Below are 115343 nucleotides of genomic sequence, written 5' to 3' on the forward strand. Positions count from 1 at the left end.
CCAATCGTCGAACGAGCCCGATTGGATCACCTGGGTATCTGTTCAAGGTCCCGAACTCCTCCCGCACCGCTTCGAAGCCGTCGGCCACTGACCCGTGGACTGTCATGATTCCTCCTGAACTACCGTACGGATCCTGCGCTTTCGGGAACCCGCCGGACCGGGGCACTACTCCCCGACGGCCCTTCCGTCCTCGGGCCCGCTGCACATGCGTGAACCGACGGTGTGCCGTGCCCTGCTGTGTGGCTCAGAGGTCTCAGTGGTCGTGCGCCGCGGCCGTGCTTCCCCGCACCATGAGACGGGGTGTCATGGTGGTCTGCACGGCACTGTCGCGTCGGCCCTCGACACGCTCGATGAGCAACCGCGCCGCGGTGGATCCCATGTCGTGTCCTGCCTGATCGACGCTGGTCATCCGGACGGTGGCGAGGTCGGCGAGGGCGGTGTTGTTGTAGCCGGCGATGGACACGTCCCGAGGTACCTGTAGGCCCAGTTCGTGCGCGGCGCGCCAGACGCCCAGCGCGGCGACGTCCGCACCGGCCATGATCGCGGTGGGGCGGTCCTTGCCTGCCAGCAGGCTGATTCCGGCTTTGTAGCCGCCGTCGTCGGAGTACGCGGCCTTGCAGACACGGGCCTGTGCGGCGAGCCCATGTCGTTCCATGGCCGCCGCGTACCCGCTGGTCAGCTCGATCTCCGGGGTGTGGTGCCACTGGCTGGCCCGGGTGCCGGGGGAGGAGACGAGCGCGATGTCGCGGTGGCCGAGCCCGACGAGGTGGTCGACGACCAGTGCGGCGCCCGCGGCATCGGCGTCGGCGACCGAGTCGTGCACGCCGGAGGCGTCGTGGTGGCCGATCACCACGGTGGGTGTGCCCTGGGCGGTGTGCAGGACCTCGCTGCGCGTGGTGCCCGGCGCGATGAGGATCAGCCCGTCCATCTGGCGGTCGACCATGGATCGGATGATCTTCGCCTGGGCGTCCGCGCCGAACCCCGCGGCGCCGATCATGACGGTGTAGTCGCTGTTGTCCAACTGGCCCTGGATACCGTCGAGGATGTCCGCGAAGAAGCTGTTGCGGATGTTGTCCAGCAGGACGCCGATCGTGTACGTCCGGCCGCGCATGCCGCGTGCGGCCGCGTGCGGGCGATAGTCGAGTTCCCGCATCGAGGCGCGGACCTTCTCCTGCATCGCCGCGCTCACCCCGTAGGCGTTGCGCAGCACCTTGGAGACCGCGGTGGTGGACACACCCGCGTGCTGCGCGACGTCCGTGATCGTGACGCGCTTCTTGCGCTGCGGACCTTGCCCCATGCCCGGTTCCCCTCGAACTGCGTACTGACTCCGATGTAGGTAACGGTTTACACGGAAGTGCGGAGAACCGAAAGGTGCCGGGTCCGTTCATTCGCCGTTACGTACCGATGTCTTGACCCTGTGGGCGCGTGGATGCATCGTTGTGCCCGCTTCACCGATGGGTAACGTTTCCCAGAGTTCAGCCTTCTCCTCCCTCGCCGACGCCTCGCGCCGTCGGCCTTCCTCCGTTTCCCGATGACAGGGAGCTTGCCGTGAACACCGCCTCGACCTCCGCCAGAAGGGTCCGCGTCGCCGGGCTCACCGCGAGTGCCGCCGCGATGGCGCTCTTCGCCACCGCTTGCGGTGGAACGGGTGGGGATTCGGCCTCCGCCCCCAAGGAATTCAGCTACCTGACCAACACCGAGAACACGACGGTGAAGACGGCGCTGACGACGCTTTCCAAGAAGCAGTGCGCCGTCGCGGACAAGGCTCTGCCGCTGAAGGTGGAGACCGTTCCCCAGACCGGCCTGGATCAGAAGCTCCAACTGCTGGCAGGGCAGGGCGCGTTGCCGGTGCAGTTCGCCGCGGGCAACGCGCCCGCCCTGACCGATCAGCTCTACGGGTCCGGCAAGGTCGCCGACATCGAGGCCGAGTTGAAGAAGCTGGGTGTCCTGGACCGGATCCAGCCCGCAGCCCTCTCCACCATCAAGGCCCTGTACGACGGCAAGGTCGAGGTGCTGCCGTACGAGTACAACATCGAGGGGATCTTCTACAACAAGAAGCTCTTCAGCGAGAACGGACTCAAGGAGCCGGGAACGTGGAGTGAACTCACCTCCACCGCAGGCAAGTTGCAGTCCAAGGGGGTGCAGCCGTTCTCCGCCTCCGGGGAGCAGGGCTGGCCGCTGACCCGGCTCGTCAGCGGCTACCTCTACCGCAGCCTCGGCCCCAACGCGCTCAAAGACGTCAAGGACGGAAAGGCGAAGCTCACCGACCCGCAGTACGTGAAGGCGGCCCAAGAGATAGCCGACCTCGGCACGAAGGGCTACTTCGGCAAGGGAATCGGCTCCGTCGACTACGACACCTCGTTCAACCAGTTCCTCACCGGCAAGGCCGCCATGTTCTACATGGGCAGCTGGGCACTGACCAACATCGCCGACCCGAAGCAGAACCAGGTGGGCGCCGACAACATCGGCTTCATGCCGTTCCCCGCCGTCGCCGGCGGCAAGGGCTCCGTCGACCAGTACCCCTCCAACGTGGGCCTGGCCATGACGCTCGGCAAGAAGTCGTACGACTCCAAGGTCGGCGACTGGGTGTCCTGCATCGCCAAGAACTACGGCAGCACCGCGCTGAAGGACCAGGGCTCGATCTCCGGCTTCAAGACCAGCACCCCGGTCAAGGACCCCAACGAGGTCACCAGCAAGATCCGGGAGACGGTCAGCGCCTCGAAGCAGAACGTGCTGTGGTTCGAGGCACTGTTCAGCACCAAGGCCACGACGGTCAGCCAGACCAACGCGGCGAGCCTCGTCAACGGAAGCATGAGCGCGAAGCAGTTCATGCAGACCGTCCAGGACGCTCTCTCCAGCAAGTGAGGTGCGAGCACCGGCGGTTCGGGCGCCAGCCCGGACCGTCCCTCGCCACGACCACGCCTGCCTACCGAAGTGGACCTCACCCATGCACCGCGTCCTCGGTGACCGCCGGGCCGTCCTGATCCTGATCGGGCCCGCCCTTCTCGTCTACACCCTGATCATGCTCGTCCCGATGCTGTGGTCCCTGGGCTACAGCTTCACCAAGGGCAACGCGATCGACGGGTTCACCGGCAACGGCCTGGGCAACTTCCAGCGCATGTTCACCGACCCCGACGTCCGCCAGGCCCTGTGGTTCACCGCCAAGTACGCGGTCACCGTCACCGTCGGGCAGGTCGTCGCCGGCTACCTCCTCGCCTTGCTCTACGTGTTCTTCCTCAAGCGTGCCTCCGCGCTGATCCGCACCCTGGTGTTCTTCCCCGTGGTGCTGCCCACTGTGGCCGTCGGCCTGTTGTTCAAGAATTTCTTCCAGGTGGCACCGCAGACGGGACCGGTCAACTCCCTGCTCAACGCCGTGGGGATCGAGTCCGTCGACTGGTTCGGAAGCGCGGGCCACGCCTTCTGGGTCCTCATCGTCATGGACATCTGGCGTTCCATGGGGTTCTACGCCGTGCTGCTGTTCGCCGGTCTCGTCGACATCCCCGACGAAGTCCTCGAATCGGCCCGGCTGGACGGCGCCTCCGGGCTGCGTCTGGTCCGGCACATCGTGCTGCCCATGTCCTTCGCGGTCCTCATGTCGTCGCTGATCTTCAGCATCAACGGCACCCTGAAGGTCTTCGACTCCATCATGGCGCTCACCGGCGGCGGCCCGGGCAACAGCACGTCACCGCTGACGCTCTACATGTTCCAGACGTCGTTCACGTACAGCGAATACGGCTACGGCAGCACGATCGCCCTGCTGCTGACCGTCGTGTGTCTGCTGGTGACCCTGGTCGTCTTCCGCGTCTCGCGGCGCGACCTCACGAAGGACTGAGCCCATGGCCCTCGACACGCCACACCAGACCCGGGCCACGGGCATCGGCGGCCGCACGGGTCGGCGCCCCGCCACACCTCGCACGCGCCGTCGCGGCGGACGCCTGTGGGTCAAGGTCGTCGTCGCCCTCCTGCTGGTCGTCGAGATCTACCCGCTGATCTGGATGTTCCTGACCTCGCTCAAGTCCAACAGCGACTACCTCAACCACTCCACCTGGAGCCTGCCCACGACCTGGGAGTGGGGCAACTACAGCGAGGCCTGGACCACCGGCCACATCGGCCTCTACATCCAGAACAGCCTCCTGGCCGTGCTGCCGGCCCTCGCCCTGATGCTGCTGCTCGGCACAGCCGCCGGGTTCGCCCTGCAGATCATGGTCTGGAAGGGCCGCAGCCTGATCCTGCTGATCTTCCTCACCGGCATCATGGTGCCCGCCCAGATGATCCTGCTGCCACTGTTCACCATCTACTTCCAGACCGGCCTTTCCGGCACCCTGTGGCCGCTGATCCTCACGTACACCGGCACCGGCCTGCCGCTCACCGTCTTCATGATGGCCACCTACTACAGGTCCGTGCCCCGCGAGCTGTTCGAGGCCGCGGCCCTCGACGGCGCGGGCATCCTGCGCGCCTTCTGGACCATCAGCGTTCCCATGGTCCGCAACGCGATCCTGACCGTCGGCCTGGTCCAGTTCTTCTTCATCTGGAACGACCTGCTCATCGCGCTGACCTTCACCAACAGCCAGGACCTGCGCACCATCCAGGTCGGCCTGCTCAACTTCACCGGCGACTTCGGCGCCACCCAGTACGGCCCCCTATTCGCCGCCATCTGCCTCAACGTCTTCGGCACCCTCGTGATCTACCTCTTCCTCAACCAGAAGGTGATGAAGGGACTCACGTCCGGCGCCGTCAAGGGCTGACAACCAACTGCCTTCACCGCACGCCCGGTTGTCCCACGCCCACCTCACGGAAGGTCCCCCCGCTGTGTCACCTCAGCCCGCCGCCCTCACCTTCGAGCACCTGCGTGACGGTCTCGGAATCGGCTCACCCGCCCCCCGGCTGTCCTGGCACCTGCCGGCAGGCGCTGGGAGCCAGAGCGCCTACGAACTCGAGCTCGACCGCGACGGCGCCGTTCACCGCACCGGCCGCATCGACAGCAGCGAGCAGAACCAGGTGCCTTGGCCCGGCCGCCGCCCGCTCGCCTCGCGGGAACGTGTCACGGTCCGCGTCCGCGTCTGGTCCACCGGCGACGAGCCGAGCGACTGGTCCGAGCCCGCCACCGTCGAGGCCGGTCTGCTCGAAGCCACCGACTGGCAGGCCGTACCGGTCGGCGCCGCCTGGCCGGAAACCCCGGAGAGTGACCGCCGCCCGGCCCGCGTGCGCCGCGACTTCCACCTGACCGGGCCCGTCGCCCACGCCCGTCTCTACGTCACCGCGCACGGCCTGTACGAAGCGGAGATCAACGGCGTCCGCGTCGGCGACGACACCCTCTCCCCGGGCTGGACCGTCTACGGACAGCGGCTGCGCTACTACACCTACGACGTCACCGCCCACCTCGGCGAAGGCGCCAACACCATCGGCGCGTATCTCGCCGACGGCTGGTACCGCGGACGCATCGGCTTCGACGGCGGCACCCGCAACATCTACGGCACCGACCAGTCCCTCATCGCCCAGCTCGAAGTCACCCACACCGACGGCACCACCACCACCGTCGCCACCGACGGGAGTTGGCAGGCCGGCTTCGGCCCGATCCTCACCACCGGCCTGTACGAGGGCGAGACCTTCGACGCCCGCCTGCTCGACCCGGCCTGGTCCACCCCCTCGTACGACGGTGCCGACTGGAGTCCGGTGGCGGTGCGTGAGCGTGACTCAGGCACCCTCGTCGCCGCGAAGACGTCCCCGGTGCGCTGCACTCAAGAAGTGCCGCCCACCTCCATCTCCTGTACTGGAGAAGGTCGTTATCTGCTCGACTTCGGGCAGAACCTGGTCGGCCGCCTCGCGATCACCGCCGACGGGCCGAGCGGCACGACCATCACCCTGCGCCACGCCGAGGTCCTCCAGGACGGCGAACTCGCCACCCGACCGCTGCGGGACGCCACCTCCATCGACGCCCTTACCCTCGCCGGGAACGGACCCCTCGCTTGGGAGCCGCGCTTCACCCTGCACGGCTTCCGCTACGCCGAAGTCAGCGGCTGGCACGGCGAGCTGACCCCGGAACACGTCACTGCCCGCGTCTATCACACCGACATGCGGCGCACCGGCTGGTTCGAATGCAGCGACGACCGGATCAACCGGCTGCACGAGAACGTCGTGTGGAGCATGCGCGGCAACTTCGTCGACATCCCCACGGACTGCCCGCAACGCGATGAACGCCTCGGCTGGACCGGTGACATCCAGGTCTTCGCCCCCACCGCTTCCTTCCTCTACGACTGCGCGGGCATGCTCGACTCCTGGCTGGAGGACGTCGCCGCCGAGCAGTTGTCCGACGGCACCGTCCCCTGGTACGTCCCCGTCATCCCCGGCGGCCCCGCCTGGACCCCGATCCAGCCCGGCGCCGCCTGGGGCGACGTCGCTACGCTCACCCCCTGGGTCCTCTACCAGCGCTTCGGTGACCTGGAACTGCTGCGCAGGCACTTCCCGATGGGCCGCGCCTGGGTGGACCTGCTGGAGAGACTGGCCGGCGAGGACCGCATCTGGGACACCGGCGACCAGCTGGGTGACTGGCTCGACCCCATCGCCCCGCCGGACGACCCCGGCGCCTCCCGCACCGACCGCTACCTGGTCGCCACCGCCTACTTCGCCCACTCCGCACGCCATCTCGCCTACGCCGCACGGGAGTTGGGTGACGAGGAGGCGGCCGTCACCTACAGCCGACTGGCCGATGAGGTCGCCGCGGCGTTCCGCGGCCGCTACGTCGAGGGCTCGGGACGGATGACCAGCGACAGCCCCACCGCGTACTCCGTCGCCCTCATGTTCCGCCTGCTCGACGGCGACGCGCAGCACGCGTTCGCGGGGGACCGGCTGGCCGAACTGGTCTTGGCCGACGACGCCCGCATCGCCACCGGCTTCGTGGGCACTCCGCTGATCTGCGACGCCCTGACCGACTCCGGCCATCTGGATGTCGCCTACCGCCTGTTGACCCAGACCGAGTGCCCGTCCTGGCTCTACACCGTGTCCATGGGCGCCACGACCATCTGGGAGCGGTGGGACAGCCTGCGCCCCGACGGCACCCTGAACCCCGGCGGCATGACCTCGTTCAACCACTACGCCCTGGGCGCGGTCGCCGACTGGCTGCACCGCACCGTCGCAGGGCTCGCCCCCACCCGGCCCGGCTACCGCGAGCTGTCGTTCCGCCCCCGGCCCGGCGCGGGCATCACCTGGGCCAACGCCCGGCACGACACCCCGTACGGCACCGCCGCCATCGCGTGGGAGCAGACGTCGGCCGGTATCAGCGCCGTGGTCACGGTCCCCGACGGCTGCACAGGACGAGTCGAACTGCCGGGCTGCCGACCGGTCACCGTGGGCGCGGGCGAACACCGCGTCGACAGCGGCACCCTGAGCGAGCGAGCAGCCTGAGCCCGTCCCACCGCAAGCTCTTCCCTCCACCCTGCCCACCCGGAGGGCGGGAGAAGCACAGCCCGGGCGGCGTCGGCACCGTCCTGACGCGGTGCCGGCGCCGCCCGATCCACCGCACCACGTCCCGGACCGGCCGCACTGGACGACGACCGCGGCCAGTACCCGCATCACCTCCTCGTACCCAGCACACCTGCCGTCGCAAGGAGAGCGTGACGTGACCCGTCCCAGAGGAATGACCCGGCGCGAAGCCGTCGCCGTATCCGTAGCCGCCGTGTCCGGAGCCGCGGCGTTGTCCGCCGGCTTCCCTACCCCGGCCGCGGCCGCCGCGACCGGCGATGAGCCCTGGCGCGACCAGCGGAAGTCCCCGGCCCGCCGCGCGGCCGCCCTGCTCGACGCCATGACCTTCGACGAACAGATCGTCCTGGTGACCGCCGTCGAGGCCGACGACTTCAAGCCCCTTGTGCACCTCGGCATCCCCGTGATGACCCGCGTGGACGCCTCCGACGGGCTGCGCGGGGACACGGGCGTCACCGCCTTCCCCGCCCCCAACGCTCTCGCCGCCACCTTCGACACCGCACTCGCGACGCGCTACGGCGACGCGATCGGGGCGGAGGCACGGGCCAAGGGCTGGAACGTCCTCCTCGGCCCCACGATGGACATCGACCGCGATCCCCGCAACGGCCGCGAGGCCGAGTCCTACGGTGAGGATCCACTGCTGAGCGGCCTGGTAGGCGCCGCCGTCACCAAGGGCTTCCAGAAGAACGACGTCATCGCCCAGGTGAAGCACTTCACCGCCTACAACCAGGAGGAGAGCCGCAACACCCTGGACGTGAAGGTGTCCGAACGCGCGCTGCGCGAGGTGTACTTCCCGGCCTTCGAACACAGCATCCGCGACGGCGGAGCCCTGTCCGTCATGGGCTCCTACCCCAAGGTCAACGGGGTGTTCGCCTGCGAGAACAAGCACCTCATCGATGTCCTCAAGAGCGACCTCGGCCTGACGGGATACCTCGGCACCGACTTCTACCCCTCGGGCGACCGCGTCGAGGAGATCAAGGCCGGGGTCGACTCCGGGGCCCTCGTCCCGGACCTGCCGAAGGCGGCGTTCACCGACGGGCGCATACCCAAGGCCCGTACGCGCGACGCGGCCGGCCGGATCCTGTACGCCCTGTTCGCCTCGGGGGCCTACGACCACCCGCTGCCCGACTCCCCGGGGGAGACCGTGACCACCCCCGAACACCAGACACTCGCCCGCGTGGTGGGGGAGTGGGCGACGGTGCTGCTCAAGAACACGGCCGGACTCCTGCCGCTGTCGAAGGAGGCCACGGTCGCGGTCATCGGCCCGGCCGGCAAGGACGCCATTACCGGCATCGAAGGATCCTCGTACGTCGACCCGGGTGGCTTCACCACCGCACTCGACGCCATCCGCAGAGCAGGCGGTGCCGACCGCGTCTTCTTCTCCCAGGGCACACTCGGCGACATCGCCCTGCCGGCGGTTCCCGCCGAGGTGTTCACCACGCCCGACGGCGCCACCGGTCTGCACGCGGAGTTCTTCGCCGGCGAGGACTTCGCCGGAGACCCGTTGGTGCGCACCACGGCGACCGGCGTGGACTTCCTGGGCAGCGCCCCGGTCGACGGACTTCCCGCACAGTGGTCGGCCCGCTGGACCGGCACGATCACCCCGTCCGCCACCGGCTGGGTCCGGTTCGCCGCGCTGCTGGGCGGGTCGGGCCGGCTCGTCGTCGACGGCACCACCGTGATCGACGGGTCGCGGGCGCTGTGGGACTCCTTCTTCGGCCCCAAGCAGTGGGCACTCGGGGGCGTCACCCGGCTCACCGCCGGCAAGCCGGTCACCGTCACCGTGGAATACAGCACCAAGGACGCCGGATTCAACGGACCCGGCATGCAACTCGGCTGGCAGCCCGACTCGCTGATCCCGGAAGCGGTGGCGACCGCCAAGAAGGCCGACGTCGCAGTAGTCCTCGTCAACAACTACTCCGGCGAGGGCGTCGACCGCGACGACCTGTCCCTGCCCGGCGACCAGAACCAGCTCATCGACGCGGTCGCCACCGCGAACCCCCGCACGGTCGTCGTCCTGAACACCTCAGGACCGATGCTCATGCCGTGGCTCGGCAAGGTCGGGAGCGTGCTGCAGGCCTGGTACCAGGGCGCCGCCACCGGCACCAGCCTCGCGCGAATCCTCTACGGCGACGCCGAACCCGGCGGCCGCCTGCCGGTCACCTTCCCCGCAGACGAGAAGCAGGGCCCCACCACGTACACCGGTGGCAAGAGCGACGGCGCGGGCGGCAGCATCACGTACGACGAAGGCATCCACGTCGGCTACAAGTGGTACGACAAGCACCGTGCCACGCCGCTGTTCCCGTTCGGCCACGGCCTCTCCTACACCCGCTTCAGCCGGCGCGCCGCCCACGTGCGCAGCCGCGGACGCGGTGACATCGCGGGCGACATCGGTGTGGAGGTCCGCAACACCGGCCGGCGCGCCGGATCCGACGTCGTCCAGGTGTACGTCGGGCACCTGCCGACCCACGTGGACACACCGGCACGCAAGCTCGCCGGAATCGCCCGGGTCGTCCTCGCCCCGGGGGAACGCAGGACGGCGACAGTGGAGATCAGCCGCCGCTCCCTGTCCTACTGGGACGAGGCACGAAGCCGCTGGGTGACACCACCCGGCCGGGTTCCCGTCTACGTAGGCACATCCGTCGTGGACGTCGAGTACGCGGGGTCCCTCACGGTCGAGTGACTCGGCCCGGAAGCCCGGGCGCAGCGGCGCCGGCCGCCCCCTGAGGGGAGTCGACCGGCGCCGTCGGCATGCCCGAAAACGGCCCTCAACTCGGCCGTCACCTGCGGAAATTCACAGAAACTCACCTCCTGTGAGGTCTTGACCGGAGCCTTCTCCTCACCAAAGACTTGATGTCATCAAGTTTTCGCGGCGTGGACGACGCCGCGTGCATTCCTCAAGAAGGAGGAAGTGTGCAGCCCAGAGGCATCGCCAATCGCCTGCTGGCTCTCACGGCCACGTTGTGCGCCCTGGCCGGACTCACCGCCTGTTCCGGCGACAACGGACAGGTCACCCTCAAGGTGTGGTCCTGGACCCCCAACACGGAAGCCGCGGTGGCCCAGTGGAACCGCACCCACTTCGACGTCCGGGTCGAGCTCGAGTCGCTCCCGCCCGACCCCACGACCGTCTACCAGAAGATCTTCGCCTCGGTCCGCACCGGCTCGGCGCCCGACGTCCTCCCCGTTGAGTACATGGCGCTCCCGCAGTTCCTCAGCGAAGGAGCCCTGGCCGACCTCTCCGGCCTGGCCGGAGACCAGAAGAGCCAGTACCAGCCGGCCGCGTGGTCCCAGGTCACGGCGCAGGGCGATCCCTACGCCCTGCCCGGTGACATCAGCCCGCTCGGCCTGTACTTCAACCGCAAGGTGCTCAAGAAGTACGGCTACGACAAACCTCCCACCACGTGGGAGGAGTTCGAGCGCATGGGCCTCGACATCAAGAAGAAGTCCGGCGGCAAGGTGTACCTGGGCGCGCTGCCGACGAACGCCAACACCTTCACCGGGCTGTCCTGGCAGGCCGGCGCCCGCTGGTGGAACCGGCACGGCGAGACATGGAAGGTCGACGTCGACTCGGCCGCCACCCGCAAGGTGTCCGCCACCTGGCAACGCATGATCGACGAAGGCATCGTCTGGCTGTGGAACAACGACACCGTCGGACAGCAGAAGATCCGCAACAACTCGCTGCTGACCGTCGTCAACCCGCCCTGGTGGGCGACCAACCTGCTGTCCCTCGGGCTCCCCGACAAGACCTGGGGCGTGGGCGACCTTCCCACCTGGCAGGGGCAGAGGACGTCCTCGGCTCCCTCGGGAGGCGCCGGTTGGGGCGTGTCCGCGGACAGCCCGCACAAGAGGGAGGCCGTGGAGTTCATCAAGTGGATGTCGCAGTCCGCGCCGGCGTTCAAGGCGCTGAGCGCCGACTCGTTCTACTTCCCCGGCTCCACGGCGCAGACCGCGGTGGCCCGGCGTAACAGGACGACACTGACGACCCCGAACGGCAGGGGAGACGTCTACACGGTCTTCGAGCGCTCGGCGCGACGTACGGCGACGGACTGGCAGTGGTCCCCGACGAGTATGCAGACCCTGACGAGCCTCACCGACTCGCTCACCGGCGCCGCCTCCGGCCGCGCCCTGACCTCGGGTCTGACACGGCTGCAGAAGACCGCGACGTCCCAGCTGACCTCCAACGGATTCAAGGTGAGGCCGTGACCAGCGTCTCCCCGCGCCTGCCTCCTGCGGGCACACGCAAGCCCAGGAAGGGGATCCGCAGCCGCCGGGCGCCCCTCCTGCTGATCGCACCGTTCGGCCTCTTCTTCGCCGCGTTCTTCATCGCGCCCATCGGCTACGCCCTCGTACAGTCACTGACCACGTACGAACGCGCCGGGTCCTTCGGGCTGCGCAAGACCGTCTTCGCCGGACTCGACAACTACCGCACTGTACTGGGGAGTTCCGACTTCCTCGCCGCCTGTGGCCACGTCCTGCTGTACGTCGCCGTGCTTGTACCCCTCATGCTCGCCGTCTCCGTCGGCGTCGCCCTGATGGTGGACACAGCCGCCATGCGCCGCTGGGCCCGCTCCTACCAGTTCGTCTTCTTTCTGCCCTACGCCGTCCCCGGCGTCATCGCCACCCTGGTGTGGGGTTTCCTCTACCTGCCTCAGCTCGACCCGATCCTGCGGTGGCTCAACACCCACGGCATCGACATCGCGCCCATGGCCGGCGGTTCGCTGCCGTTCAGCTTCGCCAACATCAACATCTGGATGTTCTTCGGCTACAACGTCGTCGTCATCTCGGCCGCGCTGCGCACCATCCCCGGTGAAGTACTCGAAGCTGCCCGCCTGGACGGCGCCTCCACCTGGCGCACTGCCCTGGCCATCAAGCTGCCGCTCATCCGGCCGGCCGTCAGCCTCATCTTCGTCTTCACCCTCATCGGCGCGTTCCAGCTGTTCAACGAGCCACAGATCCTCAAGGACATCGGCGCCGACGTGTCCAGCACCTACACACCCAACCTCATGAGTTACAGCATGGCCTTCGCCAACAACTACCCCGTCGCCGCGACCCTTTCCGTGGTCCTCGCCGGCGGCACCGCCGTGGCCTCGTTCCTCATGACGCGCACCCTGGCGAGGTTCGAATGACGTCCGCCCTGTCCGCATCGCCCAAGAGCCGCGAGCCTGCCGGGTCCACCCGCCGCCGGACACCGCAGAGAGCGGGCACCGCTCCCCAGGAAGGGCGCGCCCGCTCCACGCGGATCGTCCTGGGGCTGCTCGCCGTCTACTCGCTGTTTCCGCTCGTCTGGTTGTTCATCTCGGCCGGCAAGCCCACCACGGACCTCATCAGCGGCGACAACCTGAGCCTCACGCACTTCCAGTACTGGACCAACATCACCGACTTGTTCACCTACGACGGCGGGATCTTCCTCCGATGGGTCGCCAACACCCTGCTGTACGCGGGCGTCGGGGCCCTGGCCTCCGTCCTGATGTCCGCGGCCGCCGGATTCGCCCTGTCGAAGTACTCCTTCCCCGGTAAACGCTGGGTCGGCAACGCCATCCTGGCGGGCGTCATGGTGCCCACCTCCGCGCTGGTGCTGCCCATCTATCTGATGCTCGGCTCGCTGCATCTGACCAACACTTTCTGGGGTGTCTTCGCGGCCTCCCTGGCGCACCCCTTCGGCGTCTACCTGTGTCGTGTCTTCGCCGACGCGTCGGTACCCGACGAAGTGCTCGAAGCCGCCCGCGTGGACGGCTCCAGCGAGTGGAAGCTGTTCTGGCGGGTGAGCCTGCCCATGATGCGCGACGGCCTCATCACCGTGGCCCTGCTGCAGTTCGTGGCGATCTGGAACAACTACTTCCTGCCGCTGGTGCTGCTCAACGACAAGGACCTCTATCCCGTGACCCTGGGCCTGGCCAACCTGAACCTCCTGTCCCGCCAGACCCCCGACCAGTACCGCCTCGTCCTGGTCGGCGCACTCGTCGCCACAGTGCCGCTGATCCTGGCCTTCGTGTTCCTGCAGCGGTACTGGCGATCCGGAATGACCAGTGGAGCAGTCAAGTGAACACACCATCGCGTCCCTCGGGCTTGCCGCGGCTGCCGGACGGGTTCTCCTTCGGCGTCGCCACCAGCGCCTACCAGATCGAGGGGGCCTGGAACCTGGACGGCAAGGGACCCTCCATCTGGGACACCTTCACCCACGCTCCCGGCAACGTGCTCGGTGACATCCCCGGCGACAACGGAGCCGACCACTACCACCGGCTCGACGAGGACATCGCCCTGCTGCACCGCCTGGGCGTCGACTCCTACCGGTTCTCCCTGGCCTGGTCACGGATCTTCCCCGACGGCACCTGCGAGGTGAACCAGAAGGGCGTCGACTTCTACCACCGTCTCCTGGACGGCCTCCTCGCCCACGGGATCCGGCCCAACTGCACGCTCTACCACTGGGATCTGCCCCAGGCCCTCGAGGACCGCGGCGGCTGGCTCAACCGCGATGTCCAGCACTGGTTCTCCGAGTACGCCGCCTACGCCTTCGAAGTGTTCGGCGACAGGATCGACCAGTGGTCGACGCTGAACGAGCCCATCTCCAACTGGGCCGGTTACGGCATGGGGATCTTCGCCCCGGGCATCAAGGACGCCCGGGCGGGGCGCACCGCCATGCACCATGCGCTGCTCGCCCACGGGCAGGCCGTCACGGCGTTCCGTGAACTCGCCCCGGCGCAGGCTGAGATCGGCATCGTCGTCGACGTGTGGAAACGCACTCCGGCACATGACACCGTCGAGGAGACCGAGCTGGCCGTCAGCGAGGAGGAGGACTCGTTCGGTGCCTTCCTCAACCCGCTCTTCCGCGGCGGCTACACCGCGCGGCAGCTGGAGCGCTGGGACCGGGCCGGAGCCCTGCCCGGCATCCGCGAGGGCGACCTGGAACTCATCAGCAGGCCCCTGGACTACTTCGGCCTCAACATCTACAACCGGCTCACCGTAGATCTCTCCCAGGCCCCCGAGGACGACACCTGCGAGACCGTCGACGCCGGTGACCCCGGCGACTTCGGCGGCGGCAACTACCTCAACTCCCAGCGCCGCTACGACCCTTCGGTCGTCCACGAAGTCCTCACCATGCTGAGCAAGGACTACGGCATCTCGATCCCCATCTACGTGACCGAGAACGGCCTCGCCAACTGCAACGAACAGGTCACCGACGAGGGACGCGTCCACGACGCCGAACGCATCGACTACGCCTCCGGCTTCCTGACCTGGATCGCCCGCGCCATCGAGGACGGCATCGACGTCCGCGGCTACTACCTCTGGTCCCTCCTCGACAACTACGAGTGGAATCGCGCCTACACCGACCGTTACGGCATCGTCCACGTCGACCTGGACACCTACCGGCGCATCCCCAAGGACAGCAGTTACTGGTACCGCAAGGCGATCCGTCATCGCAGCCCCCAGGTGGAGCTGACGGCCGAGGACTTCAAGGACACCCTGTGACCCGAGCACACACCACTCCCACCCTCACTTGTCCCGACCCTGCCGTCGAGGCCGAACTCGACACACTCCTGGCGCGGATGCCACTCGACGAGAAGACGGCACTGGTCTCCAACCAGCAGCACACCAACGGCGCTCTCCCCGTCATCCGCGCCGCGGACGGCGCCGCCGGTATCCGCCTCGTGCCCGGTGTCGCCACCGCCACCGCGGCCACCGCACTGCCGGCCCCCATCGCCCTGGCCGCCACCTGGGACACCTCCCTGGCCGCCGAGTACGGAACCGTCCTCGGCCGCGAACTGGTGGCGACCGGACACCATGTGCTGCTCGGCCCCGCCGTCGACATCGCCCGCGTCCCGCTCACCGGCCGCATCTACGAGTCCTTCGGCGAGGACCCCTACCTGACCGCACAGCTGGTCGTCCCTGAGATCCGGGCCCTCCAGGCCGAAGGCGCGCAGGCGTGCGTCAAGCACTTCCTCGCCAACAACCAGGAACACGCCCGCGCCACCGTCGACGCCCACGTCGACGAACGCACCCTGCGCGAGATCTACCTGCCGCCCTTCGAGGCCGCCGTCCGCCACGCCGGCGCCGCCGCCGTCATGACCTCGTACAACCGGCTCAACGGCACATACGCCAGTGAGCACGACTGGCTCCTGGACGAAGTCCTGCGCGGGCAGTGGAAGTTCGACGGCTGGGTGATGAGCGACTTCCTCGCCAACCACTCCCTGCACGCGTCGTTCGCCGCGGGCCTCGACTGGGAACTCACCGACGCGCCCGAATGGGGCGATCACCTCGCGGCCGCCATCCGCGCGGGCGAGATCGCCGAGCAGGAACTCGACCTCCATCTGAGGCGCATCCTGCGCCCCTTCCTCGCGCTCCAGCAGCAGCATCCGGCAGTCCCGCTGACCGAGGAAGAAGTGCGCAGCCATCGCACCACCGGCCAGGAAGCCGCCGCCCGCTCCGCCGTACTCCTGCGCAACAACGGCCTGTTGCCCCTGGACGCTGCCCGCTGCACGAAGATCGCCGTCATCGGCCCCGACGCCACCGACATCACCGCGGCGGGCGCGGGAAGCCCGCTCGTCAGCCCGCACCACGCCACCGGACACACCTCACTCGTCGACGCCCTGCGCACCCTGCTGCCCGGCGCCGACATCCGGCACACGCCGGGCACCGCCCCCATCAGCGCCGGCGTCCTGCTGCCCGGCCCCGGTGCCATCCCGCCGGAGGTCCTGTCCACCCCCGACACCGATGAGCCCGGACTGCGGGCCGAGTATTGGACCAACGACACCTTCACCGGAGCCCCCGCCTTCGCCCGTACCGAACACCTCGTAGAAGTCAACCGCGGCCACTTCTCCCAGCCCGGCTTCCACGCACCCTCGCCCAACTGGCAGTCATGGCCCCAGAACGTGCCCGCCCGCCACGCCACCCGCTGGACCGGCCACCTGACCGCCCCCTGCTCCGGCACGTACGAACTGTCCGTCACCCACCTGGGCACGGCGCGCCTCTTCCTCGACGACGCTCTCGTCATCGACGTCAGCCACCGCGACACGCTCCCGGAGGAACGCGAGATCCCCGAGGGCATCCTGTGGAGCGGCGCGGGAGCGACCGTGCACACCGCCACCGTCACCCTGAGCGCCGGACAACGCCTGCACATCCGGCTCGACTACGCGGCCGATCTGCCCGAGCAGAGCGACCACTACGGGGCGCAGATCCGGCTGGGCTGGCAGCCACCCGCCGACTGCACACCACCCCGTCACCAGGAGGCACTCGACCTCGCCCGCTGGGCCGATGTCACCGTCGTGGCGGCCCGCGCGTACGAGACCGAGGCCTTCGACCGGCCCACCACACGGCTCCCGCAGGGGCAGGACGACCTCATCCGGCTCCTCACCCGCCACTGCCCCGACACCGTTGTGATCACTCAGTCGGGCGGCCCCACGGATTCCTCGTCCTGGCGCGAGCACGTCGCCGCGCACCTGCATGCCTGGTACGGAGGCCAGGACCAGGGACAGGCGCTCGCCGAGCTCCTCATCGGAGCGCGCGAGCCGGAGGGTCGGTTGCCCCTCACCTTCCCCGGTCACCCCGTCACCCCGGACACGTACCCCGACGCCTGCTACCCGGGGACCGACGGCCGGGTCCGCTACGAGGAACAGCAGGCTGTCGGTTACCGGGCCCAACTCCGGGCCGGATCCCACGTTTTCGGCCACGGCCTCACCTACACCACGTTCACGGTGCACGACGTGTACGCCGACAGCGAGGCGCACCACCCCGAACGCCCCCTGACGGTGACGGCCTCCGTAACCAACACAGGACCGCGCGAGGGCAGCGAAGTCGTCCAGCTCTACTGCCGAGTGGAGCATCAGGACTCCACGCACTGCGGCCGCCTCGTCGCCTGGCAACGCGTCCGGCTCCGCGCAGGCCAGACGCGGCAGATCCAGCTGACCATCGACCCCGGCGGCCCCAACCACCCGATGTGGCAATGGAATCCGCGGCGCCGGCGATGGGAGCCAACCTCTCGTCCACTGCTCATCGATGTCGGCTCGAGCGCCCAACAGATCTACGCGACCTTGCGCCTCGCTCCGGAGCACGGTGCGGGCAGCTGACCGGGCATTGCGCCTGCCCCGTCCCAAGTCGCGCCGGGTACACCGTCGTTAGACTCCACCTAGAGAACTCGCCAGCACATGAACACGAACGAACGGGCTTCCATGGCCAAGCGCGGTCCCTACAAGAAGAGCGTCCAGCGGCGTCAGGAGATCTTGGACGCGGTCCTCAGTGCCTATGCCGAAGCGGACGCCCAGGGCGCGTCCTTGAAGGCCATAGCGGCCCGGGTGGGCCTGTCAGAACAGGCCCTGCAGCACCACTTCCCCTCGAAGAACGAGCTTCTCGTCGAGGTCCTGCGTGACCGGGACATGCAAGCGCTCGACACCGCGCAGGCCGACGACACCTCGCTGAACCTCATCGACATCATGCGACGCAACGAGGACCAGCCCGGTCTCGTACGCCTGTACTCGGACATGGCGGCGGCAGCGGCGGATCCCGACCACCCCGCTCACGACTTCTTCGCCGAACGCATCGAGCGCACCACCCGGGGCGTGAGCGAGTTCTTCGCTCGTCGCCGCGAGTCACCTGAGTCGAGTCCTGAAGCGCGTCCCCAAGCACGTGACGAATGGGCTGCCCGGATCGTGCTCGCGGCGGCGGACGGCTTGCAGAGCCGATGGCTCATCGACCAGGACACGAAGGTCGCCGAGGACATCTCCCGACTCGTCGCACTGCTGGAGCGCTTCCAGGAGGAGTAGTCGACGAGGCGCCGTCGGTCTCCACGCGAGGCGCGTGCCCTCCGGGTTGCGCGGGGGCTGGGGGAGTGTCTTGATTTCGTGTCGGAGTCCTTTCCGCCGAGCGTGACGTGAGTGAGGCTTTTCCAACCTCAGCTTGAGGCGTGGTGAAGGACAAAGACGGTCTTCACGATCGCCGTGATGCGGTTGGTGCTGCAGCGGAGCTTTCGGAGGAGCCACCGGTCCTTGAGGGTGGCCATCGCCTGCGCTCCGAGGCAGCGGATCTTGGCGTGGCTGCTGTTGTGCCGACGCTGCCATCGCTTGAGGCGGCGTTCCCGGCACGGGACACGAATAGCCCTGCCAGCTCCCTGATTCGCCTTGTCCGACCAGCACGTGAGTCCCGCACCGGCGAGGGCTCCGACGATTCCATGCTGTCGCGCCGAGGTCAGGTCATGGGCCGAGCCCGGCAGTGCCGGCGAGGCCCAGAGCAAGCGGCCGGACGGATCGGTGAGGACCTGCACGTTCATGCTGTGGCGTTTGTGCTTTCCCGAGTGTGCGCCGTGAGGCGCTTGTTGTTCGAGTGGAGGTGAAAGACCACCACCATCGTCCTGTCGCAGCAGGGTGGTTGAAGCTGGGGGCAGCCTGACCCGGGAGGTGCCGGAGAGGGCGGGAAGCAGCCCCGACAAAGCCGGGACGTGCCAGTACTGCCAGATGGTGCGGGTCCGGCGAGCGAGACGGAGAGGAGTACGCGAGGAACCGGCGTCTACGCCTCCTTAAGGCACGCCAGCTCGAACCTGGTGGATGAGGGCTGGATGCGGTGCGTCCCTGCTGGATATTCGGCTGGCGGGGAACTTTCCGGGCGGTTTATTTCGGTCGCGCGGGGAGGCCACGGTGAAGTGCTGCGGGGTAGCCGTGGCGAGGCCGCGGGGGCATAGCCGGGCTCCTACTCCGACGATCGAACAGTGAGCGAACACGGGAACCGTCCCGGTTCCGCCCTTGTGCCGCGCGTCCAGCACGGCGGATGGGCTGGGTCCATCGTCGGCCGATCGTGCCGGGGCGGGGCGGAGCCGCCGTAGTACTCCGAGCCGGGGAGAGTCCGGCACATGGGGAAGGGCGGCAGCGGTTTCGAGAAGGGAAGGAGGCTGCAATGCCGAAAGACGCGCTGCTGAACAGCAGTGCCCCGGAGGCCCCGTTGGGGTCTCACCAGCGGGTATCGGGGATGCAGGCCAAGCTTCACCGTTGGGCGGCGGCCGACCATGGCCGCAGGTTCGACGATCTGTTCAACCTCGTATGCGACCCGGCGACGCTGCTCGTGGCGTTCGAACGGGTCGCGGAAAACAAGGGAGCCCGAACCCCGGGCGTCGACGGCCTGACCGTCGTCAACGTCGAGCGGGAACTCGGCCTCCCGGGCTACCTGGAGGACCTGCGACGCGTACTGAAGACGGGTGAATTCCGCCCGCTGCCGGTGCGCGAGCGCAAGATCCCCAAACCCGGCGGGAGCGGGAGGGTGCGCAAGCTCGGCATCCCGACCGTCTCCGACCGGGTGGTCCAGGCAGCCCTCAAACTGGTGCTGGAGCCGATTTTCGAGGCCGACTTTATGCCGGTCTCCTATGGTTTCCGGCCCATGCGGCGCGCACACGACGCGATCGCCGAGATCCACCGCTACGGCACCAACGGCTATCGCTGGGTGCTGGACGCGGACATCGAGGCATGCTTCGACTCCATCGACCACACGGCCCTGCTGGACCGGGTGCGAACAAGAGTCAAGGACAAGCGCGTGCTGCGGCTGGTCAAGGCGTTCCTCAAGGCCGGCGTCCTCACCGAGGGCGGCGGCCGCGAGGAGACCTTCACCGGCACCCCGCAGGGCGGCATCCTCTCCCCGCTGCTGGCGAACATCGCCCTGTCCGCGCTCGACGAGCACGTGATGGAGCCATGGGAACCAGGCGGTCGGATGTCCACCAGAGGCAGACGGGCACACCACCGTCACCACGGCCGCCCGAACTGGCGCATCGTCCGCTACGCGGACGACTTCGTCGTCCTGGTCGACGGCAGCAGTGACGACGTCGCCCGCCTGCGCGAGGACATCGCCGACGTACTGCACCCTCTCGGGCTGAGGCTGTCACCGGCCAAGACTCAGATCGTGCACATGTCGGAAGGGTTCGACTTCCTGGGGTTCCACATCCAGTGGCGCCGCAAACGAGGCTCGAACAAGTGGTATGTCTACACCTTCATCGCCAAGAGGCCCATCCGGCAGCTGAAGGACAAGATCCGTGCCCTGACGAACAGAACGTCGCAGCAGGACCCGGGGACCGTGCTCAAGAGGATCAACTCGATTCTGCGCGGCTGGGTCAACTACTTCAAGCACGCGGTATGCAAGACCACGCTGAAAGCCCTGGACCACTTCGTATGGCGACGGGTTACCAACTGGTGGATGGTGCTGCACCGCTGGAGGTGGAAGGGCGTCCGCCGACGCTTCACCGACCGCAACGGCCGGTGGCACAGGCTCTCGGCGGACGGGATCGAGCTGTTCCCCATGGTCTCGACGGCGGTCACCCGCTATCGCTACCGGGGCAACACAATCCCCAACCCCTGGACCTTCAACCACGCTCGAACGGCAGAGACCGTGGAGAGCCCGGTGCGGTGAGAGCCGCACGCCGGGTTCGGCGAGCGGCACGGAGAAACGGACCGATGGCAACACCGGCACCGCGCTCCGTGCCGACTCAACAGAACGGGGTGTCGGCAGTGATGCGATCGATGGGCAGCAGAGTGCCGTCGAGGATGAGATACGCCTTCTCTCGCATCGTCGCCATCGCCGTCGCCTCGTTCAAGGTCGGTGTGAGGGCGGCCAGCACCTCGACGGCCTCGCGGATGTAGCGGGACGAGGGTCGCGACCCCGATGTCGAACCCGGCGGCGAGCTGGGTGTAGGTGTCGCCGCATCGCAGGTGGGCCAGGGTGAGCAGGGCCTGGCGGTTGGCAGGCAGGCGCCGCCACCGGGTTCCGATCTCCCGGCGCCGGGCGGTGAGTTGTCTGCTCAGGTACCGCAGGGTGCGGCTGGACAGATCTATCGACGACGGGTGGACAAGCACGTGAAGCTCCGTAAGTTGTTGGCTGGCCCGGGAGGGCCGGGTGTGGCTTACGCGAAGCTGTCTTCAGTGGCTCGCCAGGAGTGGCCGCCCGGCTCTTCTGGGCACCCTGGCTGCTGATTGAGATCTGCGATCTTGTCGCTGTTTACGGAGCTGACGGCGGGGTGTTCCTCGGGCCGACGGGCGAGTCTCACGGCACGAGGAGCGAGAGTGGACGTCAGCAGGCGGGTCCGGTTATGGGCAGGCATCGACGCGGGCAAGGGCCACCACTGGGGATCGGTGGTGGATGAGGCCGGAGCAACCCTGTGGTCCAAGAAGATCGACAACGACGAGTCGGCGATCCTGACCGCGATCGGCGAAATCCTCGATCTCGCGGACGAGATCCACTGGGCGGTGGACATCTCCGGCACCACCTCGGCACTTCTGCTGGCACTACTCGCAGCCCACGGTCAGCAGGCCGTCTACGTGCCCGGCCGCACCGTCAACCGTATGGCTGGGGCCTATCGGGGCGAGGCCAAGACCGACGCCCGTGACGCCTACGTCATCGCTGAAACCGTCCGCCAGCGCCGCGACTTCACCACGATCGGCGTACCTGCCCAGCTTGCTGCTGATCTCGCGTTGCTGACCGCGCACCGCACCGACATGGTTGCCGACCGGGTACGGATGATCAATCGGCTGCGCGACGTCCTCACTGGCGTCTTCCCCGCGCTGGAGCGGGCCTTCGACTACTCCAGCCACAAGGGTGCTCTGGTTCTACTGACCGGCTGTCAGACCCCGCAGGCCATCCGCCGCCGCGGCCGGACTCGCCTGTCCGCATGGCTGGCCAACCGCAGCGTACGCAGTGCCGATCCGGTGGCCGCCGCGGCGCTGGAGGCTGCCGATGCCCAGCACACCGTGCTGCCCGGCGAAGACATCGCAGCCCAGATCGTCGCGGATCTTGCCACCGAAGTCCTGGCGCTGGACGACCGGATCAAGCGGACCGATCAACAGATCAAGGCGGCGTTCCGCACGCATCCGCAAGCAGAGATCATCGAGTCCCTACCGGGGATGGGCCCGATCCTGGGAGCGGAATTCGTCGTCGCAGCAGGGGACCTGGCGTCCTACGCCGACGCCGGCCACCTCGCATCCGCTGCCGGACTGGTACCCGTGCCCCGGGATTCCGGGCGCCGCACGGGCAACCTGCACCGACCCAAACGCTACAGCCGCCACCTGCGCCGAGTGTTCTATCTGTCCGCACAGACCAGCATCATCCGCGACGGTCCGAACCGGGACTTCTACCTCAAGAAGCGCGGCGAAGACTGCAAGCACGCCCAGGCCGTCATTGCCCTGGCCCGCCGACGCGCGAGCGTCCTGTGGGCACTCCTGCGCGACCACCGGGTCTTCACCGCTGCTGTCCCGCAGCTCGCACAAGCAGCTGGACATCGTCATTGAAACTCCTGGCAGACACGGGTGATCTTGGTCGAGAACCCGTCTACCAGGAGCTTCGTCGTTGCGCGAAGTTGTCCAACTCGCGGTCCGCGCCGCCAGCTTGAAAAACGCCCACTGAATACGCTGAAGCCCCGCCGGGCAACGACCGTCATCCCAGCAAGCCGAGAGCATCCTGTCCCATTTGAAGAGCAATCTGTCCGGCGATCGTGCCCGCAGCATTGGTCAGTCCATCGACGATGCGGCTCGTTAGCGCCCGCAGTCGGCTTGGCTCGGGGGAGGTGGACGTGGCTGCGGTATGCAACTCCCGGGCCACACGCTCCAACTCGATCCGCTCGGAGTCCTCCAGACCGAGCGTCGGGCTCACCTGTCCGAGGTAACCAGCAAGCTGGATAAATGCGCTCGGATCAATACCAACGCTGGTGTTCTGGGTGAAGTTCTGCTGCTCACCCACAATGACACCCTGTGCATTCGGCAGGTACGTGTGATAAACGTTCCCGCCGCTGTGCTGCGGGTTGGTGAAGTCGGCCACGGTCTTCCCGCTCTCTACGCATTCGATGCCACGGGCCGTGACCCTTGGGGTGATGACATCACCGCCGAAAGCTCTCCTGCCCTTGACCATGGACTGCTCGAGCAGGTACGAGAACGCCCGTCCCACCTCGTCGCTCGTCAAAGCGTCCCCGTAGAAATGTACTTGAGGGTCGTTGATCATCTCGGCGAGCGAACGAACACGATCCTCTTCATGGTCGTAGAGCCACTGAAGGATCACATTTCGTGCATAGGTGTTGCGCTCCAAACGGTTCGAACGATTTGCCCTGATGGCCTGCAGCTCTGCGACGCCAGCAGGGGTGAACGAGACCCAGCAGCCCTGATCAATCACAAGGTCTCGCAGGAATCCACCATCTATTAGGCCGCATACCAGAGACCGCAGGTCTGCTCCCGGAACACCATTACGTATCGCCCACGTCTCAACATCCACCACCTCCGAGTGGGAGTCGTGTACCAGCTCTTCCACCCACTCCAGCAAGGCGATGCTCTCCCGCTCTACAAGGCTCATACGGTCTGATGCTAGAGCCCTGGTGTGAAGTCGTGGTCAGGTTCTGTCCAGCCAGCGGAACGGCGTGGCGCGGGGTGCCTGTATCGAAACCCGGCCTCTATGAGGTTCGCTGCGAGGTTGCCGCGCGCTGTCTCTTCGAATGCGGGGTCGACTGACTGAACTGCTTGAACGCTGAGGACACGGTGCGGGGTGAGGCGAAGACGCCTGTCATCCACGGGTGTGACGGTCCGTGTCGACGGGATGGGCGGGTTCGCCGGTGGGCTCACCGCGCCGCGTGGCCGCTCCGGTGCCCAGCAGGCTGAAGAGGTAGGCGAGATGGTCGGCCATGTCGACCTCGGCGTCGTACATCCATTGGGCCTGCAGTCCGTCGGTCAGGGCGACGATGATGACGGCCAGGCGGTCCGCGTCCAGTTCGGGGGAGAGGTCGCCGGATTCCTGCTGGGCGCGGAGCGACGCGGAGATCTCGGAGCGTGCGGTGCGGAAGCGGCCGCGGAAGTACGGGTGGGCGGGGTGGTCGGGGTCGGTGGCCTCCGAGGAGAACTGTGAGTACAGCTGCACGAGGCCGGGGACCTGCGCGTTGTGGCGGAGCAGGGTGCCCATGACCTCGGCGAGATCGTGCATGTAGTCCGTCGGGGCCGGGCCGGCGTCGTTCGCGTGCAGGTCCACCTCGTCGCGACGGCGCAGAATCTCCACGAAGAGCTGTTCCTTGCTGCCGAAGTAGTGCAGGAGCCCGTTCTGGCTCAGGCCCACGGCCAGGGACAGCTCGCGCACGGTCGTGCGGCCGTAGCCGACGCGCGCCACGATTTCGAGTGCGGTGTTGAGGATCTCCTCGCGCTTGGCGACACCTTTTGCGTACGGACCACGTCGTGCCATGACCCGGACCCTACGGCACGGCGATATTGCCGGGCACAGTCCTCTTGTTACCGAAAGCTGTGTGACGTACGGTTTTCGCCAGTTGGCGGGAATCCCTTCCTGACCAGGGAATCGCCGATGTCTGAGGTGATGGGCCTCGCTGCGGGCGCGGCCCACATCACGGCTTTCACAGCTCTGTACGCGCGCTCCGCCCGCCGTGCGCGCTTCCCGCTCCGCCGCCGTACCGGCAGAGCGTCGCTCTACCCGAGGAGACCCCCGTGACCACATCCGACCCCGCTTCCCTCTCCCTCGAGGAGCAGGCCGCTCTGGGTAGCGGTGCCGACTTCTGGAGCACGAAGCAGGTGGGCGCGGCTCCGTCGCTGATCCTCACTGACGGGCCGCACGGGGTGCGGCGCCAGGCCGGCGCCACGGATCACCTGGGCATCTCGGGCAGTGAGCCCGCGACGTGTTTCCCGCCCGCCGTTGGTCTCGGTCAGAGCTGGGACACGGAACTGGCGGGCAGGGTGGGGCAAGCCCTCGGCGTGGAGGCACGCGCCCTCGGCGTCGACGTGCTCCTCGGCCCGGGCGTCAACATCAAGCGGGACCCGCGGTGCGGCCGCAATTTCGAGTACTTCTCCGAGGACCCGCACCTGTCCGGGACACTGGCCGCCTCCTGGGTGCGGGGCCTCCAGGGCACGGGTGTCGGCGCCTCCCTCAAGCACTTCGCCGCCAACAACACCGAGCACGACCGGATGCGCTCCAGCTCGGACGTGGCCGCGCGCCCGCTGCGCGAGATCTATCTGCGCGCCTTCCAGCGCGTCGTGCAGAAGGCGCAGCCGTGGACCGTGATGTGTTCGTACAACCGGGTCAACGGGACGTACGCCTCCGAGAACCACTGGTTGCTCAGCCAGGTGCTGCGCGACGAGTGGGGCTTCGACGGGGTCGTCGTCAGTGACTGGGGTGCGGTCCAGGACCGGGTGAAGGCAGTGGCCGCCGGGCTCGACCTGGAGATGCCGGGCACCGGCACGGTCACCGACACGCAGGTCGTCGAGGCGGTCCGCGGCGGCGTCCTGGACGCGGCCGTGGTTCACCGGGCTGCCGGCCGCACCGCCGCACTCGCCGCGAAGGCCGAAGCCGGCCGGGCCGCGGACGCCGTACCCTTCCGGCCCGACACTCACCACGCCCTGGCCCGCGAGGCCGCCGCGCGCTGCATCGTCCTGCTCAAGAACGCCCCGGTGGACGCGGAGCCGCTGCTGCCGCTGACCGTGGGCCGTTCGCTCGCTGTCATCGGCGAGTTCGCACAGACCCCGCGCTACCAGGGCGGCGGCAGCTCGCACGTCAATCCCACCCGGGTCGACATCCCGTTGGACGAGATCCGTGCCTGCGCCGGAAACGCCGAGGTCACCTTCGCCGCCGGGTTCACCACCGACGGCGCCGGAGACGAGGAGACCCTGCGCGGCGAGGCGGTCGCCGTGGCGGCCGCCGCCGACACCGCCGTGGTCTTCCTCGGCCTCGGCGCACACCAGGAGTCCGAGGGCTTCGACCGCGATCACATCGAACTGCCGCCGGAGCAGCTGCGGTTGCTGGCCGATGTGGTGCGCGCCCAGCCGCGCACGGTCGTCGTTCTCTCCCACGGCGGCGTCCTGCGCCTCGCCCCTGTGGCCGACCTCGCGCCCGCCCTCCTGGACGGAGCGCTGCTCGGACAGGCCGGCGGCGGGGCACTGGCCGACGTGCTCTTCGGGCGGGTCAACCCGTCAGGGCGGCTCACCGAGACCGTCCCGGTCAGACTCCAGGACACCCCCGCCTACCTGGACTTCCCCGGCGAGCACAGCCGTATCACCTACGGCGAGGGCCTGTTCGTCGGCCACCGCTGGTACGACGCCCGCGACATCGACGTCACGTTCCCCTTCGGACACGGCCTGTCCTACACCTCGTTCGCCCACTCGGATCTGGCGCTGTCCGCGGGCACCGAGGGCATCACCGCGAGCGTGACGGTCACCAACACCGGTGACCGTGAGGGTCGCGAGGTCGTCCAGTTCTACGTGTCCAAGCCGGACTCCGCCGTCATGCGCCCGCTCCAGGAGCTGAAGGGGCACGCGACCGTCTCGCTCGCTCCTGGCGAGAGCGCCCGCGTGAGCGTCCTGCTGGAGCGCGGAGACCTGGCGTACTGGGACACCCGCGCCGATCGCTGGACGGTGGAGGGCGGCAGTTACGAGGTGCGGTCCGCCGCGTCCAGCCGTGACATCCGCGCGACCGCGACCGTCGAGGTGGCCGGCGACGAGTTGAACCTTCCGCTCACCCTCGACTCGACGCTCGGCGAGGCCATGGCCGTCCCCGGCGCCGCCGAGGTGCTCGGCTCGCTGATGCCGATGCCGCAGGCAGCGCCGGAGGACGACACGCTGGGCATCGACATGGCCCGCATGATGGCCTCCATCCCGGTGCGCCGCCTCATCAGCTTCGCCGGCGGCGCGGTCACCCTCGCCGACCTGGAAAAGCTCCTCGCCCAGCTCAACGCCGCCGTGCCGGGCGCGGACCGAGCCTGACCGATGACAGAGCACGGCGGGCACCCAGGTGTGGTGCCCGCCGTGACCTGAGCGGACGCGTCTTCCCGTACTCGATTCAAGACGTCGCCTCACCCCGGCGTGTCCTGACATCACCTGCCTCACCCGTCGGTCGCGTCCCTTCGATGCGCCGGCCCTTCACCGCATGCCCCGCCCTCATCCCCGCAGGAGCCCCCTATGCGAGCACGCCGTGCCGCTCTGCTGGCCGCCGTCGTCGTGACCTCCTCCTTGTCTCTCGCCGTACCCGCCCAGGCGGCGCCCTCGTCACTCAACAGCGGTCAATCCGGCGGCAGTTGCTCACTGCCGACCGGTGAGTCCACGGTCACGGTCACCAGCTCCGGCACGGCGCGCACGGCGCTCGTGTACCGTCCCGCCGCCACGGACCGGCACCAGAAACCGCTGCCCGTCTTCCTGACGCTGCACGGCAGTTCGAGCAGGGCCTCGGAGCAGCTCGGGGTCAGCGGGATCGAGCAGTCCGCCGACCGGCACGGCTTCCTCGCCGTGGCCCCGCAGGGCACGATGACGTCCGGCCCCGGCTATCAGTGGAACGTCCCCGGCGTGACCGCGGGTTCCGGCCCCGACGACGAGCGGTTCCTGACCGACCTGCTCGACACGCTCGCCTCCACCGGCTGTGCCGACACCGGGCAGGTGCTCGCGAGCGGCTACTCCGGTGGCGGCCGCATGGTCTCCCAGTACGCCTGCGACCACCCGGACCGCGTGACCGCGATCGCCCCCGTGGCCGGACTGCGGGCCGGAGTCCCGGTCACCGACGGCAGCGGCGCCACCGTTCCGGACCCGGGGACCTGCGTTCCGAAGCGGCCGGTCCCCGTCATCACCTTCCACGGCACCGCCGACCCGGTGAACCCGTACGAAGGCGGCGGCGAGCCCTACTGGGGTTACGGCGCCCGCACCGCTCTCGCCGCCTGGGCGAAACTCGACCACTGCCGCCGGGGCCCGGTGACCACCCCGGTCTCCGCCCATGTCGACAAGGTCTCCTACGGAGCCTGCCGCGCCGGTACGGACGTCGAGCTGTACACGGTCGCCGGGGGCGGCCACACCTGGCCCGGCAGCGACATCGACTTCGGCCCCCTGGGCCCAGTCACCCAGGAGATCGACGCCACCGAACTCGCCTGGCGTTTTCTGCAGGACCAGAGCCACACCTCCACCCGCTGACGCGCCCGCCGCCCTGCACCCTTGCCCGAACGACAACGAGGTCGTCATGACACTTGCACCCACCGGCTCCGGTACGACACCGGACGCCGCCAAGGGAAAGCCCGAGAGAACCCGCGAGCCCGGTGAACGGCGGTTGCTGACCGGCCTGATGGCCAACAGCATCGCCCTGTACGCCATCTACGGCGCCGTCCCCGCGGTCCTGCTGGCCAACCTGGTCGCCGACGTCGCCCCCGGCTCGAAGTCCACTTCACTCGGTGTCATCAGTGCCATCGGCGCGTTCGGCGCCATGCTCGCCAACCCGGTCGCGGGCGCCCTGTCCGACCGCACCCGGGGCCGCTTCGGCCGCCGTGCTCCCTGGATGGCGGGTGGCGCGCTGCTCGGCGGGCTCTCCCTCGTCGCGCTCGGCCTCGGCAACAACCTGCTGTGGATCGGGGTGGCCTGGGCCCTGGCGCAGATCTCGCTCAACGCCCTCCAGGCCCCGCTGACCGCCGTGATCCCCGACCGCACCCCGGAGAACCGGCGCGGCAGGTTCTCCTCCGCGGCCGGTCTCGCCCAGATGCTCGGCGCCACCCTCGGCACGGTCGTCGCCGCAGGCTTCGCGCACGCGCTCGGCCTCGGCTTCGCCGTCTTCGGCGTACTGATCATCCTCGGCACCGCCGTCTTCCTGCTCCTCAACCGCGAACCGGCCGCCGCCGCACCGCAGGACGGGCCGTTCCGCTGGAAGGCCTTCCTGCGCGGATTCTGGGTCAGCCCTCGCCAACACCCCGACTTCGCCTGGGCGTTCGTCGGCCGCTTCCTGCTGGTGCTGGGCTACTACTGTGTCTTCTCCTACCAGCTCTACATACCCGACGACTACCTGGCGATGACCCGCGACCGGGCCAACGACCTCGTACCGCTGCTGAGCCTGGCCATGGTGCCCGGGATGGTCGCGATGATCGTCGTGTCCGGGCCGTGGTCCGACCGCGTCGGACGCCGCAAGCCCTTCGTGATCGCCTCCAGCCTCGGCATGACCGTCGCCCTCGCCCTGCCCCTGGTGCTGCGCAACGAGGCGTCGATGTTCGCCTACTCCGTCATCTCCGGCCTCGCGTTCGGGATGTACATGGCCGTCGACACCGCCTTGATGACGCAGGTGCTGCCGCACCCGGACGACGCTGCCAAGGACATGGGCGTCCTCAACATCGCCAACGCCCTGCCGCAAGCCGTCGCCCCGGCGGTCGCGGCCGCGACCATCGGCCTCACCGGCGGGTACCAGGCGCTGTTCGGCACCGGCATCATCCTGGTGGTGCTCGGCGCCCTCAGCATCCTGCCGATCCGCACGGTCCGCTGACGCGGTCCGCTCGCGCCGCACCCCTCTTCTCTCCTGCGGGAAAGGCACCGTCATGTCCCTTGCCGAGCCGAGCGCACCCGTTTCGCCACGGCCCGCGTCCCGTCCGCGCTTCCTGCTCCCCGCCGTCCTGCTACTCCTGGCACCCGTCCTGGTGGGCATCCTGATCCGAACGGACATCACCCACCCCCCGTTCCAGAGCCTCGACGACACCTGGCTCGGCTGGATGGGAGGACCGCATCAGGGTGTGGTCCAGGCCTTGGCCACGATTCTGGACTGGTTCGGCCGCGGATACGGGAACCTCCTGCCCGTGCTGGCGGCCGTCGGACTGCTGCTCGCGCGCCGGTACCGGGAGGGGCTCTTTGTCCTCGCTGCGGCGGTGGCCACGAACGTGGCGGTGCAACTGGTCAAGAACGTCGTGGACCGGCCCCGCCCGCCCCACCCACTGGTCCCCGTCGACCACGGTTCCTTCCCCTCGGGGCACGCGGCTCTGATGGCGACGTCCGTCGTGATCATCGGGATGGTGTTCGTCCTGTCGTCCCGGCGCCAGATGTGGTGGCCGGTCGCCGTGGTGCTCACGCTGGCCATGATGTGGAGCCGTACCTGGGTACATGCCCACTGGCTCTCCGACACGATGGCCGGCGCGATGATCGGGTGCGGGGCGACGCTCCTGGTCCGGTGGTCGATGGCCAACTGGCTGGCGACCGAACCGGACAGGGGACCGGCGGAGACCCGGGCCGGGTCGGCGGCTGAGCCCGTGAATCGCGAAACACCGGGCCGCTAGGCGGCGGGCGGTCTCCCCGCTCGAACGGAGTGGAGAGCTTGAGGACTTGAGGAAGGGGGGCACGCGGCCGAAGCCGCGCCGTCCCTCGTGGCCGTGCCCTACCGGCGGATGGTAGGTTCAATGGTAGTTCAGGTCAGACCTTTTATTTGAATTCGGAGGTTCCTCGTGCCCGAGGCAGAGAGCGCCCGCCCGCCTGCCAGGAGGCCGTCCTCCATTCAACTGGCACCTATGGACGTGCCCAAGGCCTCGGATGTGCTCGCAGGTGAGTTGCGCGAACGCATTTTGACCGGCGAGTTCCCCGAAGACGTCGCTCTGCCCCCCGAGCGTGAGCTCGTGCTCCAGACGCAGATGAGCCGGGCCACGGTTCGTGAAGCCCTGCGTATTCTCGAGGCCCAGGGCCTGGTGCGCATCAAGACAGGGCGGTCGGGCGGTGCTTTCGTCCAGCGACCGGGCAAGCAGGCCGTCGCCAACTCGGTGAGTCTCGCCATCCGAGGTCGTCAGATTCGGCTCGGCTCGCTCCTGGAGACACGCGAAGCCATCGAGCCCTACTGCGCGCGGTTGGCCGCCCTGAACCGGACCGACGACGATCTTGCCAGGCTTGATGCGGCGAACGAGGCGATCGCCGACGGGAAAACGACCCTGGCCACGTTCCTTCAGGCCAACGTCGACTGGCATGTGGCCGTAGCGACCGCGAGCCACAATGAACTGCTCACCGGCTTCATGGCAGCCCTTTCCCAAGCCATCTACACCTCGACGGAGAATGAGCGTTTCATCGATGCCGACGTACGACGTGTGACGGCACAGGCCCACCGTTCGATCACCAAAGCGATCCGAGCGCAGGACCCCGACGCCGCTGTTCGGCGCATGAACCGGCATGTGCACAGCTATGCGGATGCGGTCCGCAAGGTCGACGAGCGCACCGAAATTTCGGTGACCGGAGAGCAGTGACGCCCACCGGCGCGGAAGCGGCGAGGGTCAGCGCATTCTCCATTCCGGTTGGCGCTTCTCGCGGAACGCTCGAACGCCCTCCGCCAGGTCCTCGGTCGTGAAGGCCAGGGCGAGCTGAGCCTGGAGAGCGTCGAGCGCCTCGTGAAGCGCGAGGTCCCGTGTCGCGTTGATCGCGTCCTTGCCCAGCCTCATCAGCAAGGGCGACTTCGTGGCGACCTTGTGCGCCCAGGACGCGACCGTCTCGTCGAACTCGTCATCGGGCACCACCTTGTTGACGAACCCCAGGTCGGACGCCTGCTCGGCGGTGATCAGCTCGCCGAGCATCATCAACTCATTGGCCTTCATCCGGTTGACGTTCCGGTAGATGAGCGCCGAGATCATGAACGGGAACGCGCCGACATTGATCTCTGGGCAACCGAACCGCACCGACTCCTTGGCGATCACGAGGTCGCAGGCCAGAGCGAGTCCGAGGGCGCCGGCGAGGACGTCTCCGTTGGCCGCGCAGATCACGGGCTTGCCCAGGGCGCCGATCAGCTTGAAGAGACGTGGGAAGCGGTCGAGCTCCCCGTACTTCGTGATGGGGGGCCGGTCGTCGGCGAACGCGTTCAGATTGCCCCCGGAGGAAAAGATCCGCTCGTGTGAGGACGTGAGCACGACGACACGGGCCGCTTCGTCGTGCATTGCTCTCGACAGAACGCTCAAGAGCTCGTCGAGCAGTTCGTCGCTGAGGGCGTTACGTGTCTGAGGGTGATCCAGGGTGATGCGGGCGACGCCCTCCTGGTCCACTGCGTAACGGACAAATTTCTCGGTCATGCGAGCCGTATCCTTTCGGGCCGCTCAAGGCCGCTCCTCGTCAGGCCGTCGCTTCCAGCGGCGTACCAGGTGTCACTGATATGTGAAACGCGGCGCTCGACCGTCCAGCCGCGCCGTCACGGCTTCAAGCTGGTTCGGGGCGCCCGCCAGTTCGAGGTTCTGCCTCCGCTCCTGTTCCAGAGCGGCCCTCATGTCGGTCTTTCCGGCCAGCCCGATCAGGCCCTTGGCCGCCCGGACCGCGTCCGGGCTCCGTCCGGCGATCTCCTTCGCCAGGTCGAACGCCGCAGTCAACGGGTCTGCGGCGACGCGGGTCGCCATGCCGATACGGACGGCCTCTTCCCCGTTGACGACCCGTCCCGTGAAGGTCAGCTCCTTGGCGATGTCCGGACGGACCAGCTGGGGCAGCAACTGTGTGCCGGCCAGGTCCGGGACGAGACCCCATACGACTTCCAGCATCGCGAGCCGGGCATCCGGGGCAACGATCCGAATGTCGGCTCCGAGCGCGATCTGAAGACCACCGCCGAGGGCATTGCCCCGTACTGCCGCGATCACCGGCACGGGAAGTTCGGTCCATACGTACGCCGCGCGTTGTCCGGCGGCCTGAGCCGGCCCGTTCGACGGCGGGAGATCGGTGGCCTCGGCGTGCGGACGGCCCTCGCGCGCGGCCCGGAACGCACTCGTGTCCAGGCCTGCGCAGAAGCACGATCCCTCACCGGACAACACCACCGCCCGAACATCGGAGCGGGCCTTGAGCTGCTCGCCGATGGTGACCAGAGCGGAAACCATGGCCAGGTCGAGCGCGTTGCGCTTCTCGGGCCGGTTCAGCCTGACGTCGGCGATCCCGTCGGCCACCGTGAGTGTCACCCGCTGCTTCGTGTCTGCGACCGAAGCCGTCATACTTTTCTCTCCTTGTTCCTGTCCGGTCGACAATCCGGTAGAGCGGCAAGCGTCGAGGTGCTGGTCGGCGCCGCCGCGTGCAGGTGTTCGCGCGTGCGGCGGCGCCGGCACGCTTCGGTCACGCACACCATGGTGCGCACGCTCAGCCGGCGTGGGTGTTCGCGGTGCCGGTGGCGGAGATCAGATCCCACAGGGCCACGGTTCCGGCCCGGCCCGCCTCCGCGCCCAGTGCGTCCGCCCAACTGCGCTCTCCGCCGAACTCGTCGCGCCAGGACCAGAGACGGGTGGTGTAGAGGTGCAGGTCGCACTCCCGGGTGGTTCCCAGCGCGCCGAAGACCTGGTGTGCGATCGCCGCCCCGCGGGACGCGGCCTCCCCTGCGATGATCTTGCTGATCTCCGCATCGTGGACACCGAGGGACAACGCACCCGCCTCAGCCGCCATGCGTGCCTGGGCCACTGCCTCGCCGAGCTGTGCGACGAGGTGGCTGACCGCCTGGAACTTGACGATCGGACGTCCGAACTGCACCCGCTCCTTGGCGTAGCCAACGGTCAGGTCCAGCACGCGTTCGAGGGCTCCCGCGATCTGCAACGACCGCGCGACGGCGCCCCGACGACGCCACCTCTGCTCGACGAACTCGGCGGTGACCGGTGCACCGGACACCTCGGCGTCGTCGATCAGGACGGTGTCCCGTGGCTCTCCGGCCAGGTTGTGACCAGGCGTCACCTGCACGGCATCCACCGGAACGACGACCAGCACCGGTCCGTGCGGGCCGCCGTCGGCGATCGCGACGACATGGCCGGCCGCACGCGCCCAGGCGACGGCGTGGGCCGTGCCGGACACGGCCCACCGGGACCCAGTCGGCTCCGCGGAGAGTTCGCCGGTCGTGGGTGCAACCGCGAGCGGGCCGTCGGGCAGCGCAAGCCCCGCTGTCACGACTGCCGGCGCGGCGATGAAGGAGGTCTCGGCCAGCGGCACCGGTGCCGCGCAGTAGCCGGAGAGCCGGACCAGTTCGGCGGCATCCAGCGCTGTGCCACCGGAACCACCGTCCGATTCCGCGATGCCCACGCCGACGAGACCGGATTCGGTGAGGCCGCGCCACATGGGCTCGGACCAGGCGTCGCGCTCGGCGTCGGCCGGGGCCGGGGCGCCGCCGCCCGAGCTCAGAAGGCGCTGCGCGGTGTCGGTGAGGAGGGGGTCGACATCAGTGGTCGCTCCGAAGCCGGTGGACGTCATCGGATCAGCTCCCGCGTGGCGACACCGCGGAGGATCTCCGTGGTTCCACCCCGGATGGTCAGGATCGGCGAAGTAAGCGTTGCGGCGGCGAGCTGACGTGTGAAGGCATCCTCGGCCCGGGGGTCCGGCGCGATTGCGGCGAGATCCCGGACGCTCTCGACGACCTCCTTCTCGAAGACGGTGCCGAGGTCCTTGACCAGCGCGGCTTCCGCAGCGGGCGCACCGCGGTCGTCGATCATCCGCGCGATCGACAAGGACAAGTTGTACAGCGTACGGTACCGGGCCACGATGCGGCCGATCGTGTCGCGCACGGCGTCGGAGTCGACGAGGCCGTACCGGCCGAGGAACGACCTGAACACCCGGTAGGTCGACAGCCAGCGGTCCGGTCCGGAGCGTTCGTAGGCCAGCTCGGAGGTGACCTGGTGCCACCCGCCCCCGATCTTCCCCAGGACCATGTCGTCAGGGACGAAGGCGTCGTCGAACACGACCTCGTTGAAGTCGTGGGCGCCGTCGAGCTGGAGGATCGGGTTGACGGTCACCCCGGGCCCCCGCAGGTCGATGATGAACTGGCTCATCCCGTCGTGCCGGTCCTGCCCCGGCGGGGAGGTGCGGAGCAGGGTGAGTGCGTAGTCGGTCCGGTGGGCAACGGAGGTCCACACCTTGGTGCCGGTCACGCGCCACCCGCCCGGCGCGCGTACCGCGCTGGTGCGGATCGACGCGAGATCGGAGCCGGAGTCCGGCTCGCTCATGCCGATCGAGAACGTGCACTCGCCCCGGGCGATCGCCGGCAGGAACCGGCGCTTCTGTTCCTCGGTGCCGTGCGTGAGGATGCTCGGCGCGCTCTGCCGGTCCGCGACCCAGTGGGCCGTGATCGGAGCGCCGCTCGCCAGTAGTTCGGCAGCCACCACGAAGCGCTGCACCGCGGTGCCGCCCGGGCCGCCGTACTCGGTCGGGATCGTCATTCCGACCCAGCCCCTGGCCGCGAGCCGGCGGCTGAAGTCCTGGTCGAAGGCACCGCCCACGGGACGTTCGACACCGTCCCCGAACTCGGCGGTCAGGAACGTGCGTACTTCATCGCGCAACCGCTGTTCGGAAGCGGTCAGAGTGGTTGGTCGAAAACGCATCAGGTCTGTTCTTCCTTACCGTGGGAGCGGATGAGCAGATCAAGTGCGAGGGCGCCCGTTGCGGGCCGACAACAGGTCACATCCCCGCGCTCGGAGTCCGGAGCGCCACGGGATGGACCGCCTCACAAAACTGATATCAACGTCGAATGCTTCGCAACGTAGCACCGAGGCCGAGTGCGGACAAGGGTGGGATCGTGCTCGGCCTGCTAGAGGTTGGTCGGCCACCGAAGTTCTCCGGAGGGGTGGGGTCTGTCGTCAGTGGTCGGGGACGCCACGTGGAGGAGATATTGGATAGTGACGTTGACGTCGAAAATATTTCCTGCCAGTCTTGCTCGCGCCGACCGAGCTGATGAGGAGCCCACATGGCAGACCTGGAGTACACGGTTGATCAGGGCGTGGCGACCATCCGCCTGAATCGGCCCAAGCAGAAGAACGCGTTCACCATGGCGATGATCGATGACTGGGTCCGGCTGCTGGTCGAGGCCCGTACGGACGACGATGTGCGCGTCGTGGTCCTCACCGGTGCCCCTGGCGCGTTCTGTGCCGGTGGGGACCTGGACGCGCTCGGCGTCGATGACTCACCGCTGGGCCGGAAGAACGGCCTCATGGAAAACATCCACCGGATCCCGCTCGCGCTCGAGGACCTGGACAAGCCCGTCATCGCCGCGGTCAACGGGGTCGCGGTCGGAGCCGGCATGGATATGGCGCTGATGTGTGATATCCGGCTGGCCGCCCGATCCGCCCGTTTCAGTGAGGGTTACATCAAGGTCGGCCTCGTCCCGGGTGACGGCGGCTGCTACTACCTGCCGCGTCTCGTCGGTCTGGCGAAGGCGCTGGAGTTGATGTGGACCGGTGACTTCGTCGACGCCGACGAGGCGCTGCGGCTCGGCATTGTCAATCATGTCTACGACGACGAGGTCTTCGAGGAGAAGGCGTTCGACTTCGCCCGGCGGATCGCTCGGCAATCGCAGATCCACGTCCGGATGATCAAGCGCGCCACGCAGCAGTCTGCCAAGTCGGACCTTCGGACCGCTCTTGACCTGATCTCCTCTCACATGTCCGTCGCGCGCTCGACTCATGATTCGGCAGAGGCGATGTCGGCCTTCCGGGAGAAGCGGACCCCGGAGTTCGAAGGCCGCTGATCCGGCGGGGGTGGATCGGGTCGGTTCCGGTGCGCGACTGCTCCACAAAGCGTATTCATCTGAATTTCGACAATGACGTCGACTGCTGTGGCGTAGAGGCTTTATCGAAACAGGTGAAGAGGAGACAGGAACACCATGGCTGTTCGGAGTGCGCAGGAATTCTCCCCGGACGCAGGTACCGGGGCCAAGCGGCGGGCACAGTACAGCTCCGGTGCGTCCGAGAAGGGCAAGCGGACCCGTTCCCTGCTTCTGGCCGCAGCCCGGTCGGTCTTCGAGCGGGTCGGCTACGTCGATGCCCGGGTGGCCGACATCGTCACTTCAGCCGGTGTCTCGCACGGCACCTTCTACACCTACTTCGAGTCGAAGGTAGAGATCTTCAGGGCGTTGATCGCCGAAGTCAGCACCGAGTTGGTGGCGGTCATGGAGGCGCCCATGGTGGGTGACGAGAGCACCCACCATGACATCGTGACTCGTCTTCGCGCGGCCAATGGGGCCTACCTCGATGTATATCGCAAGAACGCGGCGCTCATGATGCTGAATGAACAGCAGGCCAGCATCGATCCAGAGGTGATGAAGTACCGCATCGAGGCACGTCGTGCACACGTGAACCGCATCACCCAGAGTCTGCGCAAAATGCAGCGGATGGGCGTCGCCCGGCGAGACCTGGACTGCCGCACCGCCGCAGCGGCACTCGCGGGCATGGTGAGCAACTTCGCCTATTACTGGTACGCCCTCGGAGAGCCGTTTGACGAGGAACTCGCCCGGACCACGCTCACGGACCTGTGGCTGGGAGCCATCGGGTGCCCCCGGACCCAGGCCGGCGACTGAGGATCAGGCTCGTACGACGAAGCAAGCCGGGTCCGGTTCCGGACCCGGCGGATGGATCAAGGGGCGTGCCCCGGCGGCGCTGATCGGCGCACGGCGCGCCGGCGTTCGCACTCGCGGACCCCAGACGGAGGTAACCGATGGCTTTCCCCGACCCGTTCGACCTGACCGCCAAAGTAGCTCTGGTGACCGGTGCAGGAGGTGGTCTCGGTGCGGCCTTCGCGCGAATGCTCGCAACGGCGGGCGCCACAGTGGTGTGCGCCGACATCAACGGCGCCGCCGCCAAGTCGGTCGCGGACGAGATGGTGGCAGCGGGTCTGCCGGCCACGGCGGTCGAACTCGACGTCACCGACGAGTCCCGCGTGGACGTTGTCGTTCAGCAGGTCGCCGCGGAGCAGGGCGCCCTCGACATCCTCGTGAACAATGCCGGCATCGGAGATCCGCACTCGGTCCCGCTGCACGAGCTCCCGACCTCGGACTGGCGGCGGGTGCTTGCCGTGAATCTGGACGGTGTCTTCCTGTGCAGTCGGGCCGCCCTGCGGGTGATGACCACTCAGGGTTCGGGAAAGATCGTGAACATCGCGTCCATGTACGGACTGCACGGTTCGCTGATGTCCGCCGTCCCCGCCTACACGACCACCAAGGGTGCCGTCGTGAACATGACCCGCGAGGTGGGGCTGGAGTACGCGGCGTCGAACATCCAGGTCAACGCGCTGTGCCCGGGATTCGTCCAGACCGAGGCCCAGGGCGGGCTCCTCAAGCACCCCAAGGTCGTGGACCGGCTCTCCAAGAACATCCCCATGGGCCGGGTCGCCATGCCGGAGGACATCGCCGGGGCGCTGTTGATGCTGTCGTCGTCGGCCTCGGACTACATGACCGGCCAGACGCTCGTCATCGACGGAGGGGTCTCGGCGGCGTGAGCGGCAGACGTGCTCTGCGAGTACAGCAGGTCGCGTCCGTTGAGATGCCGTAGCCGACTATGTCGAGCCGCGCCTCTTCTTTGCCGCTGACACATCCTCATGAAGGCGACCGCGTACGCCGGTTGCCTCGGACGTCCCCTCAAGGAAGGCATACCCATGCCGCTCGGCCCGTTCGACGATCCAGGGAGCACCGCCTCCGCTGTCCGCACGACGAGGGAAGCCCGGCCGTGACATCCGTCGAGGGAACCGTCGCCGATCGTTACACCGGTCTGCGCGACGAACTGCAAAGGCGCCTGGACAGCGGCGCGGAGTGCGGGGCGTCGATAGCGGTGATCGAGAGGGGCGAGCTGGTCGTGGACTTGTGGGGCGGTCATGCCGACGCGCTCCGCACCCGTCCTTGGGAACGCGACACCCTGACACCCGTGTGGTCGACCACCAAGACCATGACCGCCCTGGTCGCCCTGATGCTGGTCGACAGGGGGGAACTGGATCTCGATCGGCCGGTCGCCCACTACTGGCCGGAGTTCGCCGCCAACGGCAAGCAGGGCGTCAAGGTCAGACACATCCTCTCCCACTCGTCCGGTGTCCCGGCCTGGGAACAGCCGGTGACGGTCGACGACGTGTACGACTGGGAGAAGTCGACGGCGATGCTGGCAGCCCAGGCCCCGTGGTGGGAGCCGGGTACCGCGTCGGGTTACCACGCGTTCAACATGGGGCACCTCGTCGGGGAAGTCGTGCGCCGTGTCACCGGCCGACGCCTGAAGACCTTTTTCGCGGAGGAGGTCGCGGGGCCCCTGGAAGCGGACTTCTTCATCGGCCTGCCTCCCGAGCACCACCACCGGGTGGCGGAGATCGTGCCGCCTCCTCCGCGCCCGTCCGGCTTCGTGCCCCGCCCCGGGAGCATTCAGGAACGCAGCATGCGCGGTCCGGCCGTCGGCGCGCACGAGTCCAACACCGAGGAGTGGCGGCGGGCGGACATCGGGGCCGCGAACGGCCACGGCAACGCCCGGTCGGTCGCCGCGATCCAGTCCGTCATCTCGCACGGCGGTCAGGCCCACGGCGTCAAGCTGCTGTCACCCTCGACGATCGGGCTGATCCTCGACGAGCAGACGAACGGTCGGGACCACGTCCTCGGAGTACCCGTCCGCTTCGGAGTGGGGTACGCGCTTCCCCTGCCCGGCCTCCTGCCGTACGTACCCGAGGGCCGGCTCTGCTTCTGGGGTGGTCTGGGCGGATCGCTCGTGGTCAACGACCTCGATCGCGGCGTCACGATGGCGTACATGATGAACCGCATGCAGAGCGGGGTCATCGGTTCCGAGAACAGTGCGGCCTACTTCTCCGCGTACTACGCGGCACGGTCGGACTGACTCCTTCGCCCCGCACCCGGGCGGCACCGGCCCGGGTCATGGCGGGAGCAGCGCAGTTCACCTTCGGCATCCGTGAGGCCGGAGGCAGCGATGACATCCCCGAGATCCACGCCAGTGGCGACTTCTCGGCACCCAGAGTGGTTCGAGGACAGGAGAGTGCTGTGACCAGTGAGTCCGACGCCGCGCGGGCGGCATACGCGGAGATCAAGACGGCCACGGATCTGGTCGGAATGCGCGAGAAGTACGAGCAGGCGGGTCTGAAGTACGGCCTCAACCCCAAGGTGTCCCGCAAGCAGGTGAGCGTAGGGAAGGTCTCGGCCGACCTGCTCACGAACGAAGGCTCCGGCCCGGGAGTGGTCCTCTACTTGCACGGTGGTGGCTACGCGGCCGGCTCGGCCAGGAGCCATGGGCACCTGGCCGCCGAGATCGCGGTCCTGGCGGACGCGGACGCCCTCGTCCTCGACTACCGGCTCATGCCCGACCACGTGTTCCCCACGCAGCTGGAGGACGCGCTGGCGGCCTACCAGTACCTCCTCGGCACACACGGCTCGGCGGCGGAGATCGCCCTCGTGGGTGACAGCGCCGGCGGAAACCTCGTGATGGCACTGCTGTTGGCCATCAAGCGGCAGGGCCTGCCCAAGCCGTCCGCCGCCGCGCTCATCTCGCCCCTTGTGGACTTCCGCGCAGAAGGAGAGTCGATGCGCACCAAGGCCGAGGCAGATCCGATCATCACTCGGCAGGCGACGGCGGGTTCGGGTCTGCGGTATCTGGCCGACCGGTCGCCCGACGACCCCGAGGTCGACATCCTGGGCGCCGACCTCAGTGGTCTGCCGCCGCTGCTCATCCAGGTCGGAGCGTCGGAAACACTCCTGGACGACTCCGTCCGCCTTGCCCGCAAGGCGGGCCACGACAACGTCGACGTCACCCTGGAGATCGCACCGGAGATGGTGCACGTGTACCAGTTCTTCTTCCCTGTCTCCGAGACGGCCCGGGCCTCGATCGAGCGTATCGGGGCGTTCCTCGCGCGGCGTCTGCCGTCGAGCTGAGCCGGGGACGCACGGCGTGAGGCGAGCCCGGCTGGGGTGCCGGACCCGTCGCCGGGTGCGTTTCTCCGAGTCGGCAAGGCCGACTTGTGTCCGTCAACTCTCTGTGCGGCTGTCGAAGGGAATTCTGTGAGCATGCCGGACACGTCCAAGGGTCAGGAGCGTCTCGCGGACGCACTCCCTCCCAGCCGCTCGCAGGAGACGGTGCTGTCCGTCGGGTTCAGGCGGCTGCTCGACGAGCGCTGGAGTTGTCGTGCGTACCTCCCGGACCAGGTTCCCGACGACGTGATCGCGGAGATGTTCGCGACCGCCCAGCGAACCGCGTCCTGGTGCAACACCCAGCCGTGGCAGGTCTACCTGACGAAGGGTGAGGCGACGAGGCGGTTCGCCGTGAGCCTGGCCGAGCACGCGAGGTCTCGCCGGCCGGCGCCCGACCTGACGATGCCGGGGGAGTACCGCGGTGTCTACAAGGAGCGCCGGCGCGGGGCGGGGTTCGCCCTGTACGCCGCTCTGGGCATCGGACGGGACGACCAGGAGGCTCGCGGGAAGCAGCAGTTGAGGAATCTCGACTTCTTCGGCGCCCCGCACGTCGCCGTGATCACGACCGACAGTGATCAAGGTGTGTACGGTGCGGTCGACTGCGGCGCGTACGTGGCGAATCTCGTCAACGCCGCTTCGTCGCTGGGCATCGCGTCGATTCCACAGGCGGCGGTCGCGATGTACTCCGACCATGTCCGTGAGCATCTCCGCATTCCGCCGGACCGGCTCGTGGTGTGCGTGGTCTCCTTCGGCTACGCCGATACCGCCCATCCGGTCAACCAGTTCCGCACGACCCGTGCGGACGTGCGGGAAGCCGTGACCGTCGTCGAGCGCTGACCCGCCGACCCTCTGTCGGGCGCCCGTGGCGTTCGATCGTGCCGCGGCGACTTGCCATGTCATGAGCGCCCGCCGTCCCGCACCGCGCGGTGTTCCGCGAGATTCGGGCCTGCGACGGAGGCGAGAGCGACAGCCGACAGTGCGATAGTTTTTTTGGTCTGACCTATAGTACTGTTCGCGGAGTTGACTTATTAGGTGGTGACTATGGACCTGTCCGATGCTCCGGATGAGGCCGCGTTCCGGCAAGGTGTCCGGGACTGGCTCCAGAGAAGCCTCCCTGAGCTTCCCTGGCCCGAGCCCAGCGACATGGTGGACAAGGCGCCCTTCTGGCGGCAGTGGCAGCGCATGCTCTTCGACGCCGGCCATGCGGGCCTCACCTGGCCGAAGGAGTACGGCGGCCAAGGGCTGGACGAGCGGATGCGCGCGATCTTCACCGAGGAGTGCGACTACGCCGGTGCGCCCGAGCGGCTCAACATCATCGGTGAGGACTTCGCCGGCCCGACCGTCGCGGCATTCGGCACCGACGCGCAGAAGACGCGCTACCTGCGGCCGATCCTGAACGGTCAGGACATCTGGTGCCAGCTGTTCTCGGAGCCGGACTCCGGCTCCGACCTGGCATCGCTGCGTACCAAGGCGACCAAGGTGGACGGCGGCTGGCGGATCCAGGGCCAGAAGATCTGGACCAGTCGAGCCCAACTGGCCGCCCACGCGATCCTGTTGGCGCGCACCGGCGGAGGTGAGCGCCACAAGGGAATCACGTACTTCCTGCTGCCCATGGACAGCGAGGGCGTCACCGTCCGGCCGCTCGCGCACATGCTGGGGGAGGAAGAGTTCAACGAGGTCTTCCTCGACGACGTCTTCATACCCGACGAGAACGTGGTGGGCGAGGTCGACGGCGGCTGGAAGGTCGCCATGGCGACACTCGCCTTCGAACGGGTCGCCATCGCCACCGGCCGCGTCAACACCACCAAGGCGATCGAGGACATCATCACCGATGTCCGTGCCAAGAAGACGGCCGACGGTGAGCCCCTGGGCGCCGATCCTCACGTACGGCAGAAAGTCGCCGACCTGTGGGCCCGTGCGCTGGTGCACTGCACGATCAGCCAGCGGGTGATCTCCGGCACCGTGTCCGACGGACCGCCCGGCCCGGTCACCTCGATCGGCAAACTCTACTTCTGCCCCCTCGTCGAGGACTTGGCGGACTTCCGTCTCTCTCTCGAACCCCTGGGCGGCCAGTTCGCCCTGGACGACGAGTACGTCGAGGAGCAGCGATGGCTGCGGCTCGCCAACCAGTCCCGGGGCACCGCGATCGCCGGTGGCTCGACCTTCATCCAGCGCAACATCGTCGCCGAGCGGATCCTCGGCATGCCGAGGAGCTGACGTGGCCTACACCTGGCACCCGTCGCGGGACTACCTGGAGAACTCCAACGTGGCCCGCCTCATGCGGACCCTGGACGTGTCCACCGCGGACGAACTGCGCGCCCGGTCGGTGGCCGACATCGGCGCCTTCTGGGACACGGTGGTCAAGGACCTCGGCATCGAGTTCACCACGCCCTACGCGGACGTGGTCGACCTCGGCCGGGGCATCGAGTACCCGGACTGGTTCACCGGCGGCCGGATCAACATCGTCGACGCGGCCCTGACCCGCTGGGCTCGTACCACCCCTGACACCCTCGCCGTCGTGCACGAGGCCGAAGACGGCGAGGTGCACCGGTTGACCTTCGCCGAGCTTGAGGACCAGGTGGCCAGGGTCCGGGCGGGGCTGCGTGCCCGGGGCATCGGCAAGGGCGACGCGGTCGCCATCTACATGCCGATGACGCCCGAGGCCGTGGTGGCGACGTACGCCGTCGCCAGCATCGGTGCGATGGTGGTGCCACTGTTCTCAGGGTTCGCGCCCACCGCGATCGCCTCGCGCATCCAGGACGCGGATGCCAAGGCGGTCATCACCGCAGACGGCACCGTCCGTCGCCACAAGACCGCGAGGATGCTCCCGCAGTTGCGGGAGGCGCTGGAGACCTGTCCGAGCGTGGAAGTCGTCGCGGTCGTCGACAACCTGTCCGAGCCACTGTCCTTGACCGGCGGCCGCGAGGTCTCCTGGCAGGACCTGCTCGGCAGTGAGCCGGACCCGGAGGTGGCGGACGTCTCGGCCTCCGACGTACTGCTGCTCGCCTACACCTCCGGCACCACCGGCAAGCCCAAGGGAGCGGTGCACACCCACGCCGGGTTCCTGCTCAAGACCGCCGCCGAAGTGGCCTACGGATTCGACATCACGCCCGGCCGCACCTTCTGCTGGATCACCGACATGGGCTGGATCATGGGCCCGCTGTCGGTGTTCGGTACCCACGCCAACGGCGGCACCCTCGCCCTGTACGAGGGCTCGCCCGACGTCCCCGACACCAGCCGGCTCTGGGGGCTCGTCGAACGGCACCAGGTGTCGATGCTGGGTGTGTCCCCGACTCTGATCCGCACGCTGCGCGCGGTATCCGATGACATGCCGACGGCCGACCTGTCCTCGCTGCGTGTGCTCGGGTCGACCGGTGAACCGTGGGACCCGGAGTCGTACGAGTGGCTCGCCCGTGATGTGTTCGACAGTCGCGTCCCTGTCATCAACTTCTCCGGTGGTACCGAGGTCGGCGGCTCCTTCCTGAGCCCGTACCCGGTGGAGGACATCGTCAGTTGCTCGCTCGGTGGCCCCGCGCTCGGCATGGACGTCGACGTCGTGGACGACAGCGCCCGGTCCCTGCGCGGCAGCGTCGGTGAGCTGGTGTGCCGTCAGCCGTGGCCGGCGATGACCCGCGGCGTCTGGAACGACGACGAGCGGTACCTGGAGGCGTACTGGTCCACCTTCCCCGGCCTGTGGCGCCACGGCGATCACGCCCTGGTCGACGCGAGCGGCGACTGGTTCATCCTGGGCCGCTCGGACGACGTCATGAACGTGGCCGGCAAGCGCGTCGCACCGGCCGAGATCGAGTCGGTGCTCGCCGCCGACCCGGCCGTCGCCGAGTGCGCCGTCGTGGGTGTCCCGGACCCCAAGAAGGGCGAGGCCGTATGGGCCTTCTACGTCCCGCGGGCCGACACCGAGGACGACGCCACGGTCTCACCACGGCTGCGACGGCGCGTCGCCGACGAGGTGGGCAAGCCGTTCGCACCTGCCCAGGTCGTGCGGGTCGACCAGCTTCCGAAGACCCGTTCGGCGAAAATCCTCCGGCGCGCGATCAAGGCCGCCGTGCTCGGCACCGACCCGGGAGACCTGTCCGGTGCGGAGAGCCCGGAGGCGGTCGACGCCATCCGGCTGGTGGTCAAGGACCTTCGGTGAACCCGGTTCACATCTGATCGTGCACATGCTGGCGCCCCGGCCGGTTCGCCGGGGCCGTGAGGAGACAAGTCATGCAGTGGAAGCTGTCGGAGGAGCAGGACGCGTACCAGCAGACGGTCCGCGACTGGCTGGCCGACGTGGCGCCTTCCGAGAAGGTGCGGCGGTGGCTGGAGGCCGCCGACGACTCGGCCTTCACCTCGCGCTTCGTCGCCGATGGGTGGGCCGGGGTCGGGCTCCCGGAGGATCTCGGTGGCCAGGGGGGCGGTCTGGTCGAGCTCGCGTTGACGGCGGAGGAACTCGCCCGCGCCGCGGTCCCGTCGAGCGCATGGCTGGCCACTGTCCTCGCCCTGCCCGCCCTGGCGGGCCGTCCCGGCCTGGCCGAGGCGGCACTGGCCGGGGAGACGGTGGCCCTGCTGGTCCCGGCCGAAAAGGTGCCGGACACCGCCGCCCCGCTCACCGTGGCCGCTGACGGGACAATCAGCGGCACGGTGTCCCGGGTCCTGGCCGGTGATACAGCCACCCGGTTCGTCGTCCCCGTCACCCGAGATGGACACCGGGAACTGCGCCTGGTGGAAGCGGACGCCCAGGGCGTCGGCATCCACCCGCGTCCGCTGCTGGACCGCTCCCGGTCGGTCGCCGACGTGGTCGTCGAGCAGGCGGCGTCGGTGCGGCTGGACGTCGACGCGGCTGCCGTACTGAGCAAGGCCTCGCACCAGGCGGCCGTGCTGCTCGCCGCCGACTCGCTGGGCGCCACCGAGCGGATGCTCGGCCTTGCCGTGGAGTACAGCAAGCAGCGCCACCAATTCGGCGTCCCCATCGGTTCGTTCCAGGCGGTCAAGCACGCCGCCGCGACCATTCTGGTCGGTGTCGAAGCGGCCCGCTCAGCGGTCTACTTCGCCGCCGCGTCGGTGGACGGCGGCGACCCGCAGGCGGCCCTGCACGCCGCAGCCGTCAAGGCACAGGTCACCGCCGATGGTGCCTACGCAGCCGACAGCGCCCTCACCCTGCACGGGGCGATCGGATACACGTGGGAGCACGACCTGCACCTCTTCTACAAGCGGGCCAAGCTCGACGAGAACCTCTTCGGCACCGTGGCGGTCTGGAACGAGCGCATCGCGGACGGCCTGGCCCTCGTCTGAGTACCGGTCGTTTCCCACAGTCCTCAGCAAACCAAAGTCCGGAAAGGACGTGAGCGCCATGGATTTCGAGCTCACAGAAGACCAGAACACCATCCGCGAGGCGGTCCGTGGACTGGCGGCGAGGTTCGATGACCAGTACTGGATGGAGAAGGACGCCGCACACGAATTCCCGACGGAGTTCTACCAAGCCTTCGCCGAGGGCGGCTGGCTGGGCATCACCACTCCTGAGCAGTACGGCGGCCACGGCTTCGGCATCACCGAAGCGTCGCTGCTGCTCGAAGAGGTCGCCGCCTCCGGCGCAGGTATGAACGGCGCCTCCTCGATGCATCTGTCGATCTTCGGCATGCACCCGGTGATCGTGCACGGCTCGGAGGAAATGAAGAAGGAGAACCTGCCCCGGATCGTCAACGGCGACCTGCACGTGTGCTTCGGTGTCACCGAGCCGGGCGCGGGCCTCGACACCACGCGCATCACCACCTTCGCCAAGCGCGACGGCTCCGACTACGTGGTCAACGGCCGCAAGGTATGGATCTCCAAGGCGGTGGAGTCGGAGAAGATCCTGCTGCTGACCCGGACCGCGAAGTTCGAGGACTCGGCGAAGAAGACCGACGGTCTGACCCTCTTCTTCACCGACCTCGACCGCGCCCACGTCGACATCCGCCCGATCCGCAAGATGGGCCGCAACGCGGTCACCTCCAACGAACTGTTCATCGACGACCTGCGCATCCCCGCCGAACACCGCGTGGGCGAAGAGGGCAAGGGCTTCAAGTACATCCTCGACGGCCTCAACCCGGAGCGGATGCTGGTGGCCGCCGAGGCCCTCGGAATCGGGCGCGTCGCCCTGCGCAAGGCCGTCCAGTACGGAAACGAGCGCGAGGTCTTCGGCCGGCCCATCGGCATGAACCAGGGACTTCAGTTCCCGCTCGCCGACTCCCTCGCCCGGCTCGACGCCGCGGAACTCGTGCTGCGCAAGGCGACCTGGCTGTACGACCACGGCAAGCCGTGCGCGCGGGAAGCGAACATGGCCAAGTACCTCTGCGCGGACGCCGGTTTCCAGGCCGCCGACCGCGCACTGCAGACCCACGGCGGCATGGGCTACTCCGAGGAGTACAACGTCTCGCGGTACTTCCGTGAGGCCCGCCTGACCAAGATCGCCCCGCTCAGCCAGGAGATGGTCCTCAACTTCCTCGGCGAGCACGTCCTCGGCCTCCCCAGGAGCTACTGATGTTCTCACTGCAAGGGCGCAGCGCCCTGGTCACCGGCGCGGGCAACGGCATCGGCGCCGCCATCGCCAAGGCCTTCGCCAAGGCGGGAGCGGCCGTCGTCGTCTCCGACCTCGACAAGGACGCCGCGGAAGCGGTCGCCCAGGAGATCGTGGCGGCGGGCGGCCGAGCGGAATCGGCCAGGGTCGACGTCCGCGACGCCGCGGAGGCCGACCGGGCCGCCGAGCAGGCGGCCGGCCTGACCGGTGGTGTGCTGCACATCCTGGTCAACAACGCCGGTGCCATCGCTCCCGCGATGTTCCACAAGATGACCGCCGACCAGTTCAACCTGGTCCTCGGCGTCCACGTCGGTGGCACGTACACAGTCAGCCAAGCGGCGCTGCCCTTCCTCGCCACCGACGGTACCGGCCGCATCATCAACGTCACTTCGGCCGCCGGCCTGGTCGGCACGATCGGCCAGGTGAACTACAGCGCGGCCAAGGCGGGCATCGTGGGAATCACGAAGTCCCTGGCCAAGGAACTGGCAAGGAAGCAGATCAAGGTCAACGCCGTGGCCCCGCTGGCGGCCACCTCGATGACCGAGAACATCCGCGAGAACGAGAAGCTCGCGGCCATGACCCTGGCCCGCGTCCCCCTGGGCCGCTGGGCCGAACCAGACGAAATCGCCGGCACGTTCGTGTTCTTCGCGTCCGATGCGGCGGCATACATCACCGGCCAAGTACTGCCGGTCGACGGCGGGATGGTTATCTGATGCCCACTAATCCTTTCACCCGTAACGGCCGCGATGCGCTGATCGTCGAGGCACTGCGCACTCCGATGGGCAAGTCGCACCCCGAGCGCGGCTGGTTCCGGGACACGCACCCCAACGAGATGCTCGGCTCCGTCTACACCGCTCTGCTGGAGAGCACCGGTCTGGCACCCGAGGCCGTCGAGGACCTGGTCGTCGGCTGTACCGCACCGTTCGGCGAACAGTCCCGCAACATCGCCCGCAACGCCTGGCTCCAGGCCGGCTACCCGCACGAGGTGCCTGCGACGGTGCTGGACCGCCGCTGCGGATCCGCCCAGACCGCGGTCGAGATGGCAGCCGCTCTGGTGTCGTCCGGTACCCATGACGTGGCGATCGCCGGCGGTGTCGAGCACATGCAGCATGTGCCGATGAATTCCCCGGCCAAGATCTCCGAGCTCTACGGGGACCCCATCACGGACGAACTCCGGGCCCGCTACGACTTCGTGTCGCAAGGGGAGAGCGCCGAGCTGATCGCCGACCGGTGGAAGCTCTCCCGCGAGGAACTGGACCGGTTCGCGGTCCGCTCGCACCGCCTGGCCGCCGAAGCGGTCGCCGCCGGGCGTTTCGACCGGGAGATGATCCCGATGGAGCTGGCCGGCGGAAAGCGGGCGAGCGACCAGCCCATCCGCCCGGACACCTCGATGGAGGGGCTGGCGAAGCTCAAGACCGTCTTCCGGGAGAGCGGCCGGATCACCGCCGGCAGCTCCTCCCCGATCTCCGACGGCGCCGCCGGCGTCCTGCTGGCCTCCCCCGAGGGAGCCGACCGCCACGGCCTGCGCCCTCGCGCCCGGATCCTGGACCAGACCACCGTCGGCGTCGACCCGGTCATCATGCTGACCGGCCCGATCCCGGCCACCCGGAAGCTTCTTGAGCGCAACGGCATGTCGATCGGTGACATCGACCTGATCGAGATCAACGAAGCGTTCAGCTCTGTCGTCCTGGCCTGGGAGAAGGAACTGAGCCCGGACATGGACAAGGTCAACGTCAACGGCGGAGCCATCGCCCTGGGCCACCCGGTCGGAGCCAGCGGTTCGCGGCTGTTCGGCACGCTCCTCGCGGAGATGGAACGCCGGGACGTCGAGATCGGCCTGGTCACCATGTGCTGCGGCGGAGGCCTCGGGACCGCGACCCTGGTGCAGCGCGTCTGATGCTGGACCTGACTCGGCACATTCGAGCCGGTGACGGCGTCTGGTGGGGACAGGGCAGCGCAGAACCGGAACCGCTGGTCAACGCCCTGCTCGACCAGGCTGACGCCATCGGCCCCGTACGCGCCTTCTCCGGCCTCACCTGGAACGAGCGTCTCTCCGGCAACCTGCCGCCGAACCTCACCGTGCTGTCCTACGGCGGTCTCGGCCGCCTGCGCGGGCTCAGCAAACACGGACAGCTCGAAGTGGTGCCCTGCCACTACTCGGCGCTGCCGCGCATGTTCGCCCGCGGCCGGATCCCCTGTGACGTAGGCCTGCTCCAGGTCTCCCCACCGGACGCGGAAGGCATGGTCTCGCTGGGCATAGGAGTCGAATACGTCGCCGATGCCCTGCCGTACGCACGGACGCTCATCGCCGAGATCAACCAACGGATGCCCCGGACCACCGGCACCCACCGGCTGCCGCTGAGTGCCTTCGCCGCGACAGTGGAAACCGACCGGCCGCTGCGCGAGGCGCCCTCCCACCCTCCGGACGAGGTGGAGCGTGCCGTGGCCCGGCACGTCGCGAGCCTGGTGGAGGACGGCGACACTCTGCAGACGGGTGTCGGCTCCCTGCCCAACGCGGTGCTCGACGCACTCTCAGGCCACGCCGACCTCGGCTTCCACACCGGGATGATCGGCGACGGTGTGCTGGCCCTCATCGAAAAGGGGGTGGTGACCGGCGCCCGCAAAGAGATCGACCCGGGCCTGGTCGTCACGGGCGCGGCGTTGGGCAGCGCCTCGATGTACGACCGGCTGCACGAGTTCCCCGTCGAGTTCCGCTCGGCCGGCTACACACACGATCCGGCGGTGCTGTCCCGGCTGCGGTCGCTGGTGTCCGTCAACTCCGCCATCGAGGTCGACCTGCTCGGCCAGGTCGGTGCGGAACTCCGCAGGGGGGTGCACATCGGCGCGGTGGGCGGACAGGTCGACTTCAGCCGGGCGGCCTCCCTGACCGGAGCCCGGTCGATCATCGCGTTGCGCTCGGAGTCCGGTGGGGAGTCGACGATCAAGCCGGCGCTGGAAGGCGTCGTCACGACCGGGCGCGTCGATGTCGACGCGGTCGTCACCGAGCACGGCGTCGCGATGCTCACCGGCTGTTCCGTGGCCGAACGGGCCCGCCGCTTGATCGAGGTGGCCGCGCCCCAGCACAGAGAAGGGCTGGCGAACAGCCTCAAGCAACAGAAGGTCGCGACATGACACAGGACAACCGCACCCAGGGCGAGGCCCGCCGCGTACGCATCCGCGAGGTCGGCCCCCGCGACGGATTCCAGAACGAGCCCGAGACGATCCCGACTCCCGACAAGATTCAGCTGATCAACGCACTGGGGCGAGCCGGCTTCACGCGGATCGAGGTGGCCAGCTTCGTCAGGCCCGATGTCATTCCGCAGCTCAGCGACGGGGGAGAGGTGCTCGCGGGCGTAGACCTGCCCGAAGGCCTCGAACGGATGGTGCTGATCCCCAACACCAAGGGTCTCGACAATGCCCTGAAAGTGCGCCACCTCTTCGAGGCCGCCACCCTCTTCGTCAGCGCGTCCCAGACCCACAACAAGAAGAACATCAACCGGACCGTCGAAGAGACCATGGCCGACGTCAAGGTGATGGGCAAGCGGATCGTCGCCGAGGGCCTGAAGTTCTGCGCGGTGGTGGCCACTTCGTTCGGGTGCCCCTACGAGGGCAAGGTCCCCGTGGAGCGCGTGCTCGACCTCGCGGAGCAGTTCGCAGCCGCGGGCGCCACCGAGATCGGGTTCGGAGACACCACCGGTATGGCGAACCCGGCGTATGTGTCGCGGTTCTTCACGGCCGCCTTGGAGCGTCTCCCGCAGGTCGAGCTGACGGCCCACTTCCACAACACCCGCGGACAAGGCCTTGCCAACGCCTACGCGGCCTTCGAGGCCGGCTGCCGGAGTTTCGAGTCGAGCTTCGGCGAGCTGGGTGGCTGCCCGGTGCCGGCAGGCTCCACCGGCAACATCGCGACGGAGGACCTGGTGAGCATGTTCCACGAGATGGGCGTCGAGACCGGCCTCGATCTGGAGAAGGTCATCGAGGCCGCCCGTGAGGCGCAGGCCGTGCTCGGCCGCAAGCTCACAAGCCACTCGATCGTCGCCGGGCCCGTCCTGTGGGCTCCGGCCGCAAGCTGAGCGACCTCCTCCGGGGACCTGTGCCCGAAGGAGGCTCCCCTCAGTGCCCGGACGGACCCACCGACGCAGCGGGCGGACGTCGGCTCCTACGAGATACGGACGGCTCAGAGCAGTGACGACCATTGAGCACACCCGGCGATACAAGACAGTGGCCTTGCTGGCCCGCGGAACCGGTTCCCTTCCCAAGGCCGAGTCGGCGCCGTCCGGGACCGGCGTGGTCTCCAACTCCATGCGCACGGGTCCCTGGCTGAACGGCCCGGCGGGCCGAGCGGCTTGCGGTGGGCTCGGGGTGTTCGTCGACCATGTTCTGGGGCAGGCCCTCATGCTCCGCAGCCCCGCCGGCCACGTGTCCGTGAGCTCGGAGATATCCATCGACGTCTGCGGGCCGGTTCCGTCCGACGGATCCCTGCTCTCCGCCGACGGGCGTGTGCTGCGGTCCGACGCACTGGGAGCGTTCGCCACCGGCTCCGTGGTCGACGACACCGGCAGGCTCGTTGCCGTGTGCAGTCAGCACGGCCGCTGGGTGGGGGAAGCGCCCGCTGGGGCAGCGTCGGGCACCGGCGCGGTGGCCCCGGACGCACGGCCGAACGCGGAGAACCTTCTGGAACTGATCGGCGCGAGGGTCAAGGCCGCCCCCGATGGTGCGGAGTTGTACCTCGACGTCACGGAGGAGCTGGTCAACCCGCTGAACAACTTGCACGGGGGCATCGGGCTGTGTGCCTCGGACATCGCCGCGCACGCCGCGCTGGAGACCGTCGGCAAGCCGTCCGACACAGCATCCGTCCACATCGCCTACGTGCGCCCCGTGCCCCTGGGAACCAGGGCACGGTTCGACGCGTCGATGGTGCACTCCGGGCGCAGTTTCGCCGTAGTGCGAGTGACGGCCGTGAACGAAGCCGGCAAGCCATGCACGATCGCCACCGTCACGACGGCCACACCGAAGTGACCACCGCAGCCTTCCTCCTGCCGAGCCGGTGCTGATTGTTGTCAGCGTCTGGCACGGGGGCTACGCTGCGAATAATTCGATGTACGTATCGAAAATGGGAGAAGACCATGAGTAATCCGCCGGCCCTGCCGACGCAGCGCACCTGCCCGTTCGCCCCCATCGATGAGCAGGTGCGGTTGCAGGGAGAGGCGCCGATCGCACAGGTCACCCTGCCCACCGGAGACCAGGTCTGGGCTCTGACGCGGCACGAGACGATCCGCAAGGCGCTGGGTGATGCACGGTTCAGCTCTGATCGCCTCGATCCCCGGTTCCCCGGACGGACGATCACCACCAAGCAGATGACCGGTGGTGCCAAGATGCTGGTCGCGATGGACCCGCCCGAGCACACCGCCGCCCGGCGGCTTCTGGCCGGTGAGTTCACCGTCAAGCGGATGTCAGCCCTGGAGCCGCAGATCCAGCTGTTCGTGGACGAGCACATCGACGCGATGCTCGCCGGTCCCCGCCCGGTCGATCTGGTCCAGGCCCTCGCGCTGCCGGTGCCGTCGCTGGTCATCTGCGAGATGCTCGGCGTTCCTTACAGTGACCACGACCTCTTCCAGAAGTTCTCCAACAAGATTCTCGCTCCGGCGATCCCGGTCGAAGAGCGGCAGCAGGCCGGCGCCGGCCTGCGCGGCTATCTGGACGACCTGGTCGCCCGCAAGGAAGCCGAACCCGCGGACGACCTGCTCGGGCGGCAGATCGCCAAGCAGCGTGAGCTGGGCACCTACGATCACGCCGCCATGGTCAGCATGGCCCTGATGCTGCTGGTCGCGGGCCATGAGACCACCGCGAACACGATCGGCCTCGCCACCGTCATGCTGCTCGAGCACCCGGAGCAGCTGGCTGCGGTCAAGAAGGACCCGAGCAAGATCCCGGGAGCGGTCGAGGAGGTGCTCCGTTACTTCGCGGTCGCGGAGGCCGGAAACGTCCGGCTGGCCAAGGAGGACGTCGAGATCGACGGCGTGTGCGTGCGAGCCGGCGAAGCCGTGGTCGCCCTGTCCAATACGGGCAATCACGATCCGGCGGCGTTCGAGAACCCCGAGAAGTTCGACCCGGAGCGCGAGGCGCGGCACCACCTCACGTTCGGCTACGGCCCGCACCAGTGCCTCGGCCAGACCCTTGCACGTATCGAACTGCGTGTCGTACTCACCAGCCTGTTCGCGCGCATCCCGGACCTCAGGCTCGCCGTGCCGTTGGACGAGCTGCCGTTCCGGTACGAAGGCCAGGTCTACGGACTCCGCGAGCTGCCGGTCACGTGGTAGGCAACGCCCGAGCGAGAGCCGTCGAGGGGGCCGAGACGAGGACTGCCGTGCGCGCGGAGACACACGCTCCGCTGTCGTGACCCCGCCCGCGAAACGATTCGGAAAGAATCCTCATGCGTGTAGAAGTTGACATTCCCAAGTGCGTGGCCTCGGGCCAGTGCACGCTACTCGCCCCCGATGTCTTCGATCAGCAGGACGAGGACGGCATGGTCATCCTCCTTGAGGAGAACCCCCCGGCTGAACAGCACGAAGCGGTGCGGGAATCAGCGACCGTGTGTCCCGCGGCCGCGATTCGGTTGTTGGAGTAGGGCTTACCGCGTGCATGACCCTGCACCTGGTAACCGGTCGGGTGCTCGGGCTACGCCGAGCCGCGCGGAAGGAGACGCGGCGGCCGTAGCCTGCGTCGACCACGAGCACCGGCACGTGACCCCGCCAGCAGCCCGGAGCAAGACGGGCTTCGGTGACACACCTGGCCCTGTCCCCGCCGCTTTCCTCCGCGGTGGGGACAGGGCCAGGTGTGTCACCCGGTCCGGGCTCTCACAGGCCCTTCCGGTACGTCACACGTTCCTGCGGTACTGCCCGCCCACCTCGAAGAACGCCTCGGACACCTGCTGGAGCGAGCAGACCCGGGCGGCGCTCATGAGGACTTCGAAGACGTTGTCGCCGTTGACGGCGGCCTCCTTGAGACGGGCTATCGCCTGCTCGGACGGATCGCCGTGCGCGGTGCGGAAGCTCCGGACGCGGAACAACTGCGACTCCTTCTCCGTCTCGGTGGCACGGGCCAGTTCGAGACTCTGGGGCTCGACGTCACCACCGGTCCTGCGGAAGGTGTTCACGCCGATGATCGGGAGAGTGCCGTCGTGCTTGCGCTGCTCGTACAACATCGACTCGTCCTGGATGAGGCCACGCTGGTAGCCGGTCTCCATCGCGCCCAGCACACCGCCACGCTCGTTGATCCGGTCGAACTCGGCCAGCACGGCCTCCTCGACCAGGTCTGTGAGGTGGTCGATGACGTACGAACCCTGGAGCGGGTTCTCGTTCATCGCCAGGCCCCACTCACGGTTGATGATGAGCTGGATGGCGAGGGCCCGTCGTACCGACTCCTCGGACGGTGTGGTGACGGCCTCGTCGTAGGCGTTGGTGTGCAGGGAGTTGGCGTTGTCGTAGATGGCGATGAGGGCCTGCAGAGTTGTGCGGATGTCATTGAAGTCCATCTCCTGGGCGTGCAGGGACCGGCCGGAGGTCTGGACGTGGTACTTCAGCTTCTGTGAGCGCTCGCCCGCGCCGTACTTCTCCTTCATCGCGATGGCCCAGATCCTGCGGGCGACCCGGCCCAGCACCGAGTACTCCGGGTCCATGCCGTTGGAGAAGAAGAACGACAGGTTGGGTGCGAAGTCGTCGATGTTCATCCCGCGTGCCAGGTAGGCCTCGACGTAGGTGAATCCGTTGGCGAGGGTGAAGGCGAGCTGGCTGATCGGGTTCGCACCGGCCTCGGCGATGTGGTACCCCGAGATGGACACCGAGTAGAAGTTGCGCACCTTGTTGGCGATGAACCACTCCTGGATGTCGGCCATCATCCGCAGGGAGAACTCGGTGGAGAACAGGCATGTGTTCTGGCCCTGGTCCTCCTTCAGGATGTCCGCCTGTACGGTGCCGCGCACGTTCACCAGCGCCTGGGCGCGCAGCTCGACAGCCTCCGCGGGCGAGGGATCGTGGCCCTCGGCCTCGCGGAACCTGTCGGTCTGTTGGTCGATGACGGTGTTGAGGAAGAACGCCAGCACCGTGGGTGCCGGGCCGTTGATGGTCATGGACACCGAGGTGGTCGGCGCGACCAGGTCGAAACCGTCGTAGAGCGCCTTCATGTCGTCGAGTGTGGCGACCGAGACACCGGAGGTGCCCACCTTGCCGTAGACGTCAGGGCGTTCGTCGGGGTCCCGGCCGTAGAGCGTGACCGAGTCGAACGCGGTGGAGAGCCGGGTGGCCGGCTGCCCCTCCGACAGCAACTTGAAGCGCCGGTTGGTACGGAAAGGATCGCCCTCACCGGCGAACATCCGCGCAGGGTCCTCGCCGTCCCGCTTGAACGGGAACACTCCCGCCGTGAACGGGAAGTAGCCGGGCAGGTTTTCGCGGCGCCAGAAACGCACCAGCTCCCCGTGGTCGGTGAAGGTGGGGAGTGCCACGCGGGGCACCTTGTTGCCCGACAGCGACTCGCGGGTCAGTTTGGTGCGCAGCTCACGGTCGCGCACCTTCACCACCTGTTCGTCACCGGAGTAGGACTCCACGACGGCGGGCCAGTTCTCGATCTGCTCCGTGACGAGGTGCGGAAGCCGCTTGCGCGCATCCTTCAGCAGTGCCTCGACGCTCCCTGAGTCGGTGCCGGCCTCGGTGAGTTCGCGCTCGACGAGGACCAGGCGCTGGACCCGGCGGGCCGCATCGGCGAGCCGCTCTGTCCCGAGGTGGTACTTGCGGACCGTTTCGGTGATCTCGGCGAGGTAGCGCACCCGCTCCGCGGGTACTACCTGCCGGATACCGGAGGAGTGGCGTACGTCGACGTGGTGCAACACACCCTCTGACAGTCGCAGTCCCTTCTCGGCCAGGGTGGCCGCCAGGTGTTGGTAGAGCGCGGTGACACCGTCGTCGTTGAAGGTCGCCGCCGAGGTGCCGAACACCGGCATGTCCTCGGGGCTGCTCTGGAACGCCTCGCGGTTGCGGACCATCTGGCGGCCCACGTCGCGCAGCGCGTCCTTGGCGCCCCGTCGCTCGAACTTGTTGATCGCCACGGTGTCCGCGAAATCGAGCATGTCGATCTTCTCCAGCTGCGAGGCAGCCCCGAACTCCGGCGTCATCACGTACAACGAGGTGTCGACAAAGGGAACGATGGCCGCGTCGCCCTGGCCTATGCCCGGAGTTTCCACGATGATCAGGTCGAATCCGGCGGCCTTGACCACATCGATCACGTCGGGCAGGTGCTCGGGCAGTTCGTGACTGCCCCGGGTGGCCAGGCTGCGGAAGAACACCCGGTCCCCGTCGAGGGAGTTCATCCGGATCCGGTCGCCCAGCAGCGCGCCACCGCCCCGGCGGCGGGTGGGGTCGACCGCGATGACGGCGATGCGTACCTTGTCCTGCTGGTCGATACGGAACCGGCGCACCAACTCGTCGGTGAGCGAGGACTTGCCGGAGCCGCCGGTGCCGGTGATTCCCAGAACCGGCGTGCTGCGGGTCGCCGCGGCGCCGCGCAGCTCGTCCAGCAGGTCCGCGGGGAGCTTGCCGAGTTCGGCGCCGGTGATGGCACGCGCGAGCGCGAACCGCTCCCCGGCACGTACGGCGGAGGCGTCGGCCGGCTTGCTGTCCCAGAGGTCGAAGTCGCAGTCGTTCACGACCGAGTTGACCATTCCGGCCAGGCCCAGACGCTGGCCGTCCTCGGGGGAGAAGATCGTCACGCCGCTTCTGCGAAGCCGGTCGATCTCCTCGGGCACGATCACGCCCCCGCCACCACCGACCACGTGGATGTGATCGGCTCCGCGTTCGCGCAGCGACTGGACCAGGTACTCGAAGTACTCGACGTGCCCGCCCTGGTAGGACGAGACCGCCACGCCGTGCACGTCTTCCTCGAGCGCGGCGTCTACGACCTCCCGCACCGAGCGGTTGTGCCCGAGATGGATCACCTCGGCACCCTGGGACTGGAAGATGCGCCGCATGATGTTGATCGACGCATCATGTCCGTCGAACAGGGCGGAAGCGGTTACCAGACGGACAGGATGCACGGGACGGTGCAGCTCACTCATGAAGGGCCTTCTCGGTTCGCGACGGGACAACGCCGGTTGACGAGGTACTAGGGCGTCCTAGTACCTGATGTCGGGGCGCCCTGGTGACATGCAGACAGGTCAAGTGGTGCGAGGAGTGGTGCAAGGGGGAGCGGCGGAGCCTGCGGGTGCTCACTTCGCGATCATGGGTTCCGCCAGAGATGCCGGGCCGCCATGAGCCAGCCGGGGACCGGGACTTGGAGGGCCTCGGAGAAGCGGCGCCGCGATCGCGCTCGGCCATCCGGCCGGCGCGACCATCTGGGCAGGTGGCCGACGACTCTCGGTGCGCCGGGACCTCGAACATCGGCATCGTCACGACGTGCATCGGCGCGCAAGCGTCTGCCCGCGCTGCTTCCGAAGGATTTACTGGGACGGGGCCCGGCGCCCCGGCATCTGCCACGACCGCCGAGGAGTCACTGAGCGGTGAAACCACCGTCGACGACGAACTCGGAACCGGTCGAGTAGCTCGAGTCGTCCGAAGCGAGGTACATCACCAGGTGGCTGACCTCTTCGGGCTCGCCGAGCCGGCCCACTGGTGTGACCTGCCCGAGCGCGGCCATACCGGCTTCACCCCGGTGCGCCTCCAGCATGGGGGTCCGAATCACCCCCGGGTGCAACGAGTTGACGCGGATGCCGTATTGGGCGAGGTCCAGCGCCGCGGCCTTGGTCATGCCGCGCACGGCCCATTTGGTCGAGGCGTACGCGATCGATCCGGGCGAGGCGATCAGGCCGCCCATGGACGAGACGTTGATGATGGAGCCGCCGCCGGCCCGGCGCATGGACGGGACCACCGCCTGCATGCCGAGGAAGACGCCGACCTGGTTGATGTCGACCACCTTGCGAAAGCTGGCCTCCGGCAGGTCTTCGAGAGGGCTCGGTGCGGCGATGCCTGCGTTGTTCAGCAGGACGTCGACGGGGCCGAAGGCCTGCTCGGTCTCGGTGACGACTTCCTTCCAGCGTGCGCCGTCGGTGACGTCGAGAGTGCTGAAGCGGGCACGCCCGCCCAGCTCGGTGGCGAGCTTGAGGCCCTCCTCCTCCAGCACGTCGGTGATCATCACCGAGGCGCCCTCGGCGATGAAGCGGCGGGTGTGGGTCGTGCCCAGCCCGCCGACACCGCCGGTGATGAGTACGACCTTCCCGGTGAGCCGGTCCTGCATGGTGCGTCACTCCTTCGAGTGGTGCTGTCGGGCCGCGGTCGGTCGCTTTCCGGGACATCGGACGGGGCGGCCGTGGACCCCGCACGTGACTGGCCGGCAAGGCCCGGGGGCGGAGCCGGCAGAGGGTCAGGACCCGTCCGGTTCGACTTCCGAAAGGCCCTTGGTGGCACCCATGTCGAAGTACTCGCGCCAGCTGACGATCAGTCCGTTCTTGACAGTGAAGGCGCCCATGATGGGGATTTCGATCCAACTGCCGTTGCGCAGGAAGCTGTCGAGACGTTCGGTCAGGACATTCCCCTTCCCGTCGCCGGCGATGTTGAGGACCTGCACCTTCATCGCGCCTTCGGTGTTTTCGTAGGCGAGCATGCGCTGCTTCCATTCCTCCCGCGAGTGGGTGGGAGCGACCGGCATGTTGTGCACGAACACGTCTTCGCTCAGGAAGGCGACTGTGGTTTCGACGTCATGTTCGGCCATCTTCTGCAGGAAGGTGGTCACGATCTCTGTCTCGTTCATAAAAGTGCCCCTTGATATGGACTCTGCGGATTTCCGCTTCGACTCGGCCACGCGCGGCGGGCCGCCCGTGTCAGTCGATCAGGAAGATGGACTTCAGCTGCTGGTAGCCGGCCAGAGCCTCGGGACCGAACTCGCGGCCCATCCCGCTCGCCTTGACCCCGCCGAAGGGCGCGTTGATGTCGATGGCGTAGCCGTTGACGCCGACCGTGCCCGCCACGACCTGGCGCGCGACACCGGTGGCCCGCTGCCGGTCGGCCGACCACACCGTGCCGCCGAGGCCGTACTCGGAGTCGTTCGCGATCCGCACAGCGTCCTGGTCGTCGTCGTAGCGGGTCACGGCGAGCACCGGGCCGAAGATCTCCTCCCGGGCGATGACCGAGGTGTTGTCGACGTCGGCGAAGACGGTCGGCTCCACGAACCAGCCGCGATCCAGGCCGGCCGGCCTGCCACCGCCTGCCACCAGCCGCGCGCCGTCCTGGCGGCCCTTGGCGATGTAGCCCTCGATACGGTCGCGTTGGGCCCTGGAGAAGACCGGCCCGATCTGGGTGCCCCGTTCGAGCGGGTCACCGACCTTCAGCTCGGACGCCCATGAGGCCATGGCCTCGACGACCTCGTCGTAGCGGCTGCTCGGCGCCAGGATGCGCGTGCAGGCGACGCAGGTCTGGCTGTTGTTGGCCAGCGAGACGCCGGTCAGGCCCTTGAGGACGGTGTCCAGGTCGGCGTCGTCCAGGATGATCGCCGCTGACTTGCCGCCGAGCTCCAGACTGACCGGTCGCAGCAGACTGCCGCAGACCTCGGCGATCTGCCGGCCCGCGGCGGTCGACCCGGTGAAGGCGACCTTGTCCACGCCCGGGTGCGACACCAGGTAAGCGCCCAGTTCACGGCCACCCGGCGTGTAGTTGATGACTCCTGGCGGGAGTTGGGCCTCTTCCACGGCCTCGGCGAAGATATGGGAGTCGAGCACCGCCCCGGGGGACGGTTTGACCACGATCGTGCAGCCGGCCGCCAGCGCCGGCCCGATCTTCGAAACCGCCAGTACGGTCGGGTAGTTCCAGGGCACGACGGCCGCCACGACCCCCACAGCCTCGCGGCGGACCAGAGTGTCGAAGCCCATGGGCGAAGGACGCCGCTCTTCGGGCTCGAGGGTCTCGGCGAGCTGTGCGTAGTAGCGAAGTACGGAGACCGAGAAGCGGCCCTCGAACTGCTTGCTCATGGGGTAGGGCATCCCGACTTGCTGGCTCACCACTCGGGTGAACTCGCTGAGCCGCTTCTCGAGGGAGTCGGCAAGGCGGTTGAGCGCCGCCGCCCGCTCCTTGGGATCGGACGTCGCCCATCCTGCGTCCAGGGCGCCGCGCGCCGCGGCCACGGCCGTGTCCGCGTCCCGCTCCACGGCCTCGGGAACGCTGCCCAGGTATTCCTCGGTCGCCGCGTTGACGGCGTTCAGGCGCTGTGACGACGAGGGCTTCACCCATTTGCCGCCGATGTAAAGAAGTTCGTGATCCAACGACACTGGTTGACTCCTTCATGGTTCGGACACCTCACCGGTGCCGGCCCATCCGTGACGAGGGACGCCATGGGCAGGGCCCGAGGATGCTGATCAGGCGGGCGTCTTGGACGAGGCCTTCGTGGACGCCGCCTCTCCGGGCCGTGAGGTGAGAACGAAACCGTCGTACCCGCGCTCGGCGATCTCGTCACAGATCTGGCTGTAGTGGTTCAGCCCCCGGACGTACGGCATGAAGACCCGCGGTTTGCCGGGGACGTTCGCGCCGAGGTACCAGGAGTTGCCTTCCGGGTAGAGAGTCCTCGCCGCGGCCTCGTTGACCTGGCGAACCCAGTCGGCCTCGGCCTCCGCGGAGGCATCGATCATGGCGGTCCCGTGATCGCGGAGGAACATCAGGCATCGCGTGATCCAGTCCACGTGCTGCTCGATCGAGACCACCACGTTGGACAGGACCGACGGGCTCCCCGGACCGGTGACGATGAACATGTTCGGGAATCCGCTCGTCGACACACCCAGGAAGTTGTGCGGCCCGACCGACCACTTGTCACGGAGCAGGAGGCCGTCCCGGCCCTGGATGTCCACCGACGTCAGTGCGCCGGTCATCGCGTCGAAGCCGGTGGCGAACACGATCGCGTCCAGGGGGTACTCCGCGCCGCTCTCGGTGCGCAGCCCGGTCGCGGTGAATCCGTCGATGGGGTCCGCGCGCACGTCGACCAGGTCGACGTGGGGCTCGTTGTAGACCGCCGGGTAATTGGTGCCCACGCACGCGCGCTTGGCCCCGAACGGGAAACCGTGGGGGGTCAGGGCCCGGGCAGTCTCCGGGTCTTCCACGATCGTCCTGATCTTCTCGCGCAGGAACTCCGCGACCGTCTCGTTGGCCTCACGGTCGTACAACAGGTCGCGGTAGCTCACCAAGAGGGCCGTCGCGGCGCCGTCGTCCCAGTAACGCTCGTAAGTGGCTCGCCGCTCGGCGTCATCGACTTCGAGGGCCTTGTACTTGGGGGCGGGAAGGTCGATCCCGAAGCTCGAATTGTGTGCCGCGTTCCGCCGCCACTCCGCGCGCTCGTGTGCCTGCCGCTTTTCCTCTTCGGTCAGCGGGCGGTTGTTCGCCGGGAGCGCGAACGCGGGAGTGCGCTGGAACACCGTGACATGGTCCGCCTGCGCGGCCAGTTCCGGAATGACCTGGACGCCGGAGGAGCCGGTGCCGATCACGCCGACACGGCGCCCGGTGACGTCGACGCCCTCCTTCGGCCACTGCGCGGTGCGCAGAAGTTCGCCCTGGAATTCGCTCAGGCCGGGGATGTCGGGAAGCCGGGAGGAGGAGAGGTTACCCGTGGCCATGATCAGGAACTGGGCGTCGTAACGGCCGCCCCGGTCGGTCTCGATCGCCCAGCGGCCCGAAGACTCGTCGAATGTGGCCGTGGTGACGCGGAGACCGAGATCGATGTCACGGCGCAGGTCGAACCTGTCCGCTACGTGTTCGAGGTACCGGAGGATCTCCGGCTGCGCGGCGTACTTCTCGCTCCACTCCCACTCCGCTTCGAGCTCGGGGGAGAACGAGTAGGAATAGTCGACGCTGCGGACGTCACACCGGGCACCGGGGTAGCGGTTCCAGTACCAGGTCCCCCCCACCCCGTCACCCGCTTCGATGATACGGGCGTCGAATCCTCGTTCGCGAAGGCTGTGGAGTTGGTAGAGGCCGGCGAACCCCGCACCGACGACCACTGCGTCGAGTTTTTTCGGGGCCGACTGCTGGTCCTGGTGGGACATCGGGGTTGTCTCCTGTCTGAGGCGATGCCGTGAGCAGATCCGGTGCACGGTTCGGCGACACGGCCTGTGACCCCAGGGCTCCGTACCGTCTGGTGTGTCATGGAGCTGATGGGCTGCTTGGCCCGAGCGCCTTGACTTCCCTGCGGTGTTCCTCCGGAGGTACGGGTGACGTCTCGGATGGAGTGGTCGCCCGATGATGCGTGGAGGGTACGGCCCCGGTATGTCTTCTGCGGTGGGTGCTGTGGGCGAATGGATGGCCGACCCGGCCCGATGGCGTCGTCTGCGAAGGAGTGCCGAATGACCTGGGTGATCGGAAATGAGCCGACTCGGGCGCGGGCCTGCAGGGCGCCTGTTCAGCGGTCCTGTCGCAGCGACTTGACGCATCGCGTGACTCCTGCGGCAGCCGTCGGACGAGCCTTCAGCTGCCCCGGCTGTCGGGACAATATTCCCGCTTTCCGGACGGTGTCAACGACGCCAGGCTCCGGCGGGCGTCAGTTGGCCGCGGATCGGAGCGGGTCATCACGTCGGCGGCCGGCGCATCCGCCGCGAGTATTCAGCCCTCGCCTGATGCGCTCTGACCTGGGGTTCTGTGGAGCACCTCGTCGATCATGCGGAACCGGCCGACGAGGGCTTCCGTCCAGCCTTACTGGGGGAGTGGTCGACGGCGGCGTCGGAAATTTCGCTCAGGTGGTCGCTGTCTGCGATGTGGCGTGCGAGTGCTGCTGAACTGCCGGTGCCACAGGTGCCGTAGGGGAACCCAGGCGTGAGGCGAACGGAAGGCGGCCGGGTATCGCGCCACACGGCGCGACCGTGCCGGGAAACCGGTCACGGTGCTCCCTGGAACGCCCCTCATCCACGACACGGCGACCACTGTCTGCGCACGTCAGCGCAGTGATCGTGAGGGTCGGTCGTACGCCGGGAATGCCGGAGTGAATTCACTCTTGCCTGTAGGACGCCAGTGGATTACTGTCATTTTCGATGTTGACATCGAATGTGATGACGCTGAGGTGTGGCACTCCGCACCGGCACCTCCTCAACTCCGCACGGAGCCCTTCTTCGACTGTCGCCGGTGTACCGGGCTCCGTCGCACCCTCTTACGGCGCGGGCGTCACGGCCGTGATGTGAGCGAGCGGTCGTCGGCCGGATTGGCCCGGTCCGCGCCCCGCCCCGCCACTCACCCCGATTAAGGAAGAGGAATGATGAACAAGACTTTGGACGGCCGGGTGGCCGTTATTACCGGAGCAGGGCGCGGGATCGGCCGTGGTCACGCCCTTGAGTTCGCTCGCCGTGGCGCGAAGGTCGTGGTGAACGATCTCGGTGGCTCGCGTGACGGCACGGGCAGCGACGGCGGCCCGGCGGCCGCCGTGGTCGAGGAGATCATCGCGGCGGGCGGCGAGGCCATCGCGAACACGGACGACGTCGCGGATGAGCAAGGGGCGAAGAATCTCATCGACTCCGCGATCGAGCACTTCGGTCGCCTGGACGTGCTGGTCAACAACGCCGGCATCCTGCGCGATCGCACGGTGGCCAACATGTCGTACGCCGAGTGGGACGCGGTGATCCGCGTGCACATGCGGGGCACCTTCGGTCCCACCCACTTCGCCGTGGCGCACTGGCGGAACCTGGCCAAGGCGGGCGAGACCGTCGACGCCCGCGTCATCAACACCAGCTCCTCCTCCGGTCTTTACTGCAACCCCGGGCAGGCGAACTACGGTGCGGCCAAGGCGGGCATCGCCTCCTTCAGCGTGATCACCGCACGTGAGGTCGCGCGCTATGGCATCACGGTGAACGCCATCTACCCGAGCGCTCTCAGCCGGATGACCGAGGACCTTGCCGCGGCCGCGAACCTTGCGCCCGGGACCGCCGATGTCTTCGACCCCACCGACCCCGAGAACGTCGCCCCGGTGGTCGCATGGCTCGCCGGCCCGGACGCCAAGGACGTCACGGGCCGTGTGTTCGGCGTGTACGGCGGCCGAGTCACCGTTGCCGAGGGCTGGCACGCGGGTCCGTCGGCCGAGAGCGACAAGCGGTGGACGGTCGAAGAGCTCGATGACGTCCTGCCCGACCTGCTGGCGAAGTCCGCGGAGAACGCCGGCACCGACGGCAGCATCCCGGACAAGGGTGCGCGATGACCATAGACGTCGATGCGGTCGGGCGTACCGCCGGTCCGGCCCAGATCTCCTGGAACTCCACCGACGCGCTGCTCTACGCGCTCGGCGTGGGCGCGGGACAGGACGACCCGGCTGCCGAGCTGGAACTCACGACCGAGAACACCGAAGGCCGCGCGCAGCAGATCCTGCCGACCTACGCGATCGTGCTCAGCCAGAAGGCCGGACTGCGCGCAGGCTACGGCGACGTCGACACGTCGAAGATCGTCCATGCCCAGCAGTCGCTGACGCTGCACCAGCCACTGCCCGTGGAGGGCTCGGTCCTGCTGACCCAGACGATCACCGGGATCCACGACAAGGGATCCGGTGCCCTGGTCACCACGGACACGGAAGGCGTGGACGAGAAGAGCGGCGAGCTGCTGTTCACCGCGGGGGGCGGCGCGTTCATCCGCGGTGAAGGCGGCTTCGGCGGTGACCGGGGGCCGTCCTCGTCCTGGAACGCGCCCGACCGGAAACCGGACCACGTCGTCAAGACGGCCACCCGGCCGGACCAGACCCTGCTCTACCGTCTTTCCGGGGACCGTAACCCGCTGCACTCGGATCCCGCGTTCGCCGCCCGTGGCGGATTCGACCGTCCGATCCTGCACGGCCTGTGCACGTACGGCACCACGGCCCGAGTGCTCCTGCGTGCGCTGGGCGTTGCCCCGGACAGGCTGGCGTCGATCACCGGACGGTTCACCCGGCCGGTCATGCCGGGGGAGACGCTGACCGTCTCGATCTGGTCCGAGGACGACTCGCACTACTTCCGCACCACGGACTCCGAAGGCAATGTCCTGCTCGACCGAGGCATGGCCACCCTTCGTGAGGGGGACACCGTATGACGCCCGCCACCAGCACTCCTCGCCCCAAGCCGGTACCTCGGCCCACTGATTCGACGCGCCCCTACTGGGATGCGGCCGCGCGTGGGGAGTTGTGGATCCAGCGTTCGGTCACCACCGGCACGTACGTGTTCTACCCGAGGACGGTGTCGCCGTTCGGCGCCGGCGACGAGCTGGAGTGGGTCCGCGTGAGCGGTCTCGCCACCCTCGACTCGTACGTCATCAACCACCGTCCGGCCCCAGGCTTCGAAGCCCCGCATGTGATCGCCATCGTCAAGCTGGAGGAGGGTCCGCGGATGCTCAGCACCGTCGTCGGCGTCGACCCTGTACCCGAACAGCTGGTGCTGGACATGCCGTTGCGGGTGGACTTCGAACCCCGTGGCGACATGTCGCTGCCGGTGTTCCGTCCGGCGGAAGAGGGAGAGGCGCTGTGAAGCCCGGGGAAATCGCGATCAGGGGTGCCGCCGAGAGCCGGATCGGCAAGGTTCCCGGAGTGTCGGAGCTCGAACTCCGGGCGGAGGCGGCCCTTCTGGCGCTCGCCGACGCGGGACTCGACGTGTCCGACGTGGACGGCATCACCAGTGCCACGCAGTCGCCCCTCGACGTCGCGCACTACATGGGCATCAACCCGTCGTGGTATGACGGCACCACCGTGGGCGGCTGCTCCTTCCTCGTCCACGTGCGTCACGCGGCCGCCGCGATCGCGGCAGGCCACTGCGAGACGGTGCTGGTGCTGCACGGTGAGTCCGGTCGTTCCCAGGTGGGGCGCCCGCCGCGGGTCCAGCCGCCTGACTCGCTGTTCATGCAGTTCGAGGTGCCGTACGGGCTGTACGCGCCGCCCAACTCGTTCACCCTGCCGGTGCTGCGTTTCCTCAAGGACACCGGCAACACGCAGGAGCATCTCGCCGAGGTCGTGGTGGCGCAGAGCAAGTGGGGCGAGGGCAACCCGCGGGCGAGCCGGCCGGACCTGGTCACTGTCGACGACGTGATGGCCTCGGACATGATCGCCTACCCGTTCCACAAGCTGCAGTGCTGCCCGCTCACCGACGGTGGCGGCGCCCTGGTGGTCACCTCCGCGGAACGGGCGGTGGACGGTCCGAACGCTCCCGTGTACCTGCTCGGGTCCGGTGAGTCGATGGACACGTCGCTGATCTCGGTCATGGACGACCTGACGTCGTCCAAGGGCTTCCGCCAGTCCGGGGCCGCCGCGTTCGCGGAGGCCGGGATCACGACCGACGACGTCGACCACCTCATGGCGTACGACGCGTTCGCGCACCTCCCGCTCTACATGCTCGCCGACCTCGGCTTCGTCGACCGGGCCGACGTCGGCGCGTTCATCGCCGAGGGGAACACCTCGCCCGGCGGCCGGCTGCCCATGAACACCAACGGTGGCGGACTGCGGTACACCCACACCGGCATGTACGGCATGTTCGCCATCCAGGAAGCCGTACGCCAGCTCCGAGGCGAGGCGTTCCGCCAGGCCGGCACTCCCGAGATCAGCCTGGTTCAAGGCGTCGGCGGGATGTTCACGGCCGCGGCCACGCTCATCCTCTCCAACAGGAGGCCCTGACATGGAATCTGTCGAACAGTACGGCGAGCGGGCCAGGGCCTGGCTGGCCGAGCACGCTCCGACCACGAACATCCGTGACGACATCCCCGCCAGCCGGGCCTTCCAAGCGGCGGTCTACGACGCGGGTTTCGCGGGCATCACCTGGCCCTCGAAGTGGGGCGGCCAGGGATTGACCGTCGAGCACCAGCGCGCCTACAACGCCGAGGCCAGCGCCTACCAACTGCCCGACGAACCGTTCGGCATCGGCTGGGGCATGGCGGGACCGGTCCTGATGGAACTGGGCACCGAGGAGCAGTGCCGGCAGTACATCCGGCCGCTGCTCCGTGGTGAGGAGATCTGGTGCCAGCTGTACTCCGAGCCGGAAGCCGGGTCGGACGTCGCCAGCCTGCAGAGCCGGGCCGTCCGGGAGGGTGACGGCTGGGTCGTGAACGGTCAGAAGGTGTGGACCTCCCGGGCCCACTTCGCCGACCGCGGCATCCTCGTGGCTCGCACCGACGCCGACCTGCCCAAGCACCGCGGCCTCACGATGTTCGTGGTGGACATGCACGCTCCCGGTGTCGAGGTCCGGCCGCTGCGCGACATGACCGGTGCCTCCCACTTCAACGAGGTGTACGTCACCGACGTCCGGCTGCCCGCGGACGCGGTGGTGGGCACGGTCAACGACGGCTGGTCGTCCGCCATCAACATGCTCAAGCACGAGCGGGTTTCGATCGGCACGCGACCCCGCCCCCGGGTGAACCCGCTGTCGGCCAAGAGCGTCGCGGAACTCGCCGCACGTTCCGGCCGTTCCCAGGACCCGGTGGTGCGCGGCGAGCTCGCCCGGCTCTACGTCGCCGAGCGTGCCTTCGAGACGTTGCAGGCCAGGCTGGGTGAAGAGGGCGCACGCGGCAAGGACGTGGGCGCACGCGGATCCGTGGCCAAGCTGGCGGGGACCCTGCTCAGCCGATCCGCCGCCGACCTCGCCTCCCGTCTCGCCGTCGGGACCGCTGTCGGCTGGGATCCGGCCGACGAGCAGGCGCAGAGCCTCTCGGCGGCGCTGAACACGGTCCCTTCGGCCGGAATCGCCGGCGGCACCAACGAGATCCAGCGCAACATCATCAGCGAACGAGTCCTCGGACTGCCCAAGGAACCGCGTGCGGACACGAACGTGCCGTTCCGCGAGCTGAAGACCGGCACCTCACGCGCCTGACCACTCGCACCATCCGAGGAGAATGACATGGGGCTGACCCTGACCGATGAGCAGTCGGATCTGCGGGCGTCCATCAGGAAGCTGCTGGTCGACTATTCCCCGGCCGAGCGTGTCCGGGCCTTCGTCGACGGCACCAGCGACGTCGGTGGCCGGGACGAGCTGTGGGCCTGGCTGTCCAAGCGCGTCGATCTGACGGGTATCGGACTGCCCGAGAAGTACGGCGGCACCGGCTCCGGACTTACCGAACTCGCGGTCGTGCTCATGGAGATGGGGCGTGCCCTCGCTCCCTCCCCGTATCTGGCCTCGACGGCTCTGGCCGGCGGCGCGCTGGTCGTCATCGATGACGGGACCGCCTGTGCCGAGCTGCTGCCGGGCATCGCGTCGGGTGAGATTCTCGCCGCGTTCGCTCCGGCGGGCACGGGCTCGGCGGCTCCGGTCGCCGGGGCCGCCGGTATCTCCGGTACCGCACCCCTCGTCATCGACGGTGTGCTCGCCGACCACATCGTCGTCGAGGCGGTCGGAGCCGACGGCCGGCCCGAATACCACGTCGTCGACGGGACCGCGCCCGGACTCGTACGTACCGAGTTGACCAGCGCGGATCCGACTCGCGCCGTCGCCCGGCTGGTGTTCACGGAGGTGCCGTCCCGTCGACTGGTCGCGAGTGATCCGTCGACAGTGCACAGCCGGGTCGGCGACCATGCCGCCTTCGTCCTGGCTGCGGAGGAACTCGGCGGGTTGCTGCGGTGCATCGAGATGACGATCGAGTACGCAAAGCTGCGCGTGCAGTTCGGTCGCCAGATCGGTTCCTTCCAGGCCATCAAGCACCAGCTCGCCGACCTGTACGTGACCGGTGAACTGGCGACCTCGCTGGTTCTGGACGCGTGCCGGGCCGCCGACTCCGAACCGGACGCGTTCCCGGTCGCCGCCCGCGCGGCACTCGCCTATTGCGGCAGTGCCTACGTACAAGTGGCGCGGGACACGATCCAGTTGCACGGCGGCATCGGTTACACGTGGGAACACGACGCGCACCTGTACTTCAAGCGCGCGCACGCCTCCCGCGTCCTGCTCGGCGACCCCGAGCACCACGAGGCCGTCCTGGCGGACCTGCTGGGCATCTGAGCCCGGATGCGATCGCACGGCGCGGGCCGACCGGACCGGTGTTCGGCCCCCGCGTGCCGTGCGTCTCCGCTGCCCGCCACGTTCACCGGCGGGCCGGCCCGGCCGAGCGACCCGGCCACCAGAATCGTTCGATGACGCAGCTGAGCGGTGAAAGAGAGAGCAGCCATGAACCTTGGAGTCGGTCTCAGCATCGCGTCGAACGCCACGAGTTGCATCGACGAGGTCGTCGCCTACGAGGCTGCCGGGGCCGACACGGTGTGGGTCGGTGAGGGCTACGGCTTCGACGCCGTCTCGACCATGGGAGCCCTGGCCCACGCCACGGAACGGGTACACATCGGGTCGGGCATTCTCGGCCTGTACAACCGCACCCCGACCACGACCGCGATGTCGATGGCAGGTGTGGACGCGCTGTCCGGTGGACGTGCCATCCTCGGTCTCGGAGCCTCAGGTCCCCAGGTCGTCGAGGGATGGCACGGGGTGCCCTACACGGCGCCCATCGCCCGCACCCGGGAAGTCGTCGACATCTGCCGGGCCGTCTGGCGCCGCGAGCGCGTCGAGTACGCGGGGCGCCACTATCAGCTTCCGCTGCCCGCCGAGCGGGGAACGGGGCTGGGGAAAGCGCTGAAGCTGATCCACCCGCCGGTGCGTGACCGGATTCCGGTCTTCCTCGCCGCGCTCGGCGAGAAGAACGTCGCCCTGACAGCCGAGATCGCCGAGGGCTGGCTGCCGATCTTCTACTGGCCGGAACGAGCCACCGACGTGTTCGGGGCCGCGCTGGCCCGGGGCCTGGAGCGCCGCGATCCCGCGCTCGGCCCCCTGCGGACGGTAGCCACCGGGCCTCTGGCCATCGGAGAGGGCACGGAGGAAGCGCTCGACCGGCAACGCCACAACGCCGCACGCTATTTCGGCGGTATGGGCGCGCGCGGTCACAACTACTACAACAACTTGTTGCGCGCCTATGGGTACCCGGACGAAGCTGCTCTCATCCAGGACTTCTATCTCGACGGCCGTCGCCAGGAGGCGGCCGAGGCGGTGCCGGATGAACTGCTGCGCGGCTCTTCCCTGATCGGGACCAGCGAACAGATACTGGCGCGGCTTGCCGCCTACCGGGCGGCCGGGGTCACCCACCTGACGGTCATTCCGCAGGGTGCCACCGCAGAAGCGAGGGTTGATCACATCGCCCGGCTTCGTGAACTGATCGATCAGCCGGCTCCTGAAGCCCGGCCCCTTCACGGCACGACGGGATCGGTTCGGTAAACGCGGCTGCTTCACCGGCGCACCCCGCTCGCTCGACCAGTAACCCACGACTTCCGTCCGGAGGACGCATGCCCAGCCAAGAGAGCTCCCCGACCCGACCGAGCGTCGACAAGGAGGCCCTGCGCCAGAAGTACGCGGAGGAACGCGCCAAGCGTCTGCGTTCCGACGGGACCGACCAGTACGTGCGCCTCGCGGATGACGTGGACCACGACCCGTGGGTGGAGATGACGCCGCGGGAGCCGGTCCACGACCACGTGACCTACACCTTCATCGGTGGCGGATGGGCCGGCGTGCTGGCGGGTGCGCGGCTCAAGGAACAGGGTGTCGATGATGTGCGCATCGTCGACCACGCCGGTGACTTCGGAGGCGTCTGGCATTGGAACCGGTACCCGGGTGTGATGTGTGACAGCCTCTCCCTGGTCTACTTGCCGTTGCTGGAGGAGACCGGTCACATGCCGTCGGAGCGGTACGTGCACGGACCGGAGATCCGTGAGCACTTCCAGCGGATCGGCCGCCACTACAGCCTCTACGACAACGCCCTCTTCCACACGAAGGTGAGCGAGGTCGCCTGGCAGGAGGAGAACTCCTGCTGGCTGGTGAGCACCAACCGCGGTGACCAATTCACCACGACGTTCCTCGGATTCGGAGCGGGCACCTTCAGCGTGCCGAAGCTGCCCGGCATCCCGGGCGTCGAGTCGTTCGCGGGCCGCTCGTTCCACACCAGCCGCTGGGACTACGGCTACACCGGCGGTTCCCCCGAGGGCGCGCCGATGGACAAGCTCAAGGACAAGCGGGTCGCGGTCATCGGTACCGGTGCCACCGGTATCCAGTGCGTGCCGGAACTGGGCCGTGACGCCGGAGAGCTGTTCGTGATCCAGCGCACCCCGACGTCGGTCGACCAGCGCAACAACGGCCCGATCGATCCGGAGTGGTTCGCGTCGATCTCGAACACTCCGAACTGGCAGCAGCGCTATCACGACAGCTTCCTCGCCAAGATGGACTCTCTGCAGGGCAGGCCGAGCGACGCCGAGGTCGAGGACCTGCTGAACGACGGCTTCATCCAGATCGCCGACCGCACCGCTGCGGTGATCAAGTCGGCGGTGGCCGAGGGAGGCGCCGCCGACCGTGTCCGCGCCGCTCTCGAAGAGAGCGACTTCGCGAAGATGGACGACATCCGGGCACGCGTCGACGCCGTGGTCGAGGACAGGGAGACCGCCGACAAGCTCAAGGCGTGGTACCGGCAGATGTGCAAGCGGCCCAGCTGGCACGACGAGTACCTGCCGACGTACAACCGGCCCAACGTGCACCTGGTCGACACCGACGGCAAGGGCGTCGAGCGGATCACCGAGCGGGGCGTGGTGGTGGGCGGCACCGAGTACGAGGTGGACTGCATCGTCTATGCCTCCGGCTTCGACTACTCCCTCGATCCCATGGACCTCCTGGACTTCGAGGTGACAGGCAGGGGCGGTCTGACGCTGATGAAGACGTGGGAGGAGGGCATGCGCACGATGCACGGCATACATGTGCACGGCTTTCCGAACATGTTCATCGTGCAGCTCGCCCAGGGCGGACGCTTCGGTCTCAACGTCCCCACCGGGTGGCTGGAGGCCGCACAGACGATCGCTTCCGTGGTCGGTCACGCGGTGGCCCAGGGACACCACGCTGTCGAGGTGACCGAGGAAGCCCAGGCCGCCTGGGTGGACATCTTCCTGGAGGCGGCTGCCCGGATCGACACGAGCGCGCGGCTGGAGTGCACGCCCGGCTACTACAACAACGAGGGTCAACGCCCCTCGCCGAAGGACCTGATGATGGAGGGGTACCCGGCGGGACCGCGGACCTACTTCGAGCTCCTCAGGGAATGGCGTACGACCGGCCGGTTCGAGGGCCTCTCTTTCTCCTGACCGGAGGGGCCGGCACGGCCCCGGGTGAAACACCGCGGGCAACGTCTCCTCGTCGAAGGTGCTGCTCAATCAGTGACAAGAAGGAAGTGGATCATGCCTCAGTCCGATGGCAGCGCCGTAGCCGCCGCTCGGCGGATGTCGTTCGGGTCGCAACTTGCCCGAAGCGCCCGTAAGTACCCCGAGCGGGTCGCCTACCAGCACGGTCCTCACAAAGTGACCTTCCAGGATCTGGACCGCCGCGTCTCGCGGTTGGCCAACGCCCTGGCGGCGCGCGGGGTGGGGCATGGCGACCGGGTCGCGATGCTGATGCACAACAAGATCGAGGTCGCCGAGAGCTACCTCGCCGTGGCGCGGCTCGGAGCTGTCGCCGTTCCGATCAACTTCCGGCTGGTGGCGGGCGAGGTCGCCTACATCCTCGCCGACAGTGGGGCCGGTGTGCTGATCGTCGACGCTGCTCTGGCCGGCACCGCCGCGGAGGCCGTCCGGGAGCTCGACGGTGTGCGCTGTGTGCTCGTCGCCGGAGACGGAGCGGCCACTGCGATGTCGAACGCGGAACCGTACGAGGAGACGGTGACAGCGGCCTCGCCGGAGGATCCTGGGATCGACGTGTCCGAGCACGACGCGGCGTTCCTCATGTACACCTCCGGCACCACCGGCCGGCCGAAGGGCGTCATCCTCACCCATTTCAGCCTGATGATGAACGCCTTCCTCCTGTTCGTTTCGCTCGGCGGACTCACGGAAGAGGCGGACGTCCAGCTGCTCGGGGGACCGATGTTCCACATCGCCGGGCTCGGGGCGACGCTGCGGGCGCTGGCCGACGGCGGGCGGGTCGTGATCGACGACTCCAAGAGCTTCGACCCGGTGGCGATCCTCGACCTGCTGGAGCGGGAGCGGATCACCACCTGTCATCTGGTGCCCAGCCAGTGGCAGCAAGTCTGCGCCGTACCGGACGTCAAGGAGCGCAAGCTCTCGCTGAAGCGGCTCGCCTGGGGTGCTTCCCCGGCAACGCCGTCGTTGCTGAACGCGCTGCTGGAGACGTTCCCGGACACGCCCGCGTTCACCGCCTTCGGGCAGACCGAGATGTGCGCGACCACCACTCTCCTGCACGGCAAGGACGCCGTACGGAAGCTCGGTTCCGTCGGCAGGCCGCTCCCTGGCATCGAGGTACGGATCGTCGACGACGAGATGCGCGACGTGCCGGTGGGTGAGGTCGGCGAGATCGTCTACCGCGGACCCACGACGATGCTGGGTTACTGGAACAAGCCGGCCGAGACCGAGGACGCCTTCTTTGGCGGTTGGTTCCACTCCGGGGATCTGTGCCGGATGGACGATGAGGGCTTCATCTATGTCGTCGACCGTAAGAAGGACATGATCGTCTCGGGCGGGGAGAACATCTACTGCGCCGAGGTCGAGGCCGCGATCGACGCGCACCCGGGCGTGGCCGTGGTCGCGGTGATCGGTGTCGATCACCCGAAGTGGGTGCAGACACCGCGCGCGGTGATCGTCCCGGCCGACCCGGCGAGCCCGCCGAGCGAGCAGGAGATCGTGGACTACTGCCGGGACCGGATCGCGTCCTACAAGAAGCCGACCTCGGTCGTCTTCACGGAGGCGATGCCGCGTAACGCGAGCGGCAAGATCCAGAAGTTCCGGCTGCGTGAGATGTACGGCGAGACGGACCTTCCGGAGGCGGCGGGCGCGCAGGACTGAGTCCCGAGCACCGGCCGGCGGCTTGCCGGATCACCGCCGGTTCGGCTTTTCCGGATACGTACCGTCGGCACACATGTAGTGGCACTTCGGCATGCTGGTGTCTGGCGTGACACCAGTTCTGACTATGAATTGGGGACCCGTTCCATGCCCAAGACTCTCGCTCTCATCGGCAGCGGCAGGATCGGCGGCACACTTGCCCGCCTGGCCCTCGATGCCGGTCTTGAGGTCGTACTGAGTAACTCCCGCGGTCCTGAGACCCTTTCCGAACTGGTTGCCGAGCTGGGGGCGGGAGCGCGTGCCGCCACACCGGAAGCGGCGGCACGCGAGGGTGACGTGGTGGCGGTGAGTATCCCGTTGAAGGGTTACGAGCAACTGTCGGCAGCCGCCCTGGCGGGCAAGACCGTGGTGGACGCGATGAACTACGTCCCCGACAGGGACGGCCGGATCGACGCTCTGGAACGGGGCGAGATCACCTCCTCGGAACTGCTGCAGCGTCATCTGGCCGACTCACACGTGGTGAAGGCCGTCAACAACATCGACTACCTCCGTCTTCGCAGCAGTGCGCGTCCCTCCGGCGCGCCCGACCGCAGCGCACTTCCCATCGCCGGCGATGACACGTCGGCCAAGCAGGAAGTGGCTCAGCTGCTGGATCTTCTCGGCTTCGACACCATGGACTTCGGCTCTCTCGCCGAGAGTTGGCGCAGCCATCCGGGCACGCCGGTCTGGGTCTATCCGTACGCGCAGCCGCAGCCCGAGGGGCTGAGTCCGCAGGAGTCCCGCCGCCGATTCCTGGAGGCCCCGGGGAACCCGGTCTCCGTCGACCGCCTCAAGGAATTGCTCGCCGCGGCCGTGCGGTAGCCGGCGCGTCGGTAACGGCCGACCAGTAGTTCACGCGGGCACGGACTCATCCGACCTGCGGACGAGCTTGCGATCGCGGTCCGGGTTCGCGAAGACCAGGACCAGGACCGCGGAGATCGCCGCGAGGATCCCGATGCACTGGAATGCCAGGGTGTATCCGCTGGCAGCGGTCTCGGCGTTGTCGACGAGGACACCCGTCACGTACGGCGCTGCCAGGCTGCCGATCCCCGCGATGGCTATGAAGACTCCCATCGTGCCGGCGGTCTGCTGCGGCGGGCACAGCTCGGAGATGGACGCGTTCACCAGCGGAATGGCCAGGGTGCCGCATCCGTAGGCGAGCGAGAGCGCGGTAACGGCAAGAACTGGCGTCTCGATCAGCGGAAGCACCGCCAGCAACACGGCGCAGATCATGACACCGACGCAGGGGACCACATTGCGGACCAGACGGGAACTGGAACCCCGTTGGAGCATCCGGTCGGTGACCGTGCCGCTGATGATGAACACGACCAGGGCCGAGATGGCGGGCGCCACGAGCAGGGATCCGGCTTCGAGCCTGCTGTAGCCCAGGCCCTGCTCGAAGTAGGACGGCAGCCAGGTCAGCACGACGGTGGTCAGCGCGCTGAGGACCGCGACCAGGATCGCACTGGTGACGTACGTGCGAGAACACAGAATGCGACTCCACGGAACATCCGGTTCCGTGCGCATGTCGTCCGTCGCCGTCCCCGCGGAGTCGTTCTTCACCGCCACAGCGGTGAAAGGCCCTTCCTGCCACGCCAGTAGCCAGCACAGCACCCAGACCATTCCCAGCGCGAACAAGGCGATGAACGCCGAGCGCCAGTCGTATTCGATGGCCAGGAACGTGAGAACCGGTGCGAGGGCGATCTTTGCGATGGACGCGGAGCCGATGAGGAGCGCACTGGGCAGACCCCGCTTGGCGGGTGGATGCCAGGAGAACGTGGCGGTGTACATGAGCGCCATCGCGGGGCCCTCGGCCAGGCCGAGCAGCATGCGGCCGACCAAGAGCGCCACGAAGCCGGCAGTGATGACGAACGGCAGCATCACCGCCGACCAGGCGAGGGAGAGCACGACCAGCGCCCAGCGGAGCGTCATGTACTTGGCGAGGGGGCCGGCGAGGAATCCGCCTACCGTGAAGGTGGCGTAGAACACGGAGCCGACGAGCCCGATCTGCGTGTGATCGAGTCCGAGGTCTTCCGAGAGCGGTTGGGCGATGATGCCCAGGAGCGCCTTGTCCGCGTAGTTGATGACATAGAGGAACAGGACCAGAGCGGTCATTCCCCAGGCACGTGTGCTGGTTACTCGTGGAGTGCGCGAAATGGAGACGTCTGTCTGGGTACCTGAGATTCTTGCCGTGGGCACGGTGTTCCTCCTCGTTGAGGATGGCTGGTACTTGGACGTGCCAATGCGGGGCCAAGTGCGGGCTGTTGCGCCTGGCCCCGTCCGTGCGAGTACGTCAGACGCGCTCGATGATCGTCGCGTTGGCCTGACCGCCGCCCTCGCACATCGTCTGGAGGCCGTAGCGGCCCCCGGTGCGGTGCAGTTCGTGGATGAGCTTCATCGCGAGGATCGCGCCGGTCGCACCGAGTGGGTGACCGTGCGCGATCGCACCGCCGTTCACGTTGGTCCTGTCCAGAGAAGCGCCCGACTCCTTGGCCCAGGCCAGAACGACCGAGGCGAAGGCCTCGTTGACCTCGAAGGTGTCGATGTCGCTGATGGACAGCCCGCTGCGCTTGAGGACCGCCTGCGTCGCGGGGATCGGGCCGGTCAGCATGTAGACCGGGTCGTCGCCCACGACGGCCATGGTGTGCACGCGGGCCAGGGGAGTGAGTCCGTGCGTGCGCACCGCCTGCTCGGACGCCACCAGGAGCGCCGCCGCACCGACCGAGATCTGGCTGGAGACCGCGGCGGTGATGTCCCAGCCCTCCCGCACCGGCTTGAGGGCGGCCATGGACTCCATGGTGCTGTCGCGCCTGACGCCCTCGTCGTGCTCGACGCCGGCGAGCGGAGCGATCTGCTCCGTGAAGTAGCCACTGGTGATCGCATGGGCCGCGCGGCGGTGGCTCTCGAGGGAGTACCTCTCCAGATCGGGTCGGCTCAGGCCCCACTTCTCGGCGATCAGTTGCGCGCCACGGAGCTGCGAGATCTCGTGCTCACCGTAGCGTTCGTCCCAGCCGGCTCCGTGGCGGCCGTGGCCGAGGTCTTCGAGGACCTTCGCATTGGCGCTCATGGGCACCATCGCCATGTTCTCCACACCGGCGGCCACCACGAGGTCCTGGGTCCCCGACATGACGGCCTGCGCCGCGAAGTGCAGCGACTGCTGGGAGGATCCGCACTGGCGGTCGATCGTCACGGCCGGGACACTCTCGGGGAGTCCGGCCGACAGCCATCCGCTGCGGCCTATATTTCCGGACTGCCCGCCGAGCTGGTCCACGCAGCCCATGATCACATCGTCGACGGCGGCCGGGTCCACACCGACCCTGTCGATCAGATGGCCGAGAACGTGGGCGGCGAGGTCGGAAGGATGAACAGCCGCAAGTCCTCCTTTCCGCGTTCCCACCGGCGTGCGGGCTGTTCCCACGATGTATGCGTCTGCCATGAGCGTTTCCCCTCGAGCTGATTCTGAGATGAGTGGTGATGTCGGCGCTCTGCACGGGAGGTGTCGAGGCGCTTGTGGAGGTTGCGGCGATCCGCAAAATTCGACACAGGCATCGAAATATTCGCGCTTGAGGGTAGCGCTCGACCGAACCCCTCGCAAGGAAAAGGAAGAGAGGGGGGGGTGGCATGTGGGAGATTGGCGTTCCGGGGGATCTCGGTCGCCTGGAGGAAACGTCGCACGAGCGACCCCGGGCGCCCTATATTCGATGTGAGTATCGAATCATTAAGCTCAGTCGGCCGCAAGAGTGTGGTGTGACCGGCTCGGACGCTGCCGACCCGATGGGGGAGTGCCGTGCCCGGCATGTTTCGGAATGAGGGCCGAGGTGGTGTGGGGCCGCGCGGGGGGCGTCAGGGTCGGGCGACGGCACCTGTTCCACGCGACGAGGTGCCGCACCCGAGATGCGTGAGAACTCGGGTGGGCAGCTGAATCGGGTGCCCCGGAACGCCGGCCGGTCCGGACGCCGGGAATCGATGGCCCGTGGCTGCCGGTTGAGACTGTCGGTTTCGCACCCGGGACGGGTGGCGCCGGAGCGATCGAGACCTCGCGGGGTCGCATCGGAGGGAAGCTCCCCAAGGAAACGGGATCGTCTTGATGGGGGTTTCTGATGAGTGCTGCAGCCACCCCTTGACCCTGGACCGGGCGGCAGTTAAGTTCGCCACAGTTTCGATACGGACATCGAAGGCTGGATCAGAGCATGACAGGCCTCGGGTCGGTCGAGCCGCACGCTACTTTCTGGATCGGGACACCAGCGGAGGCGGATATGGCTAGCGATGCTGTACTCAGAGCCCGGGCGTTCTGGGCATCTGTTCCTGACATCACGGATGTCGACACTGTGGCGAGCTAGCAGCCCAAGTGCCTGCGAGCGTCTGATGTGTTCGTCGAATTGTCGTGTACGAACCGGCGGTTACGAGGTGGCGGTCGGTGGTCGCAGTAGCCCCGTATCGGGGGCGGCGTCTGGGCTCGGGACCGATGCGAACGTCCTGGAGGCCCTGGCCTGCGACTGCCGGCTCGCGACCTCCCCAGGCCTCTCGTGACGTCGTTCCGGTACGAGGGGACTGCCGCCTCTCCCCCTGTGCCGGATGGTGATCGAGCGTGTGGGTGTGCCCTCACATGCCATCCGTCGACCCGAGTCGTTTCACGGACGCGCCGTTCAGGCGCGCTGTGTGCCAAGGACGGGCTTCGGATCAGAGCGGGACGGTTGGACGAATGTTTGCAATTCCCACCTAGAAAGGCAGGTTCGAGCAGATGTCAAGGCTTTCCGGGAAGGTTGCCGTCATCACGGGCGGAGCGAGTGGAATCGGAGCGGCCTGTGCTCGGCGGTTCGTGGCCGAAGACGCTCGTGTGATCATTACCGATATCCGTGGTGAGGCGGGGGAGAAGTACGCCGCCGAGCTGGGCGACGCGGCGCTGTTCGTCCAGCAGGACGTGACGAAGGCTGATAGTTGGGATGCTGTCATCGCACGGGCCGAGGAAGCCTTCGGCCCGATCTCGGTGCTCGTCAACAATGCGGGGATCGCTCCGTCCCGCTTGCTCGACGACACGACCGAGGACGATTTCCGAAAGGTCATCGAGATCAACCTCATCGGCAACTTCCTGGGCATCAAGGCGGTTCTCCCGTCGATGCGCAGTGCCGGCGGCGGGTCCATCGTGAACATCTCGTCCTCGGCGGGCCTTGTCGGCGGCCCGAACTCGGTCGCGTACACCTCTTCCAAGTTCGGAAACCGCGGGCTCTCGAAGGCGGCCGCGCTGTCCCTGGCCGGTGAGGGCATCCGGGTCAACTCCGTCCATCCCGGACCGACGAACACTCCGCTGATCAACGTCACCGAGCAGAGCGCCGCGGCGATACAGAAGCATGTGAAGGACCTCCCTCTCGGGCGGCTCGCAGAGGCGTCCGAGATCGCCAACATGGTGCTCTACCTGGCTTCGGACGAGTCCAGCTACTCGACGGGCTCGGAGTTCGTGGTCGACGCCGGCTTCACCGCGAGGTAGCCACTTGACGTCCGCCCCTGGACGGAGTCCCTTGCACGATAGGAATGAAATGTCTGAGTACGAGAATATTCGATACGAGGTCGACGAAGGTATCGCGACGGTCGTGTTGAACCGGCCGGACCGGCTCAACGCGTTCACGCGGGCGATGGGGCGCGAGATCAACGCGGCCTTCGACCGCGCGGATGCCGATGACGACGTGCGGGTCGTGATCCTGACGGGGGCCGGACGGGGCTTCTGCGCCGGCGCGGATCTCGGCAGCGCCGACACCTTCTCGGAGCAGAACGCCGAGCTGACCCGTCAGCACGACTTGGGGACGATCGACGGTACGCCTCGGGACAGTGGCGGGTACACCTCACTGAGGATCGCCGCGTCGCTCAAGCCGGTGATCGCCGCGATCAACGGGCCGGCGGTGGGCATCGGGGTCACGATGACGCTGCCGGCCGACATCAGGCTGGCCGCGGAGTCGGCGAAGTTCGGGTTCGTGTTCGCGCGCCGCGGTCTTGTGCCCGAGGCCGCGGCGAGCTGGTTCCTGCCCCGTCTCGTCGGTATGTCCCAGGCGATGGAGTGGGTCGCCACGGGGCGGGTGTTCAAGGCGGACGAGGCGCTGGCCGGGAGGCTCGTCTCCCGCGTGGTGCCGGATGCCGACCTGCTGTCGACGGCACGCGAGATCGCGAGGGAGATCGCGGACAACACCTCCGGTGCGTCCGTCGCCATCGCGAGGCACATGATGTGGTCGATGCTGGGCGCGTCGACACCCTACGAGGCTCACCGGGCCGACTCCAAGGCGATCTTCCGGCTGCGGCAGGGACCGGACGCCGCCGAGGGTGTGTCGGCGTTCCTGGAGAAGAGGCCGCCGAAGTTCGCGGCCCGCATCAGGGACTACGACGACGTGATGCCTCAGTGGCCGGCACCGACGGACGATCTGTCGTGACACCTGCTGCGGCCGGCACCGACAGCGGCGAGTGACTCCATCTGGTCACCGGTTCCTCGAGCCGTGCGCCTTCTCGTCGACTCCCTTGTCCGCAACCGCAGTTCGGCTGTGCCTTGAAGTTCTCCGTATCCACATTATCCGGACGTCAACACCCCTTGTATGTCCGACGATGCGGTCCTCTCGACCCGATGCTCACGCCGGCCCCGCTGTGCGAGGCCGGCGCCTCCCACGTCCGGCCAGCGGTTCTGACCGCGCCGAGACCGGACCGACCGACCTGCTGAACTACTGACGATGGGGGCATGACCATGACGGAAGCGACCAAGGCGTCGACCGATGAGACGGCGCCGTTCCGGATCGACAGTGCGCTGGGATTCTGGGAGATCGCCTCGGTCCGGCCGGACCGGGTCGCCGTGGTGGATCCGGAAGGCCGCGAGACGACGTTCGGCGAGCTGCGCAGATGGAGCGATGCGCTCTCCCACGGCCTGCGGTCGCTCGGCCTCACGACGGGAGACACGGTCGCCCTGGTGATGGGCAACGCCTCGGCGTTCCTCGCCGTCCAGCTCGCCACCAGCCAGTTGGGGCTCTACATCACTCCGATCAACCGGCACCTCACCGGTCCCGAGATCGGTTACATCCTCGGCGACAGTGATGCCAAGGTGCTGATCGCGGGTGCCGAGTTCGCGGAGGTCGCCGGCCGGGCGGCCGACATCGCCGGGTTGCCGGTCGACCAGCGTTTCACGGATGACGCCGTGTCCGGGTTCCGAAACCTGACCGAGCTGTCCGAAGTCGCGGCCGGTGCCTCCGTCGCGGCTCCCGCGCACCGCCGGTTCGGGGGACGCATGCTCTACACCTCGGGTACCACCGGGCGGCCCAAAGGGGTCCGCAAACCGCTTCCGGACGCCATCCCCGAAAGGGTGCTGGCCCATCAGCTCCCGACTGTGACCCGGCAGAACGGCTGGCCGCCCGGGGACGGCGCCCACCTCGTCGTCGCCCCCCTCTACCATGCCGCACCCAACAGCCATGCGATGCACGCGCTGCACATCGGAAACACCGTCGTGCTGATGGAGAAGTGGCTGCCCGAGCTGATGCTCCAACTGATCCCGCGGTATCGCATCACCTCCACCCACATGGTGCCTACCATGTTCCACCGGCTGCTCGCGCTGACCGAGGACGTCCGTGCGGCCTACGACCTGTCTTCGCTGAACTACGTGGTGCACGGTGCCGCACCGTGCCCCGTCCACGAGAAGCACGCCATGCTGCGCTGGTGGGGGCCGATCATCTGGGAGTACTACGCCTCGACCGAGGGCGGCGGCACATCGGTCTCGCCAACCGAGTGGCTGGAGCACCCTGGAACCGTCGGACGCGCTTGGGAGGGCGCGGCGGTGAAGGTCCTGGACGATTCCGGGAACGAGGCGCAGCCGGGGGTCGTCGGGACGGTCTACCTGCTCGGTGGCGGTGGCTTCGAGTACTTCAAGGACCCGCAGAAGACCGAGGCCGCGCGCAGGGGCGACTTCTTCACACCCGGTGACATGGGCCATCTCGACCAGGACGGCTGGTTGTACCTCGCTGATCGGCGTTCCGATCTCATCATCTCCGGTGGTGTGAACATCTACCCCGCGGAGATCGAGGCCGCGCTGCTGGCCCATTCCGCCGTCGCCGACGTGGGAGTGGTCGGCCTGCCGGACGACGACTTCGGGAGCCGGGTCCACGCTGTGGTGCAACTGGCCGACGGAGCAATCGCCTCGGATGCTCTGGTACAGACGTTGATGGAGTTCAGCGAGGACCGGCTGGCCAAATTCAAGCGGCCCCGATCCCTGGAGTTCCGCGCCCTTCCTCGCACCCCGACGGGCAAGCTCAGCCGGATCGCCCTGCGCCAGGAACTCCTCGGGAGGGAGGACCGCGGCAACTGACATGGCTCTCATCCGGCAACGCGTCGGGCACTGCTTCGTGTGGAGGAACCATGCTCATGTGTGAGAAAGCCACCCTCCGGCCGCTCGCCGACGAGGTGTGTCAGAAACCGATGGATCCGCGAAGTCCGTTCCATGACCGTCGATTTGGAGTCGCGGCCGCACCACGCGCGGCGGATGGGGGTCTGATGACGCGCCGGTGCGCTGCCCGCGTCGGCGGAGACACCATATGTGCCGCAAGGCCGGCCGGCGGTCAGCGGGAGCCGGTCGTCGGCACACGGCCAAGGGTGATCGGCACATGTCTGAAGGAGGCTTCCTGATGGCCGGGCCGCTCACGGGCATCCGTGTCGTCGAGGTCGGCGGTATCGGCCCCGGCCCCTTCGCGGGGATGCTCCTCGCCGACCTGGGCGCCGAGGTCGTTCGCGTCGATCGGCCCACGATGGGCAAGGACCTCGGATCGCACCAGATTCTCCTTCGCGGCCGTCGATCGATCACCCTCGACCTCAAACAGGAGCGCGGGCGTGGCCTCTTGGCCGATCTGCTCTCGACCTCCGACGCCCTGATCGAAGGCTTCCGGCCGGGAGTCATGGAACGCCTCGGCCTGGGGCCCGATGTCCTGCTCGCCCGCAATCCGCGACTCGTCTACGGGCGGATGACCGGCTGGGGACAGGACGGACCGCTCGCCATGACGGCCGGCCACGACATCAACTACATCGCTGTCGCCGGGGCACTTGAGCCGCTCGCCGGCCCCGACCTCGCGCCCAAACCGCCCCTCAACATGCTCGGCGACTTCGGCGGGGGCGGGATGCTGCTCGCCTGCGGTGTGCTCGCCGCGCTGCTGCACGCCCGCGAGACAGGTGCCGGACAGGTAGTGGATGCCGCGGTCATCGACGGCACTGCGCTGCTGACCTCCATGCTGCACTCGATGCGAGCGGGAGGTGACTGGCAGGCGCCCCGAGGAGAGAACCGGCTCGACGGAGGCGCGCCGTACTACGGCGTCTATCGCACCGCCGACGGCGGCTGGCTCGCCGTCGGCGCGATCGAGCCTCAGTTCTATGCCCAACTCCTCGACGGTCTTGGCCTCACCGGTGAGTTGCGGGAGGTTGCCCAGAACGACCACTCCGCCTGGCCTCGCGTCCGGGCCAGGTTCGCCGAGCGCATCGCTGAGCGGACCCGCGACGAATGGGCGGGTGTCTTCGCCGGCACGGATGCCTGTGTGAGTCCTGCGGTCGCTCCGGATGAGGTGAAGGACCACGCGCACATCGATGCCAGAGGCACCTTCATCGACGACGGCGGGATGCTGCAGCCGGCGCCCGCGCCCCGCTTCGGAGGAACCCCGCTGACAGTTCCCGGACCGGCACCTGTCCCCGGGGCTGACACCCGTTGCTTGCTCCGTGAGCTCGGCCTGACCGACGGTGTCATCGATGAGCTGGTCGCCGCGAGGACGGCGGGCCCTCCTGGGACGGCGACGAGGAAGGAATAGGCGTCGCCGCAGGTGCGCGCGGAGCGGGGAACCGTGCTTTGAGGCGGCTGGGGAGGGTTGGACGGCAGCGGGCAGGCAGTGCTGCAGAAGCGATAGGCACGCTCTCAGCGGAACGTGGCGCTGCTTCCTTTGTAAGCCCCTTCAGAAGCAGATGACACCGCGGGTGACCTTGCCCGCATGCATGTCGGCGTATCCGCGATTGATCTCGTCCAGGGAGTAGCGCCTGGTGATGAGTTCATCGAGTTTCAGTCGACCCTGGCGGTACATGCCAAGCATGCGGGGAATATCCACGGTGGGGTTCATGGACCCGAAGAGTGAGCCCTTGATCGTCTTCTCTGTCATCGTCAGGTTCCCGAACGGGATCGCGAGGCCGACGTCCTGGGTGCTGCCCGCACCGCTGAGCACGAGTGTGCCCTGCTTGCGCACCGTGGCGTACGCCTGCTGAATGTGCTCGGACTTGACCACACCGATCGTCACGATCGTGACATCGGCGCCTTGGCCATCGGTGAGACTCTTGGCCAGCCGGCGCGCCTGCTTCAGGTCCTCGACCGCATGAGTCGCACCGAACAACATGGCGGTATCCCTCTTGAGCTCGACCGGGTCGACCGCGATTACATTGACTGCTCCGGCATGTGCGGCGCCTTGGAGCGCGTTCGCTCCGACGCCTCCCACACCCGCGACGACGACGGTGTCTCCCGGGCGCACCCCGCCGGTGTAGACCGCCGCACCCCATCCCGTGCCGACGCAGCAGGCGAGCAGAGACGCCTGCTCCAGTGGTGTGTCATCCGGAACCTTGACGGCCGAATACATCGAGATGGTCGTGTACTCGCAGAACGACGACACGCCGCACATCTGTCCTACAGGTCTGCCGTCCTCCGTATGGATGCGGAAGCTGGTCGGATCAGTAGGACGTGCGCCGTTTCCGATCGTGTTACTGAGGTCGCACAGATTCTGATGGCCGGTGGCGCACCACCGACAGCGACCGCAGACGGGCACGAAAGAGAACACGACCTTGTCGCCGACGGCGAAGCCGGGGGTTCCGGGGCCGATGGCGTCCACGATCCCCGCACCTTCGTGGCCACCCGCAACCGGGTAAGTCCCCATCGGTAGGTCGCCCGTGGCGACGTGGTCGTCAGAATGACACATGCCGGATGCGACCATTCGCACCCGTAGTTCTCCCTCACGTGGGTCGTCGATGTAGAGATCAGTGATTTCGTACGTGCCAGGCGCCTGACGGATGACAGCACCACGAGTCTTCATTGATTTCCCTCCGAAAAGTCCACGCCGAGGATGCAAAGGCCGGCGGCCCCGCGACAGCGCGGGTGCGGTTCTGCTCAGGTGTTCGACCTCGGGTGTGAGCGGGGCCCGTTCTCTGTGCGATACGCAGGTGCCGAATGGCGTGGTTCTCGCCGCAGCCAGAACCGCGGCCGCTACGAGGCCCCGTCCGTTGCGGTGTCGGACGCCTGTCGTTCCTTGAGTTCCGTCAGTACCTCGGTCGTGTCCTGTCCCGGCAGCGGCGCCGGACGCCTGACGTTCGCGTCGGCACCAGCGAAGCGCGCCATGGAGGGCAGCATGTGATAGTCGCCCGCCACGGGATGGTGATCCAACGGCAGGGCTTCGACCATGTCCTCGATCTTGGCCACGCGCGTCGCGGGGATGCCTGTGCGCTGGCAGTAAGAGAGCCACTCCTCGGTGGTGCGGGTCATGGCGATCCGACGCACGTCTCGGTAGAGGGAGTCGGAGTTGGCCAGCGTGGCTCGCGCGTCCGCGTACCTCGGGTCGTCGGCGGCGCCCTCGATGCCTGCCTCCGTGAAGAGCGCTGCGTAGTGCTTGGGCGAGTACGGCAGCATGTGGACGAGGCCGTCACTGGTGGGGTGGGGTTTGCGGTCCGGCGAAAGGATGCGGGGATATCCGGACGCGGGCTTGCCCGGCGCGTGGACGTGAGGCTCGCTGATGGCGCCGGCTCCGTGCTCGGTCAGCATGAAGGCCGTCATCGTCTGAGCCATGGGAACCTCGATGTGCTGTCCTCGTCCGGTGCGCTCACGGGCGAACAAGGCTGCCGCGATGGCCTGCGCCATCACAAGTCCGCAGACCTTGTCGGCAAGGATCGTCGGCATCAAGGTCGCTTCACCGTAGACACGCTCCATGAGGTCGGCGACTCCGGTCGCCGCCTGGATGATGTCGTCGTAGGCGGGTTCGTTCTCCTGCTCCGAGCCGAGCGGAAAGCCCTGGGCCTGGCAGTAGACGAGGTCCGGCCGGATCTCTCGTAGCGTCTCGTAGTCCAGGCCCAGGCGGGCCAGGACATGGGGGCGCATCGTGGAGACCGCCACATCGCACGTGCGCACCAGCTGCCGGATGGTTTCTCGACCCTCCTCGGACTTGAGGTCGACGTCGATCGAGCGCTTGTTGCGCAGCAGGTTGAGAGCGATGCCCGAAAGGTCGTCGTGCGGGCCGGGGCCCATGACCCGGTTCGTGTCACCACCGGCCGCTTCGACGAGGATCACGTCCGCGCCCTGGTCGGCCAACACCTGTGTGGCGAGGGGTCCCATGATGACGCGAGTGAGGTCGAGGATACGGACGCCCTCGAGTGGTCCATGACTGCCTGACTCTTGGACGTTCACTTCTTCCTCCATTGGCTGGTCGTCGAAGCCTAAGGAAGGAGACGCATGATGTCTATGGTCTGTCCTTTTTGGAAGTGGAACCTTTACGTAGATCCAACTCGGGCCGATGACGGAAACGACTTGATGCCTCGATGTGACTGGTGGCCGTCTTCTTCCGTGGCTGGATCAGTCGATCCGCGGCGGCGTGGTGCGGCTCCCGGCCGTCGGGGGTGTCGCGGCGGCACGACGCCTCGGCGCATCACCGCAGCCGTCATTGCGATTCGACGTAGGTGTCGAATCTGATACGATGGCGGTTTTATGGGTGAATAAGAGGAGGCAGGACACGATGGCTGCTCGGAGCTCGCAGGATCCCTCCCACAAGGATGGCACCGGAGCCAAGCGGCGGGCGCAGTACGGCTCAGGAGCATCGGAGAAGGGCAAGCGTACCCGAGCCCTACTGCTGGCCGCGTCCCGTTCGGTCTTCGAGCGGGACGGCTTTGTCGACGCCCGTGTAGCTGACATCGTCTCTGCGGCCGGTGTCTCGCATGGCACCTTCTACACTTATTTCGAGTCGAAGCTGGCCATCTTCAGGGCGTTGATCGCCGAGGTCAACGCCGAGCTGATGGAGGTCATCGCGGCACCCGCTGTCGGTGAGGACGGTGTTCACCACGACATCGCGGACCGCCTCCGCGCCAGCAACGGGGCATATCTCGACGTTTATCGCAAGAACGCGGCTCTCATGATGCTGAACGAACAGCAGGCCAGCATCGACCCCGAGGTACGAAAACACCGGATCGAGGCACGCCGCGTACAGGTGAACCGCGTCACCGAGAGTCTGCGCAAAATGCAGCGGATGGGCGTTGCCCGACGAGACCTTGATTGCCGAACTGCGGCTGCGGCCCTCGTGGGTATGGTGGGAAACTTCGCCTACTACTGGTATGCCCTCGGTGAGCCGTTTGATGAGGAACTTGCGCGGACCACGCTCACGGACTTGTGGTTGGGGGCAATCGGGTACCCCCAGGCCAGTGCCTGAGGGATGATCCGTCGCTACGTCATCTGGCGAAGCCGTCATGCCGACGAACGGCGCCTACGCGTCGCCGTCGACAGGCGCGCGGTCGGCGACCAGTGGGCGCAGAGCGCGTAGTGCGCGCATGTTGTTGACGCCGATGGCGGCGCACACCTGTCCGTCGCGGTGGTAGAGGGCGGTGAAGCGGCGTTCGGCCGTGTTGCCTTCGACCATTTTGAGTGCGTCCGCGCCTGCGGGGCGGCCGTGGATCTGGATCTTCATGTCGTACTGGTCGGACCAGACGTAGGGCACGGTGGTGAACGGCTTGGCCTCGTCCGGTCCCGCCAGGATGTTGCGGGCGACGGCGAGGCCCTGCTCGCCCGCGTTGGTGCGGTGTTCGATGCGGATCCGCTGTCCGGTCGCCTGGTCGGGCCAGGAGGCGACGTCGCCGGCGGCCCAGATACGGTCACCCGCGCGAAGGGTCGCGTCGCACTCCACACCGTTGCCCGTTCGTACCGGACTGTCCTGCAGCCACTCGGTGTTGGGGATGGCGCCGATGCCGACGAGGACGACGTCGGCTTCCAGGGTGCGGCCGTCGGCGAGGCGCACGCCCGTGGCGCGGCCCTTCTCCGTCAGGACCTCGGCGACCAGGGCGCCGGTCTCCAGTCGGACCCCGGCCGCCGTGTGGGCATCGGCGAGCATCGTGCCGACCTCGGGCCCCAGCGCGTCTCCCATGGGGACGGCGGTGTCCGTGACCAGGGTGACGTCGCAGCCCATCTCCCGTGCGACGGCGGCGGCTTCGGCGCCGATGAAGCCGCCGCCCACGATGAGCAGACGGGGCTGCGCGAGGAGTTCCTCGCGCAGCCGGAGTGCGTCACTCATCGTGCGCAGCGTGTAGATGCCGTCGACGTTCTCGGTGCCGGGGAAGGTGCGGGCACGGGCGCCGGTCGCCACCACCAGGTGGTCGTATCCGACCCGGTCGCCTCCGGCCAGGACAACCTCTCGCCGGTCCGTGTCCAGCCCGGTGGCCCGTTGCCCCAGGCGGAGTTCGAGATCCAGAGCGGCCAGCGCCTCGGAGGTCCGAAGGGTTGCCCGCCCGGCTTCCCAGGCGCCCGACAGCACCTGCTTGGACAGTGGTGGGCGGTCGTAGGGCTGGTCGGTCTCTTCGCCGATGAGTGTGAGACGGCCGTCGAAGCCGATTCGGCGCAGGCCCTCCGTGGCGGCGAGTCCGGCCGCTGACGCTCCGACCACGACGATTCGGGTGGGGGGACTCGTCATGTTGATACCTCGGTAATCGTGTTCGGTGGAAGTCGGTTGGTGGCGGTCAGCGCACGAGGCGGAAGAATCCGCGGATCTGCTCGACCAGCGATGCGGGCTGCTCCATGGCGGCGAAGTGGCCGCCGTGGGGCATCTCCTCGTACCAGCGCAGGTCGGTGAAGCGCAGTTCGGCCTCGCGCCGGGACGGGGAGATGATCTCGGCGGGGTACACGGAGATGCCCGACGGCACGGTGACCTGGTCCATGAAGCGGGTTTCCCAGTACAGGCGTGCCGAGGACGTGGCGGAGGCGGTGAACCAGTACGCCGAGACGGCGTCGAGGATCTGCTGGCGTGACACCGCGTCCTCGGGGTGGCCGTTGTTGTCGGTCCAGGCCCAGAACTTCTCGGCGATCCAGGCGGCCTGTCCTGCGGGGGAGTCGGTGAGGCCGTAGCCGAGGGTCTGGGGCCGGGTGGACTGCTGGCCCGCGTAGCCGCGGCCGGTCCGCAGGAACTCCTGGTGTGCGGCGAGGGCGTTCTGTTCGCGGGGTGTCGGGTCGTCGAACGTGCCCAGCGGAGCTGTCGCCAGGTTCACGTGCACGCCCGCGACGCGTTCCGGTGCCACCGAGCCCAGCGCGGGGCTCACCACGGCGCCCCAGTCGCCGCCTTGCGCGCCGTAGCGCTGGTAGCCGAGCGAGTCCATCAGTTGGTCCCAGGCGCGGGCGACGCGCTCGATGCCCCAGCCGGCGGCCGACGGCTTGTCGCTCCACCCGTATCCGGGCAGCGAGGGGGCCACGACGTGGAACGCGTCGGCCGGGTCCCCGCCGTGGGCCCGTGGATCGGTCAACGGGCCCAGGATGTCGAGGAATTCGAGCACCGAGCCCGGCCACCCGTGCGTGATCACCAACGGGAACGCGTCCGGTTCCGGCGAGCGGGCGTGCAGGAAGTGGATCCCGAGCCCGTCGACCGTGTCGCGGTACTGAGGGAACGCGTTCAGCCGCTTCGCGAACCCGAAGTCGTACTCCTGCGCCCAGCTGCGGCACAGCTCCTGCACGTAGTCCAGCGGAATCCCCTGCGACCAGTCCGGGACGGTCTCCGCCTCCGGCCACCGCGTACGCCGCAGCCGCTCCCGCAGATCCGCGATGTCGGCCTCGGGGACAGTGACCTCGAACGGCTCGGCTGCCACGGCTTTCTCCTTCTCGTCGACGTGGTCGACATCAGTTGCGTCACCCCGCCTGCGGCCGGACAGCAAGCGGAGGGCGTCGCGGGACCGGTGCGCGGGGTGTAGGGGGTGCCGGATTACGGCCTTCCAGGGGCCGGGCGGCCGATGTGCGGTGCGCTCGGCCCCTGGAGTGCGGTTTCCTACCAGGCGACGGGGAGTTCGTGGACTCCGTAGACGGCCATGCCGGCACGGAAGGGGACCTCGTCCAGAGCGCAGTCGAGGCGGAGGGTGGGGAAGCGCCGAAGCAGCGCCGGGTAGGCGAGCTGGAGTTCGACACGGGCGAGGTTCTGGCCGAGACACTGGTGCGGCCCGGAGCCGAAGGCCAGATGGCGGCGGGCCTGGCGGTCGACCCGCAGGCTGAAGGGGTCCTCGAAGACCTCGGGGTCCCGGTTGGCGAGGTCGGTGGGGCAGATCACTGCGTCACCGGCCTTGATCATCTGTCCGCCGATCTCGATGTCGGCGAGGGCGACGCGGCGGCGTCCCATGTGGACGATGGTCAGGTAGCGCAGCAGTTCCTCGACCGCCCCCGCCACCTGTTGCGGGGTCCCGTCCCGCACGACGGCGAGCTGCTCGGGGTTCTGGAGCAGGGCGCAGGTGCCCAGCGCGATCATGTTGGCGGTCGTCTCATGACCGGCCACCAGCAGCAGCAGCGCCTCGTTGGCGCACTCCTGCTTTGTGCTCTCGCCGGTGGCCAGGAAGCCGGTCGCCAGGCGGCTGAGCAGGTCGTCGCCCGGGTTCGACAGCTTGGACTCGACGAGGTCACCGAGGTACGCCGTCAGTTCCTTGGAGGCGGCCAGTGCCTGCTCCGGGGTGCTGCGGGTGTCGACGATGAACGCGCTGGCCCGCTGGAAGAAGTCGTGGTCCTCGTAGGGGACGCCGAGCAGTTCGCAGATCACCAGGGAGGGTATGGGCAGGGCGAACGAGGTGACCAGGTCGGCAGGCGGCCCCGCCTTCTCCATCCTGTCCAGCAGGTCGCCGATGATCTCCTCGATGCGAGGGCTCAGCGACCGCGTGCGCTTGACGGTGAAGTCACTGGTGAACCGGCGGCGATGCTCGTTGTGTTCGGGCTCGTCCATGAAGATGAACGCCCGGTTGTGCTCGCGGGTGGCTTCTGACGCCGCGGTGGGGCTGGGGTACGTCGGCAGGGTGTTGTCCGCGCTGACGCGTTCGTCCTGAAGGAACGCGACCTGGTCGGCGTGCCGGGTGAGCAGCCAGGCGGTCTTGCCGTTCCACAGGGTCACGCGCGAGATCGGTTCCTTCTCGATCAGCTCGGACATGGCGGGCGGGGGGTCGAAGGGACAGGCGGACGCGCGTTGCATGGTCCAGGCAGGGGGCGCGACGGGGGACTGGGTCATGTTCGTCCTTCCAGCGGTGCGAGTGGTGGGGACTCGGGAATGGCCAAAGAACGCAGGTCAGGACAGTGTGATGGCTGCCGCCGGGCACACCAGTACCGCTTCTTCGACGCTCGCGTGGAGCTCGGCGGGCGGCTGCGCGTTCAGCACGATCACCACCCCGTCCTCGTCCCGCTGGTCGAACACCTCCGGTGCGACCAGTACGCACTGACCGGCCCCACAGCACTTGTCCATTTCGACGGAAACCTGCATTTTCACTACCTCCGGATCGGACTCTCAGAAGCTTACTTAACAAAAGCAAGCCACGCTCCGGAACCTAACACTCCAATCCCTGGGTTCTGAAGAACGCCCCCTGTACGGGCACCTTTTGGTCACATCTCGCCGCCGTGGGGCGGCCACCCCGCGGGGGCGCGGCGTCGGCGGAACCCGCCGATCACGACTGCCGGACGACAGTCGCGTGCGACATCATCAAGGGGTGACCCACTCTCCGTCCGGCCCCGTCGCCCCGCCCGAGCTGTACAGATCGCTGTCCGACCTCGCGAACGTTCTCAGCAGCGCCCGTACCCACGCACGGTTGCGCGCCCAATCCGGGGTGCCCATCGACCGTGCATCGCTCACGATCCTGCGGGCCCTGGCCGCGGCGCCCTCCCCGATGCGCATGATGGACCTCGCCGACGCCCTGATGGTGCGGGCGTCCCACGTCACGCGCCAGATGCGCAGCCTGGAGGAGGAGGGGCTCGTCGCCACGGTCAGGGAACCCGGCGACGATCACCGCGTACGCAGGATCAGCATCACCAAAGATGGCCGAGATCTTGTCTCCCGCATGGAGGCGACCGGTCAGCGCTGGCTCACCGACGCCCTGGCCGACTTCACACCCGACGAACTGCACGTGACCGCTGCGGTGATCAAGCGCATCACCGACGTCTACCGCAGCGAATGACACATGGGTCCGCGCCGTGAGAGGCCTGGGAGACGGGAGGATGCCGGACCGGGGCCGGTGACTCGCCCTATGTGTGCCTGAGGCCCCAACTGCCGGACTTGCGGGTCCGGTCAGACTCCGGGATGTAACCGGACCCGCGGGTCCGTTTGGTCCGTCCGTGCTCCGGACCGAGAGCGCCCGGCCGGACCGTCGCGACCGGCTGTTCTCCCCGTGGAGCCGGCGTCTCGCGAGGAGTGGACATTGAAATCTTCCCGACAGGACGACGAGGCGGGACGCACCGTCCCGGTCGGCCGGAGCATGGCGATCCTGAGCGTCGCGGCCTGGCCTACTCGCTTGCCCAGACCGCCGTGGTCCCGGCGATCGGTGACCTGGCGGGCGCGCTGCACAGCAGTGCGTAGAACGTCGCCTGGACCCTGACCGGCTACCTGGTCTCTTCGGCCGTGCTGACACCGGTGTTCGGCCGGCTCGGCGACATGTTCGCAAGCAGCGGCTGCTCGTGATCTCACTGCTGCTGTTCGCCGCCGGCGGCGCGCTGGCGGCGACGGGCGGCAGCCTCGGCCTGGTGATCGCCGGCCGCGTCGTGCAGGGGGCGGGCGGCGGCATCTTCCCGCTGTGCTTCGGCATCGCGCGGGACGAGTTCCCGGCCGAACGGCGGCACGGCGCGGTCGGGCTGATCTCCGCGATCGCGGGCATCGGCGGCGGCATAGGTCTGCTGCTGGGCGGGCTCTTGGTGGACCACGCCTCGTACCACTGGATCTTCTGGTCCGGCACGGTGATGGCGCTGGTTGCTGCGGCCGGCGCCCAACTCGTCCTGCCGGAGTCCCCGGTGCGCTCGCCGAGACGCATCGATGTGCTGGGTACCGTACTGCTCGCCGTGGGTGTCACCGCGCCGCTGATCGCCATCAGCGAGGGACAGTCGTGGGGCTGGACCAGCGGCCGCACTCTGGGGCTCATCGCGGCAGGTGTCGTGGTTCTCGCGCTCTTCGGCCTGGTCGAGCGCCGGGTCGCCGAACCGCTGGTGGATGTGTCGCTGTTCCTGCGGCCGACGGTGCTGATGACCAACCTGGTGACGCTGCTGGTCGGCTTCGGCATGTTCGGCGCGTTTCTGCTGATCCCGCAGTTGGCCGAGACGCCCTCCGGTTCCGGGTACGGGTTCGGTGCCGACGCGACGCGGGCCGGTCTGCTCATGCTGCCGGGGTCTTTGATGATGATGATCACCGGTCCGCTGTCCGGTGCGCTGACCAAGCGCTACGGCGCGAAGCTTCCGCTCACGCTGGGCGCTCTCGTCTCCGGTGCGGGCCTCGCGCTGCTGGCCGTCGCGCACGGATCGCAAGGTGCCGTGCTGGGCATGACGATGCTGCTGTACGCGGGAATCGGGCTCGCCTTCGCGGCGATGCCCAACCTCATCGTGGACTCGGTACCGGCGGCCAAGACCGGCGAGGCCACCGGGGTGAACGTGCTCGTCCGCTCGATTGGCTCGTCGCTTGGTTCGCAGACCGTCGCCAGCATTCTGGCAGGCAGTGTCGTCGCCGGGCAGGTGCTGCCCACCGAGCACGCGTACACGGTGGGATTCCTGATCGGTGCGATCGGTGCGATCGGTGCGATCGGTGCGATCGGCGCCGTCGTCGCGGGCTTCGCGGCGGTGTTCATCCCGCGCACCACATCCCACCAGACGAGCTCCGTCCTCGACGAGATCGCGGCCGCGGCTCCGCTGGGCGAGGCCCCCTCAACAAGGGCTCGCAGGCCACCGGCCGCGGCTGACCGGCAGACTGTCCGCATGGCAACTTCGTACAGCGCCTCTCCCACATCGCCGGAGAACGCCGAGGACTGGTCCGAACGCCGCGCGGACGCGCGCCGCAACCATGCCCGGATCGTCACCGCGGCCCTCCAGGTCTTCGCCGAACGAGGCATGGAGGGGACGGTGGCGGAGGTCGCCGCCCAGGCCGGTGTCGGCAAGGCGACCGTCTATCGCAGCTACCCCACGAAGACGGACCTGATCACCGCGGTCGCCCTGCACCAGCTCCGGTGGCTGGAAGATCGCACCAGCGCCGCCGTCGGGCAGTCCGACACTCATCAGTCCCTGCGACGTCTGCTCGGTGACCTCCTCGAACACCTGGCCACCGACCGCGTCCTGGCCGACATCCTGCCCCGGCAGATGGTCCCCGGCGCACAGGCCAGCGTCGACCGCACCATGAGCAACTTCCAGAGGCTCCTGGACGCCGAACTGGCCGCCGGGCGTGTGCGCCCGGACGTCACCACGCAGGACCTGCGGGTCCTGATCGGCGGCTGCTCCCGGCAACTGGTCGAACTCGGCGATCACGACCCCGCACACTGGCGCCGCTACGGCGAACTCATCGCCACCGCCTTGCGCCCGTAGCGCCTGAGGGCGGGGTTCCTGCTGCTCAGGTGGCCCGAAATCCCGCCTGCCAGCAGCTTCAGGGACACGCCGACGGCAGCCAGTTCCTCGGCGTCGACCGGTGCCCCCGAGCGGATCAGGTTCCGCCCCTGCGCGAAGTCGGCGGGGCGGTTGACGCAGTCGAGCGCCAGCAGTCTGCTTCCGCTGAGGTCCCCCACGGTGAACTGTCCGCTTTCCGCATCGCCGCGAACCACTTCGCGGTCGTAGCCCCACAGCACGCCGACCGTCTTCATCTTCGCGTCGTACTGGTTCGACCAGAACCACGGAACGACGTAGTACTGCTCCGGGTTTCCCAGCAGAGACCTCACGACGGTGTTCGCCATTTCGATCTCCCGTTGTCCGCTGTCACCACGCGGGCCGCTGAAAACTACGTCCGTGCAGATCAAGACGCATGTCGATCTTCGTGCAAGACGCCGCCGAGGCGGTCGTGTCGGCGAACGTGGAGGTGCGCGATGCGTTCGTCGGGCAGGGGTTCGGGGATGGCGCGTAAGGGTGCGGCGTCGGCGAGGATCCCGTTGACGAGCTCCGGGTATTTGGCGTCGCGGTCGCGGTTGAGGAACTTGATCGTGTCACGCGGGTGTCGTCCTCGAGGCCCATCAACAGGTTGCGAACGGCCTGCACTACCCAGGCGGCGGTCGGGTGGGCGGTGGTGCCTACGATGCGGACCCGGCGGGTGGTCTGTTCGAAGAGTGAAGTCCTCAGAAGGCGGCAAGCGATCACCACCTTCCTCCAGCACACTCCCGAGTGCCGCCATCGCCGCCTCGACGCCTGCCCGGACTGTGCGACGTTCGTACGCGAGCCCTGACCGCTGACGTGGTCAATCACCCGCCCAACATGGGGACTTCGGTCCCTACCCCACCGTGAACGGCAGCATCAGCCGCGACGGATGCGCCGCATCCCGGTAGATCTTGTGCGTGACCGGGCGTCCCACCGGCAGGTGGAAGGCGTCCGGGGGCAGCAGCGCGTTGTGGTCGTCGGCCAGTGGTTCGTCGTTGGAGAGTTCCGCGACCAGGCGGTGGCCCGGCAGGAACGTCGCCGCGAACGGGTAGACCCGCAGCACGTACTCCTCGATGCGGCCAGGCTCGACCGGAACCGCGCGGGTGTGGGGGTGGTGCGGGTCGCCCTCGGTGGTGTGTTCCTCGTCGAGTTCGCGGTGGGACGCCTTGAGGTAGGCGGTGGTGATGAGCTGCCGCTTACCGCCCGGTGTCTCGTCCCACAGGCGCAGGATGAAGTTCGTGTCGGGCTGGTCGATCTCGGCGAAGAGGTGGGCCGCGCCCTGGCCGATCATCTCGGTCGGCTCGGTGAAGGGTGCGGTGCTCCAGCTGAGGATCTCCACCTTGTCCGTCACCGTCAGCGGGGCCTGGTAGAAGCCGTCCGGGGCGGCGTGCTCGGCACCCATCGGCTCGGGCTCGTAGGAGAGCTGGCGGCGCGGGCGCAGGTACAGCGGGCGGTGCTCGACGTCCTTCGGGGGCCACTGCCTGCCCGTGACGCTCTCGCGGGAGCCCTCGACGTGGACGGTGACGGCGGGATCGTCCATGACTCCGTTGTCGATGCCCTTGAGCCAGTACTCGTACCAGCGGAACATCTTGTCGTGCTCCTCGACGAAGGGGCGCGACTGCATCGGGGGGTAGGGGCCGATGGAGAGCTTCTTCGGGCCGTTCAGTGTCTTGAAGAGGTCGATCGTGCCGTCCATCGTCCAGCCCCGGCCCTGGTCGATCTGGAGCCAGACCGGGATGTCGATGTTGGGCGCGAGGGTGATCGGGTTGCGTTCCTCGTACCAGTCGCCGTCGACCTCGTTCATGACGATGTCGAACCAAGCCTCGTGGTTCTTCGGGTAGTTGAGGACGTGGACCAGGTTGGGCCAGGCGGCCACGTCCGGGTCCCGCAGCCGCTCCGCGACCCGCTTCCTGATCTCCTCGGGCGAGTACGCCTCCAACATTCGGGACTTGACACCGTCGGTGAAAGCCCAGCCGGAGTCGCCGCCGCGGCCCTCGCGGGCGGCGCGCGGCATGAACCACATGACGCCGCCGTGGTACGTCGTCTCGTAGAAGTCGTAGTGGCCGCCGCTGACGAAGATCGCCTTGAGGCTCGGCGGGCGCTCGGCAGCCGCGAGGACCTGCATCGAGCCGAAGTACGAGATGCCGATCATGCCGACGTTGCCGTCGCACCACGGCTGCGCCGCGACCCACTCGATGAAGTCGTACGCGTCCTGGCCGAGGGGGACGCCGCCGGCGTTGTAGTTGCCGATGTGGGTGCCTTCGGAGGCACCGGAGCCGCGCAGGTCACCGATGACGTGGACGTAGCCCTCCTTGACGACGCGCGCGATGTCACCGGCCTCTACGCAGCCGTCCCACATCGGACTGGGGCGGCGCTGCGGAGGCGTGGTGAGGGCGAGTGCCTGGAGTTCCTTGCCGTAGGGGCTCAGGGCGACGAGTGCGGGGCGCGGGGTGTCGTCCGTGCCGGCATAGGTGTCGGTGGCGAGCGTGACGCCGTCGCGCATCGGTACGCGGAGGTCCTTGCGGACGGTGATGGTCTGGCCGCCCGCCTCGATGGTGTGTTGGTCGGTCATGTCTGCGGTGTGCTCCTGTGTTACGCGTTCTCGCCGCGCGTGCGGTAGGCGTGCATCGAGGTGAAGAACGGCGACGGTTCGAGCGTGGGGTCGCCGGCGTAGCCGAGTTCCTCGGCGGCCCCGGCGAACGGGGAGTACGGGGAGCCCGTCTCCGTGAGCCCCGACTCCAGGCAGCGGCAGGCGGCCTGGGCGACGCGGTCCTCGGCGGCGAGGGACTGGTCAATGGCCTCCCGGGCCTGCGCCTCGTCGAGTTCGACGCCGTACGGGGTGCCGTCGGCCCTGCGGTAGGGGTGGCCGAGGTAGAGACGGCGCGGGCGGATCTCGTCGCGCAGGTACTGAAGGCCCGTTCGGTACGCGGCCGGGTCGGTGTAGCCGGGGAAGCCGTTGGCGGCGCCGTGGACCTGCACGGAGTCACCGACGAAGACCGAGCGCTGCCCGTCGACGGTGTAGGCGACCGACCCGGGTGTGTGGCCCGGGAGCGCGTGCACCGAGACGGTGACGTCGCCGCCGAGGGAGAGCGTCTCGCCGCCCTTGACGAGCAGGGTGGGTTCCAACTCCCCTGAGATGACGGCCTTCGTGGCAGCCGCCATCTTCGCCTCACCGTCGGGATCGCGGAGGTAGCGGCCGCGTCCGGCGCGGTACTCCTCCACGTGTGCCTGCCGGGAGCGCAGCATCGGCGCGTCGGCCTCGTGGATCACCACCTGCGCACGACGTCCGGTGAGTTCCCACAGGGCGTGTGCGCCGCCGACGTGGTCGATGTGACCGTGTGTCAGCAGGATCCAGCGGACGTCCTCGATGCGGCGCCCGATCGCCTCAAGGGCGGGCGCCATGCCCTCGGCGGGCGAGCCGGCGATCCCCGTGTCGACGATCGCCGGTTCGGGTGCGTCGATGAAGAAGCTGTACAGACCGAATCGGCCCCAGGGTGACACCAAGGGGTGGACGGTGACGTCGTGTGTCATGGGTCGTCTCAGCTCCGGGTGAGGAAGTCGCGGGTCTCGGTGAAGACCCGGTGGTACTCGGGGATCCAGGAGAAGTGCTGGACGAACCCGTGGCCCGCGCCGTCGTAGCGGCTCACCGTCGCCGGCACACCGGCCTCCGCGAGCCGGCCCCCGTACAGTTCGCCCTCGTCGCGCATGGGGTCGAACTCGGCGGTGACGACCAGGGCCGGCGGCAGTCCGCTCAGGTCCTCGCGCTTGACCGGGGAGACCAGCGGGTCGGCCGGGTCGGCGCCGCTGTCGACGTAGAAGGCGTTGAACGGCTTGAGGCCCGCGGTCTCCAGGCCGTAGCCGACGGCGTTCTCCCGCAGCGAGGCGTAGCGGGCCTCGTCGAAGTCCAGGTCGAGGGAGGGGTAGTAGAGGATCTGGTGGGTGATGCGGTCGAAGCCGTCGTCGTACGCGCGGGCCGCGACTGCGGCGGCGAAGGTGCCTCCGGAGCTGTCACCGGCGACCGCGAGGGTCGTGCCGTCCCAGCCCAGCGCCTCGCCTTGCTCGGCGGCCCATCGGGTCACGGCGCAGCAGTCGTCGAGGCCGGCCGGGAACGCGGACTCCGGTGCCCGGCGGAAGTCCACGGAGACGACCTTCAGGCCGGTCTCCTTCGCCAGCGAGCGTGCGATGTGGTCGTGGGTGTCCAGGCTGCCGAGGAAGAACGCTCCGCCGTGGAAATACACCAACACACCATGGCGGACCGCGTCGGTGGGTGTGTAGACGCGTACCGGCACATCGCCGGTGGTGGTGTGTGCGGTCAGGTCCTCCACCGCGTGCAGCGGCAGGCGTTCCTCCACGGGAGGAACGTGTGTCTCTTCGTCGGCGCGCATCGCCACCGGGTCGAGGGGGCCCTCGGGCGGGGGCGGGAGGGTCGCGAGGAACTTCGCGATCTCGGGGTGCAGCGGCATGGTTCCTACTCCTTTGTCGCGGTGGGCGCGGGTGTCGCCGTGGACCCGGGCTTCTGGCCGGGGAAGACCTCGTCGATCCCGTCCTCGGCCCAGCCCTGCCGCGAGACGGCCTGCAATGTGTCGGTCACCGGCTTGCGGGTGACCTGGAAGAGGGCGAGTGCCTCCTTCACGGAGTCCGCCTCGCGCAGGGCGTCGGCGAGCGTTCCGGCGTCCTCGATGGCGGAGTTGGCGCCCTGGCCCTGGTGGTGCAGCATCGAGTGCGCGGCGTCGCCGATGAGGACGACGGAGTCCGAGTGCCAGGTGTCGACCGGGTCGATGTCGTAGACGGCGCGGATGTTCACGGTGTCCATGTCGAGGCCGCGCGTGATGTCCACGAGGCGCTCGTCGAAGCCCTCGACCGTGCGCAGCATGTCCTCCTTGGTGACCTGCGGCGTCCAGGCGCCGTCGGGGCACCGGGCGGTGATGTCGAAGGACACCTGGTCGCGGTGGCGCAGCGGCAGCAAGTAGATCTTCGTGCCGCGGCCGATGTACATGCGCAGGTTGTCGTCGGTGACCATGCCGTGGGCGTCGGCGACGGAGATGACGGCGCGGTAGGCGTGCTCGCCGGAGAACACCGCGCCCTTGTCGCTGAACAGCTGCCGGCGCACGACCGACTTGATGCCGTCGGCTCCGACGACGAGGTCCGCCTCGGCAGTGGTGCCGTCGGCGAAGGTCAGGACGGAGCGGGAGCCCTTGTCCTCGATGCTCTCCAGGCGGTGCCCGAGGCGCACCATGCCCTCGGGCAGCGCGCCGAGCAGCGCCTCGATGAAGTCGCCGCGGTGGATCAGGTGCGTATGGGTCTGCTCGCCGTCGGCCGGCCACGCCTCCTTCATGATGGGTTCGCCGGTGGGGGTGAGGATCTGGAAGTACTCGCTGGGCGAGCTGACTTGGGCGATGGCGTCGAAGATGCCCCACTCGCGGAAGCGGTTCATGGTGACGGGGCGCAGGCCGATACCGGCGCCGACCTCGCGGATCCGGCTCGCCTGTTCGTACACGGTGACGTCCGCGCCGAGCAGGCCGAGCGCCTTGGCCGCGGCGGCGCCGCCGTAACCCGCTCCGACGATGGCGATCTTGAGATCTTTCAGGTCCTGCATGACGTGAGGTCTCTCCTACTGCTGGATGGTCAGGAAGCCGGCGGGGTTGTCGACGAAGATCGTCCGGATGGCTGCCTCGTCGAGGCCGGCGGCGCGCAGGTCCGGGATCAGGTCGTCGAACAGGTAGTTGACGGTGTGACCCTTGACGCCGGGCCAGCCCAGCGGGGAGCAGTTGGCGTCGGCGGAGGCGAGGACCTGCTTGGTCCTGCGGCCCCCGTCGATGAACCGCAGGAAGTGGTCGAGGCGCTCCTTGCGGGGGCGGGCCCAGAACGGCGGGTCGGGCAGTTCGGTCTCGTAGCCGAAGGTGTCGAAGCCGATGCGGCCGCCCTGTTCGGCGATCCACACGTCGCGTGTCTTATCGGCGTTGACCCCGTCGTCGACGTGCCCGAACAGCACGCGGTCCAGCGGCAGTTGCTCTTCGTTGAAGATCGCGACGGCGTTCTCGGCGTCGATCGCGAGGTGGGTCAGGATGGGTACGCCCGTGGCGAGCGCGGCGCGGGCGGCGGCGCGGTAGATGCGCTTGTCGAGGTCGGTCATGCGCCCGCCACGGCTCACGCCCACCTTGATGACACCGGCGCGGCTGCCGCTGTCACCGATGCCGACGGTGATCTCGTGAACGAACTGCCGTGCCAAGTAGTCGACTTCGGCGCGGGCGAAGTGCGGCAGGGCGGTGTCGCCGCCGACGAAGCCGGTGCAGGCGACGAGGTGGACACCGGTCTTCGCGGACAGTGACTTGTAGTAGTCGACGTCGCGTCCGTTGCAGATGCCGGTCGCGTCGACGAAGGTGCCGCCGCCCAGCTCGTGGAAGCGGCGCAGCTTGGGAACGGTCTCCTCGTAGCGCCGCTCGGGGGTCTTCCACCACTGCGTGTCCAGTTCGGAGCCGGGCATGCCGTAGCCGATGTGCTCGTGGATCGCCACGAAGCCCAACTCCTCGGCGGGGATCGGCCCCAGGACGGTGTTCACTCGCGACACAACACTCATCTCGCCTTCGGATTCGCGGAGTTCTTGACGGTCGGTTCGGGCCGCACGCTCAACGCACCGCGATCAGGTCGCGCGGGTTGGCCTCGAAGATGCGCCGTATGTCGCCGTCGCCGATGCCGTGCGCGCTCAACAGCGGCACGAAAGCGGTCAGCAGGTGGCTGTACGGCAGGTCGTTGGCGGGGTGCCCCTTGGCGACCCCGGTCGCGCCGACGGAGAGCAGGATCCGGTCGGTGTGTCCGGCGCGCACGAGGTCGGCGACCAGGGTGGCGCGCTCGGCGTCGGTGAGGTGTTCGTCGTCCTCGGTGCCGACGTGGTCGAGGACGACGCGGGCGCCACGGGCGGCGATCTTCTCGGGTGCGCCGGCGGCAACGGCGTCCTTGCGGTCCAGGCCGCCGACGGCCACGCGGTCGGCCGGGAGCTTCTCGTCCAGGACGACGTCGAGTTCGCGGACGGCGTCGGCGCCGTGGCGGAAGGAGACGGCGACACCGGTGGCGAGGGCGGTGTGTGCGGCGCCGCGCAGCAGGCTCTCGTCGGTGGCGGTCATGCCCGCACGGGTCACCGCCGTGGTGACCAGTCCGGCCGGGCCGCGGCGCTCCACGCGCGGAACCACCATGCCCTCGGCGATCTCCTTGATGAAGAGGTCGGCGAACTTCTCGGCGGGCCACGGGGTCGGCGGGTTGGTCTGCGGGGTGAGGAAGTAGCCGCCGAGCAGCTCCTCGGGGCCCTGCCCCGTCGAGGCGATGATGTGCACGCCGGTGGCGCGGGAGAGGGCCTCGTAGAGGGGGATGTCGCGGCCGTGGAACATGCCGGTGCTGTCGACGAGGGTGCCGCCGCCGTGGGAGCGGAAGTCCCGGAGCCGGCCGGCGAGCGTCTCGAAGATCTCGGCGCGGTCGAGGGTGATGTCGAAGGCGTGCTCGGCGCCCGGGAGCACCGAGAGCAGTGCCTCGTGGACGGATACGACACCCAACTCGTCGGCCGGCACCGGGCCCAGGACGGTGTTCACGGTGGTGCTGTTCACGCTCATGCCTGCCTCACGTGTCCGGTGCGGGTGCGGCATCGCACCCGGTGGATGACGTCACGCTAGCGATCCACTTTACAGAACGTCAAGTGAACGAACATCACGAAAAATAACTGGTCACAGTGTTGCGGCGGGGTGTGGTGTGTGAGCAAAAAAGGCTCCTCCGAGGCCGTGGAGGGCCTCGGAGGAGCCTTGGTGCGAGGGGGTGGAGTTGTTGTGTGTGGGTGTCAGGTCAGGAGGCGTACCCAGCTGGCGCTCAACTCGTCGAGCAGCTGCTCGCGGGTCAGCTTCCAGTCGGCAGCGCCCCAGTGCTGGGCGACATAGTCCAGCTCGGCCATGGCCAGCACTCCCTTGAAACGGCGCTGGTGCGGCTCGAAACGTCCGGCCTGCGTGAGCCCGTCCTCGATGTCGCTGATGGCCTCTTCCATCCACCGCTCCACGAGGTCACGCAGCTCCGGATCGATCGCCGCCGCGTCCCGGCCGACGCGGATGATCGGGCGGATCTCGGGCCAGCTGTCCGCGGTGCGCCGAAGCCAGGCGCCGATCCCCTCCGCCGTCCCGCCGGCCACGGTGGCGACGAGGTCCTGGGCCGTCGATCCGTGCTCCGGGGACCGGACTCGCTGGAGCGCTTCGTTGAGCCGCTCGTCGATGAGCGCCTTCATCAGGTCGGTCCGGGAGGGGAAGTACGCGTAGAAGGTGACCCGGGTGGTGCCCGCGGCGGTCGCGATCTCGTCGACCTTGGTGGCGGCGTAGCCCTTCGTCGTGAACAGCTCGAGCCCGGACTCCAGCAGGAGGCGGCGCGTCATCTGCTTCTGCGCCTGTCGAAGGTTCGCCATGGCGGAAATCCTAACGTCACGCCATGCTCCGCCCCTCCGGGACGTCCGCCGAGGTCAGCGGGATCGGCGTGAACATCTGCGGCTCCTCGTCCGGTGTCAGCGCGGTCGGGCCGTACAGCCAGTCCGTGAAGGAGTAGTCGTAAGTGTCACGGGCGCGCAGCAGTGCGTTGCGCTGCTCGCGAGCCAGGCCGTCGAGGTGCCACAGCTCGCCCCACTTGCGGGAGGTGGTCAGGACCCGGCGGCAGTGTTCGGGGCGGACGGCCTCGTAGGCGGTGAGTGCGGTACTCCAGTCGACCGTTCCGTCGGTGGCCCGGTGGCGGGCTACGTGCTCGCCCAGCACCCAGCCGTCCTCGATGGCCATGATCGCGCCCTGGGCGATGTACTGAAGGGGCGGGTGCGCGGAGTCGCCGAGGAGGGCGATGCGGCCGTGCACCCAGTTCATGACGGGGCCGCGGTCGAACATCCGCCACCACTTGTCGCGCCACATGAACGGCAGGCCGTCCCGTACGAAGTCGCTGGTGTCGGCGAAGGCGGCGTCGAGCTCGTCGGGTGTGCCCCAGTCCTCCTGCCCCGCCAGGGCCTTGGGTGACTCGAAGACGGCGACCTGGTTGAGGAGTTCGCCGCCGCGCAGGCCGTAGTGGACGAAGTGGCAGCGGGGGCCGATGTGGACCACGACCTCGCTGAGGTCGACGGACCGTACGCGCGGCTGCTCTGCGGGGACCGTGCCACGGTAGGCGACGTACGCCGAGGAGACCGGCTCGTCGTCGATGAACAGCTTGCGGGCGACGGAGTGCAGGCCGTCGGCCGCGATCACGAGCCCGGCCTCGTGGGTCTCGCCACCCGCGAGCGTCACGCGGGCGCCGCCGTCGGTGTTCTCGTACGCCGTCACCTGCGCCTTGTTGATCAGCTCGACGCCGGCCCGTTCGCAGGCGCGCAGCAGCAGGCCGTGCAAGTCGCTGCGGTGGATGACCAAGTACGGGTAGCCGTAGCGCTGTTCTAGGTCGCGCAAGTCGAGGCGGGTCAGTTCCTCACCGTCGACGGCGTCGCGCATGACCATCGCGTCCGGGACGACGCCGAGGCTCTTCGCCTCCTCCAGGAGGCCGTAGTCGTCGAGGATGCGGGTGCAGTTGGGGGCGAGCTGGATGCCGGCGCCGACCTCACCGAAGACGGGGGCGCTCTCCAGCAGGCGGACGGCGAGGCCCTGGCGGGTCAGCGAGAACGCCGCACCGAGGCCACCGATGCCTCCGCCGACGACGATCACATCAGGTTGGGACACGGGTTTCACCTCTCAGAGCCAGGGGTCGAGTTCGGAGGCGTCGGCCAGTACATGGGGCCGGCCGGCCAGCCAGGCGGCGACCTCGGGCAGCGGTCCTTCGGGCAGCCCGTCCAGTGCGCGCTTGGCGCGGATCTCCTCGGTCAGCGCGGCCAGGAAGCCGTGCGGCAGGTCGGCGAAGGTGACACCGCCGGCACCGAGGTCGACGGCGTGGACGCACGTCTCGCGGGCGCGCATCCATGGCAGTTCGGTGGCGGGGACGGCGCGGCCCTGTGCGGTGAGGACCTCGTGCTGCCACTGCTCGTGGTTGAGCCGGTCGAGGTCCTCGGCGAGCCGCCGCGCGGATCCGGTGAGCCAGGAGCGCAGTTCGTCGGCCGACAGGGTGGGCCCCTTGGCGATGCCGGCGGTGCGCTCCTCCGGCGAGGCGTACATCGGCCGTTCTTCGTCGGTGGCCGCCCAGTGCACGAGGTTGCACAGGGCGTCGGCGTTGGCGGCGACGTGGGCCACCAGGTGGCTGCGGGTCCAACCGGGCAGTCGACTCGGGGCGGAGAAGCCCTCTTCGTCCAGGTCCGCGACGGCGTCGAGCAGGAGGTCGGTGCCGTCGCGGGCCCAGGCGCGCGCGTCGGTGAGGGTGCGGGTCGCGGTGGTCATGCGCCGACCACCTCGTTGGTGCAGGCGCCGAGGCCGGCGATCTCGGTGACCACGGTCTGGCCGGGTGCCAGGAACGCCTTGGGGTCGCGGGCGTTGCCGACGCCGGCCGGGGTGCCGGTGGCGATGATGTCGCCCGGGTTCAGGGTGATGGCGGTGGAGATGTACTGGACGAGGAAGACCGGGTCGAACAGCAGCGTGCCGGTGTCGTCCCGCTGCATGACCTTGCCGTTGACGGTCGTCTTCACTTCGAGGGCGGGGCGGACGCCGCCGACCTCGTCGGGGGTGACGACGTAGGGGCCGACCGGGGTGGTGGCCTCCCAGATCTTGCCCTGGGTCCACTCGATGGTGCGGAACTGCCAGTCGCGCAGCGAGATGTCGTTCATGACGGTGAAGCCGGCGATGGCGTCGGCGGCCTGCCGCTCGTCGGCGCGGCGCACCCGCTGCCCGATGACGACGGCCAACTCGACCTCCCAGTCGAGCGCTTCGGTCTCGGAGGGCTTGACGACGGCGTCGTTGGCGCCGGTCAGGGTCTCGGCGAACTTGGGGAAGAGGGTCGGGTGGCTGGGCAGGTCCCGGCCCATCTCCTTGATGTGGTTGGTGTAGTTGTGGCCGACGCACACGACCTTGGAGGGGTTCGGGACGACCGGCGCGAAGTCGGCGCCTGCCACCGGGTACGTGGCGCCGCTCGCGGTGGCGGCCGTGTCCTGCCAGTTGGCCTCGGCGAACAGTGCGCCCAGGTCGGGGTGTCCGAGGTCGACGAGGACCTCGCCGTCGAGGCGGACGGCCCGGGTGCCGTCGGCGGTGCGGATGGTGGCGAGCTTCATGTCAGGCGTCCTTCTGGGTGCGGGTGAGCTGGGCGCGATCGAGCCCGGTGCGGTGGAGCTTGAGCGCCTCGAAGACGGGCGCGTCGGAGAAACGGAAGAGGTCGAGGCCGCCGGAGTCGGAGTCGGTTCCGCCGGCCTCGGACCGGGCGGAGAACGGCTCCCAGGAGGGAACGACGAACAGGTCACCGCGGGTCACCGTCCAGGACCTGTCGCCGACGGTGACGACGCCGGAGCCGTCGAACACCTGGTACACGGACGAGCCGGTCTCGCGCACCGGCGCGGTCTCGGAGCCGCGGGCGATGCGGTGGAACTCGGCGCGGATCGTCGGCAGCACGTCGGATCCGTCCTGCGGGTTGGTGTAGCGCACCGCGGCGTGTCCGGGCTCGAAGGTGCCGCCGAACCCCTCCCGCTCCAGCAGCAGTTGGTCGGCCAGCGCGGCGTCGGTGTACTCCCACTTGTAGGACAGCAGCGGGCTGCCCGGCGTCGCGGGGGCGGCGGACAGCGGACGCAGGCCGGGGTGGCCCCACAGTCGCTCGGAGCGCGAGCGCTCAGGCGTGGTGCGCTCGGCGTCGCTGATCTCGTCGCGGCCGAACTCGAAGAACTGGGCCTCGGTGACGTACTGGAAGGGGATGTCCAGGCCGTCGATCCAGGCCATCGGTTCGGCGGTCGCGTTGTGGTGGGCGTGCCAGTTCCAGCCCGCCTGCGGGAGGAAGTCGCCGCGGTTCATGGGCACGGGATCGCCGCCGACGACCGTCCACACACCGGAGCCCTCGACGACGAAGCGGAAGGCGTGCTGGGTGTGCCGGTGCTCGGGGGCGTCCTCGCCGGGCATCAGGTACTGGATGGCCGCCCACAGCGTCGGAGTGGCGAACGGCCGCCCGTCGAGCGAGGGGTTGGCCAGCGCGATGGCACGGCGCTCGCCGCCACGGCCGACCGGCACGATGTCCCCGGCCCGCGCGGCCAGCTCGCGCAGCTTCTCCCAGCGCCACAGGTGCGGCACGGCGCGCGAGCGCGGATGCTCAGGCATCAGGCCGCCGATCTCGGTCCACAGCGGTATGAGCAGTTCCTGCTCGAAGCCCCGGTACAGCTCCTCGAGCGCCGGGGTGACCTCGGGCTGCCCCTGCGCGGTCACGGCCTCAAGCCGTACCGGGGAGCCCACAGCGGTTTCTTGGGTGAGCGCGGTGTCAGTCACAGGCTCAGCGTGCAGCGCGTCTGCTGAGGCGACATGTAGATTCTTGACAGCAGAATTCGAGGTGCCGCCCATGGACAAGCCACTGAAGACTCCTCCGCCGTACCCCATCGCCAGCGTCGACCACGCGCTGCGGGCGGCGACCATCCTTCAGATGGAGGGCGGCGCGACGGTGGCGCAGCTCGCGGAGCGCCTGGATGTCGCCCGCTCGACGGCCCACCGCGTCCTGGCGATGCTCGTGTACCGGGACTTCGCCGTACGCGGAGAGGACCGGGTCTACCGCGCGGGCCCGGTGCTCGAACTGGCCGTCCACTCCCAGTCGCTCGTGTCACGGCTGCGCACGGCGGCCCTGCCCCACCTGCACCGCGTCGTCGGCCTCCTCGACGAGACGACGAACCTGATCGTGCGCACCGGGGACACGGTCCGGTTCATCGCCAGTGTCGAGTGCCGGCAGTCGCTGCGGGTCGGCAACCGGGAGGGCATGGTCTTCCCGGCCCACCGCACCACGACGGGGCTCCTCATGCTCGCCGAACTGTCCGACGACGAGCTGGAGGAGGTCTACGCCGCCGAGCGCTACCGCGACCGCCCGGCGGACCGCCCCGACCTCCCGCGCCTGCGCACGGAGCTCAAGCGCCTGCGCCGCAATGGCTTCGCCGTGAACAAGGACCGCTCCGAACGCGGCCTGGTAGCCGTCGGCGTCCCGGTCCGCGACCAGGACGGCACGGCGCTTGCGGGCCTGTCCGTCTCGATGCCCGGCGTGCGCTACGACCCGCAGCGTCTACGGCCGCTGGTCGCCACGCTGGAGGCCGCGGCGCAGGCGCTCGGCGGGGAGTTCGGGTCGCCGCCCCCGGAGGACGCGGAGGCGGCGACGCATGAGAAGCGGCGCTGAGTGACGCCGGGTCCGTCAGCCGGACAGGACGTCCTGCGTGAGGTAGAGCGGCATCGAGTCCTCCCACTTGCTGTCCGTCAGCAGCTTCTTGTCGCTGCCGTCCGCGTTCATGCTGAAGATCTGGCCGTAGGGCTGGAAGGTGTCGTCGTACAGGGCGGCCTCTTCGCGGAAGCCGTACATGCCGCTGTTGTAGAGGATGCGGCCGTCGTGGTTCCAGACCGCGTGGCCGTCGTTGGCGCCGCTGCTCGTGAGGGTCTTCAGGCCGCTGCCGTCGGGCTTGATGGTGCACACGTCGAAGTTGGTGGCGCTCGTCTTGCGTGTGAAGAGGATGAGCTTGCCGTCGGCGGACCAGTCCGGCAGGTTGTCGGACTCGGTGGTGAGGACGGTCGTCGCGCCCGTCCTGAGGTCGAGGACGCGCAGGCCCATCTCCTCGCCCCACACCCGGTAGACGATCCGGTTGCCGTCCTCGGAGTAGCTCGGGAAGCCGGCGTTGGTCTTTCCGTCGGTGAGCTCCTGGTGCGAGGAGCCGTCGTCGGCCACCCGCATCAGCTTCGCGGTGCTCGTGGCGCGGGTCTGGAACCAGCCGCCGAGGCCGAACGCGATCCACTTGCCGTCCGGCGACCAGGTGGGCCGGAACGCACCGGCCAGGCCGTGCTGCACCTGCGTCTGATCGAGGCCCGACGTGGCGGTGTCGAAGACGACCTTCTGGCCGGAGCCGTCCGCGCGCATGGTGACGATGGAGGAGTTGCCGAGCTGCTTGTTGGTGAGGGCGAGGCGCCCGTCCCTGGACAGCGCGGGGAACACGTCGCAGTGGCGGTAGTCCCAGTCCGGGTCCCAGCTGTGCAGGGGCGCGTCGAGCGGGCGCGTCGTGTAGTCGAGCTTTTCGTAGATCACCGACTTTCCGTCCCGCGACCAGACCGGGGAGCGCAGCGTCCGCTTGACGGCCGGCCGGGTGTCCGAGACGTAGGCGAGGCCCTCGTCCGCCCCGCCCTTGACCAGATAGCCGATCTCCGTCGCGGACACGTACTGAGGTGCGACCTTCAGGTTGGCGCCGGAGGTGTGCTCGACGCGGGCACCCGTCGCGACGTCGACCGAGACGATCTGGGATTCGACGGTCCCGATGGCCTCGGGCCTGTGCGCGCCCCAGGTGCCCTCGACGGTGATCTCGTAGAACACGATCCGGGAACCGTCGGGCGACCACTTCGGGGAGCCGAGGCAGTATCCGTCGCGGGTCGCCACCTGCCGGAATCCGGTGCCATCCGGCCGGATCACGTAGATGCTCAGTTCCTGCGTGTGTTCCCAGCCGGTGCCGTTGCCGTGGCCCCGCCAGGTGGTGTTGCGGTCGCTGGAGAAGGCGATCCACTTGCCGTCGGGCGACCAGGCGGGGCGGAAGTGGCCGTCGGGGCTCGCGGGGTCGCCGGCGAGTGCTGCCGTGCCGGTCAGGTTGGTGCGGCGGTTCGTGCTGAGGTCGAGCACCCAGATATGGGTCTTGTGGTCGCCGCTCGTGGACACGTAGGCCACCTTCTTGCCGTCGGGCGACGGGACGGCCCAGTCGTTCATGGCCGAGTCGGCCACCAGGCGCTGCACGCCCGTGCCGTCGGCCTTCGCCCGGTACAGACAGGAGTGTCCGTCGCCCGTGCGTTCCGAGGTGAAGAACACCGATTTGCCGTCGGCCGAGAAGGCCGCGTGGTGGTCGAAGGACGCGTCCTGTACCAGCTTGCGTTCGTTGGAGCCGTCGGCGTCGCAGATGTACAGGGTGGAGCCGGACGGGCCGATGCGGTTCATCAGCATGACGCCCTTCTTGCCCTCGGCTGCCGCCGTCACGGCGAAGGGAGTGGGCAGGAGCGCGGCGCCGGCGACGGCCGCTCCGGCCGCGAGAAGAGCACGGCGCTTGATGTCAGGTGTCATCGCTGTCCTGGGTCCTTTCGTGCACGGAGGGAAGCTGTACGCGTGTCCGGCGGACACCGACGCAGTCGGCGTCGGGGACGGCCACGGAGGTGCCGGTGGCGGTGAGCCGGCCCGAGGCCGGGTCCACCTGGAAGAGGTCGACCGTGCCGCTCGCCTTGTTCGCGACGAACAGCCACCGACCCTCCGGGTGCAGGGAGAAGCTCCAGGGGGTGACACCCCCGCAGGGCAGCCGCTGTGCCTCGGTGAGCAGGCCGGTCCGCTGGTCGATCGCGAAGACGACCAGCGTGTTGTCGCCCCGGTTGGAGACGTAGACGTGCCGTCCGTCGCGGCCGACGGCGAGTTCGGCGGCGCTCGTGGTGCCGGTGTGGCCCGGTGCGTTCGTCGTCAGGAGTTGGCGGGGCGCCAGTGTGCCGGTCCTGGGATCCCACGACAGGGTCTCGATGTCCGCGGTCAGCTCGTTCAGCAGGTAGGCCGTCCGCCCGCGCGGGTGGAACGCGAGGCGTCGCGGCCCCGATCCCGGTGCCGTCGCGTAGTGGCCCACCGAACTGGCGCCCATGCGGCGGGTGTTGGGATCGTAGCGGTGCACGAAGACACGGTCCGCGCCGAAGTCCGCGACCAGCGCGAACCTGCGGCCCGGGGCGATGACCACGTGGTGCGTGTGCGGGCCCGCCTGGCGCGGGTTGGGTCCCGAACCGGTGTGCCGCACGGTGGAGGCCACCGCGCCGAGCCCGCCGTCGCGGTGCACGGGAACGGTCGCCGCGGATCCGGTCGCGAAGTCGGCGACCAGCAAGGTGTCCGCGTCGAGCCCCAGGTACGACAGGCCCCCGCTGCCGCCGGGATCCGCTTCGGTCTGCAGCTCACCGGTTCGGCGGAGGGTGCCGGACGAGTCGTCGATGCGGAAGGTGCGGACGAACCCGCCCTGTTCCGCGCCGGCGACGTAGAGGACGGGCCGTGTCGGGTGCACGGTGACCCAGTTCGAGCTGGCCTCTGCCATCACGCCCAGAGGTGACATGGTGCCGCGGACGGGATCGAAGCGGATGGCGTGCACCTGGCTGCCACCCCAAGTGCCCACGTAGAGCAGGTCGGCGCGCGTTCGGTGGTCGGTTGCCGCGCGTGCGGACGTGGCCGGCAGGAGTGCGGTGCTCGCCGCCGATGCCGTGAGTGCGGTCAGTACGGATCTGCGTGCGGGGCGCCGGGGCGGTGTGCCGGCGCCCCGAGGGGTGTGCGGGTGTCTGCTCATCGGAGAAGTCCCGTCGACGGTGGGTGTGACCGGTTCACTTCTTGGGCTGCGGCCTGTTGCGGCGGGCCGCGAGGCCGAGACACTTGAGGGCGTACGTGTCGAGAGCGCTGAGGACGCCGTTGAGGGCGAGAGTCAGCGCGACCAGGACGATCAGACCGGCGAACTCGTTGGGCGCGTCGAGGTTCTGCGCGGCGGTGAACAGCTCGTGGCCGACTCCCTCGGACGAGGCGATGAACTCACCGCCGATGACACCCAGGATGGCCAGCGGCCCGCCCGTCTTGAGCGCGGCGAAGAACGGCGCCGCGAGCGTCGGAATCGTGACGTAGCCCAGGACATGGTGCCTGCGTCCGCCCATCACCTGGACGACCTCGACGAGTTCGCGCTCCCGCTGCCGCAGCCCCAGGTAGATGTTGTAGAAGACGACGAAGGCGACGCCGGTCATCGCGATGGTGATCTTCGACCAGGATCCGATGCCGAAGAACAGCAGGAACAGCGGCGCGAGCGCGATCTTCGGGATGCCGTTGAGGGCCGCGACGAGGGGTTCCAGGACCCGTCCCAGGAGAGGGAAGGAGCCGAGGACGAGCCCCATCACCGTGCCCGCGGCGACACCGAGCCCGAAGCCCGCGAGGACTTCGACGGCGGTCACCCTGATGTTGGTCCAGCCCGATGCCGAGCCGAGCATCTTGGTGAGGGCGTCGAACACGTCGGTGGGATTACTGACCGCGTACTCGGGCAGAACGGGGCCGCTCATCCACTGCCACAGGACGAGGGCGACCACGATCACCAGGATGCGCAGCCCGATGACGGCGGGAGTGCCCCGCCAGCGGTCGGACGCTTTCGGGGCGGGTGCTGCGGCGGTATCGGTCGCGGGTACGGCCTTGTCGGTGACGGTTGCCATGGTCTGCTCCCTTCCGGTTGATTGAGGCCGTGTCACGGCAGGTACTTGTTGGTCCAGTCCTCGGAGGACACGGACGCGTCCGGCACCGCACCGATGCCGTCCTTCACGAATGCGACGGTCTTCTTCCAGCCGGCGGCGTCCATCTTGGCGCTCGCCGGCCAGTCCACCTGCTCGACCGAGGCGCTCAGTACGTCATCGGGCACGCCGGGCAGTGTCTTGCGCGCCGCCGCCAGCACCTTTTTGTCGCTGGACTTGTGCGAGTCGAGGTAGGCGGTCGCCTGGTGGACGGCGGTGGCGAAGCCCTTCACGGTGGAGGGATCGCTCTTCACGAAACTCTTCTGGGCCACGACGGCCTGACCGTACCCGGCGTCCTCGAAGGACCACTGGGGAACCTTCTCCGGATCGGCGACGACGACGCCGTCCCCGTCGTGCTGGACCTGCAGCGGGATCGGCTCTGATGTGATGAACCAGTCGACTTCACCCTTGGCGAGCGCGGCCTTGTCGGCTGCCGGGTTCGGCAGTGACACCCACTTCATCTGGCTCGAATTCACGCCGTTGGCCTTGAGGAACAGGCCCGCCTCGGCCTTGGTGTTGGCAGAGCTGGCGCCGGCGGTGGAGCCGACCAGCGCCTTGGCGACCTGCTTGGCGGGGGTGTCGGCGGTCAGGTGGTGCTTTTTTGCGAAGTCGGAACTGACGACGATGCCAAGGGGGTTGCCACCGCCGTTCGTCGCGACCGAGATCTCCGGGAGGCCCTTGGAGAGCGCGGCCAGGAAGCTGGTCGGGCTGGCGTTGAGGAACTGCACCGAGCCCGACTGGAGGCCGGAGGTGCCCGTCGAGGCGTTCAACGTCACATACTTGATCTTGATGTTGTGCTTGGCGAAGTAGCCGTTCTCCTCGGCCACGCGAATGGACAGATCGAAGATATTGCCGCTCACGCCCACCGAGACGGTCTTCATGCCGTCCGATCCGACGGTCGCCTCGCCCTGATTCCCGCAGCCGGTCAGCAGGGCGGCGCCGAGTATCGCGGTCGAGGCCAGGGCGAGGGTGCGTGGACTTGTGTGGTTGCGCATGGGAACTCCTTTGTTCACCAGGCCGGTTGGGTGTCGTACGTGTTCACCAGGCTTGTTGGGTGTCGAAAAAGCGGAGCCAGAAGCCGGTGCGTTCCGGGTCCGCGACGGTGATGGGTGCGAAGTGCGCGCCGATCTCCATCACGGAGCCGGCGTCCGGTGTGAAGGCGGGCCAGCGGGGGAGGCCCGTGCCGTTGGGGTCTCCGGTGGCGACGAAGTTCGTCCAGTACCCGGAGACCGTCCGGGCGATCTCGTGGTCCTCCTCGGTCCACGCGTCGGTGCCGCCGACGGGGTTGCCGAAGACGTAGTCGATCTCGGAGCCGTGGCAGGCGCCCCGCGGCCCGGCGTTCGCCGCCTTGGAGCGGTGGGTCCAGAAGTAGGTGTGCAGGGACCGGGTGCCGTGGCGGCTCCAGTCCGTTCCCCACAGGTGTGTCGAGAGGCGGGAGTTGTCGCGTGCCGCGCGGCTTGCGGCCTGCGCCGCCTCGCCGTCCGTCGTCGCCGGGTACAGGCGCAGGAACTCGTCGGCGAGCGGTCCGAACTTCCGGTGTGCGGCGGCCTGGTGCTGGTCGAGCGTGACATGGACCGGCGGTGATCCGGGCCGGGTGGTGCGCCGCCCGGTGCGCAGGGCGCCGACGAGCGACGGGGGGACCGCCCCGCACTCGTCGAGGTTGTTCCCCGCGAGGTAGTCGATGTCGTTCTGCAGCCCCTTGGCGTACGTCTCGTCGTATCCGGCGGGGATCGCCCAGCCGTCCACGACGGGACGCAGCAGCGGCGGGCCCGCCGTGCCACCGGTCTCGACGCTCGTGTCGATCGGGTCGTGCCCGTCGATCAGCTTGTGCCAGTGCTGCGCGCGCAGTTCACGGATGCTTCGGGCGCCGCGTAGGCGCAGGTACTGGCTGCCGGCGCTCTCCGCGGCTGCCGGCAGCCGGTACGACGTCGACAGGTAGCGGAGTTCGGGGTCGCGGGAGTGGCGGGCGTGGCTCTGTGCGATGGCCCGGTGGAACAGGCCCTTGGCGAGCGGGGACATGGCGAGGAAGTTGACGAGTCCGGCCCCCGCGGACTGGCCGGCGATGGTGACGCGGTCGGGGTCGCCGCCGAAGTGCGCGATGTTGTCGCGCACCCAGCGCAGGGCGGCCACGCAGTCGAGGAGGCCGTAGTTGCCGGAGGAGCCGTGTTCCGACTCGGCGCTGAGCTCGGGGGTTGCGAGGAAACCGAAGGCACCCAGGCGGTAGTTGAAGGTGACGACGGTGAGGCCCTGGCGGGCCAGGTTCTCGCCGTCGTAGCGCGGCTGCGCGCCCGTGCCCTCGCGGAAGCCACCACCGTAGATCCAGACCAGGACGGGGCGCCGCTCGTCGCGGGAGGGCACTCCAGTCCAGATGTTCAGGCTCAGGCAGTCCTCGCTCATCGGCACGTCGACGCCGGTCGCGGCAGCCTCGTTCGGCGCCTGCGGGCACATGGGGCCGAAGCGGTCGGCCCGCCGCACCCCCTCCCAGCGCTCCGGTGGCTGCGGCGGCCGCCAGCGCAGCTCGCCGACGGGCGGCGCGGCGTAGGGGATGCCGCGGAAGACGGTGACGGAGCGGTCCCGGCACGGGATGCCCTCGACGGGGCCCGCCTCGGTGTCCGCGGTGGGACGGTCCATGGGGTCCTTTCCGCCCGGACCTCTTCGTCAACTGACGGAAGACGTCGGGGTCTTGTCGAGCAGCAGCGCCCTGCGGGCGGAGCCGACGTGATGGCGCATCGCGGCGGCTGCCGCGGCGGGGTTGTGGGTGACGACGGCGAGGAAGACCGCCTTGTGCTCCTCCAGCGAGCCGGACCTCGGATGCCGCGCCGAGAGGTTGCGGTACTGGCGCATCACCAGCGGGTACAGCAGCGTGTCGTAGGCGCGGGCCAGGGTTCCCTGGTGCGAGGACTGCTTCAGCTGCTGGTGGAAGCGCTGGTTGCAGCCCGAATAGGCACCCTGGTCGCCGCGGGTCTGCGCCTCCTCCATGTCCTGGATCGTGCGGCTCAGGTCCTCCACCTCTTCGGCGGTGGCCTGCTCCGCCGCCTTGCCGGCCAGCGCGGACTCCAGGATCTCGCGGGCCTCCAGGATGTCGGCCGCTTCCTCGACGGAGAAACTCCTGGTGCGCACCCCGCGGTTGACCTCGCCGGTCACATAGCCCTCGTGGGTCAGGCGGGCCAGC

General features: G+C 68.4%; 91 protein-coding genes and 2 pseudogenes (1 of these 93 running past the window's edge). 53 read left to right on the forward strand and 40 right to left on the reverse strand.

Annotation, left to right across the window (positions count from 1 at the left end; all coding sequences use genetic code 11):
- Positions 1-253: 253 nt before the first annotated feature.
- Positions 254-1297 carry a LacI family DNA-binding transcriptional regulator gene (locus ACIRHA_RS03700; protein ID WP_403839436.1) on the reverse strand — a complete coding sequence of 348 codons (1044 nt, stop codon included), beginning with the start codon at positions 1295-1297 and terminating at the stop codon, positions 254-256.
- Between the two features lie 251 nt (positions 1298-1548).
- Here ACIRHA_RS03700 and ACIRHA_RS03705 point away from each other — a divergent pair, with 251 nt between their 5' ends.
- The 11 genes from ACIRHA_RS03705 (at position 1549) to ACIRHA_RS03755 (ending at position 18230) form a co-directional block, all read left to right on the forward strand.
- Entirely contained in the window at positions 1549-2865 is a 1317-nt protein-coding gene (locus ACIRHA_RS03705) for an ABC transporter substrate-binding protein (RefSeq protein ID WP_403839438.1), read from the forward strand.
- 82 nt (positions 2866-2947) lie between these two features.
- Positions 2948-3832, forward strand: coding sequence for a carbohydrate ABC transporter permease (locus tag ACIRHA_RS03710; protein ID WP_403839440.1), 885 nt, complete (start codon positions 2948-2950; stop codon positions 3830-3832).
- 4 nt (positions 3833-3836) lie between these two features.
- Positions 3837-4745, forward strand: a complete 909-nt coding sequence (locus tag ACIRHA_RS03715) for a carbohydrate ABC transporter permease (RefSeq protein ID WP_403839442.1) — start codon at positions 3837-3839, stop codon at positions 4743-4745.
- Positions 4746-4809: 64 nt separating this feature from the next.
- The gene (locus ACIRHA_RS03720) at positions 4810-7401 is read left to right on the forward strand and encodes a family 78 glycoside hydrolase catalytic domain (protein ID WP_403839444.1); all 2592 of its coding nucleotides are present in this window, start codon (positions 4810-4812) and stop codon (positions 7399-7401) included.
- A 214-nt stretch (positions 7402-7615) separates the two neighbouring features.
- Complete coding sequence (locus ACIRHA_RS03725; RefSeq protein ID WP_403839445.1) at positions 7616-10159, forward strand: glycoside hydrolase family 3 protein; 2544 nt, start codon at positions 7616-7618, stop codon at positions 10157-10159.
- A 230-nt stretch (positions 10160-10389) separates the two neighbouring features.
- Entirely contained in the window at positions 10390-11679 is a 1290-nt protein-coding gene (locus tag ACIRHA_RS03730; RefSeq protein WP_403839446.1) for an ABC transporter substrate-binding protein, read from the forward strand.
- Positions 11676-12602, forward strand: a complete 927-nt coding sequence (locus ACIRHA_RS03735) for a carbohydrate ABC transporter permease (protein WP_403839448.1) — start codon at positions 11676-11678, stop codon at positions 12600-12602. The genes ACIRHA_RS03730 and ACIRHA_RS03735 overlap by 4 nt, the downstream gene beginning before the upstream one ends.
- Positions 12599-13519: a carbohydrate ABC transporter permease gene (locus ACIRHA_RS03740; protein ID WP_403839450.1), complete on the forward strand. Its 921-nt coding sequence runs from the start codon at positions 12599-12601 to the stop codon at positions 13517-13519. The genes ACIRHA_RS03735 and ACIRHA_RS03740 overlap by 4 nt, the downstream gene beginning before the upstream one ends.
- Positions 13516-14943, forward strand: coding sequence for a GH1 family beta-glucosidase (locus ACIRHA_RS03745; protein ID WP_403839452.1), 1428 nt, complete (start codon positions 13516-13518; stop codon positions 14941-14943). The genes ACIRHA_RS03740 and ACIRHA_RS03745 overlap by 4 nt, the downstream gene beginning before the upstream one ends.
- Entirely contained in the window at positions 14940-17537 is a 2598-nt protein-coding gene (locus ACIRHA_RS03750) for a glycoside hydrolase family 3 N-terminal domain-containing protein (protein WP_403839454.1), read from the forward strand. Before ACIRHA_RS03745 ends, ACIRHA_RS03750 begins: the two co-directional genes overlap by 4 nt.
- 78 nt (positions 17538-17615) lie before the next feature.
- Complete coding sequence (locus ACIRHA_RS03755; RefSeq protein ID WP_403839455.1) at positions 17616-18230, forward strand: TetR/AcrR family transcriptional regulator; 615 nt, start codon at positions 17616-17618, stop codon at positions 18228-18230.
- A gap of 128 nt (positions 18231-18358) precedes the next feature.
- On the opposite strand, the pseudogene ACIRHA_RS03760 reads toward ACIRHA_RS03755, so the two are convergent.
- A pseudogene (locus ACIRHA_RS03760) lies at positions 18359-18760 on the reverse strand (transposase family protein); the annotation flags it as partial.
- A gap of 593 nt (positions 18761-19353) precedes the next feature.
- On the opposite strand from ACIRHA_RS03760, the gene ltrA reads away from it, so the two are divergent.
- Positions 19354-20850, forward strand: a complete 1497-nt coding sequence (gene ltrA / locus ACIRHA_RS03765) for a group II intron reverse transcriptase/maturase (protein ID WP_403839457.1) — start codon at positions 19354-19356, stop codon at positions 20848-20850.
- An 82-nt stretch (positions 20851-20932) separates the two neighbouring features.
- On the opposite strand, the pseudogene ACIRHA_RS03770 reads toward ltrA, so the two are convergent.
- Positions 20933-21293: pseudogene (locus ACIRHA_RS03770) on the reverse strand (transposase family protein); the annotation flags it as partial.
- 207 nt (positions 21294-21500) lie between these two features.
- Between ACIRHA_RS03770 and ACIRHA_RS03775 the strand changes: the two are divergent.
- On the forward strand, positions 21501-22721 hold the full coding sequence (locus tag ACIRHA_RS03775) for an IS110 family transposase (protein WP_403839459.1): 1221 nt from the start codon (positions 21501-21503) through the stop codon (positions 22719-22721).
- A 145-nt stretch (positions 22722-22866) separates the two neighbouring features.
- On the opposite strand, the gene ACIRHA_RS03780 is transcribed toward ACIRHA_RS03775, so the two are convergent.
- Positions 22867-23772: a hypothetical protein gene (locus ACIRHA_RS03780; RefSeq protein ID WP_403839461.1), complete on the reverse strand. Its 906-nt coding sequence runs from the start codon at positions 23770-23772 to the stop codon at positions 22867-22869.
- A gap of 207 nt (positions 23773-23979) precedes the next feature.
- Entirely contained in the window at positions 23980-24645 is a 666-nt protein-coding gene (locus tag ACIRHA_RS03785) for a TetR/AcrR family transcriptional regulator (protein ID WP_403839463.1), read from the reverse strand.
- A gap of 257 nt (positions 24646-24902) precedes the next feature.
- Here ACIRHA_RS03785 and ACIRHA_RS03790 point away from each other — a divergent pair, with 257 nt between their 5' ends.
- From ACIRHA_RS03790 to ACIRHA_RS03810, 5 genes are all read left to right on the forward strand, one after another.
- Positions 24903-27167: a glycoside hydrolase family 3 C-terminal domain-containing protein gene (locus tag ACIRHA_RS03790; protein ID WP_403839465.1), complete on the forward strand. Its 2265-nt coding sequence runs from the start codon at positions 24903-24905 to the stop codon at positions 27165-27167.
- A gap of 195 nt (positions 27168-27362) precedes the next feature.
- Complete coding sequence (locus ACIRHA_RS03795) at positions 27363-28358, forward strand: alpha/beta hydrolase family esterase (RefSeq protein ID WP_403839467.1); 996 nt, start codon at positions 27363-27365, stop codon at positions 28356-28358.
- Between the two features lie 46 nt (positions 28359-28404).
- Entirely contained in the window at positions 28405-29685 is a 1281-nt protein-coding gene (locus ACIRHA_RS03800; protein WP_403839469.1) for an MFS transporter, read from the forward strand.
- 52 nt (positions 29686-29737) lie between these two features.
- Positions 29738-30466, forward strand: coding sequence for a phosphatase PAP2 family protein (locus ACIRHA_RS03805; protein ID WP_403839471.1), 729 nt, complete (start codon positions 29738-29740; stop codon positions 30464-30466).
- Positions 30467-30694: 228 nt separating this feature from the next.
- Positions 30695-31414: a FadR/GntR family transcriptional regulator gene (locus ACIRHA_RS03810; RefSeq protein ID WP_403839473.1), complete on the forward strand. Its 720-nt coding sequence runs from the start codon at positions 30695-30697 to the stop codon at positions 31412-31414.
- Positions 31415-31441: 27 nt separating this feature from the next.
- Here the strand turns inward: ACIRHA_RS03810 and ACIRHA_RS03815 are convergent, their stop codons facing one another.
- From ACIRHA_RS03815 to ACIRHA_RS03830, 4 genes are all read right to left on the reverse strand, one after another.
- Entirely contained in the window at positions 31442-32227 is a 786-nt protein-coding gene (locus ACIRHA_RS03815) for an enoyl-CoA hydratase/isomerase family protein (protein WP_403839475.1), read from the reverse strand.
- Positions 32228-32299: 72 nt separating this feature from the next.
- Positions 32300-33124 (reverse strand): crotonase/enoyl-CoA hydratase family protein, encoded by an 825-nt coding sequence (locus tag ACIRHA_RS03820; RefSeq protein ID WP_403839477.1) that lies wholly within the window; start codon positions 33122-33124, stop codon positions 32300-32302.
- 142 nt (positions 33125-33266) lie between these two features.
- Complete coding sequence (locus tag ACIRHA_RS03825; RefSeq protein WP_403839479.1) at positions 33267-34358, reverse strand: acyl-CoA dehydrogenase family protein; 1092 nt, start codon at positions 34356-34358, stop codon at positions 33267-33269.
- Positions 34355-35482, reverse strand: coding sequence for an acyl-CoA dehydrogenase family protein (locus ACIRHA_RS03830; RefSeq protein ID WP_403839481.1), 1128 nt, complete (start codon positions 35480-35482; stop codon positions 34355-34357). Before ACIRHA_RS03830 ends, ACIRHA_RS03825 begins: the two co-directional genes overlap by 4 nt.
- A gap of 362 nt (positions 35483-35844) precedes the next feature.
- Here ACIRHA_RS03830 and ACIRHA_RS03835 point away from each other — a divergent pair, with 362 nt between their 5' ends.
- From ACIRHA_RS03835 to ACIRHA_RS03915, 17 genes are all read left to right on the forward strand, one after another.
- The gene (locus ACIRHA_RS03835; RefSeq protein WP_403839483.1) at positions 35845-36624 is read left to right on the forward strand and encodes an enoyl-CoA hydratase/isomerase family protein; all 780 of its coding nucleotides are present in this window, start codon (positions 35845-35847) and stop codon (positions 36622-36624) included.
- A gap of 135 nt (positions 36625-36759) precedes the next feature.
- The gene (locus ACIRHA_RS03840) at positions 36760-37452 is read left to right on the forward strand and encodes a TetR/AcrR family transcriptional regulator (protein WP_403839485.1); all 693 of its coding nucleotides are present in this window, start codon (positions 36760-36762) and stop codon (positions 37450-37452) included.
- Positions 37453-37589: 137 nt separating this feature from the next.
- A complete protein-coding gene (locus tag ACIRHA_RS03845) occupies positions 37590-38369 on the forward strand; it encodes an SDR family NAD(P)-dependent oxidoreductase (RefSeq protein WP_403839487.1) in 780 nt (259 codons plus the stop codon).
- Between the two features lie 227 nt (positions 38370-38596).
- Complete coding sequence (locus ACIRHA_RS03850; protein WP_403839489.1) at positions 38597-39736, forward strand: serine hydrolase domain-containing protein; 1140 nt, start codon at positions 38597-38599, stop codon at positions 39734-39736.
- Positions 39737-39897: 161 nt separating this feature from the next.
- Complete coding sequence (locus ACIRHA_RS03855; RefSeq protein ID WP_403839491.1) at positions 39898-40782, forward strand: alpha/beta hydrolase; 885 nt, start codon at positions 39898-39900, stop codon at positions 40780-40782.
- A gap of 132 nt (positions 40783-40914) precedes the next feature.
- Positions 40915-41655: a nitroreductase gene (locus tag ACIRHA_RS03860; protein ID WP_403839493.1), complete on the forward strand. Its 741-nt coding sequence runs from the start codon at positions 40915-40917 to the stop codon at positions 41653-41655.
- Between the two features lie 204 nt (positions 41656-41859).
- Entirely contained in the window at positions 41860-43035 is a 1176-nt protein-coding gene (locus ACIRHA_RS03865) for an acyl-CoA dehydrogenase family protein (RefSeq protein ID WP_403839495.1), read from the forward strand.
- A gap of 1 nt (position 43036) precedes the next feature.
- The gene (locus ACIRHA_RS03870; RefSeq protein ID WP_403839497.1) at positions 43037-44971 is read left to right on the forward strand and encodes an AMP-binding protein; all 1935 of its coding nucleotides are present in this window, start codon (positions 43037-43039) and stop codon (positions 44969-44971) included.
- A 71-nt stretch (positions 44972-45042) separates the two neighbouring features.
- Positions 45043-46110, forward strand: coding sequence for an acyl-CoA dehydrogenase family protein (locus ACIRHA_RS03875; RefSeq protein ID WP_403839499.1), 1068 nt, complete (start codon positions 45043-45045; stop codon positions 46108-46110).
- A gap of 58 nt (positions 46111-46168) precedes the next feature.
- On the forward strand, positions 46169-47335 hold the full coding sequence (locus ACIRHA_RS03880) for an acyl-CoA dehydrogenase family protein (protein WP_403839501.1): 1167 nt from the start codon (positions 46169-46171) through the stop codon (positions 47333-47335).
- The gene (locus tag ACIRHA_RS03885) at positions 47335-48084 is read left to right on the forward strand and encodes an SDR family NAD(P)-dependent oxidoreductase (protein WP_403839503.1); all 750 of its coding nucleotides are present in this window, start codon (positions 47335-47337) and stop codon (positions 48082-48084) included. Before ACIRHA_RS03880 ends, ACIRHA_RS03885 begins: the two co-directional genes overlap by 1 nt.
- The gene (locus ACIRHA_RS03890; RefSeq protein ID WP_403839505.1) at positions 48084-49268 is read left to right on the forward strand and encodes a thiolase family protein; all 1185 of its coding nucleotides are present in this window, start codon (positions 48084-48086) and stop codon (positions 49266-49268) included. The genes ACIRHA_RS03885 and ACIRHA_RS03890 overlap by 1 nt, the downstream gene beginning before the upstream one ends.
- Positions 49268-50503: an acetyl-CoA hydrolase/transferase family protein gene (locus tag ACIRHA_RS03895; RefSeq protein ID WP_403839507.1), complete on the forward strand. Its 1236-nt coding sequence runs from the start codon at positions 49268-49270 to the stop codon at positions 50501-50503. Before ACIRHA_RS03890 ends, ACIRHA_RS03895 begins: the two co-directional genes overlap by 1 nt.
- A complete protein-coding gene (locus ACIRHA_RS03900) occupies positions 50500-51444 on the forward strand; it encodes a hydroxymethylglutaryl-CoA lyase (protein ID WP_403839509.1) in 945 nt (314 codons plus the stop codon). Before ACIRHA_RS03895 ends, ACIRHA_RS03900 begins: the two co-directional genes overlap by 4 nt.
- A 112-nt stretch (positions 51445-51556) precedes the next feature.
- On the forward strand, positions 51557-52390 hold the full coding sequence (locus ACIRHA_RS03905) for a PaaI family thioesterase (protein WP_403839511.1): 834 nt from the start codon (positions 51557-51559) through the stop codon (positions 52388-52390).
- Positions 52391-52497: 107 nt separating this feature from the next.
- Positions 52498-53691, forward strand: a complete 1194-nt coding sequence (locus tag ACIRHA_RS03910; RefSeq protein ID WP_403839513.1) for a cytochrome P450 — start codon at positions 52498-52500, stop codon at positions 53689-53691.
- A gap of 113 nt (positions 53692-53804) precedes the next feature.
- On the forward strand, positions 53805-53999 hold the full coding sequence (locus ACIRHA_RS03915; protein ID WP_403839515.1) for a ferredoxin: 195 nt from the start codon (positions 53805-53807) through the stop codon (positions 53997-53999).
- Positions 54000-54248: 249 nt separating this feature from the next.
- On the opposite strand, the gene icmF is transcribed toward ACIRHA_RS03915, so the two are convergent.
- The 5 genes from icmF to ACIRHA_RS03940 form a co-directional block, all read right to left on the reverse strand.
- Positions 54249-57476: a fused isobutyryl-CoA mutase/GTPase IcmF gene (gene icmF, locus ACIRHA_RS03920; RefSeq protein WP_403839517.1), complete on the reverse strand. Its 3228-nt coding sequence runs from the start codon at positions 57474-57476 to the stop codon at positions 54249-54251.
- Between the two features lie 431 nt (positions 57477-57907).
- Positions 57908-58651 (reverse strand): glucose 1-dehydrogenase, encoded by a 744-nt coding sequence (locus ACIRHA_RS03925; RefSeq protein WP_403839519.1) that lies wholly within the window; start codon positions 58649-58651, stop codon positions 57908-57910.
- 126 nt (positions 58652-58777) lie between these two features.
- Positions 58778-59164 carry a limonene-1,2-epoxide hydrolase family protein gene (locus ACIRHA_RS03930; protein ID WP_403839521.1) on the reverse strand — a complete coding sequence of 129 codons (387 nt, stop codon included), beginning with the start codon at positions 59162-59164 and terminating at the stop codon, positions 58778-58780.
- 70 nt (positions 59165-59234) lie between these two features.
- On the reverse strand, positions 59235-60674 hold the full coding sequence (locus ACIRHA_RS03935; protein ID WP_403839523.1) for an aldehyde dehydrogenase: 1440 nt from the start codon (positions 60672-60674) through the stop codon (positions 59235-59237).
- Positions 60675-60761: 87 nt separating this feature from the next.
- Positions 60762-62435 (reverse strand): flavin-containing monooxygenase, encoded by a 1674-nt coding sequence (locus tag ACIRHA_RS03940; RefSeq protein ID WP_403839525.1) that lies wholly within the window; start codon positions 62433-62435, stop codon positions 60762-60764.
- 1199 nt (positions 62436-63634) lie between these two features.
- Between ACIRHA_RS03940 and ACIRHA_RS03945 the strand changes: the two genes are divergently transcribed.
- From ACIRHA_RS03945 to ACIRHA_RS03990, 10 genes are all read left to right on the forward strand, one after another.
- A complete protein-coding gene (locus ACIRHA_RS03945) occupies positions 63635-64567 on the forward strand; it encodes an SDR family oxidoreductase (protein ID WP_403839527.1) in 933 nt (310 codons plus the stop codon).
- Positions 64564-65424, forward strand: coding sequence for a MaoC/PaaZ C-terminal domain-containing protein (locus ACIRHA_RS03950; protein WP_403839529.1), 861 nt, complete (start codon positions 64564-64566; stop codon positions 65422-65424). Before ACIRHA_RS03945 ends, ACIRHA_RS03950 begins: the two co-directional genes overlap by 4 nt.
- Positions 65421-65855 carry a Zn-ribbon domain-containing OB-fold protein gene (locus tag ACIRHA_RS03955; RefSeq protein WP_403839531.1) on the forward strand — a complete coding sequence of 145 codons (435 nt, stop codon included), beginning with the start codon at positions 65421-65423 and terminating at the stop codon, positions 65853-65855. Before ACIRHA_RS03950 ends, ACIRHA_RS03955 begins: the two co-directional genes overlap by 4 nt.
- On the forward strand, positions 65852-66991 hold the full coding sequence (locus ACIRHA_RS03960; protein WP_403839533.1) for a thiolase C-terminal domain-containing protein: 1140 nt from the start codon (positions 65852-65854) through the stop codon (positions 66989-66991). Before ACIRHA_RS03955 ends, ACIRHA_RS03960 begins: the two co-directional genes overlap by 4 nt.
- Before the next feature lies 1 nt (position 66992).
- Positions 66993-68180, forward strand: coding sequence for an acyl-CoA dehydrogenase family protein (locus tag ACIRHA_RS03965; protein ID WP_403839535.1), 1188 nt, complete (start codon positions 66993-66995; stop codon positions 68178-68180).
- A gap of 27 nt (positions 68181-68207) precedes the next feature.
- Positions 68208-69299 carry an acyl-CoA dehydrogenase family protein gene (locus tag ACIRHA_RS03970; protein WP_403839537.1) on the forward strand — a complete coding sequence of 364 codons (1092 nt, stop codon included), beginning with the start codon at positions 68208-68210 and terminating at the stop codon, positions 69297-69299.
- A 165-nt stretch (positions 69300-69464) separates the two neighbouring features.
- Positions 69465-70556 (forward strand): LLM class F420-dependent oxidoreductase, encoded by a 1092-nt coding sequence (locus tag ACIRHA_RS03975; RefSeq protein ID WP_403839539.1) that lies wholly within the window; start codon positions 69465-69467, stop codon positions 70554-70556.
- 68 nt (positions 70557-70624) lie between these two features.
- The gene (locus ACIRHA_RS03980) at positions 70625-72457 is read left to right on the forward strand and encodes a flavin-containing monooxygenase (RefSeq protein ID WP_403839541.1); all 1833 of its coding nucleotides are present in this window, start codon (positions 70625-70627) and stop codon (positions 72455-72457) included.
- Between the two features lie 93 nt (positions 72458-72550).
- Complete coding sequence (locus ACIRHA_RS03985; RefSeq protein WP_403839543.1) at positions 72551-74164, forward strand: long-chain-fatty-acid--CoA ligase; 1614 nt, start codon at positions 72551-72553, stop codon at positions 74162-74164.
- Between the two features lie 78 nt (positions 74165-74242).
- Positions 74243-75022: an NADPH-dependent F420 reductase gene (locus ACIRHA_RS03990; protein WP_403839545.1), complete on the forward strand. Its 780-nt coding sequence runs from the start codon at positions 74243-74245 to the stop codon at positions 75020-75022.
- Between the two features lie 30 nt (positions 75023-75052).
- On the opposite strand, the gene ACIRHA_RS03995 is transcribed toward ACIRHA_RS03990, so the two are convergent.
- Both ACIRHA_RS03995 and ACIRHA_RS04000 read right to left on the reverse strand, forming a co-directional pair.
- Positions 75053-76315: an MFS transporter gene (locus ACIRHA_RS03995; protein WP_403839547.1), complete on the reverse strand. Its 1263-nt coding sequence runs from the start codon at positions 76313-76315 to the stop codon at positions 75053-75055.
- A gap of 178 nt (positions 76316-76493) precedes the next feature.
- Positions 76494-77636: an acetyl-CoA C-acetyltransferase gene (locus ACIRHA_RS04000; protein ID WP_403839549.1), complete on the reverse strand. Its 1143-nt coding sequence runs from the start codon at positions 77634-77636 to the stop codon at positions 76494-76496.
- 1305 nt (positions 77637-78941) lie between these two features.
- On the opposite strand from ACIRHA_RS04000, the gene ACIRHA_RS04005 reads away from it, so the two are divergent.
- The 4 genes from ACIRHA_RS04005 to ACIRHA_RS04020 all read left to right on the forward strand — a co-directional run bounded on the left by ACIRHA_RS04005 (position 78942) and on the right by ACIRHA_RS04020 (position 84006).
- Entirely contained in the window at positions 78942-79685 is a 744-nt protein-coding gene (locus tag ACIRHA_RS04005) for an SDR family NAD(P)-dependent oxidoreductase (protein WP_403839551.1), read from the forward strand.
- Positions 79686-79734: 49 nt separating this feature from the next.
- Positions 79735-80616: an enoyl-CoA hydratase-related protein gene (locus tag ACIRHA_RS04010; RefSeq protein ID WP_403839553.1), complete on the forward strand. Its 882-nt coding sequence runs from the start codon at positions 79735-79737 to the stop codon at positions 80614-80616.
- A gap of 299 nt (positions 80617-80915) precedes the next feature.
- Positions 80916-82526, forward strand: a complete 1611-nt coding sequence (locus ACIRHA_RS04015) for an AMP-binding protein (RefSeq protein WP_403839555.1) — start codon at positions 80916-80918, stop codon at positions 82524-82526.
- A 295-nt stretch (positions 82527-82821) separates the two neighbouring features.
- Positions 82822-84006: a CaiB/BaiF CoA transferase family protein gene (locus ACIRHA_RS04020; protein WP_403839557.1), complete on the forward strand. Its 1185-nt coding sequence runs from the start codon at positions 82822-82824 to the stop codon at positions 84004-84006.
- A 141-nt stretch (positions 84007-84147) separates the two neighbouring features.
- Here ACIRHA_RS04020 and ACIRHA_RS04025 read toward each other — a convergent pair whose 3' ends face one another.
- Together ACIRHA_RS04025 and ACIRHA_RS04030 are read right to left on the reverse strand one after the other, a co-directional pair.
- On the reverse strand, positions 84148-85266 hold the full coding sequence (locus tag ACIRHA_RS04025) for an NDMA-dependent alcohol dehydrogenase (protein WP_403839559.1): 1119 nt from the start codon (positions 85264-85266) through the stop codon (positions 84148-84150).
- Between the two features lie 170 nt (positions 85267-85436).
- Complete coding sequence (locus tag ACIRHA_RS04030) at positions 85437-86627, reverse strand: CaiB/BaiF CoA transferase family protein (protein ID WP_403839561.1); 1191 nt, start codon at positions 86625-86627, stop codon at positions 85437-85439.
- A 325-nt stretch (positions 86628-86952) separates the two neighbouring features.
- Between ACIRHA_RS04030 and ACIRHA_RS04035 the strand changes: the two genes are divergently transcribed.
- Complete coding sequence (locus ACIRHA_RS04035) at positions 86953-87639, forward strand: TetR/AcrR family transcriptional regulator (protein WP_403839563.1); 687 nt, start codon at positions 86953-86955, stop codon at positions 87637-87639.
- A 54-nt stretch (positions 87640-87693) separates the two neighbouring features.
- Here the strand turns inward: ACIRHA_RS04035 and ACIRHA_RS04040 are convergent, their stop codons facing one another.
- The 4 genes from ACIRHA_RS04040 to ACIRHA_RS04055 form a co-directional block, all read right to left on the reverse strand.
- Entirely contained in the window at positions 87694-88890 is a 1197-nt protein-coding gene (locus ACIRHA_RS04040; protein ID WP_403839565.1) for an NAD(P)/FAD-dependent oxidoreductase, read from the reverse strand.
- Between the two features lie 46 nt (positions 88891-88936).
- Positions 88937-90052, reverse strand: coding sequence for an epoxide hydrolase family protein (locus ACIRHA_RS04045; protein WP_403839567.1), 1116 nt, complete (start codon positions 90050-90052; stop codon positions 88937-88939).
- A gap of 176 nt (positions 90053-90228) precedes the next feature.
- Positions 90229-91443 carry a cytochrome P450 gene (locus ACIRHA_RS04050; RefSeq protein ID WP_403839569.1) on the reverse strand — a complete coding sequence of 405 codons (1215 nt, stop codon included), beginning with the start codon at positions 91441-91443 and terminating at the stop codon, positions 90229-90231.
- Positions 91444-91500: 57 nt separating this feature from the next.
- Positions 91501-91692, reverse strand: coding sequence for a ferredoxin (locus tag ACIRHA_RS04055; RefSeq protein ID WP_403839571.1), 192 nt, complete (start codon positions 91690-91692; stop codon positions 91501-91503).
- 223 nt (positions 91693-91915) lie between these two features.
- Here ACIRHA_RS04055 and ACIRHA_RS04060 point away from each other — a divergent pair, with 223 nt between their 5' ends.
- Together ACIRHA_RS04060 and ACIRHA_RS04065 are read left to right on the forward strand one after the other, a co-directional pair.
- A complete protein-coding gene (locus ACIRHA_RS04060; protein ID WP_403839573.1) occupies positions 91916-92380 on the forward strand; it encodes a MarR family winged helix-turn-helix transcriptional regulator in 465 nt (154 codons plus the stop codon).
- A gap of 496 nt (positions 92381-92876) precedes the next feature.
- Positions 92877-94757 (forward strand): MFS transporter, encoded by a 1881-nt coding sequence (locus ACIRHA_RS04065; protein WP_403839575.1) that lies wholly within the window; start codon positions 92877-92879, stop codon positions 94755-94757.
- On the opposite strand, the gene ACIRHA_RS04070 is transcribed toward ACIRHA_RS04065, so the two are convergent.
- From ACIRHA_RS04070 to ACIRHA_RS04125, 12 genes are all read right to left on the reverse strand, one after another.
- Complete coding sequence (locus tag ACIRHA_RS04070) at positions 94721-95119, reverse strand: oxidoreductase C-terminal domain-containing protein (RefSeq protein ID WP_403839577.1); 399 nt, start codon at positions 95117-95119, stop codon at positions 94721-94723. The genes ACIRHA_RS04065 and ACIRHA_RS04070 overlap by 37 nt on opposite strands.
- A 527-nt stretch (positions 95120-95646) precedes the next feature.
- On the reverse strand, positions 95647-97365 hold the full coding sequence (locus ACIRHA_RS04075; RefSeq protein ID WP_403839580.1) for a CocE/NonD family hydrolase: 1719 nt from the start codon (positions 97363-97365) through the stop codon (positions 95647-95649).
- 20 nt (positions 97366-97385) lie between these two features.
- Positions 97386-98324: an MBL fold metallo-hydrolase gene (locus ACIRHA_RS04080; RefSeq protein ID WP_403839582.1), complete on the reverse strand. Its 939-nt coding sequence runs from the start codon at positions 98322-98324 to the stop codon at positions 97386-97388.
- A gap of 8 nt (positions 98325-98332) precedes the next feature.
- Positions 98333-99256 (reverse strand): alpha/beta hydrolase, encoded by a 924-nt coding sequence (locus tag ACIRHA_RS04085; protein ID WP_403839584.1) that lies wholly within the window; start codon positions 99254-99256, stop codon positions 98333-98335.
- 5 nt (positions 99257-99261) lie between these two features.
- Positions 99262-100389 (reverse strand): FAD-dependent oxidoreductase, encoded by a 1128-nt coding sequence (locus ACIRHA_RS04090; RefSeq protein ID WP_403839586.1) that lies wholly within the window; start codon positions 100387-100389, stop codon positions 99262-99264.
- A gap of 15 nt (positions 100390-100404) precedes the next feature.
- On the reverse strand, positions 100405-101352 hold the full coding sequence (locus ACIRHA_RS04095; protein ID WP_403839588.1) for a phosphotriesterase: 948 nt from the start codon (positions 101350-101352) through the stop codon (positions 100405-100407).
- Positions 101353-101419: 67 nt separating this feature from the next.
- Positions 101420-102394, reverse strand: a complete 975-nt coding sequence (locus tag ACIRHA_RS04100) for a phosphotriesterase (RefSeq protein ID WP_403839590.1) — start codon at positions 102392-102394, stop codon at positions 101420-101422.
- Positions 102395-102615: 221 nt separating this feature from the next.
- Positions 102616-103224, reverse strand: a complete 609-nt coding sequence (locus tag ACIRHA_RS04105; RefSeq protein WP_403839592.1) for a TetR/AcrR family transcriptional regulator — start codon at positions 103222-103224, stop codon at positions 102616-102618.
- A gap of 16 nt (positions 103225-103240) precedes the next feature.
- On the reverse strand, positions 103241-104485 hold the full coding sequence (locus ACIRHA_RS04110) for an FAD-dependent oxidoreductase (protein WP_403842085.1): 1245 nt from the start codon (positions 104483-104485) through the stop codon (positions 103241-103243).
- A 27-nt stretch (positions 104486-104512) separates the two neighbouring features.
- Positions 104513-105148: a maleylpyruvate isomerase N-terminal domain-containing protein gene (locus tag ACIRHA_RS04115; RefSeq protein WP_403839594.1), complete on the reverse strand. Its 636-nt coding sequence runs from the start codon at positions 105146-105148 to the stop codon at positions 104513-104515.
- Positions 105145-105972, reverse strand: coding sequence for a fumarylacetoacetate hydrolase family protein (locus ACIRHA_RS04120; protein ID WP_403839596.1), 828 nt, complete (start codon positions 105970-105972; stop codon positions 105145-105147). Before ACIRHA_RS04120 ends, ACIRHA_RS04115 begins: the two co-directional genes overlap by 4 nt.
- 1 nt (position 105973) lies before the next feature.
- The gene (locus tag ACIRHA_RS04125) at positions 105974-107164 is read right to left on the reverse strand and encodes a cupin domain-containing protein (RefSeq protein WP_403839598.1); all 1191 of its coding nucleotides are present in this window, start codon (positions 107162-107164) and stop codon (positions 105974-105976) included.
- A 70-nt stretch (positions 107165-107234) separates the two neighbouring features.
- Between ACIRHA_RS04125 and ACIRHA_RS04130 the strand changes: the two genes are divergently transcribed.
- Positions 107235-108050: an IclR family transcriptional regulator gene (locus ACIRHA_RS04130; protein ID WP_403839600.1), complete on the forward strand. Its 816-nt coding sequence runs from the start codon at positions 107235-107237 to the stop codon at positions 108048-108050.
- 15 nt (positions 108051-108065) lie between these two features.
- Here the strand turns inward: ACIRHA_RS04130 and ACIRHA_RS04135 are convergent, their stop codons facing one another.
- The 6 genes in view from ACIRHA_RS04135 to ACIRHA_RS04160 are tightly spaced (at most 43 nt apart) and all read right to left on the reverse strand, a layout consistent with a single transcriptional unit that may run on beyond the window.
- A complete protein-coding gene (locus tag ACIRHA_RS04135) occupies positions 108066-109958 on the reverse strand; it encodes a TolB family protein (protein ID WP_403839602.1) in 1893 nt (630 codons plus the stop codon).
- Positions 109948-111198: a lactonase family protein gene (locus tag ACIRHA_RS04140; RefSeq protein WP_403839604.1), complete on the reverse strand. Its 1251-nt coding sequence runs from the start codon at positions 111196-111198 to the stop codon at positions 109948-109950. The genes ACIRHA_RS04135 and ACIRHA_RS04140 overlap by 11 nt, the downstream gene beginning before the upstream one ends.
- A gap of 34 nt (positions 111199-111232) precedes the next feature.
- Positions 111233-112096, reverse strand: a complete 864-nt coding sequence (locus tag ACIRHA_RS04145) for an ABC transporter permease (protein WP_403839606.1) — start codon at positions 112094-112096, stop codon at positions 111233-111235.
- A gap of 32 nt (positions 112097-112128) precedes the next feature.
- Positions 112129-113166, reverse strand: a complete 1038-nt coding sequence (locus ACIRHA_RS04150; RefSeq protein WP_403839608.1) for an ABC transporter substrate-binding protein — start codon at positions 113164-113166, stop codon at positions 112129-112131.
- 43 nt (positions 113167-113209) lie between these two features.
- Complete coding sequence (locus ACIRHA_RS04155) at positions 113210-114802, reverse strand: carboxylesterase/lipase family protein (protein ID WP_403839610.1); 1593 nt, start codon at positions 114800-114802, stop codon at positions 113210-113212.
- Positions 114803-114829: 27 nt separating this feature from the next.
- Positions 114830-115343, reverse strand: partial view of a GntR family transcriptional regulator gene (locus ACIRHA_RS04160; protein WP_403839612.1) — the 3' portion only. Its footprint extends 164 nt past the window's final position; 514 of the gene's 678 nt are visible here — the last part of the coding sequence; its start codon lies off the right edge, out of view; its stop codon occupies positions 114830-114832.

This window comes from Streptomyces sp. NPDC102360, from assembly GCF_044766085.1.
Lineage (GTDB): Bacteria > Actinomycetota > Actinomycetes > Streptomycetales > Streptomycetaceae > Streptomyces.

Coding starts and splice junctions, on each gene's coding strand:
- ACIRHA_RS03995 (WP_403839547.1), bottom strand. CDS start 76,315: ATGACCGCTCTGGTCCTGTTCCTCTATGTCATCAACTACGCGGACAAG.
- ACIRHA_RS03785 (WP_403839463.1), bottom strand. CDS start 24,645: ATGGCACGACGTGGTCCGTACGCAAAAGGTGTCGCCAAGCGCGAGGAG.
- ACIRHA_RS03955 (WP_403839531.1), top strand. CDS start 65,421: ATGACGCCCGCCACCAGCACTCCTCGCCCCAAGCCGGTACCTCGGCCC.
- ACIRHA_RS03880 (WP_403839501.1), top strand. CDS start 46,169: ATGGATTTCGAGCTCACAGAAGACCAGAACACCATCCGCGAGGCGGTC.
- ACIRHA_RS04145 (WP_403839606.1), bottom strand. CDS start 112,096: ATGGCAACCGTCACCGACAAGGCCGTACCCGCGACCGATACCGCCGCA.
- ACIRHA_RS04140 (WP_403839604.1), bottom strand. CDS start 111,198: ATGAGCAGACACCCGCACACCCCTCGGGGCGCCGGCACACCGCCCCGG.
- ACIRHA_RS03710 (WP_403839440.1), top strand. CDS start 2,948: ATGCACCGCGTCCTCGGTGACCGCCGGGCCGTCCTGATCCTGATCGGG.
- ACIRHA_RS04075 (WP_403839580.1), bottom strand. CDS start 97,365: ATGACCGACCAACACACCATCGAGGCGGGCGGCCAGACCATCACCGTC.
- ACIRHA_RS04005 (WP_403839551.1), top strand. CDS start 78,942: ATGTCAAGGCTTTCCGGGAAGGTTGCCGTCATCACGGGCGGAGCGAGT.
- ACIRHA_RS03885 (WP_403839503.1), top strand. CDS start 47,335: ATGTTCTCACTGCAAGGGCGCAGCGCCCTGGTCACCGGCGCGGGCAAC.
- ACIRHA_RS04130 (WP_403839600.1), top strand. CDS start 107,235: ATGGACAAGCCACTGAAGACTCCTCCGCCGTACCCCATCGCCAGCGTC.
- ACIRHA_RS03940 (WP_403839525.1), bottom strand. CDS start 62,435: ATGTCCCACCAGGACCAGCAGTCGGCCCCGAAAAAACTCGACGCAGTG.
- ACIRHA_RS03805 (WP_403839471.1), top strand. CDS start 29,738: ATGTCCCTTGCCGAGCCGAGCGCACCCGTTTCGCCACGGCCCGCGTCC.
- ACIRHA_RS03985 (WP_403839543.1), top strand. CDS start 72,551: ATGCCTCAGTCCGATGGCAGCGCCGTAGCCGCCGCTCGGCGGATGTCG.
- ACIRHA_RS04100 (WP_403839590.1), bottom strand. CDS start 102,394: ATGAGCGTGAACAGCACCACCGTGAACACCGTCCTGGGCCCGGTGCCG.
- ACIRHA_RS03875 (WP_403839499.1), top strand. CDS start 45,043: ATGCAGTGGAAGCTGTCGGAGGAGCAGGACGCGTACCAGCAGACGGTC.
- ACIRHA_RS03780 (WP_403839461.1), bottom strand. CDS start 23,772: ATGAGCCTTGTAGAGCGGGAGAGCATCGCCTTGCTGGAGTGGGTGGAA.
- ACIRHA_RS03700 (WP_403839436.1), bottom strand. CDS start 1,297: ATGGGGCAAGGTCCGCAGCGCAAGAAGCGCGTCACGATCACGGACGTC.
- ACIRHA_RS04010 (WP_403839553.1), top strand. CDS start 79,735: ATGTCTGAGTACGAGAATATTCGATACGAGGTCGACGAAGGTATCGCG.
- ACIRHA_RS04070 (WP_403839577.1), bottom strand. CDS start 95,119: ATGGCGAACACCGTCGTGAGGTCTCTGCTGGGAAACCCGGAGCAGTAC.
- ACIRHA_RS04055 (WP_403839571.1), bottom strand. CDS start 91,692: ATGCAGGTTTCCGTCGAAATGGACAAGTGCTGTGGGGCCGGTCAGTGC.
- ACIRHA_RS04020 (WP_403839557.1), top strand. CDS start 82,822: ATGTCTGAAGGAGGCTTCCTGATGGCCGGGCCGCTCACGGGCATCCGT.
- ACIRHA_RS03825 (WP_403839479.1), bottom strand. CDS start 34,358: ATGACGTCCACCGGCTTCGGAGCGACCACTGATGTCGACCCCCTCCTC.
- ACIRHA_RS04035 (WP_403839563.1), top strand. CDS start 86,953: ATGGCTGCTCGGAGCTCGCAGGATCCCTCCCACAAGGATGGCACCGGA.
- ACIRHA_RS04120 (WP_403839596.1), bottom strand. CDS start 105,972: ATGAAGCTCGCCACCATCCGCACCGCCGACGGCACCCGGGCCGTCCGC.
- ltrA (WP_403839457.1), top strand. CDS start 19,354: ATGCCGAAAGACGCGCTGCTGAACAGCAGTGCCCCGGAGGCCCCGTTG.
- ACIRHA_RS03980 (WP_403839541.1), top strand. CDS start 70,625: ATGCCCAGCCAAGAGAGCTCCCCGACCCGACCGAGCGTCGACAAGGAG.
- ACIRHA_RS04150 (WP_403839608.1), bottom strand. CDS start 113,166: ATGCGCAACCACACAAGTCCACGCACCCTCGCCCTGGCCTCGACCGCG.
- ACIRHA_RS03910 (WP_403839513.1), top strand. CDS start 52,498: ATGAGTAATCCGCCGGCCCTGCCGACGCAGCGCACCTGCCCGTTCGCC.
- ACIRHA_RS03945 (WP_403839527.1), top strand. CDS start 63,635: ATGAACAAGACTTTGGACGGCCGGGTGGCCGTTATTACCGGAGCAGGG.
- ACIRHA_RS03820 (WP_403839477.1), bottom strand. CDS start 33,124: ATGACGGCTTCGGTCGCAGACACGAAGCAGCGGGTGACACTCACGGTG.
- icmF (WP_403839517.1), bottom strand. CDS start 57,476: ATGAGTGAGCTGCACCGTCCCGTGCATCCTGTCCGTCTGGTAACCGCT.
- ACIRHA_RS03815 (WP_403839475.1), bottom strand. CDS start 32,227: ATGACCGAGAAATTTGTCCGTTACGCAGTGGACCAGGAGGGCGTCGCC.
- ACIRHA_RS04105 (WP_403839592.1), bottom strand. CDS start 103,224: ATGGCGAACCTTCGACAGGCGCAGAAGCAGATGACGCGCCGCCTCCTG.
- ACIRHA_RS04080 (WP_403839582.1), bottom strand. CDS start 98,324: ATGACACACGACGTCACCGTCCACCCCTTGGTGTCACCCTGGGGCCGA.
- ACIRHA_RS03900 (WP_403839509.1), top strand. CDS start 50,500: ATGACACAGGACAACCGCACCCAGGGCGAGGCCCGCCGCGTACGCATC.
- ACIRHA_RS03975 (WP_403839539.1), top strand. CDS start 69,465: ATGAACCTTGGAGTCGGTCTCAGCATCGCGTCGAACGCCACGAGTTGC.
- ACIRHA_RS03925 (WP_403839519.1), bottom strand. CDS start 58,651: ATGCAGGACCGGCTCACCGGGAAGGTCGTACTCATCACCGGCGGTGTC.
- ACIRHA_RS04090 (WP_403839586.1), bottom strand. CDS start 100,389: ATGCAGGACCTGAAAGATCTCAAGATCGCCATCGTCGGAGCGGGTTAC.
- ACIRHA_RS03715 (WP_403839442.1), top strand. CDS start 3,837: ATGGCCCTCGACACGCCACACCAGACCCGGGCCACGGGCATCGGCGGC.
- ACIRHA_RS03845 (WP_403839487.1), top strand. CDS start 37,590: ATGGCTTTCCCCGACCCGTTCGACCTGACCGCCAAAGTAGCTCTGGTG.
- ACIRHA_RS03915 (WP_403839515.1), top strand. CDS start 53,805: ATGCGTGTAGAAGTTGACATTCCCAAGTGCGTGGCCTCGGGCCAGTGC.
- ACIRHA_RS04085 (WP_403839584.1), bottom strand. CDS start 99,256: ATGCCGCTGCACCCCGAGATCGCGAAGTTCCTCGCGACCCTCCCGCCC.
- ACIRHA_RS03930 (WP_403839521.1), bottom strand. CDS start 59,164: ATGAACGAGACAGAGATCGTGACCACCTTCCTGCAGAAGATGGCCGAA.
- ACIRHA_RS03890 (WP_403839505.1), top strand. CDS start 48,084: ATGCCCACTAATCCTTTCACCCGTAACGGCCGCGATGCGCTGATCGTC.
- ACIRHA_RS03860 (WP_403839493.1), top strand. CDS start 40,915: ATGCCGGACACGTCCAAGGGTCAGGAGCGTCTCGCGGACGCACTCCCT.
- ACIRHA_RS04115 (WP_403839594.1), bottom strand. CDS start 105,148: ATGACCACCGCGACCCGCACCCTCACCGACGCGCGCGCCTGGGCCCGC.
- ACIRHA_RS03835 (WP_403839483.1), top strand. CDS start 35,845: ATGGCAGACCTGGAGTACACGGTTGATCAGGGCGTGGCGACCATCCGC.
- ACIRHA_RS04025 (WP_403839559.1), bottom strand. CDS start 85,266: ATGAAGACTCGTGGTGCTGTCATCCGTCAGGCGCCTGGCACGTACGAA.
- ACIRHA_RS04135 (WP_403839602.1), bottom strand. CDS start 109,958: ATGACACCTGACATCAAGCGCCGTGCTCTTCTCGCGGCCGGAGCGGCC.
- ACIRHA_RS04040 (WP_403839565.1), bottom strand. CDS start 88,890: ATGACGAGTCCCCCCACCCGAATCGTCGTGGTCGGAGCGTCAGCGGCC.
- ACIRHA_RS03895 (WP_403839507.1), top strand. CDS start 49,268: ATGCTGGACCTGACTCGGCACATTCGAGCCGGTGACGGCGTCTGGTGG.
- ACIRHA_RS03970 (WP_403839537.1), top strand. CDS start 68,208: ATGGGGCTGACCCTGACCGATGAGCAGTCGGATCTGCGGGCGTCCATC.
- ACIRHA_RS03830 (WP_403839481.1), bottom strand. CDS start 35,482: ATGCGTTTTCGACCAACCACTCTGACCGCTTCCGAACAGCGGTTGCGC.
- ACIRHA_RS03965 (WP_403839535.1), top strand. CDS start 66,993: ATGGAATCTGTCGAACAGTACGGCGAGCGGGCCAGGGCCTGGCTGGCC.
- ACIRHA_RS04155 (WP_403839610.1), bottom strand. CDS start 114,802: ATGGACCGTCCCACCGCGGACACCGAGGCGGGCCCCGTCGAGGGCATC.
- ACIRHA_RS04050 (WP_403839569.1), bottom strand. CDS start 91,443: ATGACCCAGTCCCCCGTCGCGCCCCCTGCCTGGACCATGCAACGCGCG.
- ACIRHA_RS04015 (WP_403839555.1), top strand. CDS start 80,916: ATGACCATGACGGAAGCGACCAAGGCGTCGACCGATGAGACGGCGCCG.
- ACIRHA_RS03755 (WP_403839455.1), top strand. CDS start 17,616: ATGAACACGAACGAACGGGCTTCCATGGCCAAGCGCGGTCCCTACAAG.
- ACIRHA_RS03840 (WP_403839485.1), top strand. CDS start 36,760: ATGGCTGTTCGGAGTGCGCAGGAATTCTCCCCGGACGCAGGTACCGGG.
- ACIRHA_RS03740 (WP_403839450.1), top strand. CDS start 12,599: ATGACGTCCGCCCTGTCCGCATCGCCCAAGAGCCGCGAGCCTGCCGGG.
- ACIRHA_RS03810 (WP_403839473.1), top strand. CDS start 30,695: ATGGACGTGCCCAAGGCCTCGGATGTGCTCGCAGGTGAGTTGCGCGAA.
- ACIRHA_RS03950 (WP_403839529.1), top strand. CDS start 64,564: ATGACCATAGACGTCGATGCGGTCGGGCGTACCGCCGGTCCGGCCCAG.
- ACIRHA_RS03800 (WP_403839469.1), top strand. CDS start 28,405: ATGACACTTGCACCCACCGGCTCCGGTACGACACCGGACGCCGCCAAG.
- ACIRHA_RS03795 (WP_403839467.1), top strand. CDS start 27,363: ATGCGAGCACGCCGTGCCGCTCTGCTGGCCGCCGTCGTCGTGACCTCC.
- ACIRHA_RS04000 (WP_403839549.1), bottom strand. CDS start 77,636: ATGGCAGACGCATACATCGTGGGAACAGCCCGCACGCCGGTGGGAACG.
- ACIRHA_RS03865 (WP_403839495.1), top strand. CDS start 41,860: ATGGACCTGTCCGATGCTCCGGATGAGGCCGCGTTCCGGCAAGGTGTC.